The 115,343-nt window shown below is 30.7% G+C and carries 107 protein-coding genes and 1 tRNA gene (2 of these 108 cut by a window edge); 58 read left to right on the top strand and 50 right to left on the bottom strand.

Annotation, left to right across the window (positions count from 1 at the left end; all coding sequences use genetic code 11):
- The 4 genes in view from AC28QF_RS10765 to AC28QF_RS10750 are tightly spaced (at most 24 nt apart) and all read left to right on the top strand, a layout consistent with a single transcriptional unit that may run on beyond the window.
- Positions 1 to 822: the 3' portion of a tetratricopeptide repeat protein gene (locus tag AC28QF_RS10765; protein ID WP_488201703.1), read on the top strand. The gene continues 78 nt to the left of window position 1, outside the view; 822 of the gene's 900 nt are visible here — the last part of the coding sequence; the start codon falls outside the window, past its left edge; its stop codon occupies positions 820 to 822.
- A gap of 24 nt (positions 823 to 846) precedes the next feature.
- The gene (gene lolB1, locus AC28QF_RS10760) at positions 847 to 1,617 is read left to right on the top strand and encodes a lipoprotein insertase outer membrane protein LolB1 (RefSeq protein ID WP_488201704.1); all 771 of its coding nucleotides are present in this window, start codon (positions 847 to 849) and stop codon (positions 1,615 to 1,617) included.
- Positions 1,617 to 2,834 (top strand): murein hydrolase activator EnvC family protein, encoded by a 1,218-nt coding sequence (locus AC28QF_RS10755; protein ID WP_488201705.1) that lies wholly within the window; start codon positions 1,617 to 1,619, stop codon positions 2,832 to 2,834. The genes lolB1 and AC28QF_RS10755 overlap by 1 nt, the downstream gene beginning before the upstream one ends.
- Positions 2,835 to 2,843: 9 nt before the next feature.
- Positions 2,844 to 3,878 (top strand): AI-2E family transporter, encoded by a 1,035-nt coding sequence (locus AC28QF_RS10750; protein ID WP_488201706.1) that lies wholly within the window; start codon positions 2,844 to 2,846, stop codon positions 3,876 to 3,878.
- 7 nt (positions 3,879 to 3,885) lie between these two features.
- Here AC28QF_RS10750 and AC28QF_RS10745 read toward each other — a convergent pair whose 3' ends face one another.
- Positions 3,886 to 4,398: an acyl-CoA thioesterase gene (locus AC28QF_RS10745; RefSeq protein WP_488201707.1), complete on the bottom strand. Its 513-nt coding sequence runs from the start codon at positions 4,396 to 4,398 to the stop codon at positions 3,886 to 3,888.
- A 59-nt stretch (positions 4,399 to 4,457) separates the two neighbouring features.
- Entirely contained in the window at positions 4,458 to 5,354 is an 897-nt protein-coding gene (locus AC28QF_RS10740; RefSeq protein ID WP_488201708.1) for an HU domain-containing protein, read from the bottom strand.
- 95 nt (positions 5,355 to 5,449) lie between these two features.
- Between AC28QF_RS10740 and dprA the strand changes: the two genes are divergently transcribed.
- Both dprA and AC28QF_RS10730 read left to right on the top strand, forming a co-directional pair.
- Entirely contained in the window at positions 5,450 to 6,553 is a 1,104-nt protein-coding gene (gene dprA / locus AC28QF_RS10735; RefSeq protein ID WP_488201709.1) for a DNA-processing protein DprA, read from the top strand.
- Between the two features lie 12 nt (positions 6,554 to 6,565).
- A complete protein-coding gene (locus AC28QF_RS10730; protein ID WP_488201710.1) occupies positions 6,566 to 7,651 on the top strand; it encodes a hypothetical protein in 1,086 nt (361 codons plus the stop codon).
- A 7-nt stretch (positions 7,652 to 7,658) separates the two neighbouring features.
- Here AC28QF_RS10730 and AC28QF_RS10725 read toward each other — a convergent pair whose 3' ends face one another.
- The 6 genes from AC28QF_RS10725 to AC28QF_RS10700 form a co-directional block, all read right to left on the bottom strand.
- Positions 7,659 to 9,764: a penicillin acylase family protein gene (locus AC28QF_RS10725; protein WP_488201711.1), complete on the bottom strand. Its 2,106-nt coding sequence runs from the start codon at positions 9,762 to 9,764 to the stop codon at positions 7,659 to 7,661.
- Positions 9,765 to 9,795: 31 nt separating this feature from the next.
- The gene (locus AC28QF_RS10720) at positions 9,796 to 10,653 is read right to left on the bottom strand and encodes a DMT family transporter (RefSeq protein ID WP_488201712.1); all 858 of its coding nucleotides are present in this window, start codon (positions 10,651 to 10,653) and stop codon (positions 9,796 to 9,798) included.
- A 3-nt stretch (positions 10,654 to 10,656) separates the two neighbouring features.
- Entirely contained in the window at positions 10,657 to 11,193 is a 537-nt protein-coding gene (locus AC28QF_RS10715; RefSeq protein WP_488201713.1) for a metal-dependent hydrolase, read from the bottom strand.
- Positions 11,194 to 11,406: 213 nt separating this feature from the next.
- Complete coding sequence (mfd, locus tag AC28QF_RS10710; RefSeq protein ID WP_488201714.1) at positions 11,407 to 14,742, bottom strand: transcription-repair coupling factor; 3,336 nt, start codon at positions 14,740 to 14,742, stop codon at positions 11,407 to 11,409.
- 75 nt (positions 14,743 to 14,817) lie between these two features.
- Positions 14,818 to 18,471, bottom strand: a complete 3,654-nt coding sequence (locus tag AC28QF_RS10705) for an AAA family ATPase (protein ID WP_488201715.1) — start codon at positions 18,469 to 18,471, stop codon at positions 14,818 to 14,820.
- A gap of 12 nt (positions 18,472 to 18,483) precedes the next feature.
- Positions 18,484 to 19,686 (bottom strand): exonuclease SbcCD subunit D C-terminal domain-containing protein, encoded by a 1,203-nt coding sequence (locus AC28QF_RS10700; protein ID WP_488201716.1) that lies wholly within the window; start codon positions 19,684 to 19,686, stop codon positions 18,484 to 18,486.
- A gap of 456 nt (positions 19,687 to 20,142) precedes the next feature.
- Here AC28QF_RS10700 and AC28QF_RS10695 point away from each other — a divergent pair, with 456 nt between their 5' ends.
- Positions 20,143 to 20,577: a TerB family tellurite resistance protein gene (locus AC28QF_RS10695; RefSeq protein ID WP_488201717.1), complete on the top strand. Its 435-nt coding sequence runs from the start codon at positions 20,143 to 20,145 to the stop codon at positions 20,575 to 20,577.
- Positions 20,578 to 20,631: 54 nt separating this feature from the next.
- Entirely contained in the window at positions 20,632 to 21,222 is a 591-nt protein-coding gene (locus tag AC28QF_RS10690; protein ID WP_488201718.1) for an outer membrane beta-barrel protein, read from the top strand.
- Between the two features lie 54 nt (positions 21,223 to 21,276).
- Here AC28QF_RS10690 and gltX read toward each other — a convergent pair whose 3' ends face one another.
- Positions 21,277 to 22,794 carry a glutamate--tRNA ligase gene (gltX, locus tag AC28QF_RS10685; RefSeq protein WP_488201719.1) on the bottom strand — a complete coding sequence of 506 codons (1,518 nt, stop codon included), beginning with the start codon at positions 22,792 to 22,794 and terminating at the stop codon, positions 21,277 to 21,279.
- Positions 22,795 to 22,915: 121 nt separating this feature from the next.
- The gene (locus tag AC28QF_RS10680; protein WP_488201720.1) at positions 22,916 to 23,722 is read right to left on the bottom strand and encodes a hypothetical protein; all 807 of its coding nucleotides are present in this window, start codon (positions 23,720 to 23,722) and stop codon (positions 22,916 to 22,918) included.
- A 125-nt stretch (positions 23,723 to 23,847) separates the two neighbouring features.
- Between AC28QF_RS10680 and AC28QF_RS10675 the strand changes: the two genes are divergently transcribed.
- From AC28QF_RS10675 to AC28QF_RS10660, 4 genes are all read left to right on the top strand, one after another.
- Entirely contained in the window at positions 23,848 to 27,150 is a 3,303-nt protein-coding gene (locus AC28QF_RS10675; RefSeq protein ID WP_488201721.1) for a DUF4175 family protein, read from the top strand.
- A gap of 38 nt (positions 27,151 to 27,188) precedes the next feature.
- A complete protein-coding gene (gene ybeY / locus AC28QF_RS10670; RefSeq protein ID WP_488201722.1) occupies positions 27,189 to 27,605 on the top strand; it encodes an rRNA maturation RNase YbeY in 417 nt (138 codons plus the stop codon).
- Between the two features lie 29 nt (positions 27,606 to 27,634).
- Positions 27,635 to 29,512 (top strand): tRNA uridine-5-carboxymethylaminomethyl(34) synthesis enzyme MnmG, encoded by a 1,878-nt coding sequence (mnmG, locus tag AC28QF_RS10665; protein ID WP_488201856.1) that lies wholly within the window; start codon positions 27,635 to 27,637, stop codon positions 29,510 to 29,512.
- A 117-nt stretch (positions 29,513 to 29,629) separates the two neighbouring features.
- Complete coding sequence (locus tag AC28QF_RS10660; RefSeq protein WP_488201723.1) at positions 29,630 to 30,487, top strand: class I SAM-dependent methyltransferase; 858 nt, start codon at positions 29,630 to 29,632, stop codon at positions 30,485 to 30,487.
- 149 nt (positions 30,488 to 30,636) lie between these two features.
- On the opposite strand, the gene AC28QF_RS10655 is transcribed toward AC28QF_RS10660, so the two are convergent.
- Entirely contained in the window at positions 30,637 to 31,221 is a 585-nt protein-coding gene (locus AC28QF_RS10655; RefSeq protein WP_488201724.1) for a porin family protein, read from the bottom strand.
- Between the two features lie 89 nt (positions 31,222 to 31,310).
- Entirely contained in the window at positions 31,311 to 31,709 is a 399-nt protein-coding gene (locus AC28QF_RS10650) for a DoxX family protein (protein ID WP_488201725.1), read from the bottom strand.
- Positions 31,710 to 31,837: 128 nt separating this feature from the next.
- Between AC28QF_RS10650 and AC28QF_RS10645 the strand changes: the two genes are divergently transcribed.
- Positions 31,838 to 32,761 carry an SPFH domain-containing protein gene (locus tag AC28QF_RS10645; protein WP_488201726.1) on the top strand — a complete coding sequence of 308 codons (924 nt, stop codon included), beginning with the start codon at positions 31,838 to 31,840 and terminating at the stop codon, positions 32,759 to 32,761.
- 64 nt (positions 32,762 to 32,825) lie between these two features.
- On the opposite strand, the gene AC28QF_RS10640 is transcribed toward AC28QF_RS10645, so the two are convergent.
- From AC28QF_RS10640 to rnr, 3 genes are all read right to left on the bottom strand, one after another.
- Positions 32,826 to 33,017 carry a Sec-independent protein translocase subunit TatA/TatB gene (locus AC28QF_RS10640; RefSeq protein WP_488201727.1) on the bottom strand — a complete coding sequence of 64 codons (192 nt, stop codon included), beginning with the start codon at positions 33,015 to 33,017 and terminating at the stop codon, positions 32,826 to 32,828.
- 35 nt (positions 33,018 to 33,052) lie between these two features.
- The gene (locus tag AC28QF_RS10635; RefSeq protein WP_488201728.1) at positions 33,053 to 33,730 is read right to left on the bottom strand and encodes a head GIN domain-containing protein; all 678 of its coding nucleotides are present in this window, start codon (positions 33,728 to 33,730) and stop codon (positions 33,053 to 33,055) included.
- A 91-nt stretch (positions 33,731 to 33,821) separates the two neighbouring features.
- Positions 33,822 to 36,038: a ribonuclease R gene (gene rnr, locus AC28QF_RS10630; protein WP_488201729.1), complete on the bottom strand. Its 2,217-nt coding sequence runs from the start codon at positions 36,036 to 36,038 to the stop codon at positions 33,822 to 33,824.
- Between the two features lie 111 nt (positions 36,039 to 36,149).
- Between rnr and AC28QF_RS10625 the strand changes: the two genes are divergently transcribed.
- The 4 genes from AC28QF_RS10625 (at position 36,150) to AC28QF_RS10610 (ending at position 38,839) form a co-directional block, all read left to right on the top strand.
- Positions 36,150 to 37,061: a diacylglycerol/lipid kinase family protein gene (locus AC28QF_RS10625; RefSeq protein WP_488201730.1), complete on the top strand. Its 912-nt coding sequence runs from the start codon at positions 36,150 to 36,152 to the stop codon at positions 37,059 to 37,061.
- A 74-nt stretch (positions 37,062 to 37,135) separates the two neighbouring features.
- Positions 37,136 to 37,303 carry a hypothetical protein gene (locus tag AC28QF_RS10620; protein WP_488201731.1) on the top strand — a complete coding sequence of 56 codons (168 nt, stop codon included), beginning with the start codon at positions 37,136 to 37,138 and terminating at the stop codon, positions 37,301 to 37,303.
- Positions 37,304 to 37,964: 661 nt separating this feature from the next.
- Positions 37,965 to 38,399: a ribose 5-phosphate isomerase B gene (gene rpiB / locus AC28QF_RS10615; protein WP_488201732.1), complete on the top strand. Its 435-nt coding sequence runs from the start codon at positions 37,965 to 37,967 to the stop codon at positions 38,397 to 38,399.
- Positions 38,399 to 38,839, top strand: a complete 441-nt coding sequence (locus tag AC28QF_RS10610; RefSeq protein WP_488201733.1) for a GNAT family N-acetyltransferase — start codon at positions 38,399 to 38,401, stop codon at positions 38,837 to 38,839. The genes rpiB and AC28QF_RS10610 overlap by 1 nt, the downstream gene beginning before the upstream one ends.
- Before the next feature lie 8 nt (positions 38,840 to 38,847).
- On the opposite strand, the gene AC28QF_RS10605 is transcribed toward AC28QF_RS10610, so the two are convergent.
- Entirely contained in the window at positions 38,848 to 39,417 is a 570-nt protein-coding gene (locus tag AC28QF_RS10605) for a pseudouridine synthase (protein WP_488201734.1), read from the bottom strand.
- A 2-nt stretch (positions 39,418 to 39,419) separates the two neighbouring features.
- On the bottom strand, positions 39,420 to 40,211 hold the full coding sequence (locus tag AC28QF_RS10600) for an aldose 1-epimerase (RefSeq protein WP_488201735.1): 792 nt from the start codon (positions 40,209 to 40,211) through the stop codon (positions 39,420 to 39,422).
- 116 nt (positions 40,212 to 40,327) lie between these two features.
- Between AC28QF_RS10600 and recA the strand changes: the two genes are divergently transcribed.
- Together recA and AC28QF_RS10590 are read left to right on the top strand one after the other, a co-directional pair.
- A complete protein-coding gene (gene recA / locus AC28QF_RS10595) occupies positions 40,328 to 41,335 on the top strand; it encodes a recombinase RecA (protein ID WP_488201736.1) in 1,008 nt (335 codons plus the stop codon).
- A 135-nt stretch (positions 41,336 to 41,470) separates the two neighbouring features.
- Positions 41,471 to 42,010: a GNAT family N-acetyltransferase gene (locus AC28QF_RS10590; protein ID WP_488201737.1), complete on the top strand. Its 540-nt coding sequence runs from the start codon at positions 41,471 to 41,473 to the stop codon at positions 42,008 to 42,010.
- Here AC28QF_RS10590 and dut read toward each other — a convergent pair.
- Positions 42,007 to 42,438 carry a dUTP diphosphatase gene (gene dut, locus AC28QF_RS10585; RefSeq protein WP_488201738.1) on the bottom strand — a complete coding sequence of 144 codons (432 nt, stop codon included), beginning with the start codon at positions 42,436 to 42,438 and terminating at the stop codon, positions 42,007 to 42,009. The genes AC28QF_RS10590 and dut overlap by 4 nt on opposite strands.
- Positions 42,439 to 42,531: 93 nt before the next feature.
- On the opposite strand from dut, the gene AC28QF_RS10580 reads away from it, so the two are divergent.
- The 4 genes from AC28QF_RS10580 to AC28QF_RS10565 all read left to right on the top strand — a co-directional run bounded on the left by AC28QF_RS10580 (position 42,532) and on the right by AC28QF_RS10565 (position 46,308).
- Positions 42,532 to 43,527 (top strand): NAD(P)H-dependent glycerol-3-phosphate dehydrogenase, encoded by a 996-nt coding sequence (locus AC28QF_RS10580; RefSeq protein WP_488201739.1) that lies wholly within the window; start codon positions 42,532 to 42,534, stop codon positions 43,525 to 43,527.
- Between the two features lie 210 nt (positions 43,528 to 43,737).
- Positions 43,738 to 44,397: a hypothetical protein gene (locus AC28QF_RS10575; RefSeq protein ID WP_488201740.1), complete on the top strand. Its 660-nt coding sequence runs from the start codon at positions 43,738 to 43,740 to the stop codon at positions 44,395 to 44,397.
- A 72-nt stretch (positions 44,398 to 44,469) separates the two neighbouring features.
- A complete protein-coding gene (locus AC28QF_RS10570; RefSeq protein ID WP_488201741.1) occupies positions 44,470 to 45,033 on the top strand; it encodes a hypothetical protein in 564 nt (187 codons plus the stop codon).
- Positions 45,034 to 45,039: 6 nt separating this feature from the next.
- Positions 45,040 to 46,308 carry an MFS transporter gene (locus AC28QF_RS10565; protein ID WP_488201742.1) on the top strand — a complete coding sequence of 423 codons (1,269 nt, stop codon included), beginning with the start codon at positions 45,040 to 45,042 and terminating at the stop codon, positions 46,306 to 46,308.
- Here the strand turns inward: AC28QF_RS10565 and AC28QF_RS10560 are convergent.
- Positions 46,305 to 47,075 (bottom strand): DUF547 domain-containing protein, encoded by a 771-nt coding sequence (locus AC28QF_RS10560; protein WP_488201743.1) that lies wholly within the window; start codon positions 47,073 to 47,075, stop codon positions 46,305 to 46,307. The genes AC28QF_RS10565 and AC28QF_RS10560 overlap by 4 nt on opposite strands.
- 19 nt (positions 47,076 to 47,094) lie before the next feature.
- Here AC28QF_RS10560 and AC28QF_RS10555 point away from each other — a divergent pair, with 19 nt between their 5' ends.
- Positions 47,095 to 47,799, top strand: coding sequence for a TIGR04283 family arsenosugar biosynthesis glycosyltransferase (locus AC28QF_RS10555; RefSeq protein ID WP_488201744.1), 705 nt, complete (start codon positions 47,095 to 47,097; stop codon positions 47,797 to 47,799).
- On the opposite strand, the gene AC28QF_RS10550 is transcribed toward AC28QF_RS10555, so the two are convergent.
- The 4 genes from AC28QF_RS10550 to AC28QF_RS10535 all read right to left on the bottom strand — a co-directional run bounded on the left by AC28QF_RS10550 (position 47,800) and on the right by AC28QF_RS10535 (position 51,669).
- Entirely contained in the window at positions 47,800 to 48,306 is a 507-nt protein-coding gene (locus AC28QF_RS10550; protein WP_488201745.1) for a hypothetical protein, read from the bottom strand.
- A 62-nt stretch (positions 48,307 to 48,368) separates the two neighbouring features.
- Positions 48,369 to 50,033 (bottom strand): glycerol-3-phosphate dehydrogenase/oxidase, encoded by a 1,665-nt coding sequence (locus tag AC28QF_RS10545; protein ID WP_488201746.1) that lies wholly within the window; start codon positions 50,031 to 50,033, stop codon positions 48,369 to 48,371.
- Positions 50,034 to 50,142: 109 nt separating this feature from the next.
- Positions 50,143 to 50,589 (bottom strand): YHS domain-containing (seleno)protein, encoded by a 447-nt coding sequence (locus tag AC28QF_RS10540; RefSeq protein ID WP_488201747.1) that lies wholly within the window; start codon positions 50,587 to 50,589, stop codon positions 50,143 to 50,145.
- Positions 50,590 to 50,694: 105 nt separating this feature from the next.
- Positions 50,695 to 51,669, bottom strand: a complete 975-nt coding sequence (locus AC28QF_RS10535; RefSeq protein WP_488201748.1) for a LuxE/PaaK family acyltransferase — start codon at positions 51,667 to 51,669, stop codon at positions 50,695 to 50,697.
- Positions 51,670 to 52,007: 338 nt separating this feature from the next.
- Here AC28QF_RS10535 and AC28QF_RS10530 point away from each other — a divergent pair, with 338 nt between their 5' ends.
- Positions 52,008 to 52,283 (top strand): DUF6970 domain-containing protein, encoded by a 276-nt coding sequence (locus tag AC28QF_RS10530; protein WP_488201749.1) that lies wholly within the window; start codon positions 52,008 to 52,010, stop codon positions 52,281 to 52,283.
- Here the strand turns inward: AC28QF_RS10530 and AC28QF_RS10525 are convergent.
- Positions 52,210 to 53,262 (bottom strand): isoaspartyl peptidase/L-asparaginase family protein, encoded by a 1,053-nt coding sequence (locus AC28QF_RS10525; RefSeq protein ID WP_488201750.1) that lies wholly within the window; start codon positions 53,260 to 53,262, stop codon positions 52,210 to 52,212. The genes AC28QF_RS10530 and AC28QF_RS10525 overlap by 74 nt on opposite strands.
- A 111-nt stretch (positions 53,263 to 53,373) precedes the next feature.
- Between AC28QF_RS10525 and amaB the strand changes: the two genes are divergently transcribed.
- A complete protein-coding gene (gene amaB, locus AC28QF_RS10520) occupies positions 53,374 to 54,915 on the top strand; it encodes an L-piperidine-6-carboxylate dehydrogenase (RefSeq protein WP_488201751.1) in 1,542 nt (513 codons plus the stop codon).
- Between the two features lie 69 nt (positions 54,916 to 54,984).
- On the opposite strand, the gene AC28QF_RS10515 is transcribed toward amaB, so the two are convergent.
- The 6 genes from AC28QF_RS10515 to AC28QF_RS10490 form a co-directional block, all read right to left on the bottom strand.
- Positions 54,985 to 55,368 (bottom strand): ankyrin repeat domain-containing protein, encoded by a 384-nt coding sequence (locus tag AC28QF_RS10515; protein ID WP_488201752.1) that lies wholly within the window; start codon positions 55,366 to 55,368, stop codon positions 54,985 to 54,987.
- Between the two features lie 164 nt (positions 55,369 to 55,532).
- Positions 55,533 to 57,392 (bottom strand): B12-binding domain-containing radical SAM protein, encoded by a 1,860-nt coding sequence (locus AC28QF_RS10510; RefSeq protein WP_488201753.1) that lies wholly within the window; start codon positions 57,390 to 57,392, stop codon positions 55,533 to 55,535.
- A gap of 92 nt (positions 57,393 to 57,484) precedes the next feature.
- Entirely contained in the window at positions 57,485 to 58,624 is a 1,140-nt protein-coding gene (locus AC28QF_RS10505) for a DUF5929 domain-containing protein (RefSeq protein ID WP_488201754.1), read from the bottom strand.
- 3 nt (positions 58,625 to 58,627) lie between these two features.
- Positions 58,628 to 59,383 carry an SDR family NAD(P)-dependent oxidoreductase gene (locus AC28QF_RS10500; protein WP_488201755.1) on the bottom strand — a complete coding sequence of 252 codons (756 nt, stop codon included), beginning with the start codon at positions 59,381 to 59,383 and terminating at the stop codon, positions 58,628 to 58,630.
- A 130-nt stretch (positions 59,384 to 59,513) separates the two neighbouring features.
- A complete protein-coding gene (locus AC28QF_RS10495; protein ID WP_488201756.1) occupies positions 59,514 to 60,434 on the bottom strand; it encodes a hypothetical protein in 921 nt (306 codons plus the stop codon).
- 83 nt (positions 60,435 to 60,517) lie between these two features.
- Positions 60,518 to 60,949 carry a hypothetical protein gene (locus AC28QF_RS10490; RefSeq protein WP_488202423.1) on the bottom strand — a complete coding sequence of 144 codons (432 nt, stop codon included), beginning with the start codon at positions 60,947 to 60,949 and terminating at the stop codon, positions 60,518 to 60,520.
- Between the two features lie 130 nt (positions 60,950 to 61,079).
- Here AC28QF_RS10490 and AC28QF_RS10485 point away from each other — a divergent pair, with 130 nt between their 5' ends.
- The 9 genes from AC28QF_RS10485 to AC28QF_RS10445 are packed head-to-tail and all read left to right on the top strand — an operon-like array spanning position 61,080 to position 68,103.
- Positions 61,080 to 62,189 carry an NAD(P)/FAD-dependent oxidoreductase gene (locus tag AC28QF_RS10485; RefSeq protein ID WP_488201857.1) on the top strand — a complete coding sequence of 370 codons (1,110 nt, stop codon included), beginning with the start codon at positions 61,080 to 61,082 and terminating at the stop codon, positions 62,187 to 62,189.
- A complete protein-coding gene (locus AC28QF_RS10480) occupies positions 62,190 to 63,356 on the top strand; it encodes an NAD(P)/FAD-dependent oxidoreductase (protein ID WP_488201758.1) in 1,167 nt (388 codons plus the stop codon).
- Entirely contained in the window at positions 63,353 to 64,063 is a 711-nt protein-coding gene (locus AC28QF_RS10475) for a methyltransferase domain-containing protein (protein ID WP_488201759.1), read from the top strand. Before AC28QF_RS10480 ends, AC28QF_RS10475 begins: the two co-directional genes overlap by 4 nt.
- Positions 64,064 to 65,116: a type III polyketide synthase gene (locus tag AC28QF_RS10470; RefSeq protein WP_488201760.1), complete on the top strand. Its 1,053-nt coding sequence runs from the start codon at positions 64,064 to 64,066 to the stop codon at positions 65,114 to 65,116.
- 10 nt (positions 65,117 to 65,126) lie between these two features.
- Positions 65,127 to 65,570: a 3-hydroxyacyl-ACP dehydratase FabZ family protein gene (locus AC28QF_RS10465; RefSeq protein ID WP_488201761.1), complete on the top strand. Its 444-nt coding sequence runs from the start codon at positions 65,127 to 65,129 to the stop codon at positions 65,568 to 65,570.
- 1 nt (position 65,571) lies between these two features.
- The gene (locus AC28QF_RS10460) at positions 65,572 to 66,846 is read left to right on the top strand and encodes a beta-ketoacyl-[acyl-carrier-protein] synthase family protein (RefSeq protein ID WP_488201762.1); all 1,275 of its coding nucleotides are present in this window, start codon (positions 65,572 to 65,574) and stop codon (positions 66,844 to 66,846) included.
- A gap of 1 nt (position 66,847) precedes the next feature.
- Positions 66,848 to 67,099, top strand: a complete 252-nt coding sequence (locus tag AC28QF_RS10455) for an acyl carrier protein (RefSeq protein WP_488201763.1) — start codon at positions 66,848 to 66,850, stop codon at positions 67,097 to 67,099.
- A complete protein-coding gene (locus tag AC28QF_RS10450) occupies positions 67,092 to 67,664 on the top strand; it encodes a 4'-phosphopantetheinyl transferase family protein (RefSeq protein ID WP_488201764.1) in 573 nt (190 codons plus the stop codon). The genes AC28QF_RS10455 and AC28QF_RS10450 overlap by 8 nt, the downstream gene beginning before the upstream one ends.
- Positions 67,654 to 68,103, top strand: a complete 450-nt coding sequence (locus AC28QF_RS10445) for a 3-oxoacyl-ACP synthase (RefSeq protein ID WP_488201765.1) — start codon at positions 67,654 to 67,656, stop codon at positions 68,101 to 68,103. Before AC28QF_RS10450 ends, AC28QF_RS10445 begins: the two co-directional genes overlap by 11 nt.
- 187 nt (positions 68,104 to 68,290) lie before the next feature.
- Here the strand turns inward: AC28QF_RS10445 and AC28QF_RS10440 are convergent, their stop codons facing one another.
- The 3 genes from AC28QF_RS10440 to AC28QF_RS10430 form a co-directional block, all read right to left on the bottom strand.
- On the bottom strand, positions 68,291 to 69,223 hold the full coding sequence (locus AC28QF_RS10440) for an ABC transporter ATP-binding protein (RefSeq protein ID WP_488201766.1): 933 nt from the start codon (positions 69,221 to 69,223) through the stop codon (positions 68,291 to 68,293).
- A 261-nt stretch (positions 69,224 to 69,484) separates the two neighbouring features.
- Positions 69,485 to 71,611, bottom strand: a complete 2,127-nt coding sequence (locus tag AC28QF_RS10435) for a M13 family metallopeptidase (protein ID WP_488201767.1) — start codon at positions 71,609 to 71,611, stop codon at positions 69,485 to 69,487.
- A gap of 60 nt (positions 71,612 to 71,671) precedes the next feature.
- Positions 71,672 to 73,828 carry a prolyl oligopeptidase family serine peptidase gene (locus AC28QF_RS10430; RefSeq protein WP_488201768.1) on the bottom strand — a complete coding sequence of 719 codons (2,157 nt, stop codon included), beginning with the start codon at positions 73,826 to 73,828 and terminating at the stop codon, positions 71,672 to 71,674.
- A gap of 164 nt (positions 73,829 to 73,992) precedes the next feature.
- Between AC28QF_RS10430 and trxA the strand changes: the two genes are divergently transcribed.
- From trxA to AC28QF_RS10410, 4 genes are all read left to right on the top strand, one after another.
- Complete coding sequence (trxA, locus tag AC28QF_RS10425) at positions 73,993 to 74,352, top strand: thioredoxin (RefSeq protein WP_488201769.1); 360 nt, start codon at positions 73,993 to 73,995, stop codon at positions 74,350 to 74,352.
- A 294-nt stretch (positions 74,353 to 74,646) separates the two neighbouring features.
- Positions 74,647 to 75,618: a ribonucleotide-diphosphate reductase subunit beta gene (locus AC28QF_RS10420; protein WP_488201770.1), complete on the top strand. Its 972-nt coding sequence runs from the start codon at positions 74,647 to 74,649 to the stop codon at positions 75,616 to 75,618.
- A 178-nt stretch (positions 75,619 to 75,796) separates the two neighbouring features.
- Positions 75,797 to 78,196: a ribonucleoside-diphosphate reductase subunit alpha gene (locus tag AC28QF_RS10415; protein ID WP_488201771.1), complete on the top strand. Its 2,400-nt coding sequence runs from the start codon at positions 75,797 to 75,799 to the stop codon at positions 78,194 to 78,196.
- A gap of 352 nt (positions 78,197 to 78,548) precedes the next feature.
- The gene (locus tag AC28QF_RS10410) at positions 78,549 to 79,310 is read left to right on the top strand and encodes an SMI1/KNR4 family protein (protein WP_488201772.1); all 762 of its coding nucleotides are present in this window, start codon (positions 78,549 to 78,551) and stop codon (positions 79,308 to 79,310) included.
- 31 nt (positions 79,311 to 79,341) lie between these two features.
- On the opposite strand, the gene AC28QF_RS10405 is transcribed toward AC28QF_RS10410, so the two are convergent.
- Entirely contained in the window at positions 79,342 to 79,665 is a 324-nt protein-coding gene (locus AC28QF_RS10405) for a hypothetical protein (RefSeq protein WP_488201773.1), read from the bottom strand.
- Positions 79,658 to 80,158 (bottom strand): Panacea domain-containing protein, encoded by a 501-nt coding sequence (locus AC28QF_RS10400; RefSeq protein ID WP_488201774.1) that lies wholly within the window; start codon positions 80,156 to 80,158, stop codon positions 79,658 to 79,660. The genes AC28QF_RS10405 and AC28QF_RS10400 overlap by 8 nt, the downstream gene beginning before the upstream one ends.
- 230 nt (positions 80,159 to 80,388) lie before the next feature.
- On the opposite strand from AC28QF_RS10400, the gene AC28QF_RS10395 reads away from it, so the two are divergent.
- From AC28QF_RS10395 to AC28QF_RS10385, 3 genes are all read left to right on the top strand, one after another.
- Positions 80,389 to 81,726 carry a deoxyguanosinetriphosphate triphosphohydrolase gene (locus AC28QF_RS10395; protein WP_488201775.1) on the top strand — a complete coding sequence of 446 codons (1,338 nt, stop codon included), beginning with the start codon at positions 80,389 to 80,391 and terminating at the stop codon, positions 81,724 to 81,726.
- Positions 81,727 to 81,835: 109 nt separating this feature from the next.
- Complete coding sequence (locus tag AC28QF_RS10390; protein WP_488201776.1) at positions 81,836 to 85,765, top strand: thrombospondin type 3 repeat-containing protein; 3,930 nt, start codon at positions 81,836 to 81,838, stop codon at positions 85,763 to 85,765.
- Positions 85,762 to 86,469 carry a hypothetical protein gene (locus AC28QF_RS10385; protein ID WP_488201777.1) on the top strand — a complete coding sequence of 236 codons (708 nt, stop codon included), beginning with the start codon at positions 85,762 to 85,764 and terminating at the stop codon, positions 86,467 to 86,469. The genes AC28QF_RS10390 and AC28QF_RS10385 overlap by 4 nt, the downstream gene beginning before the upstream one ends.
- Before the next feature lie 73 nt (positions 86,470 to 86,542).
- Here the strand turns inward: AC28QF_RS10385 and AC28QF_RS10380 are convergent, their stop codons facing one another.
- Positions 86,543 to 87,112, bottom strand: coding sequence for a DUF3109 family protein (locus tag AC28QF_RS10380; RefSeq protein WP_488201778.1), 570 nt, complete (start codon positions 87,110 to 87,112; stop codon positions 86,543 to 86,545).
- A 110-nt stretch (positions 87,113 to 87,222) separates the two neighbouring features.
- Here AC28QF_RS10380 and AC28QF_RS10375 point away from each other — a divergent pair, with 110 nt between their 5' ends.
- Genes AC28QF_RS10375 through AC28QF_RS10365 form a run of 3 tightly spaced genes read left to right on the top strand, consistent with a single transcriptional unit; the run spans position 87,223 to position 89,794 of the window.
- Positions 87,223 to 87,804 (top strand): MarC family protein, encoded by a 582-nt coding sequence (locus AC28QF_RS10375; RefSeq protein WP_488201779.1) that lies wholly within the window; start codon positions 87,223 to 87,225, stop codon positions 87,802 to 87,804.
- Positions 87,805 to 88,419, top strand: coding sequence for an NAD(P)/FAD-dependent oxidoreductase (locus AC28QF_RS10370; protein ID WP_488201780.1), 615 nt, complete (start codon positions 87,805 to 87,807; stop codon positions 88,417 to 88,419). It begins immediately after the preceding gene.
- A gap of 16 nt (positions 88,420 to 88,435) precedes the next feature.
- Positions 88,436 to 89,794, top strand: coding sequence for an endonuclease (locus tag AC28QF_RS10365; protein WP_488201781.1), 1,359 nt, complete (start codon positions 88,436 to 88,438; stop codon positions 89,792 to 89,794).
- 16 nt (positions 89,795 to 89,810) lie between these two features.
- Here the strand turns inward: AC28QF_RS10365 and AC28QF_RS10360 are convergent, their stop codons facing one another.
- Both AC28QF_RS10360 and AC28QF_RS10355 read right to left on the bottom strand, forming a co-directional pair.
- The gene (locus AC28QF_RS10360) at positions 89,811 to 90,497 is read right to left on the bottom strand and encodes a LytR/AlgR family response regulator transcription factor (RefSeq protein WP_488201782.1); all 687 of its coding nucleotides are present in this window, start codon (positions 90,495 to 90,497) and stop codon (positions 89,811 to 89,813) included.
- Positions 90,498 to 90,503: 6 nt separating this feature from the next.
- The gene (locus tag AC28QF_RS10355) at positions 90,504 to 91,118 is read right to left on the bottom strand and encodes a sensor histidine kinase (protein ID WP_488201783.1); all 615 of its coding nucleotides are present in this window, start codon (positions 91,116 to 91,118) and stop codon (positions 90,504 to 90,506) included.
- 539 nt (positions 91,119 to 91,657) lie between these two features.
- Between AC28QF_RS10355 and AC28QF_RS10350 the strand changes: the two genes are divergently transcribed.
- Positions 91,658 to 92,542, top strand: coding sequence for a tetratricopeptide repeat protein (locus tag AC28QF_RS10350; RefSeq protein ID WP_488201784.1), 885 nt, complete (start codon positions 91,658 to 91,660; stop codon positions 92,540 to 92,542).
- A 54-nt stretch (positions 92,543 to 92,596) separates the two neighbouring features.
- Positions 92,597 to 92,980, top strand: coding sequence for a DUF1573 domain-containing protein (locus tag AC28QF_RS10345; protein ID WP_488201785.1), 384 nt, complete (start codon positions 92,597 to 92,599; stop codon positions 92,978 to 92,980).
- 51 nt (positions 92,981 to 93,031) lie between these two features.
- On the opposite strand, the gene AC28QF_RS10340 is transcribed toward AC28QF_RS10345, so the two are convergent.
- The 8 genes from AC28QF_RS10340 to AC28QF_RS10305 form a co-directional block, all read right to left on the bottom strand.
- The gene (locus tag AC28QF_RS10340; RefSeq protein WP_488201786.1) at positions 93,032 to 93,778 is read right to left on the bottom strand and encodes a succinate dehydrogenase/fumarate reductase iron-sulfur subunit; all 747 of its coding nucleotides are present in this window, start codon (positions 93,776 to 93,778) and stop codon (positions 93,032 to 93,034) included.
- Positions 93,779 to 93,788: 10 nt separating this feature from the next.
- Entirely contained in the window at positions 93,789 to 95,786 is a 1,998-nt protein-coding gene (locus AC28QF_RS10335; protein WP_488201787.1) for a fumarate reductase/succinate dehydrogenase flavoprotein subunit, read from the bottom strand.
- Between the two features lie 12 nt (positions 95,787 to 95,798).
- Complete coding sequence (locus tag AC28QF_RS10330; RefSeq protein WP_488201858.1) at positions 95,799 to 96,491, bottom strand: succinate dehydrogenase cytochrome b subunit; 693 nt, start codon at positions 96,489 to 96,491, stop codon at positions 95,799 to 95,801.
- Between the two features lie 405 nt (positions 96,492 to 96,896).
- On the bottom strand, positions 96,897 to 97,274 hold the full coding sequence (locus AC28QF_RS10325) for a hypothetical protein (protein WP_488201788.1): 378 nt from the start codon (positions 97,272 to 97,274) through the stop codon (positions 96,897 to 96,899).
- 39 nt (positions 97,275 to 97,313) lie between these two features.
- Positions 97,314 to 97,721: an NUDIX hydrolase gene (locus tag AC28QF_RS10320; RefSeq protein ID WP_488201789.1), complete on the bottom strand. Its 408-nt coding sequence runs from the start codon at positions 97,719 to 97,721 to the stop codon at positions 97,314 to 97,316.
- Between the two features lie 20 nt (positions 97,722 to 97,741).
- Entirely contained in the window at positions 97,742 to 98,806 is a 1,065-nt protein-coding gene (gene corA, locus AC28QF_RS10315) for a magnesium/cobalt transporter CorA (protein WP_488201790.1), read from the bottom strand.
- A 108-nt stretch (positions 98,807 to 98,914) separates the two neighbouring features.
- The gene (locus AC28QF_RS10310; protein WP_488201791.1) at positions 98,915 to 99,601 is read right to left on the bottom strand and encodes an alpha/beta fold hydrolase; all 687 of its coding nucleotides are present in this window, start codon (positions 99,599 to 99,601) and stop codon (positions 98,915 to 98,917) included.
- A complete protein-coding gene (locus AC28QF_RS10305) occupies positions 99,602 to 100,225 on the bottom strand; it encodes a DUF6973 domain-containing protein (RefSeq protein WP_488201792.1) in 624 nt (207 codons plus the stop codon). It abuts the gene before it with no gap.
- An 83-nt stretch (positions 100,226 to 100,308) separates the two neighbouring features.
- Here AC28QF_RS10305 and AC28QF_RS10300 point away from each other — a divergent pair, with 83 nt between their 5' ends.
- From AC28QF_RS10300 to AC28QF_RS10290, 3 genes are all read left to right on the top strand, one after another.
- On the top strand, positions 100,309 to 101,142 hold the full coding sequence (locus AC28QF_RS10300; RefSeq protein WP_488201793.1) for a helix-turn-helix domain-containing protein: 834 nt from the start codon (positions 100,309 to 100,311) through the stop codon (positions 101,140 to 101,142).
- A gap of 909 nt (positions 101,143 to 102,051) precedes the next feature.
- Complete coding sequence (locus tag AC28QF_RS10295) at positions 102,052 to 102,609, top strand: carboxymuconolactone decarboxylase family protein (protein WP_488201794.1); 558 nt, start codon at positions 102,052 to 102,054, stop codon at positions 102,607 to 102,609.
- 39 nt (positions 102,610 to 102,648) lie between these two features.
- Positions 102,649 to 103,011, top strand: a complete 363-nt coding sequence (locus AC28QF_RS10290) for a cupredoxin domain-containing protein (RefSeq protein ID WP_488201795.1) — start codon at positions 102,649 to 102,651, stop codon at positions 103,009 to 103,011.
- Positions 103,012 to 103,085: 74 nt separating this feature from the next.
- Here AC28QF_RS10290 and AC28QF_RS10285 read toward each other — a convergent pair whose 3' ends face one another.
- From AC28QF_RS10285 to AC28QF_RS10270, 4 genes are all read right to left on the bottom strand, one after another.
- A complete protein-coding gene (locus AC28QF_RS10285; RefSeq protein ID WP_488201796.1) occupies positions 103,086 to 104,378 on the bottom strand; it encodes an aminopeptidase P family protein in 1,293 nt (430 codons plus the stop codon).
- 67 nt (positions 104,379 to 104,445) lie between these two features.
- The gene (locus AC28QF_RS10280; RefSeq protein ID WP_488201797.1) at positions 104,446 to 105,015 is read right to left on the bottom strand and encodes a Crp/Fnr family transcriptional regulator; all 570 of its coding nucleotides are present in this window, start codon (positions 105,013 to 105,015) and stop codon (positions 104,446 to 104,448) included.
- A 7-nt stretch (positions 105,016 to 105,022) separates the two neighbouring features.
- On the bottom strand, positions 105,023 to 106,333 hold the full coding sequence (locus AC28QF_RS10275) for a DEAD/DEAH box helicase (RefSeq protein ID WP_488201798.1): 1,311 nt from the start codon (positions 106,331 to 106,333) through the stop codon (positions 105,023 to 105,025).
- Positions 106,334 to 106,486: 153 nt separating this feature from the next.
- Positions 106,487 to 107,371 (bottom strand): RimK family alpha-L-glutamate ligase, encoded by an 885-nt coding sequence (locus AC28QF_RS10270; protein ID WP_488201799.1) that lies wholly within the window; start codon positions 107,369 to 107,371, stop codon positions 106,487 to 106,489.
- A gap of 146 nt (positions 107,372 to 107,517) precedes the next feature.
- Here AC28QF_RS10270 and AC28QF_RS10265 point away from each other — a divergent pair, with 146 nt between their 5' ends.
- From AC28QF_RS10265 to AC28QF_RS10230, 8 genes are all read left to right on the top strand, one after another.
- Positions 107,518 to 110,334 carry a VPS10 domain-containing protein gene (locus AC28QF_RS10265; RefSeq protein WP_488201800.1) on the top strand — a complete coding sequence of 939 codons (2,817 nt, stop codon included), beginning with the start codon at positions 107,518 to 107,520 and terminating at the stop codon, positions 110,332 to 110,334.
- A gap of 56 nt (positions 110,335 to 110,390) precedes the next feature.
- Positions 110,391 to 110,603, top strand: coding sequence for a zinc ribbon domain-containing protein (locus tag AC28QF_RS10260; RefSeq protein WP_488201801.1), 213 nt, complete (start codon positions 110,391 to 110,393; stop codon positions 110,601 to 110,603).
- A gap of 56 nt (positions 110,604 to 110,659) precedes the next feature.
- Positions 110,660 to 111,022, top strand: a complete 363-nt coding sequence (gene folB, locus AC28QF_RS10255) for a dihydroneopterin aldolase (protein WP_218771923.1) — start codon at positions 110,660 to 110,662, stop codon at positions 111,020 to 111,022.
- Positions 111,023 to 111,077: 55 nt separating this feature from the next.
- Positions 111,078 to 111,148, top strand: a tRNA-Cys gene (locus AC28QF_RS10250).
- A gap of 82 nt (positions 111,149 to 111,230) precedes the next feature.
- Complete coding sequence (locus AC28QF_RS10245) at positions 111,231 to 112,076, top strand: MBL fold metallo-hydrolase (RefSeq protein WP_488201802.1); 846 nt, start codon at positions 111,231 to 111,233, stop codon at positions 112,074 to 112,076.
- Positions 112,077 to 112,086: 10 nt separating this feature from the next.
- Positions 112,087 to 113,730 (top strand): S8 family peptidase, encoded by a 1,644-nt coding sequence (locus AC28QF_RS10240; protein ID WP_488201803.1) that lies wholly within the window; start codon positions 112,087 to 112,089, stop codon positions 113,728 to 113,730.
- A 64-nt stretch (positions 113,731 to 113,794) separates the two neighbouring features.
- On the top strand, positions 113,795 to 114,199 hold the full coding sequence (locus tag AC28QF_RS10235; RefSeq protein WP_488201804.1) for a DUF2101 family protein: 405 nt from the start codon (positions 113,795 to 113,797) through the stop codon (positions 114,197 to 114,199).
- Between the two features lies 1 nt (position 114,200).
- On the top strand, positions 114,201 to 115,343 hold the 5' portion of the coding sequence (locus tag AC28QF_RS10230; RefSeq protein WP_488201805.1) for a M1 family metallopeptidase. It continues 705 nt past the right edge of the window; only the first 1,143 of its 1,848 coding nucleotides appear in the window; it begins with the start codon at positions 114,201 to 114,203; the stop codon falls past the right edge of the window.

The following is a 115,343-nucleotide window of genomic DNA, read 5'->3' as shown; positions in this document are numbered from 1 at the left end:
CAGTTTCAAGACAACTTTTTTAAAGCACTCTCTCAAAAAGCAGTTTATAACTACAAAAAAGCCATTGAGTATTTAGAAAACTGTAATGAACTAGTGCCTAATAATAAAGCAGTATTATTTGAACTTTCTAAAAACTACCTAAAACTAGGTAGAAGTAATGAGTCTTTAGAATATATACATTTAGCCTTACTTAAAGAGCCTACTAATTTATGGATGCTAGAGCATAAAGTAACAATCTTAAGAAGGATTGCTAATTTTGATGATGCGATAGTTACGCAAGAAAAAATTGCAGAAAAACATCCGAAGAAAAAACAATTATTAGTTTTTTTACATTTACAGAATAGAGATGTTACTGCTGCAAAAAAAGTTTTATCGGAGTTAAAAGAGGATAAACTATTAAACGAAAGACTTCGAAGAATTGAAGAAAAACTGAACAATACTGAAGTTAAAGAAGTAAAAAAGAAAACCGTAAGTACGGATTTACGTGCAACTTTCGAAAAAGAAAAAACATATAGTAGCTTACAGCTTTTATTAAACGAGCTAACAACAAGCAATCATGTTGATTTATTAAAATACAGTGAGCAAGGTTTAACGTTGTTTCCGGCGCAGCCTTTTGTTTATTTAATAAACGGTAAGGCGCTTAACAATAATAAAAAATATAAAAAAGCATTACAAAGTTTGCAAAACGGCATTGATTTTGTAATTGATAATAACGAAATTGAAGCAAAATTTTATATAGAAATGGCAAGAGCTTATCAAAAATTAAATAACTCTAAAAAGGCGGATTTATTTAAAAGTAAAGCCAAGCAAATTCTAAAATAATTTTCTTTTCCATCTATAAATTATATGAAATACTTTACAGTACTTATTGTCTTATTTTTAGTTTTTACCTCGTGTAAATCAACTAAAGTAGCCACCAATAATTTGGTTGAAATTAAAGAAATGTCTGCCAGAAAAGTGGCAAAAAAACATGTTTCGGCTAATTTTAATGAAAAAACAATTGACGCACGTTTAAAAGTTAATTATAAAAATGCTAAAGATGATGTAGGTTTTTCTGTACGAATGAAAATCAAGAAAGATGAAGTTATTTGGCTAAAAGGAACCAAGATTATTACTGTTTTTAAAGCAAAGATTACTCCTACAAAGGTGCAATTTTATTCTTCTTTATATAAAAATTATTTCGATGGAGATTTTTCGATGTTAAAGGATTTATTAGGAACTGATATTAATTTTCAGCAATTACAAAACATGTTGTTAGGCGAATCTTTATTTAACGTAAAATCTGAACGACACGAGGTAGAAATTATTGAAAAATCATATCAACTATCACCTAAAAAGCAAGCTGTTTTATTTGATTTATTTTTTAATATAAATCCGCTTCATTATAAGTTAAACAAACAATCGGTTGTAAACTCACTAAAAAATCAGCGTTTAGATATATCTTATCCTAAATATTTGAATAAAAAAGGAGTGTTATTTCCTGAAAAAATTAATATCAATGCAAAACAAAACAACAAATTTACTGTTATTGATATTGAAACACGCTCGGTAGAATTTGATACAAAATTGAATATTGATTTTAGAATGCCTAACGGTTATAAAGAAATTAAATTATAATGAAAAAAACTGTTCTTTATCTCTCATTTTTATGTCTTTTTTTAATAAGTTTTTCTTCGTTTAGTCAAGAGCGAAAAACGCTGGAAAAAAAACACAAAGCAATTAAAAATGAAATTAAGCAGATTAATAATTTACTTTTTAAAGCTAAAAAAGACAGAGGAAATGCCTTAGATGATTTAAAAGATTTGAGTCAAAAAATTGGTGCCCGAAAGCGTTTAATTGAGGTTATTGAGCTAGAATCTAAAAAACTTTCAAGTGAAATAGCTTTAAACGAAAAGCAACTAGCAACCTACAACGAGCAATTAAAAAAACTGAAACAAGAGTATTCTGATATGGTTGTAAAAACCCATAAAAGTAAATCTCAACAAAGTAAAACCATGTTTTTATTGTCTTCTGAAAGCTTTTATCAGGCTTATAAGCGATTAAAATACATGCAGCAATACAATGATTACCGAAAGAAACAGGGAGAAGATATTGTTGTTAAAACTACGGAAATCAAAGCTTTTAATAATTCTTTAATTGAGAAAAGAAAAGCTAAAGAAAAATTAATTTCTGATGAAAAATCTCAAAAAGAAGAAATAGAATCTGATAAAAAGAGTCAAGAGAAATTAGTTTCTAAAATTAAAAAAGAAGAAAAAAAGTACAAGCGAGATCTACAACAAAAATTAAAAGAAGAGCAACGCATAACAGCTCGCATCGATAAATTAATTAGAGAAGCTATTGCGAAAGCAAATAAAGAGAAAAAAACAACTAAAAAAGCCTCTTCTTCAGGGTTTGTTTTAGATGCAGCGGAAAAGAAATTATTGGCAAATTTTGAGCAAAACAAAGGAAGTTTACCTTGGCCCGTAAACGGCATAATTACTAGAAAATACGGAATACAACCACATCCAACTTTTTCTGGAATTGAAATTAATAGTCCAGGATTGCATATTGTTACAAGAAAAAATACCGATGCTAAAAGCATTTTTAACGGTAAAGTTTTAGCTTTACAATCGCAATCTGGTGGAAAAAAATCTGTATTAATTCAACACGGTAGTTATATTTCGGCTTATAATAACCTTGAGAGTGTTTACGTTAAAAAAGGAGAGCTTATAAAAACCGGTGATAAAGTAGGTAAGGTTTTTACTGATAAAGTTTCAGGCAAAACGAAATTACTCTTTGTTTTATTTAAAAATACTGCTAAATTAAATCCTGCTAACTGGATACGTACAAACTAAGATAAATCAATGAAAAACCCTGCAAATTTCATCATCGTTATTGTTGTAATTATAGCCGCATTGGTTATTGGTAAAGGAATTTTAATTCCGTTTGTTTTTGCCTTACTTTTTTGGTTTTTAACTCGAGAAATACGTAAAACCATTTATAAAATACCGCTTGCTAAAAAATATATACCCATTTGGTTGAGCAACATACTTGTATTTACTTTTATTGTTTTAAGCTTTGGTTTTGTATCGGGAATTATTACAAATAGTATTTCTGATTTAACAACATCTTACTCTAAATACGAACCTAATATCGATGCTATTATTAATAGTTTAGATGCTTATTTTCATATTGATATTATTAAATCAGTAAAATCGGTAATAGGTGATTTTAACTACGGATCGGTTTTAGGAGATATCGCAAACGGAATTAGCAGCTTATTGGGCGATACGTTTATGATAATAATTTATGCTTTGTTTATCTTTTTAGAAGAAAGTAGTTTTAAAAAGAAGCTTGTAAAAGTTTTTAAAGATAAAGACGATAAGTACACTAACATGAAATTTATGTTAGATAAAATTGAATTTTCAATCTCTAATTACCTACGCTTAAAAACGTATGTAAGCTTACTTACTGGTTTTTTGAGTTATACTGTTTTACTTATAGTTGGAGTAGATAGCGCGCCCTTTTGGGCATTTTTAATTTTTTTACTAAATTATATACCAACAATAGGTTCGTTAGTAGCTACTATTTTCCCGGCTACTTTTAGTTTAATTCAGTTTGGTGAATTTACACCATTTTTAATTGTATTAATTGCAGTAGGCTCTGTACAAGTAGTGGTTGGTAATATTATTGAACCAAAATTATTTGGAAAATCTCTAAACTTAAGTCCGTTAGTAACAATATTATCTTTAGCTGTTTGGGGAAAAATATGGGGAGTTACCGGTATGATTTTAAGTGTACCAATTACCGTAATTATGATTATTATATTTTCGCAATTCGAGAAAACAAAAGCAGTCGCCATTTTCTTATCTGAAAACGGCGAAATAGATGAGATTTAAGCTGTTTTTATCCTAAAAACAATGCCTTAAGCTCAGTAGCGTCTTTAGGGTCTAATTTACCCGCTAAAACTAAACTTAATTGCTTTCTGCGTAAAGCGCCATCGTAACGTTTTTTCTCTAATTCAGTTTCTGGATTAATTTGAGCAACCGGTACAGGCTTACCTGTTTCATCTACAGCAACAAATGTATAAATACCTTCGTTCACCTTCGTTTTCTCTCCAGATTGGCGATCTTCAATCCAAACATCAACATATATCTCCATTGATGATTTAAAAGCTCTCGAAACCTTTGCTTCAACCGTAACAACGCTTCCTACAGGAACCGATTTGGTAAAAGCAACATGATTTACAGAAGCGGTAACTACAATTCTTCTAGAATGACGACGTGCAGCAATACTACAAGCTCTATCCATACGAGCTAATAATTCTCCTCCAAAAAGATTGTCTAAATAATTAGTTTCTCCTGGTAAAACAAGGTCGGTAAGTACTGTTAATGATTCTTTTGGTGTTTTAGCTGTCATCAGTTAAATTTTGATGCAAAGATATAAATAAAGCTAAAAACAAGTTATTTAAAAGCCGATTATTTAATCAATAACCAAGCATCGGCACTTACAGTTTGTTGAATTAACGCTAACTCTTTACGAGCTTCTTCTTTAGAGTTAAAACTTGTAAATATTACCTGAGTTAATCCAAATTTATTTTTACCTAATATTTTAGCATCATAACCAAGTTCTTGTAATTCTGCTAATTTATTTTCAGCATTTTTAACTTCCTGAAAAGCTCCTGCAACAATGTGAAAATTATTTTCTTTAGATTTTGTTGCATTTAAATTAATAGTAGGTAATGGGTTGTCGATTACAAAAGTTGCCGACTGTATTTTTTTAGTAGCTGATTTTTGTTGATCTGCTAATAATTCATTTTCAGATTGATGCTGAATACCATTCCAACCAGCATAACTAGCTCCTAACAAAATTACGGCTGTTGCTGCATATTTTAAAAATACTGGAATTTTATTTTCCTGTTCTTTAACAATAGGCAACGGCTTAACTTCTTGTTTAAACCTTGTTACTGAGCTGCTTTCAACTTCTGATAATCCGAAAGATGCTACTAAAAAATTATGTGTAGTATTTGGTTCAAAAACAACTTGTTTTGCTTCGTTTAAAGATAATGTTCCTACAGAAGCAACTGTAATTGTACTAGTTGCGATCTCTTTTTTCCATTCAAAAACTGCATTTGCAATGAAAGTTGTCGCTTCCTCAAAAGAAATATTTTTACTAGAAGCAATATGATTTGCCAATAAACCATCATTATGTTGCAAGTACGCATTAAAGGTAATTTGCTTTTTCGGCGGATAAAATGTCTGAGTAGCATCATTCATTTTAGCACCTATTTTGTTGGTTACAAAACCTCCAAATTCAGGAACAATTACGCAATCGTATCTGTATAATAAATCGTTTATGTAGTTGGCTAATGTCATAATAACAAATATAGTTTTTTTGCCGAGTAGTTTGTAATTTATACATAATTTTTATCAACAGTTTTTTTGTATATTGATAATCAAATTATTGCTGCATGAATTCAACTAAAATCTTAGCTATTCTTAGGTTACAAGCTACTAAAAATGTGGGTGATATTTTAGCAAAAAAGTTAATTTCTGCAACTGGTAATGTAGAACAGGTGTTTAAAGAAACTGCTACTTCTTTGCAAAAAATAAACGGAATAGGATCTCATATTACCAATCAATTATTTGATCTTACTAACTTAAAAAGGGCAGAGGAGGAGTTACAGTATATTCAAAAAAACAACATTAAATATTCTTATTTTTTAGATGATAATTATCCTCAAAACCTAAAACAATGTATCGACGGTCCTATTTTATTTTTTCATGATGGTAATATAAACCTTAACAATGATAAAATTATTTCGATTGTAGGTACACGAAAAATAACTTCTTATGGTCGTGATTTCTGCAATCAATTAATAGATGATTTATCAGCATACAATCCGATAATTGTAAGCGGATTTGCATACGGTGTCGATATTTGTGCCCATAAAGCAGCTATTAAAAACAACCTGCAAACTATTGGGGTTTTAGCACACGGATTTGAGCAAATTTATCCGAAAACACATAAAAAATATATAAGCGAATTAAATAAAAATGGCGGATTTATAACTGAGTTTTGGCACAATGAACAACCGCTACGTGAAAATTTTTTAAAACGAAACCGTATTGTTGCTGGTATTTCTAAAGCTACAATTATATTAGAATCTGCAAAAAAAGGAGGTTCGTTAGTAACTTCAGACATCGCAAATTCTTATAATCGTGATGTTTTTTCATTGCCTGGCAGAACAACCGATTTGTACAGTAAAGGCTGTAATAATCTTATTAAAAATAACCAAGCACATTTATTAACCTCAGCAAATGATATTGTAAAAATGTTGAATTGGGATATTCAACAATCAAAAACAGCCGATCCTGTGCAACAGCAACTGTTTGTTAATTTAAATGAGCAAGAGCAAAAAGTATATAACTTTTTACAACATAAAGGTAAACAGGTATTAGATATGATTGCTTTAGAGTGTGATATTCCTGTGTATAAATTATCTTCTTTGTTACTTGAAATGGAGCTTAAAGGTATTGTTAAACCTTTGCCCGGTAAATTGTTTGAGGTTTAGTACCTTTGACGCATGTCTGAAGAAAAATTAATATCCCAAAGAAAACCTGCATATCCTATTAATAAAAAGCTTGCTCTTTATTTAAAAAGGCATAATAGAACAATTCAAATTCCTATTTTTTATGATGATTTGTTACGTTTTCAAGGAGCGATAACTGTGTACGATAAAGATGATAATGACACTTTGTGGGTTCGTGTGTATTACAATGAATTTGAAAGAGAAGAAATAGATTTAAGTTTAAAAAAAATATATAATATCTTACACTCTAACGGTTCAGATGCTGGTATTAAACACTTAAACATTGATGCTGTTGATTTTTGCACCTTCGGTAACTCTCAGCCATTTAGAGTAAAAGTTCGTAATATTTTAAACGATAATTACACCTACTTTTACGTTAAAAAAACCGATGCTTCTCGTGTGTACGGTTTAGAGATTGAAGATATTTTATCGCCATACAACTTAAATTTCTTAGTATATAAAGACACTTTAATTGAAGAACATATTTCAGGAATTCCTGGTGATGTTTTTATAAAAGATTATTTAGAGGATTGTTTAGAAATTGAAAAAACTCAAATAGCTAAAGAATTTGTAAAGTTTAACGAACGCTGTATGATTCGTTTATTAGGCGACATGCGTTCTTATAATTATGTGGTAGTGCCTACGCACGATTTTGAAAATGTAGTGTATAAAATACGTCCAATAGATTTTGATCAGCAATGTTATGAAGGGAAGTTTAAAGTGTATTATCCGCAGTTTTTTAAAGAGAACTTAAAAATGGTACAATTAGTTGCTAAAAAATTAGATTCAGAGTCAGTAGAGCAATATCAACTAGAAGAAAGATCTATTGTTGCAAAAAGAATTTTAGCCACTCGTTCTCGCTTAAATAGATTACTTGCCGCAATGAAATCAGATAATATTTCGATTCCTAAAAATATTGAAAAATTAAAATCTCAAATTTTCGAATTTACAGGCGATATTAATTTTAGAGATAGCGACGGGATGGGAGAAATACTAGACAATGCCTTAACCTTTATTCGTAGAAATTACGAAGATGTTACGCTAAAAAGTATTATTCAACAACAACAAAGAACATATTAATACCTATTTACTCTTCAACAACTTGCATTGGAGAGTAAATTTTTATCGCATTTTTTAAAACCTCAGCTTTATTTAATGTCATTTTCTTTAGCTTATAATTGGTGAAATTTTCCATTTGAGAAGTGGCATGTTTATCGCCAATATTTGCGTTAGACCCGTATGAATTTATGGTTTCTATTTCTGTTCCTTTATCACTAAAACGAATTAACTCTATATGAGATTCACCTGCAAAAGCTCTATATGTTTTGTCGGTTTCATTTACTTTTTTAGAATAAATTGCCGCTAAAACATCAGGTGCTCCACCAATTGGTAAATTTACATCTCCTCGTGTATGTCGTTGCAATTCGCCTAATTCTATTTGTAAATAACCGTAGTTTTTTAACAACTCTTCTTTTGCTTTTGTAATTCCGAAAACACAATCTTCTAACGTAACAGAACCTCGCCTAACATCACGATCTTCTTGTTTTCTTTTTTCATTTAAGTGCATCCAAGTTAAAATATACAAAGCTGCTGTTTTATTGGTTTTATCTGTTTTTCTATCCCAAGTATTTAGTAATGAAATTGCATCTGCTATTTCAGGATAATCAGACGGATTTAAATGCATTAAATCCTCTAAATTTAAAGCAGTTCTGGTCATCATTTTCTTCGGATATTGATTATCGTATTTAATGGTTTTAAAATCTTCATACGAAATAGAATCATATTCTTGCATCAATTCTAAAAAACGAGAACTTCTATTATTTTCCATTCCCGTAATTTGATATCCCATTCGTTTATTCAACAGTGTTTCTTTAAAATTATTGACAGAATCCGTAGCAGAAAAAGGGGAATTGTTAGTATTAAAAACCCAACCACTCGACGGATTTAAAACTTGCGGCAAACTATCAAACGGAACCAACGTATCACCCCACAATGTTTTTGATGTGTTTCCTGGCAAAACTTTGCTCCAATCATAAGCTGGGTCTCTTACCGGAAAACTTCCGTTACTTACATAATAAATATTATCTTCTTTATCAGCATACACAATATTTAAGGCTGCAATTCCTCTTATTTCTAACGCCTCTTTAAATTCTTTATAGTTGCTAGCTTTGTTCATTTTAAACCATTGTTCTGCCATTTTTATTGATTTTCCAACTACAAATCGCCAAGCAAAAACACCATCATCGGTTTTAAAAGTTGGGCCATATTTACTTTCGTAAATAGTTTTTGAAATTGGCACTTTTATAGGACCAAATTTTAACCAAGACCAATATGTTTTTTCTTTTAACTCAACCCACTCATCATCAAACTTATAAAAATCATCTTTTTCTGGATGCATTTCAAGTTTATAAACATCAGAAAAATCGGCGTGATTTACAGTATGTGCCCAACCTAAATTCTCATTTGCACCATGAAAAATACAGATTCCACCTGCAAACGTTCCACCTAAAATATTCATTCCTTCTTCAGAAATTAAATGTGCTTCGTACCAAGAATACCAACCCTCTAATGGTTGATGAGAATTTACAGCCAAATACGTTTTACCATCCGTCGTTTTATTTTTAGAAAAAGCAAATGCGTTTGATCCTTTAGGAACATCACTTTTTAAATCTTTGATAATAGTACCGCCTAAAATCTTTTTTAGATCGTCTCCTGCGTGCGAAACCTCTAAATTACCTAATAGATAGCCAGTAATAATATCAGCTCCTGTAAGCGGAAATAAATCATCTAACAACACTTTTTCTGGATGTAAAGTTGCGTATGCATTTACACCAGCAACAAAACTTTCTAAATATTTTTTAAAATCGCCAGTAACATCAGTATCGTATTTTTTATTGGCGATTTCTTTTAATCCCATGAATTTAATTCCGAAATCTGCCACCAAGCCATCTTTTCCTTTTATTTCACCCAACATTCCTTTGCAAGCCGCCATTAATTCTTGTAGCGTTACAAAATCATCTTCACATTGTGTCCACGCCAATCCGTAGGCAACCTCAGCATCGGTTTTTGCCATAATATGTGGCACTCCGTATACATCTCTTGCTATTTTAATATTTGATAATTCTTTTCCTTCTGGTGTAGAAGAACAGCTAAATAAAAGTGTAAAAAAGAAGAGGTAAAAAAGAGTACGCATGTTATTTGGTTTTTTGTAAATATAAATAATGTTATTTTTTACTTCGGATACTTTCTATAATAACCGTTGCTAAAATTAAGCTTCCGCCCATAAAAGTGTTCCACGTGGGAATTTCATTTAAAAATACAAAGGCTAAAATGATTCCGAATATTGGTTGTACACTACTAATGATACTTGCCGCTGAAACTGAGAAAAATTGTAGTGAATGTACCATTAAACTGTGCCCAATTGCGGTGGTTAACAATGCTAACAATAATACATACGGATATTGACTTTCAAACCCAGAAACATCCATAAAAAACAACACAGGTACTAAACATATTGTAATTATTAAGGTTTGATAAAACATTAATAATACGCCGTTGTATTGCAATACATATTGCTTTAAAATTAGGATTCTAATCGAGTAGCATAGGGCAGAGAGGAGTCCGAATAATATTCCTTGAACATTCTCGCTTTCTAAATTAAAATCGGGCGCTAATGTGTAAATTCCCAATAAAACCATGCAACCTAAAAGAAGATATATAGGGTTGAATTTTATTTTCAAAAACAAGGGTTCTAAAAAAGCAATCATTACCGGAAAAGTATATAAAGAGAGCATTCCGATAGCTACATTAGATCGTTTTAAGGCATAGAAATAGGTAATCCAATGAAGTGCCATGAAAATTCCGCTAATAATAAACGGAACTAAGTGTTTGGTAGATTTTATTTTTATATCAATTTTTTTAAATCGACAAAAAACATATAAAAAAACCATGGCAAAAGCAGAGCGAAACCATACAATTACTTCTGATGGCATGGCTATATATTTACCTAAAACACCCGACGTACTTATAAAAAGTGTAGCTAATAATAAACCTGATATATTTTTTAGATGATTGTTTTGCATTGGTTATTTTTTGTTTCTTTTAAAATAGCTTGTGATTAATAGGTAAACAATACTGGGAATTCCAATCCAAATAAACTCACTCATAAGCACTTTAACGCCTCTTTCACCAAAAAAACGTTCAATTCCTACAGGAGAAACTTTAATTGGTCGCCACGGAAAAAAATAACGACTCGTATCGAAAGGAGAAAAAAATGCAACTCCTAAACCACCAGTTGTTAAAGCATCTAAAATAGCATGTGAAGCGGTACATATTGTAAAAAATAAAATGAGTACTACTCCTTTTTTAGTAAATATTTCTTTTCTGTAAAATATTAAGGTGATTAAAAACCCTAAAATGAACGCAAAGAAAAGTGAATGCGAAAAGCCGCAATGTCCCCAAAAACTGCCGTATTTAACTCCGAAGCTAAAACCAATTACATCAGTGTCTGGTACTATTGCACAACCAATACCTAATAAAAGGAATTTCCAATTTACAATCGATTTCGAAAACCCTTTTCCGAAGGCAAACGATACTAATGCGTGACCAAATATTGATGCCATTTTATGTTTTTTATTTTTCTTTATTACGAAGAGTAAAATAATGAAATAATCTTCTATTTAGATACAGATTGCTTCTGTACCTCGCAATGACGTCCGTTCTCACATTTAGCAAGAATAACCATACTGCTCGTCATTACGAGGAAGGATGACGAAGTAATCTCTTGATTCAATTTTATATATAAAGATTGCTTCGCGCCTCGCAATGACATAAATCTATACTTTTTGTAATATTTTTAAAGCTGTGTTCACTGAATCAATTCTAATAAAAGTGATTAATAATCGCAATCCGTTTTTGGTTTGTTTCTCTTTCATTACACAGCTTTTAGAATTCTTTTGAACATATTGCAACATTTTGGTAAATGCTGGTGTTTGATAAAATCCGCTTTGTTGATCAGAAACGAAGTAGCCGATCATACGTTTTTTCTTCAAGATTATTTTTTCTAAACCTAACTCTTTCGCCAACCACTTTATACGCACACTGTTTAATAAATCTTGAACCTGCGTTGGATATTCACCAAAACGATCGGTAATTTGACTTTCAAACTCAACCAATTCCTTTTCTTCGGTTAACGCTCCTAATTTGTTATATAAACTCAATCTTTCGGTTACAGAATTTACATAATCATCAGGAAAAAGAATTTCGAAATCGGTATCTATCTGTACTTCTTTTACATACTCTTTCGGCGCATTTTCATCTACCGGATACAGTTCTTTAAACTCGTTTTCTTTTAGCTCTTGAATAGCTTCTTCCAAAATTTTCTGATAAGCATCAAATCCAATATCATTAATAAATCCGCTTTGTTCACCACCTAATAAATCTCCAGCGCCACGAATTTCTAAATCCTTCATGGCAATATTTAATCCGCTTCCTAAATCAGAAAACAACACCAATGCTTCAATACGTTTACGGGCGTCATCCGTCATCATATGAAAAGGCGGCGTAATAAAATTACAGAATGCTTTTTTGTTAGATCGTCCAACACGACCACGCATTTGGTGCAGATCCGACAATCCGAAGTTATTGGCATTATTTATAAAAATAGTATTGGCATTTGGTACATCTAATCCGCTTTCGATAATAGTGGTAGATACCAATACATCAAACTCATTGTTCATAAACCCAAGCATCAATTCCTCTAGTTTTTTACCTTCCATTTGCCCATGACCGATTCCTATTTTAGCCGACGGAACTAAACGTTGCAATAAACCAGCTACTTCTTTGATGTTTTCTATTCTATTGTGGATAAAAAATACTTGACCACCTCGAGAAATTTCATACGAAATAGCATCACGAATTGTTTCTTCGCTAAAGCGGATCACATTGGTTTCTATCGGATGACGGTTTGGTGGCGCTGTTTTTATTACTGATAAATCACGCGCTGCCATTAAACTAAATTGTAGCGTTCGTGGTATTGGTGTTGCTGTTAGCGTTAAAGTATCAACATTTTCTTTAATCGTTTTTAGCTTGTCTTTTACGGCAACGCCAAATTTTTGTTCTTCATCAATCACCAATAAACCTAAATCTTTAAAGTTGATTTTTTTATTCGTTAATTGATGCGTTCCTATCACAATATCTACACTTCCGTTAGTAACTCCTTCTAAAACAGCGTTACGCTGTTTTGTGGTTCTAAAACGATTTAAATAATCAATTGTAACCGGAAAGTCTTTTAAGCGCTCAGAGAAGGTTTTAAAGTGCTGAAATGCCAAAATGGTTGTAGGCACTAAAATTGCCACTTGTTTTCCGTTATCTACTGCTTTAAAAGCTGCACGAATTGCTATTTCTGTTTTACCAAATCCAACATCCCCACACACCAAACGATCCATCGGTTGTGGTTTTTCCATGTCTGCTTTTACATCTTGAGTTGATGTAAATTGATCTGGAGTATCTTCATAAATAAAGCTAGCTTCCAGCTCGTGTTGCATGTGCGTATCTGGCCCGAAAGCATATCCTTTTTGTAATTTTCGCTTTGCGTATAACTGAATTAAATTAAATGCAATGTGTTTTACTCTTGCTTTGGTTTTTTGTTTTACTTTTTTCCAAGCGCCAGAACCTAGTTTGTATATTTTAGGCGGCTTACCATCTTTACCGTTAAATTTTGATACTTTATGTAACGAGTGAATACTTACATATAAAATATCACGATCGCCATAAATAAGCTTAATTGCTTCTTGTTTTTTACCTTCTACATCAATTTTTTGTAAACCAGCAAACTTTCCAATTCCGTGATCGATATGCGTTACATAATCGCCAATTTCTAACTTGGTAAGTTCTTGTAAAGTGATGGATTGCTTTTTCTCATAGCCATTTTTTAAACGGAATTTATAATAACGCTCAAATATTTGATGATCGGTATAACAAACAATCTTATTTTCTAAATCGACAAATCCTTGATATAACGGAAACACAATAGTTTCATAAGAAACCTCGGCTTCATTATCATCAAAAATATCGTGAAATCGTTGTGCTTGTTTATCGTTAGAACAGAATATGTAATTGGTAAATCCTTTTACTGAAAATTCATTGAAATTCTGAATTAACAAATCGAATTTTTTATTAAAAGATGGCTGCGGGTGGGTATCAAATTTTATTTGCGAGACATCTCTCGAGTTTGCTCGAGATGACATTTCAACTAATGTAAAATCTGCTAATTGTTCTTTTATTAAAGCACCATCACAAAATAGTTCTGAAGGTTTTGAGTGTTTTATATCTGTAGATAGTTCATTAAACGATAACTCTGCTTTTTTATAGAACTTATCCAAATTTTCGGTAATAATATCGCTGTTTTTTACAAAAATAGCTGTTTTAGAAGCAATGTATTTTAAGAAGCTCTCTCTACTTTCCTGTAGTGTTTTGTTTTCTACATTCGGCATTATAGAAACCTTCTTCAGTTTCTCTTTAGAAAGTTGTGTTTCTACATCAAAAGTTCGAATACTATCTACCTCATCACCAAAAAACTCCATTCGATACGGTTCATCATTAGAAAATGAAAACACATCGATTATTCCTCCACGTACCGAAAACTCACCGGGTTCGGTAACAAAATCCACACGATTAAAGTGGTATTCAAACAATACTTCGTTTACAAAATCGGGAGATACATTCTCGCCAACCGTAATTTTTAAGGTATTTTTTTCGAGGTCTTTTTTAGTAACTACTTTTTCAAATAGGGCAGTAGGATAGGTAACAATTATTGCTGGTTTTTTTTGCGAATTAATTCTATTTAAAACCTCAGATCGCAACAATACATTGGCATTGTCAGTTTCTTCTATTTGATACGGTCTTCGGTAAGATCCTGGATAAAATAACACGTTTTTATCGCCTAATAATTGCTCTAAATCGTTTAAATAATACGCTGCTTCTTCCTTATCGTTAAAGATTAACAAATAGGGTTTATCAGCTTTTTTAAAACTTTCAGAAATAACAAAAGACAACGAAGAACCAACCAAATTCACTATTTGAAAATGGTGTTGTTCTTGTTGAAGTGCATTTACAACCTGCTTTACGTTGCCTGATTGTTGGTAATGATTTACAATAGTTTGCTTGCTCAACCTTAAAAAATTTACGCAAATATACGAGTATTATTTCTTTGTGTTTAGTCCGTTTTATTCTTTACCAAAATGCTATTATACGATATCAACAACACTTATTCCGTTGCTTTTTTTGGTGATTTTAATTTGAGTAGGAATACGTTCTTTTAAATTTTCTACATGTGATATAATTCCGATCATTTTACCCTGTGCTTGTAAAGTTTCTAATGTAGAAATTACTGTTTCTAATGTATTACTATCTAAAGTACCAAAACCTTCATCAATAAATAAAGAATCTATTTTTACATTTTTACTCGCTAAATCTGATAAACCTAAGGCTAGCGCTAAACTGATAATAAACTTTTCGCCACCGCTGGAAGTATCTACCAATCTTGCCTGATCGGTTTGGTAATGGTCAATTAAATTAAAATTAAGCTCTTCTTTGGGTTTATACGCTTCTTCCATTTTTAATGAATAGCGCTTATTCAACTTATACAAATGCACATTGGCAAGGTCTAACAAATGTTTTAGGGTTAAACGCTGTACGTACACATTAAACGCATCTTTAGAATTTCCTATAACTTTAAATAATGAAGCCCAAACACCGCAATTTTTTGCTTGTGTATCTATCTTTTTAGAAACTTCTTTATTTCTATCTCTTATTTCTTGATCTTTTCTAAAAGCTTCTACTATTTTACCTTTTTCGGTTAAAAATCCTTTATTTTTTATTGATAAGTCTTCTAAAATAGCGTTGTTTTCTATTACTGAAATTTCAAAATCTCGTTGTTTATTTAAGTTTTCAAAAGCTTTTAAATTACTTTCTTTTTTGGTTTTAAGAGTAATCTGATTTTCTTTAATACGCTCTTTATTTTGCGTGTATTTTTCTAAATCTTCTTTAGGTAATAATGCTTTTTCAATTTCCTCTTTACTTGTAAAATCACTTTGTTTTAAATCACTCGCTAAATTTGATTTTAAGTTGGTTAAAACTTTAATTAGCTCCGTTTGTTCTTTAGCCGTATTTGTTTTTAAAGCTACCGTTTCAGTTTTTATGTCCAGATGTTTTTGTAAATCTTTCTTATGATTTTCTAATTTTTCTATAAGTTGATTAACAACCAACTGTAACTGCTCTCTTTTATTTGTAACCGTAATATTTAATGGTAAAATAGCGATTCGTTTTGTAGTAAAATCTTTTATTTTAACATCATTTTCCTCCTTATTTTTAAAATACTCTTTGTAAATTTTATCATCTTTTTCTTGCTGATTTTTATTGTTTTTTACATTGTTATTTAAAACAGCAAGTTCTGATGTTAGTGTATTAAAAACTTGAATTTCTTTATTGTAATTACTAATAGATGCTTCTATATTTTGAATAAAAATATCTATCGTTTCAACAGATGGCAATGGGTATTTATATTTTGCCAGTTTTACTCTTAAATCATCTTCTAAATTACTACAAGTTGTATTTAAACGTATTATTGCTTGCTCTTTGGTTTCAATTTCGTTGGTGCTATTTTTAATATGCTCTTTTTTGGTAGCAACCGATGTTGTTAACGTACCTAAACCTTCTTTTAAAATATTTATTTTCTCTGAAGATTCATTTTTAGCTGTTTGTAATTTTTGAGCAATTACAATGTCTTTATTTAAAATCATCAACGCTTCTAAGGTTGATTCTAAGGTTAATTTTATTTTATCAACATCAGTTAATTCACACTGAATATTAATTTTACTTGCTGATAATTTAAAATCTTCAAGCGATAAAACAATGGCTTTTCTTTGTTTCGTTAATCCGTCAATTGCGGTTACAATTTGTGCTTTTTTCACCTCTAAACGACTCTTAGAAGTTGAAAGTTCCTGTAGTTTTGTTCTTCTTGAATTAAAATCTAATTCGGCTTTAGAAACCTCATTTATTTTGGAATTATCTACAAACGGATGTGCTGTAGATCCGCATAAACCACAAGGTTCTCCTGATTTTAATCGCAAGCGATCACTTTCGTAATTTGCAATGCTTTTTTCTAAATCTAAAATTTTTGAAGCATCACTAACTGCTTTTTCTTGATTTTCAAAAGCTATTTTCACCAACTTCAACTCTTCTTCTACTAATTTCGAAGCGTTTACTAATTTGTGTTGCTCGGCTTCTATTTCCGTTTGTGCAGCTTTGGTTTTAAGGGTTTGTTCAGAAATATTTTTAAACTGTTCCCAATTGTCTTTTTGTATCAGTATCTCTTCTTTATTCTTTAAAAGCTGCTGAATATCTTTTTTTAATAATTCATCTGAAATGCGAGCATATTGTTTTTCTATCGTTGAAATTTCTGTTGATTTTTTAGCCAATAATTCAACATCAGTAGTTAAAAGATGCGTGTTTTTTAGAACTTCTTTCTTTTTAAGCGTTACAAAATCTGCATCTTCCTTTAAAGATTGTTTACTAGCTTTTAAGGTTGTTAATTCTTGTGTCCAATTAGAAATTTTATCAGCAACCTCTTTTAAAAACTTGTTTTCATTTAAAAATAATGTAGTTGTTTTTACTTTTCTCGTCGTTACTGTAATTTCTTTTAGTATGCTTTTTTCTTCTTCTTTTAAACGCTCTACTTGTTCGGTTAATCCTTTAAGTTGTTGCGTATTTTTTTCTTTTTGAGCTACTTCATTTTTTAATTGTCCGTCTAGTTTTGTTATGAATTCGAATTTTGGCAGCCATTCCGAAAATTCTTTATTTGCTTTTTCAAACATTGATTTTTCTGTGGAAACCAATTTTTCTAAACCATCAATTGTTGGTTTTAGTTGTGCTAATTGGTGATCTATTTTTTTTAATGTTGCTATTTTTTGAAGTTGCTCTTTTTCTGTTCTATTTAAATCCTGAATAAGCTCTTTAAACGGAACTGCTTTTTCATTTAAAGACAAAGCATCTAGTTCTGTTTGATGCTTTTTTATATAAATATCAATACTTTTAACAGCTTCCTCATAAGCTTTCGCTTCTGTAGTTAATTTATCAAACTGAACATACCAATCTGCTATAACTTGCGTAGCTTTTAACTCTTTTTCGATAGTATTAATATCCGAAGTAAGTGCCGTATCTTTTTGTTTTAGCGCTGTTTTTTCTTCTGTTGATAAAACATCCTCGGCATTAATTTTAGCTTGAATATCTTTTAACTTTTTATCTTCTTTTGATTTTCTATCTAAAACACCTTGACCAATTTTTTTATATATCTCCTCACCTGTAATTTGCTCCAACAACTTTCCTTTATCTGGCCCTTTGGCCGATAAAAACGATGCGAAATCACCTTGAGCAAGCATTACAGATCGTAAAAACTGATTATAATCTAACTGAGTTACCTTATTAACTTCTATAATTAAAGCTCGTTTTTGAGTAGCAATAATAACATCGGTTGTTAAGTTTTTTAAACTTACTTCTTCTTTGGCGTTCTTATATTTTTTTCCTGATTTATCAGCAATTCTAATTCCCCAAAAAGCTTCATAAATAAAATTATTGTTTTCGAAAGTAACTCTAGTAAACGCATCATTTGCACTGTGACTTACCACATCAATCAACGAACCTTTTGTACCACTAAAACGTGGAACATTATGATATAAAGCAATCGTTATAGCATCTAAAATAGTCGTTTTTCCTGCACCAGTAGAACCTGTAATGGCAAATAAACCAACATCCTTAAATTGCTCATTTTCAAAATCGATTACAATAGGTGTATCCGATTTTAAAGAGTTTATGTTTTGTAATTCTATTTTTAATATTTTCATATCAATATATAATTATTGATTTTTAACAACTTGTAATATTTCATTAAAGGCGTCCCAAACTTCCGGATTTTCCTTTAAATCAAAATCCATTTCTTCGCATTTTAGCCTAAAAACTTCGGTAGGTAATAATTCTTTAATCGATTTTGTGTTTTCTAGCAACTCTTCAATTCCTTGTGTTTTTCGTTGTTTTTTTAAAGAGGTTTTTAATATTTCGAAAGAATGTTTTTCAGCAGCTAGTTTTAGCTCTTCTGTATTTATAGTGTTATTTTCATTTAAAACAATTTCTACCCAAGGTGTTAATTTATAAGGATTAGAAGTAATACTCGAAAACCCATCAATACATTCGGTCATGGTTCCCGTTAATTTATAAAACTCTCTAAAACGTGGAACCACAACATCTTCAATAGCATTTATTTCATTGTTTTTGGTGGTTAAAACCAGTACTTTTTTATCGTAATTAATTTCACTAAAACTTAAAATATTCGCAGAACCAGAATATCTTACTTTGTCATTTCCACCAATTATTTGTGGTCTATGTAAATGCCCCAAGGCGATATAATTAAAATAAGCAGGAAAATCTGTTGCGCCAATATGCCCTAAAGTACCTACATAAATATTTTGTTCACTATCAGAAACCGAACCACCTGTTGCAAATAAATGTCCCATTGCAATAACGGGTACATTGCTTGTATTTATTAATTCGCATTGTGCTGCAACTAACTGATAATGGTTAATTAAAGCTGTTTTATACTTATCTGTAAGCTCATCAAAAGATTCTCCTGCTACGGCTCTTCTAATATCTCCATCACGCAAATAAGGAACTGCACCAACAATAATTTTTTCGTCGTTTATTTGAATTTCAAAAACTTCATCTTCAATATTTTCTGTTGCTTTACCAACAACTTTTATAGACAATGCATCTAATATATGTTTTGGTGCATTTAAAGTTCCTGGCGAATCGTGATTACCGCCAGTAATAATTATAGATTTACAACTTGTTAGTTTTAACTTTACTAAAAAACTATAATACATCTCCAAACTTTGGTTAGATGGTGAACCGGTATCAAATATATCTCCTGAAATTAATAATACATCAATTTTTTGATCGATAATATAGTTTTCAATCCAATTTAAAAACAAGGTTTGCTCTTCTAATTGTGATTGTTCATGTAATCTATGACCTAAATGCCAATCGGCAGTATGAAGTATTTTCATTTAATATATTTTTAAAATTTAAAAGCAACTTATAAATTAAGAAGGTAAAAACTTTATCTTTTATAATTTGTAAAAATAAAGACTAGGAATAGTAAACCATTACTTTTTTAGTTTTTCATTTTTAAATCTACATAATAATTAAAAATTATTTTACTTATTTGATCAACTTGACTATTTATTTACTTTGTAATAAAAACACTGCATTTAAGAATGTTTTAATAAGCCAAGAGATCATAAACAATTAATATGTAGCCTAGTTTTTAAAACAGCTTTAAACATGTTTATTTTACGTCTTTAAAATTGATATTAATTATTATCTATTTAAAAACTATAAGAAAAAATAATAGTTTATTTTATTCTATATTTATTAACTTTCGTAAAAGGTTTATCTTTACTTTTTTTTTCATCTTTGCCTCTAAGGAGTAAAAGTTAAATTTAATTATTAAAACATAAAAAATGTCAATATCAGATTTATATTCAAGTGGAAAACACAAACAAGAAATTGGGCACTTTGCTAGCGTTGTAAAAATTGCTAAGTCAGATGGTATTATTGCCGAAGGTGAACAAAAATTATTAGACAGAGCTGCAAAAAGATTACATATTGATGAAACTGAATATACTGAGATTTTAAAAAATCCAGAAAAGTTTCCTGTTAATCCACCTGCTAGTTACGATGAACGTATTGAGCGTTTGTACCGTTTAACAAAAATGGTTTTTGCTGATGAACATGTAGATAAAAAACAAATAACATTAATGCAAAAAACTGCCGTTGCTTTACAATTCCCTACAGATAACGTAGAAAAAGTTTGTGATGAAGCAATTCATTTAGTAATGAATGATAATGATTTAGATGCTTTTACAATTGCAATTAAAAAAGTAAATGCTATTTAAAACATTTATACTAAATTGCAGTTAATCAAGTTATTATTATAAACGCTCCTAATTATGAAAAATAAAATTTTATTAATTATAATCCTTTTTTGCTCAATAAATTTATTTTCACAAAATTTAAATGATTCTTGGCAAATAGGTATTGGTATGGGAGTTACTAAGTTTAACGAAAGTGATGTTGCCTTTATTGGAGATCAATATCTTTTTCAAACACCTGTTATTAGCATAACGATGCCAATTGGCGAACGTTTATCTATTGACGGAGCAATGTCATTTAATACAATTGATGATATTGGTGTTATTAGTAATTCTGCAAATTATTTTTCTATGGATGGTTCTTTACGTTATAACTTTGATGCCTTATTAGATAAATTTAGTCCGTATGTATTTGTAGGTGCCAGTGTTGTTGATTCTGAACGAAAAATGACACCAACTGTTAATGTAGGTGCTGGAGGTATTTATTGGTTAACTGATAAAATAGGAATAAACCCACAGATATATTACAAACACTCTCTTGAAAGTTACGAAAGTATGCGTTCGCATATTCAAGGAACTTTAGGGTTGGTTTTTAAATTAGATTGGAATAGTAGTGGTAGTGTAAATCGTGGAGGAAACTCTTCTTCTTGTTATTATAATCAATTTTAAAAACAATAGTATATAAAATAAAAATCCCGCTTTAATAAAGCGGGATTTTTGTTTTTATGATAATTTTGCTATCGCATTGTTAATTCGTTGTAGTGTATTTTCTTTACCAATCATTGTCATAATATCAAACAAATCAGGTCCTGCTAATTTACCTACAAGACTTAAACGTAATGGTTGCATTACTTTACCAAAACCAATTTCTTTAGCCGTTATCCAGCCTTTAATATCAGTTTGAGCATTTTCTATCGTAAAATCTTCAATCTTATCGATAACTGTGGTTAATTCTTGCATTAGCTCGCCAGTAGTTTCTTTCCATTGCTTTTTAGCTGCTTTTTCGTCATATTCTGAAGGATTCACAAAGAAAAAACTTGATAAATCCCAAAAATCAGCAACAAACGTAGCTCTCTCTTTTATTAATGAAACTACTTTTTCAGTAAAAGCACAATCAGTATCAATTCCTTTTTCTTTTAGAATAGTGATATATAATTCTGTTAATTCTTTATTTGATTTCTGTTGTAAATATTGTTGATTAAACCAGTTTGTTTTATCCGGACTAAACTTAGCGCCAGATTTACTAACTCTACTTAAATCGAAAGCTTCAACCAACCCTTCTAAAGAGAATATTTCTTGTTCTGTACCAGGATTCCATCCTAATAAAGCTAACATATTTATAAATGCATCGTTGAAATAACCATCTTCTTTATAACCACGAGAAACATCGCCTGTTTGCTCGTTTGTATATTCTAAAGGAAATACAGGGAATCCTAATTTATCGCCATCACGTTTACTTAATTTTCCTTTACCCACTGGTTTTAAAATTAATGGTAAGTGCGCAAATTTCGGACTTTGCCAATCAAATGCACGATATAATAAAGTGTGAAGTGGGAGAGAAGGCAACCATTCTTCACCACGAATAACATGACTTATTTCCATTAAATGATCATCAACAATATTTGCTAAATGATACGTTGGCATTCCGTCTGACTTAAATAATACTTTATCATCTAACGTATTTGTATCTATCTTAATCGTTCCACGGATTTCGTCTTGTAATAACAAAGTTTCATCTTGCGGGGTTTTAAAACGGACAACATATTTTGTACCTGCTGCTAATTTATTTTTGATTTCTTCATCAGAAAGATTCAATGAATTATCTAACGTAGCACGATTGTGCCAATTATAAATAAACGTTTTTCCGTTTTCTTCATCTTTCTTTCTTTGTGCATCTAATGCTTCTGCTGTATCAAAAGCATAATAAGCCCACCCTTTTTCAATCAATTCAATTGCATATTTTTTATACAATTCTTTACGTTCTGACTGACGGTATGGTCCGAACTTTTCATTATTTCCTGGTCCTTCATCAAAAGGAATATTACACCATTTTAAGGCATCAATTATATATTGTTCAGCATTTGCTACATAACGTGTTTGGTCGGTATCTTCGATACGTAACACAAAAGTTCCGTTATATTTTTTAGCAAATAAGTAATTGAATAAAGCAGTTCTTACACCACCAATATGTAAAGGTCCTGTTGGGCTAGGAGCAAAGCGTACTCTTACGTTGTCAGTCATTTTTTATTAATTTGAAAGCGCAAAGATAGTTTTAATAAAAAGAGAATAGAAATTAGATAAAAGAAAAAAGAGAAGCTTTTATAAAAGCTTCTCTTTGTAATTAAATATAGTATATGATAGTTTAAAACTTGTGATATAAACCAAAACTAATTGCTGGTGCTTGTGCAACATTTCTACCTGCAAAAGCTCCACCAAAAGCAACGTTTGCTCCAAAATTAGCATTAACTTCTCCTATTAATTTTAATCCGAAGGCTGCATAACTTTGGTTATTAACATACAAACCTGTGTTTAAATTTTCTGATGGTAATACAATATCTCCATTATCTAAAGATGCTACACCATCTAAAAAACCAGCAATCCAAAGCCAGTTTAATGTTTTATAACCAATCTCACCACCTAATTTATAATTGCTACTATAATCGTTTGTGCGAATATCAAAACCTGTAAAAGCTTGTACGTACCAATTATTAAAACCTCTACCAGCAATAAATAATGGTGTAAAACTCCAAGCATCATAACCTGTTCGTAAACCTGTTACCGCATCATAATTACCTGTATTGGCCTCAACATTTAATTGCCCTGTTAACAACCATTTTTTATTACTAAAGTTATGTTTTATTCCGAATTGAACGTTACCTAATGAATTATTACTTGGTGCTGATGTTGCATTTGATGATGTTAGTTTAAACGGAAAATTTAAAACTAAAGTTGTTTTGTCTGATATACCGTATTCGGTATATAATTGTAGTGTGTTATCTGAAATTTTTTGACTTAGATTTATTTCTGGACTTCCAAATAATTTATCATAATTAGAAATCGATGTATATGATAATTGCACATAGGTTTCGTTCTTCTTTTTAGTCCACGGACTTTGAGAAAAAAGGTTAAAAGAAATAAATAATAGTAGTAAAGTAGTTAGTTTTTTCATCCGATAAATAGTTATTAGTAAAGTTTAAAATGAAATTTCAACTGTTTAGTAGTTAAAAATAAATAAATCTTACAGAAACCTTTAACTTAAACTTACTTTTAAATATAGTATTTTTATAGACTGATATGGAGAATTTTAGCAAAATAGAAAAAAAGTTACAACTGTTTAGTAAAAAATACTACACAAATGAATTGATAAAAGGTGTTATTTTATTTATTTCATTAGGTGTTTTATACTTGTTTTTTACCTTATTTATAGAGTATTTTTTATGGCTTAAACCTACTGCCCGAACTTTATTATTTTGGTTGTTTTTGGTTGTTGAATTGTTTTTGTTTTTCCGTTTTATATGCTTTCCTGTTTTTAAAATTATAGGATTACAGCGAGGAATTTCTTTTGAAGAGTCTTCTAAAATTATTGGAAATCATTTTCCAGAGGTAAAGGATAAGCTTTTAAACATATTACAATTAAAGCAAAATAGTAATCAATCTGATTTATTATTAGCTAGTATAGAACAAAAATCGAATGAGATTCAGCCAATCTCATTTAACAAAGCAGTTAATTTTAACAGCAATATTAAATACTTAAAATACGCTGTGATTCCGGTTTTTATTTGGTTATTATCATTTGTAACAGGAACAACACAAAAGCTATCCGATAGTTTTAATCGTGTAGTAAATCATACGGTTGCTTATAAAGCTCCTGCACCTTTTTATTTTAATTTAACAACCACCGATTTAACCGTTATTAAAGGAAAAGATATTACAATTTATATGCAAACAACGGGAGAAATTATTCCCGAAAGTGCAAAAATCCATTTTAATAAACAACAATATTTTTTAAAAAATGAAGGCAATGGTTTATTTTCATATACATTTATTGAAGTACAAGAACCTATTAATTTTTACGCTAGTGCAAACGGTATAGAATCTATAGCCTTTAATTTAGCTGTTATAAAAACACCTTCTATTCAAAATATTTCATTGAATTTAAAGTATCCTAGTTATACTAAAAAGAAAAACGAGACTATAAATAATACCGGAAACCTAAATGTTCCACAAGGAACAATTGTAGAATGGCAAGTTAAAACAACTGAAACAGATAGTGTTAACTTAGTATTAAATGAAAAACGTTATAATTTTATCAATACTAAAACTGATGAATTTCAACTTAAAAAGCAGGTTAAAAAAGCTACTAATTATCAAATTACCACTTCTAACAGTAGTTTAAAAGATTACGAACAGCTACAATTTTCTATAGCGGTTATTACGGATGAGCATCCTTTAATAAATGTAAATTCTAATATAGATAGTATTGCAAGAGGAAATGCACAGTTTGTTGGACAGATTTCGGATGATTATGGTTTTAATAAATTAGAGTTAGTTTACTACGATAAAAATACTGGTGCTGCTTTAGATTCAAAAAAGATTGCTATAAATAAGAATAATATTCAAACTTTTTTCTTTGAGTTTCCTGGGGATTTAGATCTTAAAAAAGGAGTTGATTATGAACTATATTTTCAGGTATTTGATAACGATGCCGTAAACGGAAATAAAAAAACAAAGAGTCAGAAATTTTCTTATCGACAGAAAACAACCAATGAGATAGAGCAGGAGCTTTTACAAGAACAACGTAACTATATTGATAACTTAGAAAACTCATTACATAAACAAGAACGAAGTAAAAAAGAATTGGAGAAAATTCAATTTGAGCTACAAAACAAGAAAAATGTTAATTGGAATGATCAGAAAAAAATTAAGAATTTAATTAAAAGACAAGATCAGTATAAGCAAATGATGCAACGTCAAACCGAAAATTTGCAAAACAATTTTACTGAGAAGAAAGAAAAAAACGAAAGCTTACAAGAGAAAAAAGAAGCATTAAAGCAACGAATAGAAGAACTTAAAAAGCTAGATAAGCAACAGAAAATATTAGATGAACTAAAAAAATTAGCTGAGAAGCTTAACAGGGAAGATTTAATAAAAAAGACAAAAGAACTAGCTGAGCAAAACAAACAACAAGAAAGAAGTTTAGAACGTATATTAGAAATGACTAAGCGTTTTTATGTTGAACAGAAAATGCAAAAAGTAGCGGATAATTTAAATGAGTTGTCAAAAAAACAAGATGAATTATCAAAAAAGGAGGCAACAAACGACGAACAAAAGGCAATAAATAAAGAATTTAAGAAAGCAAAAGAAGAACTTAATGAGTTAAAAAAAGATAATAAAAAATTAAAATCTCCGATGAAAATGCCTTCTATGGAAAAGTTATCTGATGAAACCCAAAAAGAACTTAACAAATCAGAAGAAAATATAGCAAATAAAAAGCAATCTGAATCAAAAGAAAATCAGAAAAAAGCAGCGAAAAAAATGCAAGAGATGAGTAAGAAGATGCAAGACTCGATGCAAGAAATGAGTGCTGATATGGAAGAAGAAAACATGGAAGGTTTGCGCCAGGTTTTAGAAAACTTAATTACATTTTCTTTTGATCAAGAAGCATTAATGAATGTGTTTTCATCAACCAATTCTTCACATCCAAACTTTGGTAAAAACCTACAAAAGCAATATTTACTTAAGAGTTATTTTGAACATATTGACGATAGCTTATTTGTTTTATCAATGAAAAACCCTAAAATATCATCTAAAGTACAAGATCAACTTTCGTTAGCACATTACAATTTAAGTGAATCTTTAGAGAATTTTGCCGATAATAAATTTCAAAACGGAATAACAAATCAGCGTTATATAATGACATCTGCAAACACTTTAGCAGATATGTTAAGCAATACGCTAGATGCTATGCAAAACCCAAAACCTGGTAGTGGTAAAGGAAAGGGAAAAGGGAAATCTTTTAGCTTGCCAGACATTATTAAAAAGCAAAGTGATTTAATGAAGAAGATGCAAGAGGGTATGCAAAAGAAAGAAGGCGGTAAACCTAAAGATGGAAAAGACGGTAAAAAAGGTAGGGAAAAAGGGAAAAAAGAAGGTGAGAGCGGAGAGCAAGGAGAAGGTTTAAATGGCGAGTTGTATGAAATATATAAACAACAATCGGAATTAAGACAGCAATTAGAAGATGCCATTGGCCAAGGTAAAAGTGGTAATGGTAAAGCCAAAAAAGCTCTTAAGGCAATGGAACAGTTAGAGAATGATATTTTAGAAAAAGGTTTTACTCAGCAAAGCATTAACCGAATGCAACAATTAAACTATGAATTACTAAAATTAGAGAAGGCTACATTCGAACAAAATCGTGATAAAAAACGTAAATCAAATACCAATTTACAAGAGTATAATAAAGAAAGGGCTAAGGAATTAAAGTTTAAGAAGTTGTTCTATAACCAAACAGAGATATTAAACAGACAATCATTACCTTTGCGCCCTGATTATAAAAAGAAGGTTCAAGAGTATTTTAACCTTCCTAAAAACAACAAGTAATAGATTTAAATTATTTTTATTACAACATAAATTAAAGAATGATTGTATTTAATTACGAAACCGAATTTCAATTAGAAAATGAAGAAAAAACTTCTAAGTGGATTCAGAACTGTATAGAGAAAGAAGAATTTGAATTAGGAGAAATCAACTATGTATTTTGTGATGACAGTTATTTACATAAAATGAATGTTGAATTTTTACAACACGACACCTTAACCGACATCATTAGTTTTGATTATACGTTAGGGAAGTTAGTAGGAGGAGATATCTTTATTTCTATCGAAAGAGTAAAAGAAAATGCAAAAGAGTTTAATGTTTTATTTGAAAACGAATTGCATCGAGTTATTATTCATGGTGTTTTACATTACATGAAATACAAGGATAAAACTGATGCTGAAAAACAAATAATGCGTACTAAAGAAAACAATTCTTTAAAAATTTTAAACGAAAACTAAAATCGTTCCACGTGGAACAGCATATAAAAATGAGTTTATTTAATACAACATACGATGTAATTGTAGTAGGTGGTGGACACGCTGGTAGTGAAGCTGCAGCAGCAAGTGCCAACATGGGCGCACATACATTATTAATAACAATGAACCTTCAGAATATAGCTCAAATGAGTTGTAACCCTGCTATGGGTGGTATTGCTAAAGGACAAATAGTTCGCGAAATTGATGCATTAGGTGGTTACAGTGCTATTGTAACCGATAAGACTGCTATTCAGTTTAAGATGCTTAATAAATCGAAAGGACCTGCAATGTGGAGTCCTAGAGCACAATCAGACAGAATGCAATTTGCGGAGTGTTGGAGAAACATGTTAGAGAAAACTGATAATTTGGATTTTTATCAGGACTCTGTTAACGGATTAATTTTTGATGACAAAAAAATAGTTGGTGTAAAAACAGCTTTAGGATTAGAAATAAAAGCTAAAACTGTTATTATTACTGCAGGTACTTTTTTAAACGGATTGATTCACATAGGTGAAAAAACATTTGGTGGTGGTAGAGCAGGTGAAGGAGCTTCTACAGGAATAACAGAAGATTTAGTTGCTAAAGGATTTGAATCAGGAAGAATGAAAACAGGAACTCCTCCAAGAGTTGATGCTCGTTCTTTAGATTTCTCAAAGATGACGGAACAACCTGGTGATGAAAACCCAGAGAAGTTTTCTTATTTACCAATTACCGAAAAACTTGTAGAACAACGTTCTTGTTATTTAACACACACGAATCAAAAAGTACACGATATTCTACGTGCCGGTTTTGATCGTTCGCCGATGTTTAATGGTAGAATTAAATCTACTGGACCACGTTATTGTCCATCAGTAGAAGATAAGATTGATCGTTTTGCAGATAAAGATCGTCATCAAGTTTTTGTTGAACCAGAAGGATGGAATACTGTTGAAATTTATGTAAACGGATTCTCTACTTCTATGCCAGAAGATGTGCAAGATGAAGCAATTCGTCATATACCAGGATTTGAAAATGTAAAGTTTTTACGTTTTGGATATGCAATTGAATATGATTTCTTTCAGCCAACACAATTAAAACATAATCTAGAAACCAAACTTATTGAGAATTTATTCTTTGCTGGCCAAATAAACGGAACAACAGGTTACGAAGAAGCTGCTGCACAAGGTTTAATGGCTGGTGTAAATGCCGCGTTAAAAACTCAAGAAAAAGAACCTTTTATCTTAAAAAGAAGTGAAGCCTATATAGGTGTTTTAATTGATGACTTAATTACCAAAGGAACAGAAGAACCATATAGAATGTTTACTTCTCGTGCTGAATACAGAACTTTATTAAGACAAGATAATGCCGATTTAAGATTAACTCCAATTGGTCATAAATTAGGATTGGCTTGTAATGAAAGATTAGAAAGAGTAATAGAGAAAAAGGAGAAGACGGAAAAATTGATTCACTTTATAACAAACTTTAGTGTAAAGAAAGAAGATATCAATCCGATTTTAGAAGCTAAAGGGTTATCAGTTGTTAACCAAACAATGAAGTTAATAAAGATAGCAACACGTCCTCAACTAAATTTAAAAGATTTTTATAGTATTAAAAAACTATCTGAATATATATCTGATAACCAAATGAAGGACGATGTTATACAGCAAACCGAAATTCATTTAAAATATTCTGGATATATTGATAAAGAAAAAAGTAATGCTGATAAACTAAATAGATTAGAAAATGTAGTTATTCCATCTAATTTTGATTATAACAAAGTGCATTCATTATCTATTGAAGCCAAAGAAAAATTAAATAAAATACAACCTTCTTCTATATCTCAGGCAAGTAGAATAAGTGGAGTATCACCAAGTGATATTTCAATACTTTTAGTTTACATGGGTAGATAATAAGATTAATTTAATAATAAAAAGAAAAACGTTCCATGTGGAACGTTTTTCTTTTTTACGTAATATTGCAATAATATTACATCATGTTCCACATGGAACATAATAAAATAGAAGAAATTGAATACAGAAAAAAACCTTTACAAAAATCTAACACCGTTATTAAACTGTATAGATTATACTGTTTCTGATGAGAGTTACGAAGTAATGTATAACAAGGAATATGATATGCTTGTTACATCGCCAGTACCGGTAAATTTAGAAAGCTATTATGAAAGCGATTCATACATTTCTCATACCGATAGTAAGAAAACAATTTTTGACAGCGTATATCAATTAGTAAAAAACTATACATTAAATCAAAAACTAAAATTGATAAATTCTTTTAATACAAAAGATAAAACGATTTTAGATGTAGGTGCGGGGACAGGTGATTTTTTAAAAGTATGTAAAAATAATAATTGGCAAGTTAGTGGAATAGAACCTTCTGATAAGGCCAGAAAATTTGCAGCACAAAAAAACATCAGCCTTAAAAATGATATTTCTGACTATGAAGGAAAACAATTTGATGTAATTACACTTTGGCATGTTTTAGAACATATACCTAATTTAATAGAATATACGAATCAATTAAAAAAATTATTAAAACCAAATGGTGTTTTAATAATTGCAGTTCCTAATTTTAAAAGTTATGATGCCAACCGTTATAAAGAATTTTGGGCAGCTTATGATGTTCCGAGGCATTTATGGCATTTTTCTAAAACATCAATAAAAAAATTATTTTCTGATATTGAAATGACCGTAGAAAAAATACTTCCAATGAAGTTTGATGCTTTTTATGTTTCGCTTTTATCAGAAAAATACAAATCAAAAAAATCAAGACCAATTCATGCTTTTCTTACTGGTTTAAGATCAAATTTAAAAGCAAAAGGAAATGGTGAATATTCTTCCTTGATTTATATCATAAAAAACAGCTAAAACGATTTTTAATATCGTTTTAACCTATTTAAAATCATAAAATACACGATTACATTACCTAATATAAAAAAACCTCTTAAAATGAATATTTTAAGAGGTTTTTTATCAGTAAAAATTATATTAAAATATAATATAATAATTAAAATTTATTATAGTCCAAATGCTATTGAAGCTGCAAATACACTATTTTTTGGATTGTTATCATTTTCTGAGCTATCAAAAATTCCGTTAAGTCCAAAACCGTATCTAGCATTTAAAGAAACGTTTTCTGATATTTTAAAACCTAAACCAAGATCTAAAGAATAATCTACCTTATTAAAAATGTCTTCATTGTCAGAAAAATTTATAGCACCTACTTCTATTTCATCATTTACTAAAAAACCTATTTGTGGACCAGCTTCTAAATAAAACGAATCCGCTAAATAAAATTTTAACATAACAGGTATGTTAATATAATCTAACTGCACTTTACCATCAATACCATTAGCCTCATTATTTACACCTTGAGAAGAATATAAAATCTCTGGTTGAATACTAAAACGGTCTGTAACTTTAAATTCATTATAAAAACCGATATGAAATGAAGTTCTAATACTTTCTGATTCTACTTCATCTTCAAATGATTTATCAAAATTTGTAAGATTAGATAGATTTAATCCACCTTTAATTCCAAAATTTTGGGCTTGGATTGTTGCTGTTATAATTAAAGCTAGTAATGCTAATTTAATTTTCATAGTAAATAATTTTTAAGTTCAATGCAAATTTATAGCAACTATAAACACTGTATTAGCTTGAAAAAAATAAATATTAACTCATATAATTTTTAGCTATTTAATAAATACATACCGGCAATCGTAATTAAAAAATAAATTGCTAATGTCATTGCACCTGCGTAATCTTTTGCTAAACGTTGTCCTATTAAAAGGAAAATTAAAGATAAGGCAGCAATTTGTACTCCTAATAAAGCTAAGGCTGTATCACCAGTAGTTATTAGATTAAATACTCCGATAAACATAAAAGCACCCGCAATTAATTCCATAACCAAAATGATAACTAATAATAACGGTACCATGTTTTTGAAAGGTGAATTTTTAAAATGTTCTTTTATAAAAGTTACATTACCATTCCAATCTGTAACTTTATCAATACCCGATTGTAAGAAGGTAACGATTAAAAAAAGTAGAATTAAAATTTCTGTTGCATTTTGTTGAATAAGTTCCATATAATTGATTTTTAGCAAATATAACTTTAAAAACAAAAGTTGTAACGTTTTATAAAAATAGAGTCAAATAAATAAAGTAGATATTATTGTATCTTTAACAAAAACTAACTATTTAAAAATTAAAAACTATGCCTATTTATTATTATCCAATTGTATTTATTGGTCTTATATTATTGTTTGCTTCATTTTTTACGGTAAAACAACAAACTGCCGCAATTATTGAGCGTTTTGGTAAATTTCACAGCATCCGTCAATCTGGTTTACATTTAAAAATTCCTTTGGTAGATAGAATTTCAGGGAAATTAAGTTTAAAAATTCAGCAATTAGATGTTATTATAGAAACAAAAACATTAGATAATGTATTTGTTAAACTAAAAGTTTCTGTTCAATATATGGTAATAAAAGAAAAAGTAGAAGATGCTTTTTATAAGTTAGATTATCCTCACGATCAAATTACTTCTTATGTATTTGATGTTGTTCGTGCAGAAGTACCTAAAATGATATTAGATGATGTTTTCTTAAAGAAAGATGATATTGCTATTGCCGTAAAGTCTGAATTAAACGAAGCAATGATGACGTATGGTTATGATATTATTAAAACCTTAGTAACAGATATTGATCCTGATGCACAAGTAAAAGAAGCAATGAATAGAATTAATGCCGCGGATAGAGAAAAAACTGCTGCACAATATGAAGGAGATGCACAACGTATTTTAATTGTTGAAAGAGCAAAGGCTGAAGCTGAAAGTAAACGTTTACAAGGACAAGGAATTGCAGATCAACGAAGAGAAATTGCACGTGGTTTAGAAGAGTCTGTAGAGGTATTAAATAAGGTTGGTATAAATAGCCAAGAGGCATCTGCATTAATTGTAGTAACTCAGCATTATGATACTTTACAAGCAATAGGGCAACAAACAAATAGTAATTTAATTTTGTTACCGAATTCGCCACAAGCAGGAAGTCAGATGTTAAACGATATGGTAGCAAGTTTTACAGCTAGTAACCAAATTGGTGAAGCAATGAAAAATCCGAAGCCTAAAAAACTTAATTAGATAAAAAAAGCTCGATTTGTTTAAACAAATCGAGCTTTTATATTTATAAATAAAAAGTAATAGATTATTTCTTTTCTTCTACTTTGTTTTCTTCTTCATCTTCTTTAGTAGCAGATTTAAACTCTTTAATACCTGTTCCTAAACCTCTCATTAATTCTGGTATTTTTTTACCACCAAACATTAATAATACTAAGGCAACTACAATGGCTATTTGCCATGGTCCTATCATTCCTAAAAATATAGTAAGTGAATTCATTTGTTCTAATTTTTAAACATTACAAAGATACTAAATTAACTTCTCTGTTCAATTACTCCACCAATTACTTTTTTATCTTTAAAAACTTCTGGAGTTCCTTTATAAAAAATAGAACCACCAAAAGAAACTTTAGCATCTAATGTTTCACCAGCTTGCACTTCTACTTTTGATCCAGAACCTGCACGAACATAATTTAAATCACTTACAATTAATTTGTATCCATGATAAATACCTCCTAAACTTGCTTCTACAGTTTGATTTTTTGTTGTACCAGAAAGCTTAATAACGGCACCTGAGATGCTTTTTACCTTAAGATGCTTAACATCTACCACCATATTAATAAAAGCGCCTTCTTGAGCTTTAATTTCAATTTGTGATTGTTCAATCTTTTTACCTGTTATAGTAGCACCTTCATTAGCATCAATAGTTTCTAATAATGATACATAATAAAGTGTAATTTTTACTTTACCATCTGCCGTTGTTTCAGGAAAACTTAAAGAAACTTTTAAGGTATTATCTTTATTTTTAATACTTACTTTATCAGCTTTCTCTCCTGTAACAATAATTTTATTTTCATCAGATTTAATCAATTCTAAATCGATACCATTGTATACTTTTATTGTAGAGAACTCTCCTAATTTCTTTGTTATCGTAGTTTGTGCTGCTGTTAAAAAAGGCAACAAGAACAAACATAAAAACGTTATTTTTTTCATTATAAATTTTGTTAGTTACTTAAGTATAACCAATAATTATACCAATACTATAAAGACGAATATTAAAATTTATTGTGACAACAATAAAAGTTTAATGCGAAATTAAATGAAAATCTAAATGTTTACGTTCTAAATCGGTGTTTTTAACTTTAACAACAACTTTATCTCCTAATTGAATTATATTTTTTGAAGATTGCCCTACAATAGCATATTGCTTTTCATCAAAAATATAGTAGTCATCTTTTATATCTCTAATTCTAACCATTCCTTCACACTTGTTAGCAGTAATTTCTACGTAAATTCCCCATTCGGTTACACCAGAAATTACACCTTCAAATTCTTCATCTTGATGGTCTTTCATATATTTAATCTGCATGTATTTTATGCTAGATCGCTCGGCTTTTGCAGCCATTTCTTCCATTTGTGAAGAATGTTTACATTTTACTTCGTAATCTTCTGCTTTTGGAGACTTTCCGCCATCTAAATAATGTTGTAATAAACGGTGAGTCATCACATCTGGATAACGACGAATTGGTGAAGTAAAGTGAGAATAATAATCGAAAGCTAAACCATAATGCCCAATATTTTGAGTGGTATAAGCTGCTTTACTCATAGAACGGATTGCTAAAGTTTCTACCATATTGGCTTCTCCTTTTCCCTGAACATCAGCTAATAACTTATTTAAAGATTGTGATGTTTTTTCTTTAGTTTCAGTATCAATTTTATAACCAAATTTATTAATAATGTTCTGTAAAGAGGCTAATTTATCAATATTTGGTTCATCGTGTGTACGGTAAATAAACGTATTTTTTGTTTCTTTACCTTTAGAAAAACCAATGAATTCAGCTACTTTTCGGTTTGCTAATAACATAAATTCTTCAATTAATTTATTAGCATCTTTAGATTCTTTAAAGAAAACACCTACTGGGTTTGACTTTTCATCTAAATCGAATTTAACTTCTACTCTATCAAAAGATATTGCACCAGCTTTCATACGTTTCTTACGTAATTTTTTAGCCAATTGATCTAGTTTTAGGGTAGCTTCTACAATTTCTGGTGTTACTTCATATTCTTTATCTATGATAGAAATATCAAGCGGCATTGTATACGGCGCAACAGTATCAGAAAGTGTACAATTTTCTATAATTGATTGTGCTTCTTCATACGCAAAACGTTGATCTGAATAGGTAACTGTTCTACCAAACCATTGATTTACAATTTGCGTTTTATCGTTCATTTCAAAAACAGCAGAAAATGTTAATTTTTCTTCATTTGGTCTTAAAGAACAAACTCCGTTACTTAACATTTCTGGTAACATTGGTACCACTCTGTCTACTAAATAAACTGATGTTGCACGATCATATGCTTCATCATCTAAAATAGTTTTTGGTTGTAAATAATGAGAAACATCAGCAATGTGAATTCCTATTTCGTAATTACCATTTTCTAATTTTGTAAATGACAATGCATCATCAAAATCTTTTGCATCCTTCGGATCTATTGTAAAGGTTAAATCTTTACGCATATCACGACGCTTAGCAATTTCAGCTTCTGTAATCTCTATTGGTAAATTCTCAGCTTCTTTTTCTACGGCTTCTTCAAATTCGTATGGTAAACCATATTCTAGTAAAATAGAATGTATTTCGGTTTCATGTTCACCAGGTTTTCCTAGAACTTGCGTTATTTTACCAAACGGATTTTTAGAATTTTCTGGCCAATCGATCATTTGCACAACCACTTTATCGCCATCTTTTGCGCCGTTTATTTTATTTTGAGCAATAAATAAATCTGCAGACATTTTTTGGCTGTCTGGTATTACAAATCCGAAGTTTTTATTCATCTGTAAAACACCAACAAACTCAGTTTTTTTACGTTCGATAATTTCTACTACTTCAGCTTCATATTTATTAGATCTACGTTTTTGATAAACGTAAGCTTTAACCGTATCTTGATGTAATCCTTTTCCTAAATTTATTGATGGAATAAATATATCGTTCTCAAAATCATCCGACATAAAATACCCATTTCCATTAGATGTTAAATCTAACGTACCAATATAATATTTACGATCTTCATTAATTTTATATTTACCTCTATCTATTTCTTTAATTTTCTTATTTCCGGTAAGTTCCGCTAATTTTTTTAGTACTTGCGTTTTTCCATCAGTATCAGAAATTCCCATTTTTGCAGCTATCTGCTTATGGTTATATATTTTTGAATTGTCTTCGTTTAAAATTTTAAATATATTTCTGGTTAAGTCTTTTATTACTCTACCTTTTTTCTTGTATATTTTTTTCTTTCCAGTCATTAATCTTCTGCTTGTTTTATTGTTACCAAAGTACAAATAAATTTAGATTTTCTTTATTAAATAAGTGTTACCAATCTATTTTGTATTTTGGCTTTATTATATTTTATTTTTATGATACATTCTTGGTTTGTTATTGCAAATCCTTTTTCAGGAAATAAAAAACTTTCTAAAAATTGGAAAGAAATTGAGCAATTGTTAAACGAAAGAAATATCGATTTTTCTTATGCTTTTACAGCGTATTCTAAACACGAAATTGAACTTGTACACACTGCTATTCAACAAGGTTATAGAAATATTATTTCCGTTGGTGGAGATGGTACACTACATCATGTAGTAAACGGAATTATGACGCAAAGATATGTAAAAACTTCTGATATTACAGTGGGAGTGATTCCTTTAGGTACAGGAAACGATTGGATTAAGACTTATAACATACCAAATAACATAAAATTAGCCATAGATTTAATTTACCAACGAAAAACTATTTTACAAGATATTGGTTATTTAGAACTAGAAAATACTACCGCTTTTTTTAATAATGTTGCAGGAATTGGTTATGACGGCTATGTTGTAAATAAGTTGAATAAACTTAAAAAATTCGGGCCTTTAGCCTATCTTTTAAGTGGCATTGCGGGTTTATTATTTTACAAAAAAACTACTTTTACTATTGAAGTTAATACTAAAGTAATTGAAACAAAATGCTTAATGACTTTATTCGGAATTTGTAAATATTCAGCAGGTGGAATGCAATTAACTGATTATAAATATACTAAAGATGGGTTATTTGATATAACAATTGCTAAAAATTTATCTCTTTTAGATTTAATTGTAAATATTAAAAAATTATATAACGGCTTAATTGTAAATCATAAAAAGGTAGAAACACAATTATCTAGTACTTTGTTAATAACTCCGTCTTCACTTAAAAAACCTCCGTTTATACAGGCAGATGGGGAATTAATAGGCACCGGAAAAGTGACTGCAACTATATTACCGAAAGCTATACAATTTATAATTTCTTAAAAAGTTAAAAAAATCTTAATAAAATTGTAACATTTCATAAATTATTACGTCTTTATAGTAAGAAGTTACTAATAATGAAAAACTTACGTAAAATAATAGGTTTATTTATATTCATATTTGTTACAGGTATTATAGTTACCGTAATAAGTATTAATACTACTTTAAATGAAAAACCTACTACAGATTTAGTTAAGGCTAAAGACACTATCTATCTTATAAAAAAAGGGAGTAGAACAGTTTAGTAAGTACTTTTTCTATTTTATTCTTATTTATCAACATCACTAGTTTTATATATTATTTTAAAAGAAATTTATTCTTTTAAATAAACACATCCTCAATTTTAAACAATTTCAAAACTCACATTTTTTTAAATTTAAGGTTATTAACATATATAATATAATATATAAAGAATTTTTAAAATTTAAAAAAAGAAATGATTGTTATTATAGTGTGTTAATATGTGGCATAAATAAATGATTGAAATTTTGTGAGTATCAGTTATTAAATAAAATAAACATGTTATTAGCTTAATAAAATGTTTAAAATCAACTAGAAAACATAGTTATTAACAAAACTTATAAACAACTATTCACTGTTAATTATGAATACTTAATTCTATTTACATTGTAAACAACAGGTTAATTTTATGTTGATAAATGTTTACTAGAAACTCATAAAAAAAGTTGTGTATGTAATAGTAGTTCTTGTATTGTAAAAAAAATGTAATAAATAAAATAAACTTTTTAAAATCTACAATTACTTCTTAACAATTAGTTAACACTATTCAAGTACTTAAAAATTAAGCACTTATTAAGAATACTTAAAAAAGCATTGTTAATTACTGTTGATAACCCTGAATATCTGTATTTTTGTAACACACAACTAAATTAAAATCAACAAATTATGACAATTGCCATCGGAAATGACCATGCAGGTACCGAATATAAATTCGAAATTATTACTCTTTTAGAAGAATTAGGACATAAGGTTATTAATTTTGGTACTAATGATACTAATAGTATGGATTATCCTGATGCTATTCATCCAACAGCAGAAGCTGTAGAAACTGAACAAGCTGAAATGGGTATTATTTTATGTGGTAGTGGTAATGGTGCTCAAATGACAGCTAATAAACACCAAGGTGTTCGTGCTGCTTTATGTTGGAATAATGAATTGGTAATATTAACGCGCCAACATAATAATGCTAATATTTTAACGATTCCGGCTCGTTTTGTATCATTACAACAAGCATTGGGTTTTGTAAAGTTGTTTTTAAGTACAGAATTTGAAGGAGGACGTCACGCAGATAGAGTTAATAAAATAGCTAATAATTGTTAATGGATTTTAAAATAAAAAAATTTCAAGAATTAACAACTTCAGAACTGTATGAAATACTTCAATTACGTTCTGAAGTTTTTGTGGTAGAACAAGATTGTGTATATCAAGATATTGATTTTAAAGACCAAAAAGCATTGCATGTTTTAGGTTTAAAAGATGATAAAATAATAGCGTACACTCGTTTGTTTGATAGTAAGCAATATTTTGATACTCCTAGTATTGGTAGAGTAATTGTAAAAGATACCGAACGTAAATTTGGCTACGGACACGATTTAATAAAAGCATCAATACAAGCTATTGTTAATAACTACGAAGAAAGAATAATTACAATTTCGGCACAAACTTATTTACAAAAATTTTACGAATCTCACGGTTTTAAACAAGTAGGTGAAGGGTATTTAGAAGACGGAATTCCGCATATTAAAATGGTGAGAGCTTAATAGCTAAGCTATATCAATTCAGTAACCTCAATTACAGCACCAGGTTTCATATTATTTAATAAAATATCCCCAATACGCACTCTAACTAAACGTAATGTAGGAAAACCAACAGCGGCTGTCATTTTACGAACTTGCCTAAATTTACCTTCTGTTATTACAATAGATACCCAACTTGTTGGGCCATGACGTTCATCACGAATTTTTTGAGATCTATTATCAAAATTAGGAGTATCTATTAAAAAAGCTTTTCCGGGTAAAGTCATATATTTTTTACCATCAAAACCAATTTCTACACCTTCTTTTAATTTATCTATAGCTTCTTGCGTAATAAGACCATCTACTTGAACATAATATTCTTTTTCTACTTTTTTACTGCGTACTTGTGCACTTACTTTACCATTGGTAGTTAAAAATAACAAGCCTTCAGATGCAACATCTAAACGACCAATTGCCATTGTTTCTTCAGGAAAATTAAAATTTAACTCGCCTAATAATTTTTTCTTTCTTCTTGTTTGATTGTTAATAAATTGCGAAAGAAAACCATACGGTTTATGAATTATAAAATGTCGGTGTTCCATATTTAAAAAGTACTAATAGTTACAGAAAAATATTCTTTACCAGTACTAATTCTCATATTTTTTTCTGAGTACTCTTGAGTTTCAAGCAACGGATATTGAGTTATAGGTTCTATACAAACCATGTTGTTAACTTCTGTCCACAACATAAAATTATTAAAGTTTTTGGTAGCTATTTCTACGTTAGGTAATTCATTTTTTATCAAAATAATTTCATCAGTATTTAAAACCTTATAAGCAGCTGATCCTACATTTAAAATATCTTTTAAAGTAATTTCTTTGTCTGCTGTTTTTATAATTTCAGTATCAAAACCAGCTAGTTTAAAGCTAGGATGATACCCTAACATATAAGGCATTCCTTTATCTGAAGTAATTTCAAAATCTATTTTTAAAGCGTTTTTGGATAGTGAAATTATTTTTCTAAAAGTAAAATCATAAGGCCAAAACAATTTTTCTTGCTTAGATTTTTTAGGAAATTTAGTATTATTTATGAGTGTATTTTTTACATATTTTTTTTCAAAAATAGCGGTAGTTGTATCCGAAGAAATAAGTTGATAATTTAGTTCTCTTAATAATCCATGCTGATCTTGTTTTCCAATACCATTTGGTGTTTCAATACTATAATTATTAATTTTTGTAGGCCCAATTATAGGAAACATTTCAATGTCCGTAGCATTCCAACCAGGTGCATCTTTACAATGCATAATTTCTTCGTTATCAACAATAAAACTAATAACTTCACCTTTACTTATGGTAACGTTACATTTTGCATTTTTTAAAAGAATAGTTGTACTCATTTGGGTAAAAATTAATAAAAAACAATATTACAAAATGTAGCCTAAAAAAGATGGTAAAATAAAGGGAGTTTTTCATAACTTAGCCACTCTTATTTTTAATATAATTAGAACGATTTATGGCAGCAGATAAAGAAAAAGAAGCGAAATTAAAAGCATTGCAACTTACCCTTGATAAGTTAGATAAAACTTACGGAAAAGGAGCGGTAATGAAGTTAGGAGATAGTCAAGTTGAAGATATTGAGGCAATTTCATCAGGATCTTTAGGCTTAGATTTAGCTTTAGGTGTAGGTGGATATCCTCGTGGAAGAGTTATAGAAATATACGGACCAGAATCGTCAGGTAAAACAACCTTAACATTACATGCAATTGCAGAAGCGCAAAAAGCAGGTGGTATTGCAGCTTTTATTGATGCAGAACACGCTTTTGATCGTTTTTATGCAGAAAGCTTAGGAATAGATACAGATAATTTAATTATTTCTCAACCAGATCATGGTGAGCAAGCATTAGAAATTGCCGATAATTTAATCCGTTCAGGAGCTATTGATATTGTAGTAATTGATTCAGTTGCAGCATTAACACCAAAATCTGAGATTGAAGGTGAAATGGGAGATTCTAAAATGGGATTACATGCCCGTTTAATGTCGCAAGCATTGCGTAAATTAACAGGTACTATTAGTAAAACAAAATGTACTGTTATATTTATTAACCAGTTACGCGAAAAAATTGGTGTAATGTTCGGTAACCCAGAAACTACAACGGGTGGTAATGCATTAAAATTTTATGCATCTGTTCGTTTAGATATTCGTCGTAGAACACAAATTAAAGATGGCGATAGAGTTATTGGTAACAGTACCAAAGTAAAAGTAGTAAAGAATAAAGTAGCACCACCATTTCAAATTGCAGAGTTTGATATTATGTATGGTAAAGGAATATCAAAAGTTGGTGAGGTTTTAGATATTGGTGTAGAATACGGAATTATAAAGAAAAGTGGTTCATGGTTTAGCTATGGAGACACCAAATTAGGTCAGGGTAGAGATGCTGTTAAAAGCCTAATTAAAGATAATCCTGAATTAATGGACGAACTTGAAGGTAAAATAAAAGATGCTATTGAAAATCAAGAATAAGTTTTAAATTAAAAGGTTTATATAATTAAAAGCTGTTGAGAAATCAACAGCTTTTTTTTGAGATTATAATATATTAAATCCTAATATTTCACTAATCAAAAAGAAGGTATACTTGTAAGTATTTTTATAGTAAAAATGATAAACATCACAGAAAATATACAACTAAAAGAAATTTTGAATACCGATTTAGAAGCTCTTTTTACATTAATGAAAGAAATTTATCCGCCAGCTTATAGCCATTTTTGGAAAGATGGTGGAGATTGGTATGTGAATACGCAATATTCTAAAGAAAAATTAAGTTCTGAACTTTTAGACTTAAATTCTCAGAATTATTTGGTGTTATTTAAAAATGAAATAATAGGTAATTTTAGAATTGTTTGGAATGAGCAACTAGCTGATTTTGTTGATCAAAAAAGTGTAAAGTTACATCGCATTTATTTACATCCAAAAACACAAGGAAATGGAATTGGTGAAAAATTATTGAATTGGTTAGAAGCACAAGTCATTAAAAAACAATATGATCTTATTTGGTTAGATGCTATGGATGCGAAACCACAAGCTTTCGAGTTTTATAAAAAACTTGGATACAAATACAACTCACATTGTTTTTTAGACTTTGAATTATTATACGATGAGATTCGTAAAATGAGTCAACTTTATAAAAGAATAACTTAAACTCCTGTACTACCAAAACCACCAGCACCACGTTCTGTTTTATTTAAAACAGTAACTTCTTGCCAGTTTACACGTTCGTGTTTTGCAATTACTAATTGTGCAATACGCTCACCATCATTTACCACGAAATCTTCGTTAGATAGGTTTACTAAAATAACCCCAATTTCCCCACGGTAATCAGCATCAACAGTTCCAGGAGTATTTAACACAGTAATACCTTTTTTAGCTGCCAATCCGCTTCGCGGACGAACTTGCGCTTCAAAACCATTAGGTAAAGCAATAAATAAACCAGTTTTTATAATCGCTCTTTCTAAAGGTTTTAAAACTACAGGTTCATTTAAATTAGCACGTAAATCCATTCCGGCAGAACCTTCGGTTTCATATGCAGGAGTTTGGTGTTTAGATTTGTTTATTATTTGTACATTCATGATGTTTAGTTTTTCAAAATTCAAATATAATACCCTTAACTTTTAGAAGAAGCCTATAGATTTATTAATTTAGCATACTAAATAAATTACGATATGAGTAAGCAAACTAAAATAGCGGTTTTAGGTGGAGGAAGTTGGGCTACTGCCATTGTAAAAATGTTATCTGAAAATCTAGAAAACATTGGCTGGTATATGCGAAGTGTATATGCTATCGAGCATATAAAACGTAACAAACATAATCCTAGTTATTTAAGTTCTGCAGAGTTACATCCAGAACAGTTAGATTTGTCTGACGATATGAATTATATTGTTGATAATTATGATGTGCTTATTTTTGCCATTCCTTCGGCATTTGTGAATACCGAATTAGAAAAATTAACAGCTTTATTAGAAGGTAAAACCATTTTTTCGGCAATTAAAGGAATTGTACCAGAAACAGGTTTAATTATTGGGGAACATTTTCATCAGAAGTTTAATGTTCCGATGGAAAATATTGGTGTACTTACAGGTCCATGTCATGCAGAAGAAGTAGCGATGGAACGTTTATCATATTTAACTTTAGCTTGTCAGGATGCCGAAAAAGCTAAAGATTTAAGTAAATATATTGCAGGTCGTTATATAAAAACAAAAATATCTGATGATATTATTGGTACAGAATATGCTGCCATGTTAAAAAATATTTATGCGATTGCAGCCGGAATTTCTCATGGTTTAGGTTATGGAGATAATTTTCAAGCTGTATTAATGAGTAACGGTATTCGTGAAATGAAACGCTTTATTAAAAAGGTTCATAAAATGAAACGTAATATTAATAACTCGGCATATTTAGGTGATTTATTAGTTACAGGATATTCTGTTTTTAGTAGAAATAGAATGTTTGGTAACATGATTGGTAAAGGTTATACGGTAAAATCTGCACAAATGGAAATGAGTATGGTGGCTGAAGGATATTATGCAGCAAAAAGTGCTTATGAAATCAATCAAAAAAATGGTGCAAAAACGCCTATTATCGATGCTGTTTATAATGTGTTGTACGATAAAAAAGAAGCGAAAGATGAGTTTTTAAAGTTAACAAATAGATTAGATTAGTTGTTTGCATTTGCACAAATAATCCTTCTTAATAAAAAGAAGTCAACCCACCAATCGCTTCTAAGATTGTGTTGTATTAAAATACGATGATAACAAATTTAACTTAAAATTCTGATTCACAAACTTTTTCATAAAAAAAGTATTATTTAATAATGAAAATTAGCGCATCTATAGTTTAAATTTGTTTATTTTTGTTTAAAATTAAACAAAATGAAAACAATTCAGGAGGCTGTAGAAATTACAATAAGAAAAACACCTTTTATTGAAGAAGCTTTAAATGAAAAGCTAATTAATGTATCATCTTTAGCACGAGTTATCTTACCAGAAGTAAGTAAGTTACTTAAAAAAGAAATAAAAGTAGGTGCAGTTATGATGGCTATTAATAGACTTTCACCTGCAAATGAATTAAGGGTACGTAAAAACATTAAAAAATTAGCACTCAATTTAGGAGATGTAATTGTACGATCAGATTTATGTGATTTTACTTTTAAAAATACCACTTCTTTATTACGAGAAATTGCCAAAATTTTAAGTAAATCTGCTGATAGTAATGATTATTTTTTAACAGTTTCTCAAGGGATTTTTGAAACTAATATTGTTACAAGTAAGAACTTACGTCCTTATGTTGAAGAAATTTTTAAACTCGAAACATTAATTAATAATGTAAACGATTTGGCTTCAATAACGATTAAATTACCAAAGGGCAATTTAGAACAATCGGGAATATATTATTTTATTTTAAAACAATTTGCTTGGGCAAACATAGCTGTACAAGAAATAATATCTACAACAAATGAAATGACAATTGTTGTAAAAGAAGTAGATGTAAATGAAACTTTCTCTATTTTAATGGATTTAAAATTAGGTTAATTATCTTTTCTATAATATATAAAAATTAGGTATGTACCTGAAAGCAGAAATTATTTAACATCTTTTATTAAAATGAATTTATTTTTAAAGAAATTACTTCTTTTTGGAATTCTAAGTGAAGTCATAATTTTAGTTGTTTCTTACCTGTTACATCCAGAATTAGAACACACTTTTCGTTATGCAGCAAGATATTCTGGTAGGTTATCAGCTTTTGTTTTTTTATATACTTTTTATGTTTTTATTAAAAGACCTACCAATTTAAAAAATAATATTCGTGGTCGAAATTTCATAAAATTGTTTGCTGTTTTACATATAATCCATTGGTGCTTTTTAGCACTAAGTGTTTATTTAAATAGTATTAATTTAGAATTTGTAAAAGTAATTGGCGGTACACTCGCTTACGCCATGATTGTAATCGCACCATTTAAGTTACATTTATTAAAACTAAATTATCAATTGGTATATTTTTACTATGTAAGTTTGGTAATGATATTAACCTATGTAGCTCGTATTAAAGGAGATTTTCCTGGGGCAACACCTTTTTGGTTTCATTACATTATGTTAGGTTTTCTTATTACTTGTTGCATTTTCTTTGGTATATCAATAAAAAAATCTATAAAATACTCTTCTAAATAGTTAATAATGAAAAAGAAAGATCCATACGCCTCGTTAAGAATTAAAGAGTTTAATTTATTTCTTTTAGTGCGTTTTGCTTTAGTATTTGCTTGGTCTATGCAATTTATTATTATAGAGTGGCAAGTGTATAGTATTACTAAAAATCCGTTATCACTTGGTATTATTGGTTTAATGGAGGTAATTCCGGCAGTATCTATGGCTTTATTTGCAGGTCATATTGTTGATCAAAAAGAAAAAAGAAATTTATTAGCACTTTGTATAGGCGCTTTTTCATTAATAAGTTTAGGCTTGTTTTTTTTAACCTTGCCAAGTTTTATTAAAGGATGGAATACAAATACTGTTTTATATTCAATTTATGGATTGGTATTTTTTGGCGGACTTTTACGTTCGTTCTTTGGTCCCACTATATTTTCGTTAATAGCCTTAATAGTACCTAAAAAATTATACCCAAATGCCGCAACATGGAGTAGTTCTACTTGGCAAATGGCTTCAGTATTAGGCCCAGCTTTTGCAGGTTTTACTATTTCTTGGTTAGGAGTTCATTGGTCACTTTGTATTGTTTTTGGCTTGGTGCTATTTTCATTTTTAATGGTGTTTTTTGTAAAGAAAAAACCAATTATGAATCCAAAAATAGGGGAGCCAGTATTAAAGAGTTTAAAAGAAGGAATCAATTTTGTATTTAAAACAAAAGCCATTTTAGGAGCCATTACTTTAGATATGATTTCTGTACTTTTTGGTGGTGCTATTGCTTTATTACCTATTTATGCACAAGATATTTTAAAAGTAGGCCCAGAAGGGTTTGGTGCTCTGCGCGCTGCACCAGCAATAGGTGCTTTTTTAACGATGTTAATTACTGCTTACATACCTATTAGTAGAAATGCAGGAATGAAGTTATTAGCGGCTATTTTTGGCTTTGGAGTTTGTATTATAGTATTCGGATTATCTTCTATCTTTTGGATATCTATGGTAGCGTTATTTTTTAGTGGTGTTACCGACGGGATTTCAATGGTTATTCGTCAAACAATTTTACAATTAAAAACACCCGATCATATGCGTGGTAGAGTTGCATCTGTAAATTCTATGTTCGTAGGCTCTTCTAATGAATTAGGAGCTTTTGAAAGCGGCGTAACGGCAAAATTAATGGGAACGGTAACTGCTGTTGTTTTTGGTGGAACGATGACTTTAATTACGGTTGTAACCACAGGTATTATAAACCCAACATTACGAAAGTTAGATTTAACGAAAGATTTAGAAGCGCATGAAGAATCTAATTAATCAAGGTTTTTAGGTAGTTCTTTAAAATTATTTAAAAATAAAGTCCAATCATAATCATTAAACTTTATTTTTTTTGGTTTGGTTGGCGTTATTCCATAATTTTTTAAAATTTCACGAGCGCCACATTTACCACCAAAATCACCTCTAAACCAAGAAATTAATGCAGAAGAACTGGCGGTTTCATTCTCTTTATTAAAAGTAGTATGTTCTTTTAAATAATCGGTAACCATATAATCTAGTTCATCATTTAAGTTAGTTAAAGAAAAAATAGCAACCGGCGGACAACTTTTGGCACCACAGTTTAATACAAAGTGAATTCTCCAATCAATATCATCAACCCTTAATTTTCTTTCCCACTTAGCTCTAAAAGGTTTTCTTAAATAACCTAAACTAATTTTACATCTAGATTTTCTAAGAATACCATGTTCTATATCATCAAAAGATAAAATTTCACCTGCAATTTTAATTCTTTTAGTTTTAAAAAAAGTTCCTTTATCATCAAATAAATTAGGATTTTTATTTAATTTTATTTGAATAAAAGCATTGTAAATATTAATCCAAAAAGCTTTTTTATCCTTATCTTTAGGCAGTTGAGTTATTAAGTCGTTTAAAGTACTTTTTTCGAGTATAGAAACTTCTTTTTCATACGATTCATCATTTACAATACGAGTTAATAAATCTTGTGATGTTTTTATATAGTTTACGTTGTTCTGAGCTTTAAGTGCACAGGTAAGAAATAAAATGATAGTAAAAAAATAGTTTTTCATAATTTAAATTAATGTATTTATGCTAATAAGCATCATTATTCCTGTTTATAACGAACAACATAACTTACTAAAAAGACTGTCGTTTTTAAGTGAAATTGCATACAGGAAGCCGGTTGAAATTATTATATCAAACTCACCAGAAACTACAGATGACACGATTAATATATGTAAAAAATTTGACAATGTATTGTTTTATAACAGTCCTAAAAAGGGTAGGGCCGTACAAATGAATTATGGAGCAACTAAAGCTACCGGCGAAATTGTTGTTTTTTTACACGCTGATGTTGAGTTACCTATTAATTTTTATGAAGAAATAACAAGAGCGATTAAAAATGATTATAAAGCTGGGTTTTTTTCATACGATTTTGATAGATCAACTTTTATGTTAGATATAAATAGTTATTTCACCAAAAAAGATAGTTTACTTGCTGGTGGTGGAGATCAATGCCAATTCTTTTTAAAAACTACTTTTAATGAGTTAAAAGGTTTTAATGAAGATTATTGCATCATGGAAGATTTTGAAATGATGGATAGAATAAGAAATAACAAAATTAAATATACAGTTATTCAATCTAGAGCAATTGTAAGTGCTAGAAAGTATGATAACAATTCATGGCTAAAAGTAAACTTAATAAACGGATATGTTTTTTTGTTATATAAAATGGGAGTTAACCCAATAACACTTAGAAAAAAATACAAAAATTTATTAAGAGAAGCTGTTTAATTACCCCATATCCATGTAACTAATCTTAGTAATAAGGTTAGTTGTTTGATCGTATTCTATGTACACAAAACTATCACAATCTTCACAAACTGAATATAAAATACTCTTAGAACCATTTCGTCCAACACTAAAAACGACAGTACCTAACTTACTAATATTATCTCCAATAGTAACAACTAAGTTTTTTACAGTTAAAGAAGACTCATTACTATTAATCTCAAAAGACTCTATATAAGGTTTACTTCTTCCTAAAGTAGAAAAATCTACTTTAAGTCCTTTAAAAACAAAATAATAATAATTTACATTTTCATCAACCTTATAAGAAGTTACTGTACCTAATAGGTTTTCTACAGCAGCTTGTTTTCCTTTGGTTTTTTTAAGATCAGCTAACGTGGTATTGTTTATTTTAATACCATCAAATTCTGATGATTTTAAAATGTTAGTTGTTTGACTTGTAGCTATAAAACTAGTGATTATAAATATAAATAGGAATAGATTTTTTTTCATTTTTTAGGGGAATATAAAAATTATAAGCGCGCCAAAGATATAACACTTTTTGTTGTAAGTAATTATAGTATGGAAAGTGGCGAGTTAAAGTTTATAGCTAATTTTATTTTAGTTTCTAATTCTTGTTGATGTTTAGTTTTTTCTAATTCAGACCAATTAAAATATGTAGCAAATTCGTTTAAAACATCATTTTTATATCTATCTACACTAGGTTTATCAAAAAATAAACGACCAGTTCTACGCATAAAAAAATCGGTAGGAGTACAAGTCATTTCATGTTGAATGGTAAACCAAATTTCAGCTTTTAATAAACGAAGTTCTATATTACTTTCTTTTAGCTCATCAAACTTATCTATAATTATGGCTGTTTGTTTTCCGTAATTGTGTACTAAATAAGCAGCATCAATTTTTGTAAAATCGTTATTTTTTAAATTTTTATATACTTGGTGTATATATAAATCTACTGATTTATAGTTTTGAAATGGCCCCCCCGCTAAAATAATATTTTCAGTTTGTATGGTATCAAATTCAACATTAAAACGCCTAACCATTTTCTTAGCAACTAAATCAACAATACGCTCAGCCATTTTACGATAACCGGTTAATTTACCACCAGCAATAGAAATTAGCTTAGTATCAGAAACAAAAATTTCATCTTTACGTGATAGTTCTGAAGCTGACTTACCTTCTTCATGAATTAATGGTCGTAAGCCCGCCCACGAAGACTGAATATCATCTAAAGTTAATTCGATACCAGTAAACATATTATTTACGGCTTCAATTAAATAGGTAGCATCTATAATATTGGTTTCTACCGTATTTTTATCTTGTTGAAAATTAGTATCTGTGGTACCAAAATAAGTTACTTTACCACGCGGTATTGCAAACATCATTCTGCCATCAGGAACATCAAAATAAACTGATTGTTTTATCGGTAATTTTTCATGAGCAACAACCAAATGAACTCCTTTTGTTAAATGAAGTCTTTTGCCAATTTTAGAGTTATTAATTTGTCGTAATTCATCTACCCATGGTCCTGCAGCATTAACTACATATTTTGCTTTAATTTCGTATGCTTCGTTTGAAAAAACATCAGAAACCTTTGCGCCAACTACACGTTTGTTTTCGTAAATAAACTCATTGGCTTTTGTATAATTAAGTATTTTTGCGTTGTATTGACTGGCAGTTTTTAATACTTCTATGGTTAAACGGGCATCATCTGTACGATATTCTGCGTAATAACCAGCGCCTCTTAAAATACTTTTAGGTAAAAGAGGTTCTTTAGCAAGTGCTTCCTTTTTATCGAGCATTTTACGTTTGTCATCACCTTCTACTGAGGCTAAAACATCGTACACTTTTAACCCGATAGAGGTTAACCAAGCGCCGTAAGTTCCTCCATCAATTAAAGGAAGAATCATTTTTTCTGGAATTACTAAATGCGGAGCTATTTTATGAACAATTGCTCGTTCGGTACCCACTTCTTTTACCAGCCAAAAATCGAATTGTTTTAAGTAACGCAAACCACCGTGAATTAGTTTTGTTGATTTACTTGAAGTACCAGAAGCAAAATCATTTTTTTCAATTAAAGCAACTTTCATACCTCTAGAAGCAGCATCTAATGCAATTCCTGCTCCGGTAATTCCTCCACCAATAATTAAAATATCAAATTCAGTTTCTTTTAATTCTTGTTGAATGTTTTTTCGGTTGAAAAAAGAAAAGTGGTTCATAGCTAGCTTTTTATTAAACAAAAGTAAGAATAAAATGAAGTAAATAAAACAAAAAAAAGTGCTGAATTTATTCAGCACTTTATAGTTGCCCCCGCAACGAATAAATCAATTACTGATTTATTCTTAACCAATTTATATCTGCTTGTTTTTGTAACTTTTCTTCGCCTTCTTGTTGCCAAGATTTTAATGTATTGTTTATCCACGAATTATAAAACAAGTAGAGTTTACCATCTCTTATTTCATAATTTTCAGGATCAATAGCTACTTTTTCACCCTTTTTTCCCATTGCATATGCACAATAGCCACCATATTCAGGAATGTATTTTTTAGGATTTTCTTTAAATAACTTGAGGTTTTTTTCTGAAGAAAACTTAAATTTAGTACCATCAAAGGTAGTAGTAAGTTTCTTTTTTCCTTCTAAAGGTTCTTTATTTGTAAAGTAAGAAACAACATCGTAACCTTCAGCAACATATCCACTTGTTGTGTTATAGTCTGTTTTTTGAGCTACTAACACAGTAGAAATTACTAGTAAAAAAAGAGTTATAAATTGTTTCAAAAATTTTAATTTTTTACTATAGTCGATAAGTATTTAATCAACTTACAATTTTTCAAATAAAAATAATGAGAGTGTTTAATGATAGATAAATAAAAAAATAATGATTTATAAAACCATTAAGTTACAACCACGAATATCAGAATTATCAAACCTACCAATAATTTCAAAACTATTATCGGTATGTATTTTACCTAAATCTTGTGTAGCAATAAAGGAACAAGAGTTATAATTTGCCAGATCGATAACGTTAATTCCGCCCGATTTTTCTTTTGGTAAAATTGTTAATGAATCTTCAGTATCTCGAGTTAAAAATCGCATCCAAGGCGGACAATTAAAAACACCATTTCCTTTAGAATAACCTTGACTTAACAACTCAGTCATACCATACTCTGAATGAATTTTAGTAATACCAAATCCATTAGAGAGAATAGTATGCAACTCGTGGCGCACGAGTTCTTTTCTTCGACCTTTCATTCCACCAGTTTCCATAACAATGGTGTTTTTAAGATTAAATTTTTGCTGTTCAATTAAATCTAATAAAGCAAAAGAAACGCCAATAAGTAATGTTTTTTGACCTTTTTTATCTAAATCTATCAGTTTTTTGGTTAATTCATCTAAATTATTGAGATAAAAACCACTTTCAGATTGGTTAGATTTTTTAATTAAATCATCAACCATATATACCAACGAAGATCCTTTACGGTCTAAATAATTTGGTAACAAAGCTAAAACTACGTACTCTTCTATGTTGCCGTAAAAATGCTTAAAACCATTTAAATAGCTTGTCTCGTACCACGATAAATCGGTAACATGATGTTTACTAGTTGTACTTCCGGTAGTTCCAGAACTTGAAAACGTTTCTTGAACTTTATCAGTAGATGAAAGTATTTTTTTAGTTTTAAAAAACTCAATTGGTAAAAAAGGAATCTGTTCTATAGAAGTAACATCACTTGGATGAACATACAATAAATCACAAAAAGAACGATACACTTTATTGTTTGCAAACTGATGTTTAAAAACTTCAATTGCTATTTTCGAGAAATCCTCTTGACTTCGTATGTTAAATATTTTTTTTCGCATAAACTTTTGCAAAAATAACAGTATTTAATACAAACTTTTTATTTTTTTTTATCTTCTGATAAATAGAGAAGTTTTAAATGATAAATATTGATTTAGAAAAGCATTATTATTATCTTTTTTGTATTTAAATGATTAAAATTATTTTGGTGTAAGTTTGTAAAGTTGTAATCTAATATTAATTATGAAAAGAATAATAATAGTACTTTTAATAATTATAATGATTTCTTGTAAAAGTACTGTTGTAAAAAAGATTCAAACATCCAATTCGTTAAATACTATTTCTTGGTTAAAAGACATGAAAACTTCTTTCCAAAAAAGTAATATAAAAAAAAAAGATAATGATACTACAATATATGTATCATGGTGGACTTGTTTTTTTAGAAGAAAGCTGTTATCAATTCCCAGATGGAACCACCAAGGTATACAACTCCCAAAAAGAGATTATATGTACTTTTGGCGGAATTATAGGGGCTGTTTCTTGTTCTAATTTTTCAGAAAAAGCAACAGATGAAAAGTTATTATGGAAAAAAATTCGAATAATTATTCCTTATAAATTTTCACTACTAATACCTCTTTATCATTCATTGAAGCTCGGTACATTCCTGAGGTATTAAATTCAAAAGACATGTTTCCGTTTTTATCTAAAGCTACAACACCACCGGTACCACCAAGTGCTGTAAGTTTATTTTGAATTACGTCTGTTGTAGCTTCTTTTAAAGATTTATTTTGATATTCCATTTGTGCAGAAATATCATAGGCAACTTGACCTCTAATAAAATATTCTCCCCAACCTGTAGATGATACTCCACACGTTAAATTATTTGCATACGTACCAGAACCAATAACAGGTGAATCTCCAATTCTACCCCAACGTTTGTTAGTCATTCCACCAGTAGAGGTTCCAGCAGAAATGTTTCCGTTTTTATCTAAAGCTACACAACCAACAGTTCCGAATTTTGCATTTTTTATATCAGCATCGTAAAAAGCAGCTTTTTTATCATCATGATCTAACTCCGTTTTATTTTTGTTTTTTATTCTTTGAAGCGATTTAAAACGTTTTTCTGTATAAAAATAACTTGGATCAACAATTTCTAATCCCTTTTCTTCAGCAAAACTTGCAGCACCTTTTCCTGAAAGCATAACATGATCTGAATCGGTCATAATTTTTATAGCCAATTCTATTGGACTTTTTACACTTTTTACTCCTGCAACTGCACCAGCATTTAAAGTTTTTCCATCCATAAAAGAAGCATCTAATTCGTTCGTTTCTTCATGTGTAAAAACAGCCCCTTTACCAGCGTTAAATAGTGGTGATTCTTCCATTACTTGAATTGTTTTCATTACTGCTTCCTGACTTGTTCCACCATTTTTTAAAATGGTATGACCAACTTTTATAGCTTCCTCTAATTTCGTTTTATAAGCAGCCTCTTTTTCATCAGACATATTTTTCTTCAAAATAGTTCCGGCACCTCCATGAATAATAATAGCATAATCATTTACTTTCTTAGCATCTTCTTTTTTTACTGATATTTCTTCTGTTTTACATCCTAAAGCAATTAATAAAACCGAAGCAATTAATAGAATTTTCTTCATAATGTATGTTTAAAATTAAACAATAAGTATTGTTTTTGTTAAATTTAAAAATGTGTAAATTTATTTGTAATTTCGTTCCTCGAATTTAAACAACTTAAACGGAACAACAAAATGGCAGATTTTGGTATCAAAGAAGCTTTAGCTCAATTAGGAGTAAAAGATATTAATGAAGGAACTTCTACAGGTTCTAATAACTTTTCTAACGGAGAAATTATTGAAAGTTACTCACCTGTTGATGGGAAACTAATCGGTAAAGTAAAATCTACTACAAGAGAAGATTATGAAAAAGTAATGGAAACGGCTACAGCGGCATTTTTATCTTTTAGAGATATGCCAGCTCCGCAAAGAGGAGAAATTGTTCGTCAGTTTGGTAATAAATTAAGAGAATTAAAAGAACCATTAGGTAAGTTAGTTTCTTACGAAATGGGTAAATCTTTACAAGAAGGTTATGGTGAAGTTCAGGAAATGATTGATATCTGTGATTTTGCTGTAGGTTTATCACGTCAGTTAAACGGACAAACAATTCCGTCTGAACGCCCAGGACACGTAATGAGAGAACAATGGCACCCAATTGGTGTAGTTGGTATTATCTCTGCATTTAACTTTCCTGTTGCAGTTTGGGCTTGGAATACAGCTTTAGCCTGGATTTGTGGTGATGTATGTGTATGGAAAGGTTCTGAAAAAGCACCCTTATGTTCTATCGCTTGTCAAAACATTATTGCAGATGTTTTAAAACAAAATAACTTACCAGAAGGTATTTCTTCTATCATTAACGGAGATTACAAAGTTGGTGAAATGATGACTACCGATACTCGTATTCCTTTAGTTTCTGCTACAGGATCTACAAGAATGGGAAGAATCGTTGGTGCAACTGTTGCTCAGCGTTTCGGAAAATCTTTATTAGAGTTAGGAGGGAACAACGCAATTATTATTACTCCAACTGCCGATTTAAAAGTGGTAGTTCCTGGTGCTGTATTTGGTGCTGTTGGTACTTGTGGTCAACGTTGTACTTCAACAAGAAGATTAATTATTCACGAATCTGTATATGATAAAGTAAGAGATGCAATTGTTGGTGCTTACGGGCAGTTAACTATTGGAAATCCTTTAGATGAAAAAAATCATATTGGGCCGTTAATCGATCACGATTCTGTAAATACTTATTTAGCGGCAATTGAAAAAGCAAAAGCTGAAGGCGGTAATGTTTTAGTTGAAGGTGGTGTTTTAGAAGGTGAAGGTTACGAAAGCGGATGCTACGTAAAACCAGCTATTATTGAAGCTGAGAATCATTTTGAAATTGTACAGCATGAAACTTTTGCTCCGATTTTATATTTAATGAAATATTCAGGAGAAGTAGAAAATGCAATCGCAAAACAAAACGGTGTTGCACAAGGATTATCGTCAGCAATTATGACTAATGAAATGAAAGAAGCTGAAAAGTTCTTATCATATGCAGGTTCTGATTGTGGTATTGCAAACGTAAATATTGGTACTTCTGGTGCTGAAATTGGTGGTGCTTTTGGTGGTGAAAAAGAAACTGGTGGTGGACGTGAGTCTGGATCAGATGCTTGGAAAGTGTACATGAGAAGACAAACAAATACTGTAAATTATTCTGATGAATTGCCTTTAGCGCAAGGAATTAAGTTTGACCTTTAAGAGGTTACAAGTATTTTTAAAATAGAAAAACCACGCAATTTGCGTGGTTTTTTACTTTAATACTGTTTTTTATTTTTTTGACGTAGCAAGTAAAACTTTATAAGCTGCATGTGCTTTAGACATTTTTGCATAATCTAACGCTGTATAACTCCCTTTATCGGATTTTGAATTTAGTTTAGCGCCTTTTTTAATTAGTAATTTAACGATAGCTACTTTGTTATATCTAGCAGCAAACATTAACGGAGTTAAGCCTGTAGATTTTCTGTTAATATTGGTTCCGTTTTCAATCATCGCTTTAACAGCTTCGTAATTACCAGCTGTAATTAACTTACAAAAAGTATTAACTTTAGAATATTCGGTAGTAGTTTTTACGGTTGTTTTGTTTATTTCTGAAGCTGAAACAGTTCCAAAAGATAATGCGATTGCTACTACTGTAAATACAAATTTTTTCATGATGTTACGTTTTTTAAGATTCGGTTTATATCTAAAAAGACGACGATTTAAAAAAAACGTTTCAGTAAAAAGAAAGGCTTAACAAATATTTATGATTACTTCTTAAATTTTTATTAAATTAAAAATCAGTAATTTAAGTTTGTATAAACTAATTGAGATTAAATTTAAGCAGTTAAAAAACCTGCTATTAAATTAGTCTCTTGGGTTGTTTTAGGTATTTTAAAATCGAAGTATTTATGTAAAGGAATATCAAAACCCTTGTAGTTTAAGTAATTATTTAGCGCAGTATTTAAGCCTTGACTATATAAATGATGTTCTGCTCCTGTTGGATCTTCGTGATACAAATCATTTTCTGCAAAACCTTTAAATTCTGGCCCAGTAATTTTAATTTCAAATTCATCCGGATTTTTACCAACCGGGCTATGACTTGTACAAGCAAACATGTGCCAAAAAGCAGATTGAATACAATTGTTTTGAAACAACTGACGCACAACCTCTAAAGAATCAATGGTTTCTTGTGCTGTTTCTGTAGGAAAACCAAACATTAAATAAGCATGCACCATAATATTTTCATCAGAAAAAGCTTTGGTTACTCTAGCAACTTGTCCAATATCTACCCCTTTTTTCATTTTAGCCAATAACCTATCTGAAGCAACTTCTAAACCGCCGGTAACGGCAATACATCCCGATTTGGATAATAAAGCACACAGTTCTGGAGTAAAGGTTTTTTCGAAACGAATATTGGTCCACCAAGTAATATAAACCTTTCTTTCTAGTAGTTTATTTGCTAAAGCTCTTAACATCTTAGGTGGCGCTGCTTCATCAACAAAATGAAAACCTGTAATTCCTGTTTCAGAGATTATTTTTTCAATTTTATTCACTAAATCATCAGCGGTTGTATTTTGATAATTTCCTATATAATCTAAGGTAACATCACAAAAAGAACACTGTTTCCAATAACATCCGTGAGAAATGGTTAATTTATTCCACTTTCCATCCGACCACATTCTGTGCATCGGATTCATGACATCTAAAAACGATAAATACTTATTCGTTGGAAGCCCAACATAACTAGGCGCAGGTAAATTTTTATGATGAAAAATTGTATTTGGTGTTTTATCAGCATAAATAACTTCGTTATTTTTACAGATAAAAGTTCTTTCTAAACCATCTTCGTTTATTTTACCGTCTAAAAATTCTGTGATTTTTAATAACGGACCCTCACCATCATCCAAAGTAATAAAATCTATGAAATTAAAAATTCTTGGGTCAGACAAACGTCTTAACTCGGTGTTACAATAACCGCCACCCATACCTATTTTAATGGTAGGATATTTTTGTTTTATAAATTGTGCACAACGTAAAGCAGAAAATAAATTACCAGGAAAAGGCACCGTAAAACAAACTAAATCATAATTGTCTTCTTGCAGTTTCTCTTCTAATAAATACAACATTTCATCTTCTATTAAGGTAGTTTCATATTGTAAAAACTCGTTAATAGTATCGAAACTAGAGGCAGACCTTCCTAGTTGTTCTGCATAACGTGTAAAAGAAAAAAACTCATCGACATTTGCGTTTATATAATCGCCTAATTCTTCTACAAAGAGTGTTGCAATGTGTTTGGCTTTGTCTAAAACTCCTAATTTTCCGAATTCGGTAGTTAAATTTTTATTCAATTTAATACGTCTATGTCCGTGTGGTAAATAATCTTTATGTACCATCTGATATGCTGCTGTAACTTCTTGCACACGCAAATAGTGCATAACAGAATCTACTTTATTTATGTACTCTTCTTTTTGTTTATCAACTAAAGGAAAATCACTATTACCAAGCATTTCAGCTTGCTTAAAAATAGCATTTATAAACTCTTTGGTAAACACCGCAGTAAACAGCTCGATACTTAAATCCATTTGCGTTGCTTTTACATTTTTAGATTCTAAAAAACCTTTAATGTATGCAGTTGCAGGATACGCTGTATTTAATTGTGTAAAAGGAGGTGTTATTAAAAGCGTGTTTATAGACATATAAAATAAATAAAGCACAAAGATACTCTTAAGAGCGTTGTTATTATATCGGATTTATTAAAACTATTAATGAGTTTATAATTTTGGAGGTATTAATGATATTTTACCTTTCTTAAAACACGCATTGTTTCTTTGTATTTTATATAAGTTGTTTTATCAGTTAAGTTTTTAATGTAATTTTTCACTTTTTTAAGTTGATAAATTGCCTGTGTAAACCCATTTAAATAGCAAATTAAATACGTAGTTGGTAATTTTAAAACAGCTAGGTTTTCAGTATCAGATAGTAGTGTATTTTTTTCTATTTTACTAATAATAGCATTGTTGCTATTATAAATATGATGTAAAATAGTTTTATTGTATTGTGGTGCTTCAAATAAAAATTGGGTAACAATATCGTGTTTTCCGTTCTCTTTAAAATGAATAATTGTTTTTTCTAACGGATAATGTTTTTCATTTTTATCAATCCCTAAAACAATATATTCGGTAATAATAAACGATTGCTCGTTATGGCTAATTTGAACATCATCTAAGGCCGAAAAAAACAAACGAACCTGCTCGTTTATCAATTCAATATCTACCCGAGTATAAAATTCTTCATTATTAATCACCTTTTTTTTACCAGCCCAACACACCACAAATTGTTCGTTAAATACTTTGTATTGCGGATTGTATGTAGATTTATGATTGTTAATAAAATCGAAAACTCCGTCGAGTGTTAATTGAATATTATTACTGGCATTTTTCTCGATAGCTTCAACAATAGTAGTATTTACCTCATTAAATGTAAAGTCTTTATCCGTAGGCATTGAATTGCTTCCTCTGCGAAAAAAAACGCTGCCTTTACGATATTTCCAAATATTTTTTAAAAATGAAGTAGTTTCATTATTCGGATAAATAGTTACCAAGCCGATTACTTTATGGCGTGGTAAACTCGGAAAAGGTACATTCTCATATTCTATTTTTGGAGGATTGTTTAAATAAGCATTTACTAAGTTCTGAATTTTACTATCATCGTAAAAATCGACTCCCAAAATTTTATTTTCTTCATCTTCAACCCCAATAACGATATAAGAATTGTTATTAGGGTTAGAGTTTGAAAGCGCACAAATGTGTTTTATAAACTTAGCTTTACCTTCTTTATGATGTAGCGATAATTTTTGCTTTTTATCAAAAAAACTATTCTCGTCGTTATGAGAAAGCAAATTTTTAATTAAAAGGCGTTTATTAATCACAGCTTATACATTTTTATTTATAATTGATGCGGTTGCTTGTGCGGTAGGATATACCACTAAATCTTCAATATTTACATGATATGGCCTACTGATAACGAAATAAATAATATCGGCAATATCTTCGGGCTGCAAAGCTTTATAGCCTTGATATACTGTTTTTGCTCTATCGAGATCTCCTTTAAAACGCACGTCTGAAAATTCGGTTTCTACCAAACCAGGATGAATTGCCGAAACACGAATATTATGTTTGTTTAAATCAATACGCATTCCTTTATTTAAAGCATCTACGGCAAACTTAGAAGCACAATACACGTTTCCGTTCGGATATACTTCTTTACTAGCAATAGAACCGATATTAAGAATAAAACCGTTATTTCTATCCACCATTTGCGGAATTATAGCTTTCGAAACATATAATAAACCTTTTACGTTTCCATCAATCATGGCATCCCAATCATCAATACTTCCTTCCTGAATACTACTTAACCCGTGTGCATTACCTGCATTGTTAATTAAAATATCAATATGTTTAAATTCATCAGGTAAACTACCAATGGCTTTTTGTACTTCGTCTTTATAACGAACATCAAATTGTAGCGTATGCACTTTTGTTAAAGTTGATAATTGGTGTTGAAGTTCTTTAAGTTTCTCAGCGCGTCTTCCACAAATAATAAGGTTTATGTTGTTTTTAGCAAATAGTATAGCGGTTGCTTTACCAATACCAGAAGTTGCTCCTGTAATTAAAGCGGTTTGTTGCATGTTTTTGTTTTTTATAAAGGTAAAATATTTTATGTAAAACGAATATTTTAAACAAAGAAAAACCGCTCTACCTCTAGAGCGGTTTCTTTTAGTTGGCTACTACCCCAACCAAAAATCAACTAACCAAACTTTATTTTAAATATTTTTTATCAACTGTTTCACGTTGTATTTTAGTACGTTTTCTACCGCTATTCCTTACAGTTGGTTTTATTGTTTTTTCATTTTTTAAATACTGTACAAATCCTCTACCAGAAAAAGTGTACGTTGTTTTAGAACTCAGGTGAAATAATTGTATCCTTTCATCATTTATAACGCTTAATTCAAACCTTTCAGTATCGCCACCATCATAATTAAGTGTTAAAAGTTTTAAGTCGCTATAACCTGTTATATTGGCTACTTTATAACCACCTACATAGTCCCATTTTATATAATCAATATTCGTGCCAAATGAATCGTGAGATGAGTAGAAAGTTACGTCGTTTTCTGGTGTAAACTGTAAGAAATGTTCATCATCAAATGTATTTGATACACCACCAGAAGAAGTTGTTCTTTCCCATGCTACATATTCTTGCAAAAAGTATTCTATGTTTTCATAAAACAATTTATCGTAATTAAAATTATTTCTTTGATAACCAATTAAATAATAACTTACGTTTTGCGATAAATCATCAATTCTAATTTCATCTTCTGAAAGTTGAACGACCTCAAAATCATAACGTCCATCAAGATCATGATCGGTTTCTAAAACGGTTCTGTAAGTACCATAATTTCCAACAGCAATTCCAAGCCCATTTCCGGTTTTACCGATATCAGCAATATTATTATTTGCATACATAGTTCCGTTTAAAAAAGACACTGTAAAGGCTTTTGATAAAAAAGGAACATCGCCTGTACCAGTTGTTCTATGATAATCAATATACCATAAATCGTAACTAGATACATATTCGTTTAACGAAAAAGAATTGTCATCAATTATTTCGTTTCGAACCGAACAAGATGCTAATGTTACACTTGCGGCAATACATAAGAAGAGTAATTTTAGACGTTTCATAAGCGTATGTTTTAATATTATACTTATGTAGTTTTCAAATTACGTGCCAAAAACAAAAAACACTTCATATGAGGTGTTTTTTGTTAGTTTTGAGGTTTTGCTGAGGGCATGAAAACCCTTTTCTCTTTTTTAATATTTTCTATTTTATAATAATGAAGTTTATCACCGACTTTGTAGCTAACTACGGCTTCATTTTCTTTTAGTTTAAAAGGAACTTCCTCTTTGTTTTTTGCAGTATTTCCATATTCTTTTTCAGAATCAGCATTTAAAACTAAGTCTTTTTTATCTTCACCTGTAGAGGTTTTATAACGAGCAGCAATGTATTTTTTATTCTGTTTTTGTTCAATTACAGCACTTACAATTCTATCTTGAAAGTATACTTTTTTAAAATCGATAGTTTTACTTGCTGTAAAATCAATCATTAAATTAAGCGTGTTGTTACCAGGTAAACCACCAGTAATATGAGCGTAAGATGCGGTGTTAACCGTAAAAGGAGGATTTGATTCTAGTTTCATGCTTGCACACTGTGTAAAACTTAGTGCCAAAATTAAGATTCCGAATAACTTCATAATATTACTTTTTATTGTTTAAATTTAAATATTCAAGTAGTGTGCCAAGGTACAAATATATATAGATATTAAGATGTTGAATTACAGTTATTGGGAATTAAAAGAATGGTTTACAAATGTAGATTTTACCATTGTTGGTAGCGGAATTGTAGGTTTAAATTGTGCATTGACATTAAAAAAAGCACATCCGAAAGCTAAAATAATAATTTTAGAAAAAGGCATGTTGCCACAAGGAGCAAGTACTAAAAATGCCGGTTTTGCGTGTTTTGGTAGTTTATCGGAATTGATTGATGATTTAAAAACACACAGTGAAGAAGAGGTTTTTAATTTGGTAGAAAAAAGATGGAAAGGTTTACAATTATTACGAAAAACTTTGGGTGATGCTGCGATCGATTTTCAGCAAAATAAAGGTTATGAGCTATTTAATGATTCCCATTTTTATGAAGAGTGCTTGGCTGAAAAAAGTAAGATTAACCAATTATTAAAACCACTTTTTTTTTCGGATGTTTTTAAGGTTGATAACAATTTTTTTGAGTTTAAGAATGTTCATGAAAATTATATAAACAATCAGTTTGAAGGACAAATTGATACTGGTAAAATGGTAGCGAAGCTACTTCAAGTAATTCAGCAAAGTGATATAAAAATTTTAAATAATATTACCGTTAAAAATTTTGAAGAAATTGGGAATAAAGTAGCTATACAAACCAATCAAATTAGCTTTTCCACCAATAAATTATTAATTGCCACAAACGGATTTGCAAACCAATTACTCAATGAAAACGTACAACCGGCAAGAGCACAAGTATTAATTACAAAACCTATAAAAAATCTTCATATTAAAGGAACTTTTCATTTAGATAAAGGTTATTACTATTTCAGAAATATTGATGATAGAATTCTGTTTGGCGGCGGAAGAAATCTTGATTTTAAAGCGGAAGAAACTGCTGAGTTTGGAGAAACAGCTCTTATTCAAAATAAATTAGAAGAAATTTTAAAAACAACCATTTTACCCAGTACTAATTTCGAAATTGAACATCGATGGAGCGGAATTATGGGCGTTGGAAATCAGAAAAAAGCAATTGTAAAACAGCTATCAAATAATGTTTTTTGTGGAGTTCGTTTAGGCGGTATGGGAATTGCTATTGGTAGTTTGGTTGGAAAAGAATTGGCAGAATTAATAAAATAAATGAAAAAAAATAACGACAATTTTAATCACAAAAAAAGTAACGTAACTGCAGATGTAATTATTATTGGCGGAGGTTTAGCGGGTTTATGCAATGCCATACATTTATCTAAATTTGGTAAAAAAGTTTTATTGATTGAAAAAAATAGCTATCCAAAGCATAAAGTTTGTGGCGAATATATTTCTAACGAAGTTTTGCCGTATTTAAAGTTTTTAGGTGTAAATCCGTTTGATTTTGGTGCTGTTCATATTACAGATTTTAAGCTATCAACAACAAATAATAAAGTTATTTCGGCTAAATTACCTTTAGGAGGATTCGGAATTTCACGTTATCAATTCGATTTTATTTTATCAGAAAAAGCCAAAGACAACGGCGTTATAATTTTACAAGATCAAGCACTAAATGTCAATTTTTCTGAAGATATTTTTCAGGTAGCAACAAAAGAAAATAAAATGGTTACCTCAAAAATTGCTATTGGTGCCTTTGGAAAAAGATCTTTATTAGATGTAAAAATGGAGCGTGATTTTATTCAAAAAAAATCACCTTATTTAGGTGTTAAAATTCATGTAAAAGGGAGTTTTGAACAAAATTTAGTAGCACTTCATAATTTTAAAGGCGGTTACTGTGGGGTATCTAAAGTAGAAAATAATGTAATTAATTTGTGTTATATCACCAGTTTTTCATCTTTTAAAAAATATAAAAGTATAGAAGATTTTCAAGAACAAGTTGTTTTTAAAAATCAATATTTAAAAGATATCTTTAAAACAACAACACCAATTTTTGAAAAACCATTAACGATTAGTCAGGTTTCATTTGAAACCAAAAAACCAATAGAAAATCACCTTATTATGTGTGGCGATTCTGCGGGAATGATTCACCCATTATGCGGTAATGGTATGAGTATGGCAATTCAGAGTGCACAAATTGCATCTAAACTCACTCTAAATTACTTAAACGGTAAACTTTCGTCAAGAAATGATCTTGAAAAACAATACATTAGAGAATGGAATAAAAACTTTAAAATGCGCTTAAAAACAGGTCATTTTATAGCATGGTTATTTAGAAAAGATAAGATTGCAGAAATTTTACTTAAAACTTTAAAGAAGTTACCTTTTTTAGTACCCATAATAATTAAGCAAACACACGGTAAACCAATAAAAATAGAATGAGTTTTTTTATCAGCACAAAATACAGAACAGATCAAGAAGAGATGATGGATGATTTTTCTATAGGTGGCGATTTATTGCGCGATGTTTTAGATAAATTAGAAAATATAAATCGTTGGCTAGGCGGAAACTTGGTAACGGTTAATGCATTAAAAAAAGTATTAAAAAATCATCCTAAAAATGTAGAAATCGTTATCGCTGATATTGGTTGTGGACATGGAGATATTTTACGTGATATAGCCAAATTCGGAAGAAAAAATGGCTACAAAATGAAATTGATTGGTGTAGATGCAAATGTTACCGCAATAACATATGCGAATGAATTGTCGACAGAATATCCAGAGTTGGTTTTTAAAACTGAAGATATTTTTTCTGATGATTTTAAAAATAGAGAATTCGATATTGTTTTGGCAACCTTGTTTTTGCATCATTTTAAAGAATCGCAATTGGTTTCTTTCTTATCAGATACCTTAAAACGCACTAAAAAAGCAATAATTGTAAACGATTTACATCGTCATAAATTAGCGTATTATTTGTTTTTACTATTATCAGTTTTTATCAAAAATAAAATGATTATCAACGACGGATTAATTTCTGTTTTAAGAGGTTTCAAACGAAAAGATTTGGTTAGAATCTCAGAAAAAATAAATGTAAAACCGCAAATTTCTTGGAAATGGGCATTCCGTTTTCAATGGATAATACAAAAATAAATGGCAGTAAAAATAACATCTGTAGCAAAACAATTGCCACAATATTATAGAGAAACGAAAGATATTATTCCGTTTGTAAAAACGTGGATGCAGAATCAGGATACACGTTTTCAGCGAAAAGTAATTAAACTTTTCGAAGGAGCAGCAGTAGATAAACGGTATTCAATCATGAATCCCGAAGAAGTTTTTATAGCAACTTCTTTCGAAGAAAAAAATGCTATTTACGCAAGAGAAGTAGTAAAATTAGCCGAGCAATCACTTAAAAAATCATTGCAAAAAGCAAATTTAAAAGCAACAGATATAGATTATATAATTACAGTAAGTTGCACAGGAATTATGATTCCGTCTTTGGATGCTTATTTAATTAATTCACTGCAAATGAAACAAGATATTGTGCGTTTGCCAGTTACAGAAATGGGTTGTGCAGCGGGAGTTTCGGGTATTATATATGCTAAGAATTTTTTAAAGGCAAACCCTAATAAAAGAGCAGCTGTAATTGCTGTTGAGGCGCCTACAGCAACTTTTCAGTTAGATGATTATTCGATGACGAATATTGTAAGTGCTGCTATTTTTGGTGATGGAGCTTCGGCAGTTATTTTGTCTTCTTATGATGAGGATAAAGGGCCAAAAATTATAGACGAAGCTATGTATCATTTTTATGATGCTACTCAAATGATGGGTTTTAATTTGGTAAATACAGGTTTACAAATGATTTTAGACAAGGAAGTTCCGAAGAAAATTTCAGATCATTTTCCTGCAATAATTCATCCGTTTTTAGAAAGGAATAATTTAACGATTGAAGATGTAAACCATTTAATTTTTCATCCAGGAGGAAAAAAAATTGTACAAACAGTAGAGGGTTTATTTGGAGTTTTAGGGAAAAATATAGACGATACTAAAGAGGTGTTACGTTTGTATGGTAATATGTCTAGCGCAACAGTTTTGTATGTTTTAGAGCGTTTTATGGACAGGAACCCAGCAAAAGGAGAAAGAGGTTTAATGTTAAGTTTTGGTCCGGGTTTTTCGGCACAAAGAATTTTATTAGAATGGTAAAAATTATAAAATGGATCCTACAGAAATCATAAAAAAATTACCATATACAACACCTTTTTTATTTGTTGATACTCTTACGGAAGTTTCGGAAAATGGAGTTACTGGAAATTATACATTTAAAGATGATGCATTTTTTTATGAAGGTCATTTTAAAGAAAATCCGATTACTCCAGGTGTTATCTTAACAGAAACAATGGCGCAAATTGGGGTTGTTTGTTTGGGGATTTATTTGTTAAAAGATGAAATTTTAACAACAGATAAAAATCCACAAATAGCATTAACTTCTAATCAGATTGATTTTTATTTACCAGTGTTACCAAACGAAAAAGTAACCGTAATTTCCGAGAAACAATATTTTAGATTCAACAAACTAAAATGCGCTGTAAAAATGATAAATGAGAAAAATGAATTGGTTTGTAGAGGAACTATTTCGGGAATGATAATCGTAAAATAACATGAAAAATAGAGTTGTAATTACAGGTTTAGGAGTCGTTGCACCCAATGGAGTTGGTTTGCAAGAATTCTCGAGCGCAATAAAAACAGGGAAATCTGGAATTATATTTCATCAACATTTAAAAGACAAAGGTTTTTCTTGTTGTATTGGCGGAATTCCTACTGTTTCTGAAGAAAAAAAAGCAACATATTTAACGGCTTTGCAATTACGCGGCTTTAATAGTACTTCTATTTTATATGGATGTATGGCAGGAATTGATGCATGGAAAGATGCTGGTTTTTCTGTGGATGAAAACTCAAATTTAGATTATGATACTGGTTTAATTTTCGGTACAGGAACCTCGGGAATTGAAAAATTTAGAGAAGCAATCTATAAAATTGATGATCAGAAAGTAAGACGATTAGGAAGTACTTCTGTGGTACAAACAATGGCAAGTGGAATTTCTGCATATTTAGGCGGAATTTTAGGTTTAGGTAACCAAGTTACTACAAATTCGTCGGCATGTACAACAGGTACAGAGGCTTTGTTATTGGGTTTTGAGCGCATTAAAAACGGAAAAGCAAAACGAATGTTGGTTGGTAGTTCAAGTGATAGTAGTTTGTATACTTGGGGCGGATTTGATGCAATGCGAGTAATGTCTTACAAGCACAATGAAACGCCAGAAAAAGGTTCGAGACCAATGAGTGAAACTGCAGCAGGTTTTGTGCCAGGAAGTGGAGCAGGAGCCTTAGTTTTAGAATCTTTAGAAAGTGCTTTAGCGAGAAACGCAACCATTTATGCAGAAGTTTTAGGCGGGAATATAAATTCTGGCGGACAACGAAATGGCGGAACTTTAACAGCCCCAAATGCCGAAGCCGTTCAGAAATGTATTACGGATGCTTTGTTAGATTCAAATATAACATCTGATAAAATTGATGTTATAAATGGCCATTTAACAGCAACATCAAAAGATAGTTTAGAAATAGAAAACTGGAGCAAAGCTTTACAAAGAAAAGGGGCTGATTTTCCTTACATAAATTCTTTAAAATCGATGGTTGGTCATTGTTTAGCGGCTTCTGGCGCAATAGAAATTGTAGCAGCTGTTCTGCAAATTAAGGAACAATTTGTGTTTCCTAATATTAATTGCGAAGATGTACATCCAGAAATTTCAGCACTTATTTCTAAAGAAAAAATACCAGCAAAAATTATATATAAAGATATAAATATACTCGCAAAAGCAAGTTTTGGCTTTGGTGATGTAAACGCTTGTGTTATCTTTAAAAAATATTCAAAATAAAATGACAAAAGAAGAAATTATAGTAAAGTTAACAACCATTGTAAAGCCTTATGTTCAAAATGAAGAAGGTTTTAAGAACATCAATGAAAATACCGATTTTATTAACGATTTAGAAATAAATTCGGCAAATTTAGTAGATATTATTTTAGATGTAGAAGATGAGTTTAAGATAGAGATAGATAATGATTCTATGGAAAAAATGCTTTCTGTAAAAGAAACCGTTGCAATTATTCAAACAAAAATGAATGCGTAATATTGGCAATGATATTGTTGATTTAGGCTTAGCTAAAATTCAAAGTAACTGGCAACGAGAAGGTTTTTTAGAGAAGCAATTTACCCAAAAAGAACAAGGTGAGATTTTAGCTTCTGAAAATCCGTTTTTAAAAGTTTGGGTGTTTTGGAGTATGAAAGAAGCCGCCTATAAATGCTATACACAAAAAATTAAAAAACGTTTTTTTGCTCCCAAAAAATTCCAATGTACATTAATTTCAAAAGAAAAAGGTGTTGTTGTTTTTGAAGACATAAAATTTTACACTACTACTTTTTTAAACACTTTTTACATTCACACAATTGCTGATGAAGTAAAGAATGGCGGTGAAATTACATCAGCTATTTGTTTACCAAACACAGTAAATACAGAGATTAGAAAAACACTTGAAAAGAAAACAGCATTTTTGTTTAAAGAGATAGAAAATAGAAAAACAATTGTTGGCGCTCCTTTGTATTATTATAAAGAAAAACGACTTACTAATTCATGTTCAATTTCTCATCACGGAAATTACGAAGCATATGTATTTACCTTAGAAAATGAATATTAAAACAGCACTTTTTAAACAATGTGAAGCGTTTGTAAACAAACGTTTACAAACAGTAGAAGAAATAATTTCGTCCAACCAAAATGCGTTACAATCTGAAACTAAAAGTTCGGCAGGAGACAAGCATGAAACTGGTAGAGCAATGTTACAATTAGAGATGGAAAAAGCGAGCCAACAACTTAATGGAATTATAAAAATGAAAGAAACGCTGTTTAAAATTAATATTGAAAAAGTTTCTGAAATTGCACATTTAGGAAGTGTGGTAAAAACAAATAGGGCATGCTTTTTTTTAAGTATTAGCTCGGGACAGCTTATAATTAAAGACAAAACTTATTTTGCTATTTCAGTTTCTTCTCCGATAGGAAGCTTATTATTAGGTAAAAAAACAGGAGATATTTTTATATTTAATAACGTTGAGCAAAAAATAGAAGAAATTTTTTAAAAACAAAGTAGGGTAAAACAAAACTTATTTGTTTTTAATATAGGAAAGGTTGCTAACCCTTCATAGAAAAAGAAGTATTTACAATACACTTTTATCTTTTTTAGATGAGAGTGTATTTTTTAAATAAAAATTAGAATCATATTAAGATAGTTGAGTAATAATTAATTAAGAGATAGTTATTATTGGTTTAAGCAGTTTCATTAAATTCTAATGAAACTGCTTTTTTTATTTCAATAGATTTTGAATGGTTAAAAAAAATAGTTTGCTGGTTATATTCAGCTTCAATAAGCCAACAATTACCTTTAAAATAAGTCTTTATAACTGTAGCTTTAAGTTCCGATTTTTTAATAATTTTTATTTGATGTGGATATAATAATACTTTTTTATTATTGATAAGAACTTCATTTACATCATCAAATAAAGCGGCAACATATTTTAACTTAGGGTTTTTATATAAGTTCATTGGTATGTCATTCGCAATTATTTGATGGTCCTTAATAACGATCATTTTATCAGCAAACGAAAGAGCATCACTACCATCGTGAGTGGCTACAATACAAGTAATATTTTTTTTCTTTAAGTAGGTAAATAAGTTTCTACTAAGCGAATTCTTTTTAAAATTATCTATTTGTCCGAAAGGTTCATCTAGTAACAATAATTCAGGCTCTTTAGCTAAGGCACGTGCAATTGCTACGCGTTGTTGTTGTCCACCGCTTAAGTTTTTAACCTTTATATGGGCAAACTCTGTCATTTCTATTACTTCTAATAACTCATTTGTTCTTTGTTGCGCTTCTTCGGGATAAAAACGAGATAGAAATTTTTTAATATTCTCACTAACGGAAGTATAAGGCATTAAATCGAAGTCTTGCGCTACGTATTTAAAAATATCGATACCTGGTACTAAATAATGCGCAGGCCCTAAGATTTGAAAATCATTCCAATAGATGTTTCCTTTGTCAAGATCTAACAAGCCGTAAATGGCTTTTAATAAAGTTGATTTTCCGCAACCACTTTTTCCCATCACACTTATATGTTCTCCTTTTTGTAAAGAGAAATTGATATTTGTAAGTGTTGCTTTTTCTTTGGTATAAGAAAACGAAATGTTGTTTACTTGTAGCATACTTGCAAAAATAGAGTTTCTATTGTTTTTTGCGTTAGCGATTGAACGGTTTGTTTGAGCTCTTTTTTGAAGAATGAAAAAAAAGCGAGTAGTAAAAGCGCGACCGTTTACGGTAACGCCCAACTTCTCGATACAATTTTTTCGTGCCTCAAAAATCACTCGAAGTGACAGAAATAAAAAAACCGATACATTACTGTACCGGTTTTATCATTTTATGTTGCGATTTTCATAAAGAGAATCATACTAAAAAGGTCTGCGACCTTACCAGATTCTAACTCTTTCTTCTGGTTTTAAATACATTTTATCACCTTCTTTAACATCAAAAGCTTCATAGAAAGCATCAACGTTTTTAAGTGGCATATACGCTCTGTATTGACCAGGAGCGTGTGTGTTTGTCATGATTAAGTTCTTTAAAGCTTCATCACGCATTTTTGTTCTCCAGATAGTTCCCCAAGAAAGGAAAAAACGTTGGTTTGCAGTATAACCATCAATATCAGCAGGCTTTCCGTTTTTTTCTAAGAAAATTTGTAAACCTTCGTAAGCAGCTTGTACACCACCTAAATCACCAATATTTTCACCTAAAGTAAATTCACCGTTTAGGTGCATGCTATCGATTGCAATAATGTCGCTGTATTGTTTTACTAATTGCTTACCAATTACAGCAAACTTTTCAGAATCAGTGTCTGTCCACCAGTTTTTAAGGTTTCCGTCACCGTCAAAACGAGCACCAGAATCATCGAAACTATGAGAAATTTCATGACCAATAACAGCTCCGATACCACCATAATTTACAGCTTCATCGGCTTTATAATCATAAAAAGGAGGTTGTAAAATTGCAGCTGGAAAAACGATTTCGTTGTTTACAGGATTAAAGTAAGCATTTACAGTTTGAGGAGCCATTCCCCATTCTGTTCTGTCTACTGCTTTTCCTAATTTTTCCATGTTTTTGTTATAGTTCCACTTCGTAACGTTTTTAGCGTTTTCGAAATAAGAACCACCATTTTCTAATCCTTTTACTTGTAATTCAGAATAGTCTTTCCAAACATCAGGATAGGCAATTTTAACCGTTAATTTGTGTAATTTTTCTAATGCTTTTGTTTTAGTTTCTTCGCTCATCCATTCTAAACCAGCAATACGCTTTTCGAAACCTAACATTACATTGTCGATCATTTCTTCTGCTTTTGCTTTTGCTTCTGGTGGAAACATTTTATCAACATATAACTTACCTAAAGCTTCACCAACGGCACCGTTTAAGTTTCCTAAAGCACGTTCGTTTCTTGGGCGTTGTTGCTTTGCACCGCGCATTTCTTTGCTATAAAACTCCCAATTAGCAGTTTCTAAATCCGTAGATAATAAACCAAGTGAATTGTTAATTGTATTCCAACGGAATAATAATTTAATATCCTCTACAGAACGAGCATCTAAAATTCCGCTTAATGCTTTAAAGTATCCAAGATCGGTAACAATTATTTTATCAATACTACCAGCAGGAACTCCTTTTAAATCACCGTTTTCTTTATCAACAATGTTAACACCAATTCCTTTTAAATGAGCAACCCAATCAATTGCAGGAGCTAATTCAGTTAATTCAGCAACTGTCATAGGGTTATACATTTTACGTGTATCTCTACGTTCTTCTTTGGTCATCATTGGTTCAGCTAAGCTTTTTTCGAAAGCAACAATAGTAGCTGCATTCTTTTTAGCAGTAGCTTCATCATCACCAAAAGTCATTAATGATTTAGCAACAAACTCTTGATATTTAGCTAATTTGTCGGCAACTTTAGCATCCATATAATAATCACGAGATAAACCTAAACCACCAGCGCCCATATAACCTGCGTATTGGCTACTATTTTTTAAATCGTTATAAACTCCAAAACCATAAAAACCACCACCACCATAAGGAGCCATGTTTGTAATGTAGTTTTCTACATCTTTTTTAGTTTTAATTTCTTCAATTTTAGCTAAAAAAGGCTTAATTGGCTCGGTACCTTGCTTGTTTCTAGCAACAGTATCCATTATAGTTTCGTAATAGTTTACTGCTTTTTCTTGATCAGAATCTATTTCATTTCCTTCAGCATCTTTTACCTTCGGAAAATCTCTTTCTTTAATTGCGTCATTTAAAATAACCAATACATCAGCATCCGTTTTTTTACGTAATTCACCAAAACCACCCCAAGAAGTTCTATCGGCAGGAATCTCGGTTTTATCCATCCAAGTTCCGTTTACATATCTAAAGAAATCATCTGTTGGTTTAACAGAAGTATCCATGTTTTCAATAATAATTCCCTGAGATTTTTTCTCTTCAGGTTTACTTTCTGTTTTACACGAAGCAATTGCTATGGAAGCGACCGCAGTAGTAAACAGCATTTTGTGAATGGTTTTCATTGTGTTTAATTTAGATTGATTTATGTATTAGTATTTGTAATTTTTTATCTGTTACAAATTTTAACTCTTAATTTTAGATTTTGGAGGATTTGGTAGCTGATCAAATCCCATATTAAATAATGTAAATCCGAAAATATCAGCATACTGTTCTATTGTTTTTGCAACCGGTGTTCCGGCACCATGACCAGCATTTGTTTCGATACGAATTAATACCGGATTTTCTCCTTGCTGTTTGTCTTGTAACTCGGCAGCAAACTTAAAACTATGCGCTGGTACCACACGATCATCATGATCGCCAGTAGTTACCATTGTTGCTGGATACGCTACGTTTTTAACATTGTGTACAGGAGAATATCCTTTTAAATAATCGAACATCTCTTTGCTTTGCTCTGCGGTTCCGTAATCGTACGCCCAACCTGCTCCTGCAGTAAATGTATGATAACGTAACATATCTAAAACACCAACTGCAGGCAATGCTACTTTCATTAAATCTGGTCGTTGTGTCATTGTTGCTCCGACTAATAAGCCACCATTAGATCCACCGCGAACAGCAAGAAAATCTGACGATGTATATTTTTGGTTGATTAAATATTCGGCTGCAGCAATAAAATCATCAAATACATTTTGTTTTTTTAATTGTGTTCCAGCATCGTGCCATTTTTTACCATATTCTCCACCACCACGTAAATTAGGTACTGCATATACTCCGCCTTGTTCCATCCAAACAGCGTTTGCAATACTAAATGAAGGTGTTAAAGAAACATTGAATCCACCATAACCGTATAAAATAGTTGGGTTTTTACCATTTAATTCTAATCCCTTTTTATAGGTGATAATCATCGGAACTTTTGTTCCGTCTTTCGAAGCGTAAAATATTTGCTTGCTTTCATAAGCATCCCCATTAAAAGAAATTGCTGGTTTCCAATAAACAACATATGTTCCTTCTTTCGGATCGAATTTGTAAGATGAACTTGGTGTGTTGTAGTTTGTAAATGAAAAATACAATTCTTTAGCAGTTGCTTTTCCACCAAAACCACCGGCAGATCCTACGCCAGGTAATTTTACTTCACGAATTAATTTTCCGTCATAATCATATTGTATTACTTTAGAAACCGCATCAACCATATATTCTGCAAAGAAATAACCGGCACCTGTTGATGCATTTAAAACATTATTTGTTTCAGGAATAAAATCTTTCCAATTTTCGGGAGTGGGATTAGAAATATCTACAGTAACTATTTTTTTATTAGGTGCATTAAGATTGGTTACCAAATATATTTTAGAGCCAATATTATCTATCGGATACGTGTCACTATCCGTATGATCTAAGATTGTTATTAATGAACTATCAGGCTTAGAAAGATCTTTAAAAAATAATTTATTTCCTGATGTTGATACGCTTGCTGTAATTACAAGGTAATTGTTGTCTTCAGAAACGCTACCACCAACATAACGATGTTTTTCTTGAGGAGTTGCTCCAAAAATAATGATATCATCTTTTTGAGCTGTTCCTAATTTATGGTAGTATAATTTATGTTGATCTGTTTTAGCAGATAATTCACTTCCTTTTGGCTTATCGTAACTAGAATAATAGAACCCTTCATTTTTGTACCAAGAAATTCCAGAGAATTTTACATCAATTAAAGTATCACCAATAATTTCTTTACTCTTGGCATTCATAACGATTATTTTACGCCAATCGCTACCACCTTCAGAAATTGAATAGGCAACTGTTTCGCTATTTTTAGAAAAACTAACAGAACCTAATGATGTTGTTGCATCTTCAGAGAACGTATTCGGATCTAAGAAAACTTCCTCATTACCATCTTTATCTTTTCTATATAAAACATACTGATTTTGTAATCCGTTGTTTTTATAAAAGTAGGTGAATTCGCCTTCTTTAAAAGGAGTACCTATTTTTTCGTAGTTCCATAATTCAGATAAACGATTTTTTAGCTGCTCGCGATATGGTATTTTACTTAAATAATCAAAGGTTACCTCATTCTCAGCTTTAACCCAATTTTCAGTTTCTGTACTTCTGTCGTCTTCTAACCAACGATAATTGTCGGTGACAGCAGTTCCGAATAAGGTGTCTATAACAGCTTTTTTAGCAGTTTCTGGATACTTCACAGTAATTGTGTTTTTAGGTTGGTTTTCTTGTTTGCAAGACACTAAAATAGTACTCGCACAAAGAATCGAAAAAAGGATTTTTTTCATGGTTTAAAAATTAGTTAATTCTTTCAAAGTTAGTAGAAAAAAGTATGAGAATCCTATTTTTTAAGACGCTTTTAACACTAAATGATGTCTTTGTAATCTTTAAGAAATAAAAACGACTACCTTTAAGCTTGAAAATTTTCAAGTAAATAATTAACAAAAACAGCATGACAGAAAATTTAACAAAGGCAACTTTTTTAAAAAAAGTATTTAATTTTGAAGAGAATAAAGAGTGGAAGTTTGAAGGAGACAAACCAGCATTAATTGATTTTTATGCAGATTGGTGTGGTCCATGTAAAACTTTGGCACCGATTTTAGAAGAATTAAGTAAAGAATACGAAGGTAAAATTGATATTTATAAAATTGATACAGAAGCAGAACAAGAATTATCTGCTGCTTTCGGAATTCGTAGTATTCCTTCAATGTTATTTTGCAAAGCAGGTGAACAACCTCAAATGGCAAACGGAGCGTTACCAAAAAAACAAATAGAAGAAATTATAAAAAATGTTTTAAAGGTAGAAAAATAAGTCTAAAAATAAATTGAAAAAGTGATGTGAAAACATCACTTTTTTTATGCAAAAAAACCAAAATAGGAAACTCAGTGATTATCACTACTCAAGCTTATTTTTTAATTTTAAATCCTTGTTTTTAAATAAGTTGTGCTTTTGTTGAAATGACGCCCTTTTCTGTTTTTTTTTCAATTTGTTGAAAACTTCAAGGGATTTGTGAATAAGTAAGGCTTTCCGTTTTTAGTAATTTTTTGAATCTTTGTTAACCCCTCTAGAAAAGAAAATAATATTAAAATTTAGCACAAATATATAATGGCTTTCATCGAACCAATTTTACAAGAAAACAAAGATAGATTTGTAATTTTTCCAATTCAACATGACGATTTATGGGAATGGTATAAAAAACAACAAGCTTGTTTTTGGACCGCCGAAGAAATCGATTTATCAGTAGATGTTATCGACTGGGAAACGAAATTAACTGACGATGAACGTTATTTTATTAAGCATGTTTTAGCTTTTTTTGCAGCTTCAGACGGAATTGTAAATGAAAACTTAGCAGAAAACTTTGTAAACGAAGTACAATATTCTGAAGCAAAATTCTTTTATGGTTTTCAAATAATGATGGAAAACGTGCATTCTGAAACGTATTCACTATTAATAGATACGTATGTAAAAAATGATGCAGAAAAAGATAAATTGTTTAAGGCAATTGAAATTTTTCCAGCGATTAAAAAGAAAGCAGATTGGGCATTAAAATGGATAGACTCTGATTCGTTTGCAGAACGATTAATTGCTTTTGCAGCGGTTGAGGGTATTTTCTTTTCAGGATCTTTTTGTTCTATTTTTTGGTTAAAGAAAAGAGGTTTATTACCAGGATTGGCATTTTCTAACGAATTAATTTCTCGTGATGAAGGAATGCACTGTGACTTTGCAGTTCATTTACACAACCATCACATGGTAAATAAAGTACCTAAAGACCGTATTCGCGAAATTATTTTAGATGCACTTAACATTGAAAGAGAATTTATTACAGAATCTTTACCTGTAAGTTTAATTGGTATGAATGCTAAATTAATGACACAGTATTTAGAGTATGTAACCGATAGATTATTACTAGAATTCGGATGTGATAAAGAGTATAGTACAGCAAATCCTTTTGATTTTATGGAAATGATTTCATTAGAAGGAAAAACAAATTTCTTTGAAAAAAGAGTTTCAGAATATCAAAAAGCAGGTGTATCATCAGGTGGTACAGGAGACATTAGTTTCGATGCTGATTTTTAAAAAAGAACAAAACTGCTGCTAACCCCCTACATGCGGTAAAATTTAGCTAAAAACAGCAATGTGTTTTTAGTTGAATATAGTTTCAAAAAAGAAACAAAAATATTTTAACATGTAAGAATCACTCATAGTTTTAAACTTGAGTGGCTCTTGTAGCCAAATTAAAACCAATAGTAATAATATGTATGTAGCAAAAAGAGACGGTAAAAGAGAGCTTGTGATGTTCGATAAGATCACAGCGAGGGTTAGAAAAATGTGTTACGGATTAAACAAAATTGTTGATCCAGTAAAAGTTGCAATGCGTGTTATTGAAGGGTTATATGATGGTGTAACAACATCAGAGTTAGATAATTTAGCTGCTGAAGTTGCAGCAACATTAACTACTGCACATCCTGATTATGCAAAATTAGCTGCAAGAATTGCGGTATCTAACTTACATAAAAATACTAAAAAGTCGTTTTCTGAAACGATGGTTGATTTGTACGAATATGTAAATCCTCGTACAGAAAAAGAATCTCCTTTATTAGCAGATGATGTGTATGATATCATCATGAAAAATGCTGATAAATTAGATTCTACTATTATTTATAGTCGCGATTTTAACTACGATTATTTTGGATTTAAAACCTTAGAACGCTCTTATTTATTAAAGCTTAACGGTAATATTGTAGAGCGTCCGCAGCATATGTTAATGCGTGTATCTATAGGTATTCATAAAGAAGATATTGACGAAGCAATCGCTACATACGAGTTAATGAGTAAAAAATATTTTACCCATGCAACGCCAACATTATTCAACGCAGGTACACCAAAACCACAAATGTCGTCTTGTTTTTTATTACAAATGCAAGATGATAGTATAGAAGGTATTTACGATACACTAAAACAAACTGCTAAGATTTCGCAATCTGCAGGTGGTATTGGTTTGTCTTTACATAATATTCGTGCAACAGGAAGTTATATTGCCGGTACCAATGGTACATCAAACGGTATTGTGCCAATGTTAAAAGTTTTTAATGATACAGCACGTTATGTAGATCAAGGAGGAGGAAAACGTAAAGGTTCTTTCGCTATGTATTTAGAACCTTGGCATGCTGATATTTATGACTTTCTTGATTTAAAGAAAAATCATGGTAAAGAAGAAATGAGAGCACGTGATTTATTTTACGCAATGTGGATTTCTGATTTATTTATGGAACGTGTGCAAAAAGATGCAGACTGGACGCTGATGTGCCCACATGAATGTCCGCATTTATTTGACACTTATGGTGAAGAATTCGAGCGTTTATACACAAGTTACGAAGCTGCTGGTAAAGGTAGAAAAACTATAAAAGCACGTGATTTATGGGAGAAAATCTTAGAATCGCAAATTGAAACAGGTACACCGTACATGTTGTATAAAGATGCTGCTAACCGTAAATCTAATCAGAAGAATTTAGGAACTATTCGTTCTTCAAATTTATGTACTGAGATTATGGAATATACTGCCAAAGATGAGGTAGCAGTATGTAATTTAGCATCCATAGCAATACCAATGTTTGTTGGTGAAGATGAAAACGGAAATAAGTTTTTTGATCATAAAAAGTTATTTAAAGTAACTAAAAAAGTAATTAGAAACCTAGATACGGTTATTGATCGTAACTATTATCCGGTTATTGAAGCAGAAAACTCTAACGTTCGTCACCGTCCGGTAGGATTAGGTATTCAAGGATTGGCAGATGCGTTTATCATGTTGCGTTTACCGTTTACATCAGATGAAGCTAAGAAGTTAAATCAAGAAATATTCGAAACCTTATATTTTGCCTCTGTAACTTCATCAATGGAAATTGCAAAAGCAAAAGAACCATATTCAACATTTAAAGGTTCGCCAATGTCTCAAGGAGAATTTCAGCACAATATGTGGGGAATTAAAGAAGACGATTTAAGTGGTCGTTGGGATTGGAATGCTTTACGTAAGCAGGTAATGAAGCACGGTGTTCGTAACTCGTTATTAGTGGCACCAATGCCAACAGCATCTACTTCTCAGATTTTAGGAAACAACGAAGCTTTCGAGCCTTATACGTCTAATATTTATACTCGTAGAGTATTATCTGGTGAGTTTATTGTAGTAAACAAGCACTTATTAGAAGATTTAGTAGAGTTAAATTTATGGGATAATAATATGAAGGAAGATATTATGCGTGCAAACGGATCTATCCAACATATTGCTACTATTCCGCAAGACTTAAAAGATTTATACAAAACAGTTTGGGAAATGAGTATGAAAGATATTATCGATATGGCACGCCATAGAGGTTATTTTATCGATCAATCTCAGTCACTAAACTTATTTATGAAAGATCCTGATTATGCAAAACTAACTTCAATGCATTTTTATGCTTGGAAAAGTGGTTTAAAAACAGGAATGTACTATTTACGTACAAAATCGGCAGTAAATGCAAAGCAATTCACCTTAAACATCGAAAAGAAAGATGCTGTAGTTGAAGAAGAAAAACCAATGAGTGCTACAGAATTTAAAGCCATGGTTGATGCTTCTAAAAACGGAGCTCCAGATGACGATTGTTTAATGTGTGGATCTTAAAAATTTTGATTTTTTTATCTTGAAGGGTGAAAACAATTAAATTAAAAGTTGATAAGAGAGAGGTCTTTAGGCTTCTCTTTTTAAAGAATTTTATAAGCAGATTTATATAAAATAAAAAAAGTACAAAAAAAAGCGACACTTGAAGCATCGCTCTTGATTTTTTAAATATTTGGTTTCTGAGGCCCAATATGTTAAAACGGAAAGAATAAAAAATCATCACCGTTTTGTATTACAAAAATACAGAATGATATTCTTTCTACCAAGTTAAATGTTTCTAAAAATAAATTTAGTAGCATGATGAAGTTACTGCTTAATATTGTCAATTAAAAGGCAATACAAACACGGTATAAATATGAATAAAGGTAGAGGAGTAAAATCTCTAAAAGAGGAGTCGAAAGGCTTCTCTTTTTTTATTTTAGTGTTTTTAAATAAAATATTTATGATTACTGAAAATTGGATTCATATAATTTTAGGTGTTGTTTCTTTTGGAGCTTTTTTGTTGGCGAAAAACAATAAAAAGAAGTCAGAAGAAAATCAAAAGAAAATGAGGGATAGAAGAAATGATGCGAAAAGAATCAACTTATTTAAAAGTAGTTCTGATTTTAAACATTCTATTTCACCTTTTATACTCAAATTATTAGAAAAATATGATCAACATGAAGAGGTTGAAAAAAAATTAAGTGTACAAGAAATAAAAAATATAGAAGATGAATTAGAATTAATTTTACCAGAGTCGTATAAAATTTTTTTAAAACATTTTGGGGATGGAGGAGATTGGATTTTTAATCAAAATATAGATTCTGTAAGAAGTTTTTCATGGTTTACGGATTATAGAGAAAATTTAAATATAAAAATTGAATTAGTAGGAGAGAAAAAAGTGCGAGTAAATACTTTATTATGTTTAATGACAGAAGACTCTAACGGTGGCGCATGGTGTTGGTTAACATCAGAAGCGCTAAAAGACGGAGAATGGCCTTTGGCATATTATAGTTTAAGCGATGAAAAACTTCATTATAAGGTTGAGAATTTTACAGAATGGTTAAAAATCCTAACAAATGAAGGAAATGAAGTTATTAGAGAGTTAGATGTAGATTATAAGTTAGACTTAGGCTAATTTATAATAGTAAGTACTTTTTTATCCTTACCTATTTAAATAGGTATCGCATTACCAATATAAAAATACCAACAATGGTTGCTAAAGACGAGGTAATAAGCGCTATTAAAACACTGTCGCTTAAATTAAAATTGGTTACTTTAGAAAAACCAGAAGCTATAATTATTAGTAAGATAATACTTGCAAATCCGCATAAAAACAAAAATGTTCTAAAGGCGTACTTTTTTCGTTCGTATCTATCTTGTACCCTGTCGTAAACCTCTTGTTCTGTTAAAGCGGTGTCTTTGTCTATTTTTTTTGTATCAACATGAAGATTTTTAGATTCTTCTAGTAGTTCGTCTAATTTATTACGCACTTTTTAGTTGTTTATCTAAGTTCGTAATAAATTTATCATAATACCTTTTTATAAGATCGTTGTTAATAACTCTATTGCTTCCCGACTTGTATGTTAAGCTCCAAGGTGTTCCTGCCATATGTGTTAAATCTACTAAATCTTTTGCTGAAATATCGCTATATAATTGCCATGTTAGCAGCACAATTTTTTTATCTTCTTTGTTTTTTAAAGTAGGTTCAGAGAGTTTTTGCCAATCATCATCAGCTAACATTACTGAATTTGTAGTGATAGGGCCCGATTTAAAGTGTTTAAATTCATGATATACACTAGGTATTACCGGACCAAACTTCCAGGCTTCAATATTGTCATCCTCAAACAATGGGCGGTTTAAAAGAGACAAAGAAAGCCCTTGCGATATGTACATTAACTTTATCAACTTCATGTTGGTAAGCTCGTAATTCGTTTTTTTTGCAAGTTTTATAAACTCATTAACAACAGAACTGGTTGTTCCCATAATCATTTAATTTGTAATAAAAATAAACACTTTTTTCTTATAAAGAAATAATATACACAAAAATACAGAATAATACAATTATTAAGTAATTCTTTTTACAATATAAGCTAAAGTCAATTATTTAAAAATCAATTCATTGTAAAATTATATTTCAAAAAAAGGAATTAATAAAACAAAAAGGGTATAAACTTTTCTTTTTTAGTATTTTCGACGAAACTTATAGGAATAGAATGAACTGGGAACAACTCCTTTCTTTAAAACGTTTTGGTGATACACAAAAACGTGAACGCATATTACAAGACGAAACGCGCTTGGGCTTTGAGGTAGATTTTGATAGAATTATCTTTTCATCAGCCTTTCGTAGTTTACAAGATAAAACACAGGTAATTCCGTTATCAAAAACCGACTTTGTACACACCCGATTAACACACAGTTTAGAAGTGTCGGTTGTTGGTAGAACGTTAGGAAGACGCGTTGGTAAAGTATTGTTAGAACGCCACCCGAATTTAGTAGAATTAGGCTATACTTTTAATGATTTCGGAGCGATTGTTGCCGCAGCATCCGTAACACACGATATTGGGAATCCGCCTTTTGGTCACTCAGGAGAAAAAGCAATCGGAGAGTATTTTAAAACCGGAAACGGGTTAAAATATAAAGAGCAACTTACCGAAAAAGAATACCAAGATTTAATAGATTTTGAAGGAAACGCAAACGGATTTAAGATTTTAACCGAAAATAATCACGGTAGCGAAGGTGGTTTGCGTTTAAGTTATGCAACTTTAGGAGCATTTATGAAATACCCTAAAGAATCACTTCCGAAGAAACCATCAAAACATATAGTCGATAAAAAATATGGCTTTTTTCAGTCGGAAATAGCAGGTTTTTTAGATGTTGCCAATGATTTAGGCTTACAGAAAAAAGATAGTGAAGGAATTTCATATTACCGTCATCCATTAGCGTATTTAGTAGAAGCTGCAGATGATATTTGTTATACGATTATTGATTTTGAAGACGGAATTAATTTAGGACTAATTGATGAAGATTATGCTTTAGAGTATATGATTAAGTTGGTAAAGAATACGATTGATAGTAAAAAATATCACTCATTAAAATACACAAAAGACCGTATTAGTTATTTAAGAGCCCTGGCAATAGGTGTTTTAATTAATGAAGCAGTTGACATCTTTTTAGAAAATGAAGCAGTTATTTTAAATGGTAGTTTCGAAAAATCATTATTAGATAAATGTAAATACGAAGCACAAATTAACGATATCATTAAAATAAGTATAGAAAAAATATACCGTAGTAAAGATGTCATCGAAAAAGAAGTTGCAGGATATAAGATTATTGCAGACCTATTAGATGTTTTTGTAACAGCTTTAAATAATAAGTTTAACGGAACACAATCTAACTACGACTCATTGGTGTTGAATTTACTTCCAGATGAATATCAGCAAGAAAAAGAAGCGCTTTATGACAGAATTATGCAAATATGTAGTTACGTATCTGGCTTGTCAGATAGTTTTGCAATACGATTATTTAAAAAAACAAAAGGAAATATTGCGTAATTAATTGTTAAAGTGGTACTTTGTTGTTAACAACTACTTCTATTTTTTCTTCTTTAATAAATTAGGGTAATTTTACTACTAACTGTTATATATCATAAATAACTTTACCATGAATAAAAAATTACTATTTGTTGGCTTACTTGTGTTAGCTGTAGGTGGTGTTGTCTTTAATTCAATAGGCACTAAAGAGACAGCTGCCGATAAATTGAGAAGTCAACATGCAGAATTTTTGAAAAATCACCCTTTTCAGAAAACAGGAAAACTTCCTAAAAAAGAAAGAAAAGCACAAGGATTGCCACCTAATGCTTATTTCGAACAAAAATATTTAAGTGAGATTAATCCTAATACAGGAAAAACTCACAAAGAAAATGTTTTTAAACTCCAAGAGAAATTAAGAAAACGTAGAGCTGAGCAAAAAGTTCCAGGAGATATTGATAATCCATGGATTGAGAGAGGTCCTGATAATGTAGGGGGAAGAACTAGAGCTGTATTATTTGATCCAAATGATACTACTGATGAAACTGTTTTTGCAGGAGGGGTTAGTGGAGGTTTATGGAAAAACACTAAAATATCTGATGCAAGTTCAAAATGGGTTCGTATAGGTATTCCTGAAAACTTAGCGGTTTCTTGTATTGTTGTTGACCCAAATAATTCAAATATATTTTATGTTGGTACTGGAGAATCTTATACAAATGGTGATGTAAACGGTAATGGTTTATGGAAATCTACTGATCGAGGTGTTTCATGGACTAATATCTTTGGAGGGGTAACAGGAGCTACATTTTTAGATGCTAATTCTAAATTAAAAGTTAACTCTCCATCTGCGATAGTAGGTGATTATACGATTCTTTTAACAAGTGCTTTTGGTGTTCCTGTGGCAACAGCTATAACGAAAGAATTAATCTTAATAGATGATGGTGCAGTACCTAATGAAGATGGTTGTACTTCTGTTGTAAATACAGCTGCACTTAATGGAAACATAGCGGTCGTAAGAAGGGGTTCATGTAATTTTTCACTAAAAGCTAAAAATGCACAAGAAGCTGGTGCCGTTGCTATCATTATCGTTAATAATGATGATACACCAATATTCAATATGGCTGCAGGTGATGATGGCCCTGATGTTACAATACCTTCTTTGATGATTAGTAAAGCTGATGGAGATCCAATTATTAATGCATTAGCTTTGGGTTCAGTAAACGTTACTTTATCAGCAACAGATGATAACGCGACAAATGCTAGTTTAGTTCCAGGTATTCAGCATATTAATGATATTGTTGTTAGAGATAATGCTGGAACATCAGAAATCTATATAGCAGCAGGAGAATCATCATATACAGGAGGAGCCTCGCTTGGGGGTGATAGTTTTGGTGTTTATAAATCGGTTGATGGAACTAATTTTTCTAAATTAAATATTCCTAAAACAGCTGGAGGTAAAGAGCATGAGCCAAATAATTTGGAGATAGCTTCTGATAATTCTATTTATTTAAGTACAACAAAAAGTAGAGCATACGGTGACGGGGGTGGAGTTATATTTAAATCTACTGACGGAAACACTTTTACGGTTGTACATACAGTAACAGATGGTAAAAGAACAGAAATAGCCGTTTCTCCGACAGACCCTAACACTGTTTATGTACTTGTTGAAATGAGTACAGATGCTGCGCCCGTAAAAATATTTAAAACTACAGATAATTTTGTAAATGTTTCGGAGGTTTCATTACCAAATGATGCAGATACAGATATTAGTACTAATGACTTTACAAGAGGACAAGCATTTTATGATTTATTATTAAAAGTAGATCCTAATGATGAAAATACTCTATATGTGGGGGGTATTGATTTATTTAAATCAACAGATGGTGCTACAACTTGGAACCAGATTTCACATTGGTATGGAGGCTTTGGATTTCAGGAGGTACATGCAGATCAACATGGTTTAGCTTTTGCATCATCAAGTAAAATGGTTTTCAGTAATGATGGAGGGGTATATCTTTCAAATGATTCAGGAACCACTATTGATGCTAGAAATAATAATTATAATACACTACAGTTTTACACAGTAGGTGTTGCACCGACGACCGCCTTTGATGGGAAAGATTATTTCTTAGCAGGAGCTCAAGACAATGGAACACAGTTAGTTGAGGATGGTGCTGCTGGGGTGAATAGCTCAACAGAACCTACAGGTGGAGATGGAGCAGCAAGTTTTTTTGACGTAGATGGTTCAGATAAATACTTTATTACTAATTATGTTTATAATGACGCTATATATTTATATGATTATGCAACAGGAACGGATAAGAATATAAATTCTGAATCAGGTGCTGCAGGATCTAATGGAAGTTTTATTAATCAAGAAGATTTAGATTCTAATTTAAATATTTTGTACTCTAATTATTCTAAAGGAACCAACTATATTGTTAAAAGGTATTCTAATTTATTAAATACAATATTAAAATCTAATTTAACTAATGACTTAATGGATGCAGCACCATCTGTATTAAAAGTTTCTCCATATACTAAAACTTCTAGTAAATTATACATAGGACTTAACAGTGGTAAAATATTAAAAGTAGAAAATGCGAACACAGATTCTAGTACTTGGTCTGATATAACTGGCTCAGAATTTGTTGGTTCTATATCAGATATAGAGTTTGGGTCTAATGAAACAGAAATCTTTGTTACAATGCATAATTATGGTGTTGTTAATATATGGTATTCTAATGATGCAGGAGCTACATGGGTAAACAAAGAAGGTGATTTTCCTGATATCCCGGTTAAAACAATTTTAAAAAACCCATTACTTATTAATGAGGTAATAATTGGGACTAATTTAGGAGTATGGAAAACGACGAACTTTAATGCAGCTTCACCAAATTGGATACAAGCATATAACGGAATGAGTTATGTACCTGTATTAGATTTAGATTTACGCGATGACAATACTGTTTTTGCTGCTACTTATGGTAGAGGTGTTTTCTCAGGGGAATTCAAGTTAGATCCGAATGGAGATGAAGATGATGATGGCGTTTTAAATGGAGAAGATAACTGCCCTACGACCGCTAATCCAGACCAAGTAGATTCTGATGAAAATGGTGTTGGTGATGTATGTCAAGATTCTGATTCTGATGGTGTAGTAGATATTAATGACAATTGCCCTACTGTAGCTAATTCAGATCAAGCAGATTCTGATGAAAATGGGATTGGAGATGTATGTCAAGATTCAGATACTGATAATATTTTAGATATTAATGATAACTGTCCTACTGTTGCAAACCCTGATCAAACAGATACTAACGGAAATGGAGTAGGAGATGTTTGTGATACAAGTTATGCTACCCAAAATAACATTTCAATTGAAACTATATCAGAAACATGTGTAGGTGAAAGTGATGGTAAAATTACCATTAATGTTCAACAAACATTTGTAAACTATACGTTAACTTTAAAAGGAGAAGGTAAAGATGAAACAGTAGCATTAACATCTGCATCGTTAACTTTCGAAAACTTAGCTACTGGTAGTTATGAAGTTTGTGTAGAGGTTGATGGTAAAGATTACAAACAATGTTTTGAAATAAATATAAAAGCAGCTGAAGCTTTTTCATTAAGAGTGGCTAAAAATAACCAATCTAGAGATTATACCGTAAATGTAAGTTCAGGAACGGCACCTTATAAAGTGTTTTTAAATGGTGACTTAATTAATACATTCGAGCAATCAACTTTTAACGTTAAGGTTGAAGGAAAAGGTGTTTTAGAGGTAACTTCAGCAAAAGCATGTGAAGGGAAATTTGAAACAGTTATTGATAATGTTTTCTTAAGAAACAATCCAGTAACAGAATCTATAGAATTATTATTACCAGTAGATACCTCAAATAATGTTAAAGTTATTGTATTTGATGTAAGAGGTAAAGTAGTTTTAGATAAAACCATAGAAAGACAAGGAAATGAATTATCAATTCCATTCAATAGTTATAAAGCAGGAATTTATATACTGAAACTAGGAAACGATAAGACTAATACTTTTAAAATATTAAAAAAATGAGAAAAGCAATAAAAACAATCACATTATTTTCAATTCCACTATTTGTTGCTTGTGGAGGTGGAAGTAGTAAAGGAGGAGGAGAACCAGAGGTGGTTAACGAAGCTCCAAGTAAAGTTAGTTTAGCATACCCAACACAAGATTTATTGTGTATAGATAATACAATTGCTTTTGATTGGAGTGATGCTACAGATGCTAATAATGATGCTATTAGTTATAAAGTGGAGTTTTCTAATAGTAGAGATATGACTACTGTTATTAAAACTGAAACAGCTAATTCTTCTACTAAATCTATAAATTTAGACAAGGGAGTTGCTTATTATTGGAGAGTAACCGCTACTGATAGTAAAGGCTTATCAGGAGAAACATCTTCTGTGTTTGCATTTTATACGAAAGGAACAGGAGAAGCAAATAATGCTCCTTTTACAGCAGAATTAGTTAGTCCAGCAGCTGAAGCAGCATTAGAGGCATCAATTGTGTCTGTTGATTTACAATGGGTAGGTGCTGATTCTAATACAGATGATACATTATCATATGAGGTTTTCTTTGGTGAAGATGCAGATTTAACAGATGTAGCAAGTTCTCAAGATGAAGAATTATATAATGTAACTGTTGCAACAGGTAAAACATATTATTGGAAAGTTAATACGATTGATAACTCAGGAGCAAAGTCTATAGGACAAGTTTGGAGTTTTAGTGTTAATTAGAATAATAAAATACCTTGTAAATAATAAAAAACGACGCTATTTAGCGTCGTTTTTGTTTTTATAATATATAAGATTATCTATTTCTTTTTTCTGCAATTTGCTCTAATTCATCATACCAGTTTTGTCCAAACTTTCTAACCAGTGCTTGTTTTACAAATTTATAAACAGGCACTTGCAATTCTTTACCTAAAGAACAAGCATCGTCACAAATTTCCCATTTGTCGTAGTTAACAGCAGAAAACTCACTGTAATCCTTCACTCTAACAGGGTAAAGATGACAAGAAACAGGTTTTTTCCAATCTACAACACCTTGATTATAAGCTTCTTCAATAGCACATAATGCCGTGTTTTTATCATCAAAAATAACATAAGCACAATCAGCATTATTAATTAAAGGCGTTTCTAGTTCACCAAAGTCACTGGTAATCCACACACCTTGTTTCTCAATAGCCTCAATACCTTCTTTACGAAGAAAGGGTTTAATTTTAGGATATATATCTTCTAAAATCTTTGTTTCCTCTTTTTCTAAAGGGGCGCCAGCATCACCGTCAATACAACAAGCTCCTTTACAAGCAGATAAATTACAAACAAAATCTTTATCGATAAGATCTTCTGAAACGATAGTTTTTCCTAATTGAAACATAAAATATATTTAAAAGTGCAAGTTAACAATAACTTCACATAAAATTTAAGTGCAAAAATACTAGATTGTAACATTACTTATATAATTTTGCAGCTGAAAAATAACATATTATGGATTTTAATATAAAAGAAATTTTTACAGCATTTATGGTGTTGTTTGCAGTAATTGATATTATAGGTAACATACCTATTATTATCGACTTACGTAAAAAGGTTGGGCATATACAGTCTGAAAAAGCATCGGTTATCGCAGGTTTTATAATGATTCTGTTTTTATTTGTTGGTAAAGAATTATTAGGTGTTATTGGTGTAGATGTACATTCTTTCGCTGTTGCAGGTGCATTTATTTTATTTTTTATAGCTTTAGAAATGATTTTAGGAATCACTTTGTATAAAGATGATGAAGATGAAACATTAACAGCAACTGTTTTCCCGTTAGCATTTCCTTTAATTGCAGGTCCGGGTAGTTTAACAACTCTTTTATCTTTAAGGGCCGAATTTCATATATCAAATATAATTATAGCCGTTTTATTAAACGTAATAGTTATTTACATTGTACTAAAAACATCTTCTAGAATAGAAAAAATTATAGGTAATAACGGAATTAAAATTATTAGAAAGATTTTTGGAGTTATCTTATTAGCGATCGCAGTAAGACTATTTGCTGAAAACATTAAAGTATTATTAGCATAAATGATTTTTGATTGTTTAATTATAGGAGGTGGAGTTTCTGGTATGCAATGTGCACTAGTTATAGGTTCTGCTTATAAAAAAGAGTACGCTAAAAATAAAAAAGTTGGTATTTTAATGCATCAAAGAACATCTCATTTACAAAATGCTTTGTTTAATAATGTTTTGGGATTGCCTACAGGTACTTTAGGTAGCGATATTTTAGAGCAAGGAACAGAACAGTTATCAAATCAATACCCGCATGTTTCTCAAATTGAAAATGAAAAAGTGGTAGCAGTTCTAGACAATGAAGATGGTTATAAAGTAATAACCAATAAAAATGAATATTACAGTAAAAAGGTAGTTGTAGCCTTAAACTATTCTAAACCATTTGAAATAGCTGGTTTAGAGCAGTATATTGAGCCTCATATGAGAGCTAATGTGATGAAAGACAGAGTACAATTACGTAATTTTAACTACTTAATTAAAAAAGGTTTGTATGTTTGCGGTACTTTATCAGGTATACGCAGTCAGTTTGCTATAGCAGCAGGTAGCGGAGCGAGTGTAGCTACAGATATATTAACTGTATGGAATGATAACATTCCTGCCAAAGTACATGATAAAATAAAAAAACAATAATTTAAAGAGTAAAATGATGAAAAAAGTATTATTTCTTGGTTTTTTAACCTTGTTACTTATCAATTGTGGAGGAAATGAATCAGATGTTGTAAAACCAGACCCTACTCCAGACCCAGTAGATGAAGAAATTGTAATAATAGCTAATGATGATGTTTTTGAAGCTAACGAGGGTACTTTTTTAGAGTTACCAAGTTTTTTAACAAACGATGAATATCCTTCTACAGGAATTACTATTACCTTTGATGATGCTACAGCTAATGGCGGTACTATCGAAGTAGAACGTATTACCTACACTTATACACCATCAAATAATTTTTCTGGTGAAGACAGCTTCAATTATACTATTTGTAGTAAAGTATCTCCTGAAATTTGCTCTACAGCTACAGTTACAATTAACGTTAAAGATAATGGTAGCCCAGAAGCTGTTAACGATAGTTATAACGTAGGTATTAACTCTACAATTAATATTAGTAGTCACCTAGATAATGATACTATTGTAGATGATGCTAAGGTTGATTCGTTAGATGATTCAAGTACAAATGGTACTGTTACTTTAAATAGTGATGGAACAATAACTTATACTCCTGAGACTGGTTTTTCAGGGCAAGATACTTTTACTTATACATTATGTGACAACGATGCAACAGCAACTTGTGCAACAGCAACAATAACAATAAACGTTGTAGAAGTAATATCATTTAATATACCTGCAGAGTTAGCAGCGTATTATAACGGAGTATCTTTTATAAATGATAAAAATACCAACTACAATACTTTAAAAGATTTAGTTACAAGCTCTCACACTAATATATTAACTTACGGTCAAAGACATAGTTATTTATATGATGCAGATGAAGATTTAAGTAATGTAGCTAATGTTATTTTAATGTATACAAGCGAAAGTAGAGATGAAAGAGAGTATACTTCTGGCTCTAATACATATACTACACAAACATTTAATACAGAACACGTATATCCACAATCTAAGTTAACTGCAGAAGATGCTGTAGCAGATTTACACCACTTACGTTCATGTGATGATGCTGTTAATACTCAAAGGTCTAATTTTCCTTTTATAGATGGAACAGGAACATATAAAAAGGAAGGTAGTACTTGGTTTCCTGGAGATGAATGGAAAGGGGATATCGCTAGAATGGTATTTTATTTAAATGTAAGATATGGTGAAACTTTTGACAAGGTTGGTTCTATGGAGTTATTCTTAAAATGGAATAAAGAGGATCCAGTTTCTGATTTCGAAAGACAAAGAAATAATGTAATTTCTGATGCCCAAGGAAACAGAAATCCTTTTATTGACAATCCTTATTTAGTTACTATAACTTGGGGAGGTGAAGAAGCGAACAACTCTTGGGAATAAGTATATAATATTACAACTATTGGTTAGCTTTTAAGTTAACCAATAGTTCTTTTTTATAAGTTCTGCCAATAGGCAGAATTTTGTTTTTAATACATAAGTTAGTTCCTGTAAACTTCTCTACTTTTTTTAAATTCACAACATACGACTTGTGAATTTGTACAAACAAACGCTCATCTAAAGTATCTTTCCAATTTTTTAATGAATCTATAATTGTTAGTTTTTTATCAATAGTAAAAAAAGTAACATAATTTCTGTCAGATTCTAAATACAGTATCTCTTCTAAATATACTTTATGGATGGTTTTATCTATATTTAAGTAAATTACTTCCTTATCTTTAATTTTTATATTCTTTACTTGATTTTCTGCTTTTGTTACTGCTTTTAAAAAGCGATCAAAAGAAAAAGGTTTTACTAAATAATCTACAATTGTATCCAATTCGAAACTAGAAACTGCATAATCAGGATAGGCAGTTGTAATAATTATTTTCGGCGGATTTTTAATTGTTTTTATAAAATCTAAGCCAGATATATCAGGTAAATTAATATCTAAAAAAATAGTATCAACTGTATTGCTTTTTAAAAACTCATTCGCACTAATTGCTGTTTGAAAAGCAGCTATTAATTCTAAATCCGGAATTTTACGTATATAACTCTTCACAATATTTTGTGCCGGAAGCTCGTCTTCTATAATAATACAATTCATACCTAATTAATTTAAGTTTACAGTTAACAGCACTTTAAAAGTACTAGTATTATTAATACTTAATTCATACTTGTTTTTGTATAATAAATCTAAACGTTTTATAAGATTATCTAGGCCGATTGCAGCCTTGCTTTGTATAGGTTTTTCATTGTAATGATTTTCGGAACTACAGGTTAATTTATTTTGTTCTGCCTTAATATTTATATCAATAACACTATTAAAAACACTGTGTTTAAAAGCATTTTCTATAATCGTTATTAACAATAACGGTGCTATTTCATAACAATGATTATCTGTTGAGGTTTGGTAATTAATTTGTTTGATTCCCTCGGTTCTAATTTTATGAAATGCGATGTAATTATCTATAAACTGAATTTCTTTATCAAGATTTACTTTTTTGGCATTGCTCTCGTATAGCACATGTTTTAAATTGTCTGATAATCTTAAAATCAAATCGGGTGCTTTGTCTGGTTTTTCAATCGCATACGAATAAATTGTATTTAAGTTGTTAAATAATACATGTGGATTTATCTGTGATTTTAAGAATTTTAATTCCATTTCAGTTCTTTCTTGCTCTATTTTCAACACTTTTTCTGATTGATCTATATATTGAAATAACATCCATATAAAAGAGAAAAATAAAAGCGGAGTTAAAGTTTGCCATAAATAATCACTTAAACATTTTGTAATTGAACATCCGCAGCGCGCAAATACATAACAATACAATTGTGTTGTTAAAAACGATATGAGTATAAAAATGAGGCTATAGAATAGGTACCATTTCTTTTTTACAAAAAATGGTAGCAATATTTGATTGTTTACATAAACGATAACAACGAGGATGAAAAAATACTGTAAAAACGGATTTTCAGCCCAATAATAAGGTGTAAAAACAAATAGTGATACAAATGTAAATAACACCCAAAAAAGTGCGTGTATTAAGAGCTCTGCACTGTGCTTTCTGTTTAGTTTAATCATAGTGTTTGTAAGTAACTAAAATTAAGCCATTCGGCAAAATAATAGGTACCAAAGGTTGTTTACAAAGTATATACTGCCGCTTTTTAATGCGCTATTGCAGTTGATACCTTTTTTTTTGATGTGTATACTTCTGATTTTTTTTTAATGTAAGAAATATCGACTTTCGAGTAAAACATAAATAAATGAAAAAATCAACCATAATGCTTTGCTTGCTAATTAACAGTATTGCTTTCGGACAACAGATAAATAAAACAACGAAAGACAGTAAAGGCAGACTAATGTTATTAGGTAAAACTGATAAAAATGCTTTTAAAATTGATGATTTTTCTTGGTTTCAAGAAAATTACAATCAATATTTAACGAATGATAAAGTAATTAGTCGATTAAAAAACCCTCTTGCAAATTATAAAATTAAAGCTTTTTACGGTAGCTGGTGTGGCGATAGTAAAAGAGAAATTCCGAAATTTTATAAAGTGATAAATGAAGCTGGTTTTGATACCAAAAAATTATCGATGATTGCTGTTGATAAAAAACCAGAAGCTTATAAAACATCACCAAACCGAGAAGAAAAAGGATTAAATATTCACCGAGTACCTACTTTTATTTTTTATAAAAATGATAAAGAAATTGGTAGAATCGTTGAATCACCAAAGCAAGATTTCGAACGAGATATACTTATTATTATTAACGGAAAAAATTACACGCCTAATTATGTTGTTGTTGAGCGTTTAAATGCTTTGATGAAGGCAAAAACCATAAAAGAACTACAAAAGGATGAAAATAACTTATTGATTTCATTTTCTGAATTTACCAAAGGAAGTAGAGAGTTAAACACATATGGGTATAAATTACTTAGATCTAAAAACACGGAAAAAGCATTGTTTGTTTTTCAACTAAACACGAAAATTTACCCATACAAGCACAGTGTTTTTGATAGTTTGGGAGAAGCTTATTATAGCATTAAAAATTATGGGCAAGCACTAAAAAATTATAACAAGGTTTTAGAATTAAATCCGAATAACGCCAATGCATTATCAATGATTGAGAAAATTAAAAAAGTAATCTAATTTTCTCTTTTAGAAGATTCAGAAATAATAATATATCACTAAAAACTAAAATACATGAAATCAACTTTAACATTAATCGCCGTTTGTTTGGTAACAATGGCAGCCAACGCGCAAGAATTTAAATTTGTAAATTCAACTATCGATTATGGTAAAATAATACAAGGATCAGAAAAGACACGTGTTTTTGAATTTACTAATATTGGCAACGCTCCTTTAATTATAAAACAAGTTGTATCCACTTGTGGATGTGCAGTACCAAAGAAGCCAGAAAAGCCAATTATGCCAGGTAAAAAAGGGAGTATAGAGGTTACTTATGACACTAATAGAATAGGTGGTTTTTCTAAAATGTTTACCATCATATCAAATGCAAAAACAAAACGAACACGAGTAAAAATTAAAGGATTCGTTACAGGTAAAAATGTAATTGCTTCTAAATAAAAAAATCCCGAGTGAAAACTCGGGATTTTAATTTTATATATAAAAAAGGTTTTATCCTTTTAAGCTAGCTTTCATAAACTCAGTATTCATACGAGCAATGTTTTCTAATGAAATTCCTTTCGGGCATTCAACTTCACAAGCTCCTGTATTTGTACAGTTACCAAAACCTTCAGCATCCATTTGTGCTACCATGTTTAAAACACGATCTGTAGCTTCTACTTGTCCTTGAGGTAATAAGGCATATTGCGATACTTTAGCTCCAACAAATAACATTGCAGAAGAATTTTTACAAGTTGCAACACATGCACCACAACCAATACAAGTTGCTGCATCCATCGCTTTGTCTGCTGCCTCTTTAGAAATAGGAATCGAGTTTGCATCTTGTGTATTACCAGAAGTGTTTACCGAAATATATCCTCCTGCGTGCTGAATTCTATCGAAAGAAGATCGGTCTACCACTAAATCTTTGATCACAGGAAAAGCAGCAGCTCTCCATGGTTCAATAGTAATCGTATCACCGTCTTTAAACATTCTCATATGTAACTGACAAGTTGTTACACCCCTATCAGGACCATGAGCTTCTCCATTAATATACATAGAACACATACCGCAAATTCCTTCACGACAATCATGATCAAAAGCAACAGGTTCTTCACCTTTATTAATTATCTGCTCATTAAGAACATCCATCATTTCTAAAAAAGACATGTGCTCTGAAATATCAGTCACTTTGTAATCGACCATCTTTCCCTTGTCGTTTGCATCTATTTGACGCCAAATTTTAAGTGTTAAGTTCATACTATCTTTTTTATTTATAACTTCTTTCTTTAACTTCTATATTCTCGTAAGCCAAGGCTTCTTTGTGTAAAACGGCATCTTTTGGCTCTCCTTTATATTCCCATGCTGAAACAAACTGAAATTCTTTATTTCTTTTTGCTTCTCCATCTGGAGTTTGGTGCTCTTCTCTAAAGTGTCCTCCTGCAGATTCTTCTCTAATTAAAGCATCTTTAGCAAATAGCTCACCCAATTCAAGAAAATCTGCTACTCTACCTGCTTTAGCCAATTGCTCATTATATTCTGTTGTTGTTCCAGGAACGTTTACATTTTTCCAGAAATCTTTTCTGAGGGCTGAAATCTCTTCGATAGCTACTTTTAACCCTGCAGCATTTCTAGACATTCCACATTTATCCCACATAATTTTACCTAATTTCTTGTGGTAATAATCAACAGAGTGTGTTCCTTTATTATTTATGAAAAATTCAATTCTTTCGGTTACTTCTTTTTCGGCTATTTCAAATTCTGAGCTATCAGTTGAAATTTTCCCAGTCCTAATATCATCAGCTAAATAATCACCAATAGTATAAGGCAATACGAAATAACCATCAGCTAATCCTTGCATTAAAGCAGAGGCACCTAACCTATTTGCTCCATGATCAGAGAAATTTGCTTCTCCAATTGCGTAACAACCAGGAATAGTAGTCATTAAATTGTAATCAACCCAAACACCTCCCATGGTATAGTGAACAGCAGGATAAATCATCATTGGAGTTTTATAAGGATCTTGATCTACAATCTTATTGTACATCTGAAATAAATTACCATATTTAGCTTCAACAATTGCTTTACCTAATTCATATACTTTTGCATCTGAAGGGTTTGCAATATTCTGAATTTTTGCTTTCTCTTTTCCGTAACGCTGAATTGCCGATGCAAAATCTAAATAAACAGCTTCACCAGTTGCATTTACTCCGTAACCAGCATCGCAACGTTCTTTTGCTGCTCTTGAGGCAACATCACGAGGTACTAAGTTACCAAATGCAGGATAACGTCTTTCTAAATAATAATCTCTTTGATCTTCTGTTAAGTCTGTTGGTTTTTTGCGACCTTCTCTAATAGCCAATACATCTTCCATGTTTTTAGGAACCCAAATACGACCATCATTACGTAATGATTCAGACATTAACGTCAGTTTCGATTGGTAATCTCCCGAACGTGGAATACATGTTGGGTGAATTTGTGTATAACAAGGATTTGCGAAATACGCTCCTTTTTTATGTACTTTCCAACCTGCAGTTACGTTAGATCCCATGGCGTTTGTTGATAAGAAATATACATTTCCGTATCCACCAGATGCAATAACAACAGCATGTGCCGAGTGACGTTCTATTTCACCAGTAACTAAGTTACGAGCGATGATCCCACGTGCTTTTCCATCAACTAAAACAACATCTAACATTTCATGACGATTGAACATTTCAATCTTACCACGAGCAATTTGACGGTTCATTGCAGAATAAGCACCTAATAATAATTGTTGACCCGTTTGTCCTTTCGCATAAAAAGTACGAGAAACTAACACTCCACCAAACGAACGGTTATCTAACAATCCACCATAATCACGAGCAAAAGGAACTCCTTGTGCTACACATTGATCAATAATATTTGCTGAAACTTCTGCTAAGCGGTAAACATTTGCTTCACGAGAACGATAATCCCCTCCTTTTACAGTATCGTAAAATAATCGATAAGTAGAATCTCCATCACCTTGGTAATTTTTTGCTGCATTAATTCCACCTTGTGCTGCAATTGAATGCGCTCTACGAGGAGAATCTTGATAAGCAAATGCTTTTACGTTGTAGCCTAATTCAGCTAAAGTTGCTGAAGCAGAACCACCTGCTAATCCTGTACCAACTACAATAACATCAATGTTACGTTTGTTAGCCGGATTTACTAAATCGATATGATTTTTATAATCTGTCCATTTATCTTTTAATGGACCTTTTGGTATTTTTGAATCTAAAGCCATACTTGTTTCGTATTAATGATTGAAATGGTGAAATAATGCAATAATGATAAATCCAACAGGTAAACCAATTGCATAAATCTTACAGAATGTTTTCAATCCTTTAGTGTATTTGTTGTTTGCTCCAACCGATTGGAAAGCCGAAGTAAAACCATGTAATAAGTGCATTGCTAAAAATACAAACGCTAATACGTAAGCTCCTACTCTAATAGGGTCTACAAATTTGTGCTGTAATTCCTCAAAGTATCTAAGTCCGCTATCAGCAACATCAGGGTTGATAAGACCAGACATGTCTCCTTTAATAAATTTTGTATTCAATTCTGGAAACCAGAAATCGATAAAATGTAATACTACAAATGCTAAAATTGCAATACCAGACCAAATCATGTTTCTACTCATCCAAGTAGAATTTGCGCCTCCGTTATTTTTAGCATAACTTATTTTACGTGCACTGTTGTTCTTTAATTCTAAGACGAACCCCATTACAAAGTGAAAAACTACACCAAAAATTAAGACAGGTTGCATTACATATTGAATTAACGGGTTGGTTCCCATAAAATGAGATAACTTGTTAAAAGTTGCTCCGTTGTCCGGAAAAATTGAAGTGATGTTTATTGCAAAATGTTGTAATAAAAAGAACATCAAGAAGAACGCCGAAAGTGCCATGGCAAATTTTCTTCCAATAGAAGATTTTAATAATCCCATTATTTTATTTATTTATTAAAAAATATATATAACACAAATTTAAGCTATAACTACTAGCCGAACAAACTATCTTATTTTTTTTGTAGCACATTTAGAATGTGTTTAAATAAAACTAATGTTTTTTTGAAGTTTAGTTAGGATTTATATGATTTAAATATAGTTTTTAGAATGTTATTTCTTTATAAACAAAGATTCTACAATAACTTCTGCAGCTCTTTGACTACCTTTAAGTGAGGGGTGAAATTCATCGAAACTGTAATATTCATTGTTTTTGGTAGCTTCTATATAATCTTTCCATACTTTACCTACTGGCAGTAAAATTGCGTTATTAATTAGTGTAGCATCCGTATGGTTTTTTATAACCTCATTGAATGTATGATAGTAGTTTAAAGCAGGCTAAACCATAAACTAACAAAGTTTTACTTCACTTAATTTACATAATTGACTGTATTTTTTACCATATTTTATTAACATTTTTCTACCATCACTTAGTGATGAAGGTCCTTGCTGAATAATTACAAAATCGTATTTTTTAGTTGAAATTAGTTTTTGAACCTTCTTTTCTTTCCAATGATCTTCGATAGAGTAGTTCGGTAGGGCAATCATTTTTGTGTTAATATTTATTCCTTTAAGCTTCGCTCTTTTTTTTACAAGTTTTGGTAATTTATTAGTGTAAGTAAGACTATTACCAATAAATAAAATATTAAATTTTTTAGAGTTATTGATTTCTTCTTGGCTATATAAACAGACACAAGAGATCAGTAATAAAAATAATATTTTTCGCATGTGGTTTAATTTTTTTTACAAAACCTTAGATTTTTTATTTTACATCAACTCTCCTTTTTGATTAAGAAAAGTGAATATCTTTTTATCAACATCTGAAATAATTTGAAGGTCTTTAAAATTTAACCATTTTATTTCTTCAATTTCACTACTCGCTTTTAACTCCCCAGAATATTTAGCTTTGTAGCAAGTCATAATTACATTTATTCCTTCTTTTTCTCCGTCTGATTGAGCTGAGAAAGTACCTATGTATTCTGCAGTATCTGGTAATATATGAACACTTAATTCTTCAAATACTTCTCTAATTAGAGTTTGTTCATCATTTTCTCCATTTTCGCGTTTGCCACCAGGAATGTAATATTTAGTTTTACCTTTAGATTTTGTGCTTAAAATCTTTTGGTCTTTAATTTCTATAAAGGCTATTTTGTCTATTTCTTTGTTATTTTTCATACTAAAAAACTATAAACGGATTAAAACCATTTCTTTTTCTTGAAAAATAGAAGCATGGCAACGGCAACTATTATCATTACAAACCACATTATAAAATAACTGTATTTGTATGTAAGTTCAGGTACATATTCGAAATTTGTACCATATATACCTGCGATAAAAGTTAACGGAATAAAAATTACAGAAAACACCGTTAAAAATTTCATGATATCGTTTAGTTTGCTACTAATAGTTGTGTGATACACATTTAATTGGTCTGATAAAATTTCACGGTAGCTGTCTGTAGCATCATTTGCTTGGCTAATATTATCTTCTAGCTCTTTAAAGTGAACGTAAGTGCTTTCGGTAATAAAATCAGAATCGGTTTTAGCTAATGAAAAAATCATTTCTTTAGCTGGTTTTATGCTCTTGCGTAAGAAATTTAGCTCACGCTTATAATTGTTTATTTCTGTAATAGTATCTTTACTAGGGTTTAATAGTAGGTTTTCTTCCAAAGTTTCTATTTTTTCACCTAAAACACTAATTACATACAAGTAGTTATCAACTACAATATCTAATAAAGCAAAGGTTAAATAATCGGTTCCACCGGTGCGTATTCTTTTTTTCTGTTTTCTTATTCTTTCTCTTACAGGTTCAAATACATCTCCTTTTTGCTCCTGAAAAGACATTAACACCGTTTTTGTAAGAATCAAGCTTAAGTTTTCAACAATAGTTTTACTTTGGCTTTCATCTAACATTAACATTTTAATTGTTATTAATGTACAATTGTCATACTCTATAACTCTAGGTCTTGCTTCAGTATTTAAAACTTCAGGTAAAACTAAAGTATCTAGTTTAAAAGCAGTTGTTATTTCTTGCATTATAGAGGTGTTATGAAGGCCATCTACATTTATCCAAGTAACGGTTTCTTTGTGCTGAAATTCACTGATTTCCTTTACTGTTTTGGCAGTGTCTTCAGTTAAATTTTTAGAATCGAAATCAATAATTCTAAGTGAAATTAAATCTGTTTTCTTCTCTCCTCTAAAGATTAAATCATCAGGAGCTAGACCAATTTCTTTTTTATTTTTTTTTATAAATCTTGTCATATTCTTATGTACTTAACTCAAGCATTTTCTTAACCTTTTAGAAGTTTTTTTATAATTTTCTTATTACAAATTTTGAGCTGAGTGGTAGCGAAGTTATTAGAAAATATCTTACAAAACAACCTTATTTAATATGTTAGATAATTCTTTTGGTTTTTCTAAAGTAATCATGTGTCCGCAATTTTTAATACTAAAAAAAATGCTTTTTTGTAATTTCTTTACAAGAAAAAGTATGTTTTTAATAGGAATTAAATTATCATTTTCAGCAGCAATAAAAACTAGAGGAATATTTAATTTTAAAACCTCCTTTGAGATATCTAATCTGTCAGACGTAGCTTTTAATTGACGAATTAAAACATCTTTACCTAAATCGGCATCCATTTTTTTAATTATAGCAGTAATTTCTTCATTTTGATGATTATCAGAATGTAAAAATTGTTTAATTCTTGCTCTTGAAATTCCGTTATATTTATGTTTTTCTAAAAAAGAAATAGTACTGTCTCGTAGTGCTATTTCTTTTTCGTTTAATCCGTTTGTATTTGCTGCAATTATTACTGATTTCTTTACTTTTTCTGGATAATGAACAGCAAAGTTTAAAGCTGAAAATCCGCCTAAAGAAAACCCAACAATTATAGCAGGAGCTTCAATTTTAGCTACTATTATTTTATTAACTTCCTTAAAACAAGTTGCCGAAGTAATATCAATATAAATAGGTACTATGTTTTCTAATCTAGGAAACACAAATTGCCATAAATCAATTGTACACATGGTGCCAGAAATAAAATATACTTTTTGCATTTATTTTTTATAATTAGAATCTACTAAACATTTATTATTTCTCCATTTACCTTTTAAAGACTTTAGTGAAATAGGTTTATTTTTACATGTTAAAAAATTACCAGCACTATCTTTTTTTATAACTTTTAGTCTGCCAAAATAAATTTCATTTATAACACGATATATTAAACTTTTCTCAGAAGTTTCACCTTTTTTTCGGGTAAGAGAAAGACCTACTTCATTGTTAAATAAATCCATGGTAGTTGCTATTTTATCAGGAACAATGCCGTCTTCTAGTTTACGTTTTTTATAAGTTCTATAGTTTTCTTTTTCGTGTGATTTACCTAAAGAACGTGCCGCATTTTTTCCTATTTCTTGGCGTAAACTAGCCATCCAAAAAGCATGGCGAAATGCATCTACTTGCCCGCCTGACGCATCACCATCTAACAAAGTTGTTTTTTTAATCGAATCCGCTACTTGGCGTGCTTTTTCAGAAATTTTTAACGCCTGTTTTACTTTAAAAGGATGTAATATAACCCAGATTTTTTTTGAAGGAGAAAGTTCTTTAAATTTTTTCCAGTTAGATTGTGAGAATAAAGAAAGGCTAAAAAACAGCAAAGCGATATATAAATAATTCTTACTCAAAATAACTTTAATTTTCACCAAAGATAGCCTTGTTTTGTTAGCTAATCATATTTTTTCGACCAAGAAAAAAATGAGATTAAACAATGGCTATTCAAGAAATAAAAACCTATAAATATAAAGATGTTTTTAAATTAGAAGAAGTAAAATTCGAAAAAGCATGTGTAGTTAATAAACCAGAACAAATAAATACTTATAAGATTTTTTGGATAAAAGAAGGTAGCGGTACTTATCATATCGATTTTGAAAGCTATTCTTTTAACGACGGTGTTTTGTTTTTTTTATCACCAGGACAAATATTTTCTGTAGATTCAGAAAAAATAAAAGTAGCTTATCAATTAAATTTTATCCAAGATTTTTACTGTATTCAAACTCATGACACTGAAGTTGCTTGTAACGGTGTTTTATTTAATAATATATATGAAACACCATTTGTTAAGCCTAAAGAGAAAGATGTTAAAAAGTTGAGTTTTATTATTGAGAGCTTAATAGATGAATTTGAAAATAATCAGATAGCACAATATGATATGTTACAAGCCTATTTAAAACAATTTATCATCCATTCAGTTCGTATTAAAAAAGAAGATTTTATAATTAAAGGAGATACTGAAACAAAGTTATTTAAAGAATTTAGTTTATTAGTAGAATTAAATTTTAAGAAATTACACAGTGTGAGTGATTATGCTAATCGTTTGGGTATTTCGTCTAAATCATTAACAAAGCATTTTCAAAAAACAAATAGTAAAACACCAAGTGATTATATTAAGAATAGAATAATAATAGAAGCGAAGCGCCAATTATTATACTCAACAAAGGCTGTAAAGCAGATAGCCTTTGATTTAGGATTTAATGATCCTGCATATTTTTCTCGTTTTTTTACCAAAGCAACAGGACAATCTCCCAAACAATTTCTAAAATAACAATAGTGAATTTTTGATGTAAACAGGGCATAAAAAAACTCGTAACACACAAGGGTCACGAGTTAGGGGTTATTTTTTTAAGGGGTATTATTACTTAAGGGATTATAACATATTGGGGATATGTTACATATAATAACATTACAAATATATAGCATATTTACTAATAGTTCATTAACCTATGTTAATAAATGGTTTTTAAACTTTATTTCTCGTTTTTAATCAAAAATGATTTCAAAAAAGACAAAAGAACATTTGTAGTGAAAATAAAAACATAAAAAAACTCGTAACACACAAGGGGCACGAGTTGGGGGTTGTTTTTTAAGGGAATGCTATTACTTAGGGGATTATAACATATTGGGGATATGTTACATATAATAACACTACAAATATATAACACATTTATTAGTAGTTAGTTAACCTATGTTAATAAATGATTTTTAAACTTTATTTCTTGTTTTTAATCAAAAATGATTTCAAATAGCGCAAAAGGATATTTACAGAAAAAAAGGGCATAAAAAAACTCGTAACACACAAGGGTCACGAGTTGGGGGTTGTTTTTTTAAGGGAATGCTATTACTTAGGGGGTTATAACATATTGGGGATACGCTATTTATAATAACACTACAAATGTATGGCGCGTTTATTAATATTTTCTTAACATAGGTTAATAAAGTGATTAAAGTCCAAGTTTAAGGAACTTTTGTCCATTTTTAAAAGAGTGTTCCTGCCGCATCTTTGTAGTATAATTATAACTAGTACTTTTTAGTTTACAAATATTAACGTAATGAAGACAAACGAAGCATATCAATGCCCTAACTGTTGGGGCTATCAAGAATATAATGAACAATTTTCAGAAAGAGAAATCTGTAATTGTAATAATGAAAATAAATAATTTTAAAAATAATAGAAATGAGTACAAGAATTAAAACTTTAAATTCAGAAACAACCACAGGAAAATCAAAAGAATTATTTGATGCAGTACAAAAAAAGTTAGGCTTTATTCCCAATCTAATTAAGGTTTTTGGTAATTCACCAGCAACCTTACAAACTTACTTAAGTTTAGGAGATTTAACCGCAAGCGGAAATTTCTCTAATAAATTTAGAGAACAATTAGCATTGGCAATTGCAGAAGAAAATGAGTGTGACTATTGTTTATCTGCACATACGGCAATTGGTAAAATGAATGGATTAACACTTGCAGAAACCGAACAAAGTAGAAAAGGTTTAGCTTCTGATGAAAAAATACAGGCAGGTTTAAATTTTGCGCAAAGTGTTACTAAAAATAAAGGTAAAGTAAGTTCTGATGAAATAGCTGCAGCAAAAGTAGCAGGATATAACGACGGTGATATTTTAGAAATTGTTTTAAATGTTGTTTCTAATACACTAACAAATTATGTAAATCATATTGCACAAACAGAGGTTGATTTTCCGAGTGTAAAAGCAGGAGAATTCACAACAAATTCATAGACATAAAAAGATAATTCACAAATTTTTAAAAATCAAATCATGAAAAAAGTAATAGCAGTAGTACTAATTTTATTAGGTTTCGCATTAAATACAAATGCACAAGAAGTTAAAACAGTGTCTTTAGAACAAACTAAAGGTGAATTTACTCAAAAGAAAATGACCTTAAAAGAAGGGACTTATATTTTTGAAATAGCAAATAAAAATGTAGGTCATGATGTTGGTTTTGTTTTAACTGAAAAAGGAAAAATAGAGGCAGAGCATCATATTAAAGAAGCTTATGTAACATCTTTAGTAAAAAACAATGCAAAATCTACAACTAAAGAAGTGGTCTTAAAAAAAGGAGAATATGTATATTTTTGTCCTTTAAATCCTACACCACAATATACTTTAACGGTTGAATAATTTTTATTTAATCGTTAGTAAATGAAAAAGCCTCCGAAATTTTCGGAGGCTTTTTTATGATTATTTGAAACGAATTAAGAATTCATAATATCTTCAATTTCGTCAGCTTCAATAGGTATGTTGCGCATTAAGTTAAAAGGTTCTCCTTTTTCTTGAATCACTAAATCATCTTCTAAACGAATACCAAAACCTTCGTTAGGTATGTAAATACCAGGCTCTACGGTAAATACCATATTAGCTTCCATAGGTTGGTGTAATAATCCGTAATCATGGGTATCTAGTCCTATATGGTGAGAAGTACCGTGCATAAAATATTTTTTATATGCTGGCCAATTTTTATCTTCATTTTGCACATCGGCTTTATCTAATAAACCTAAACCTAATAATTCAGAGGTCATTAATTTACCAACTTCAACATGATAATCTGCCCAAATAGTACCAGGAACTAATAATTTTGTTGCATCATTTTTTACACGATTTACCGCATTATATACTGCTTTTTGACGATCAGAAAAACGACCAGAAACAGGAATAGTTCTTGACATATCGGCAGCGTAATTTGCGTATTCTGCACCAACATCCATCAAAATTAAATCACCTTCTTTACACTGTTGATTGTTTTCGATATAATGTAATACGTTTGCATTGTTTCCTGAAGCGATAATTGGTGTGTAAGCGAATTTTTTAGAACGATTTCTAATAAATTCATGAATAAACTCTGCTTCAATTTCATATTCCCAAACTCCAGGTTTTACAAAATCTAACACACGTTTAAAACCTTTTTCGGTAATATCGCAGGCTTGCTGCATTAAATCTAGCTCTATCGGATCTTTTAGAGAACGTAAGCGTTGTAATATAGGATTACTTTTAGCAACAGAATGTGCTGGGTATTTTGCTAGTAACCATTTCGTAAAGCGAGCTTCGCGAGTTTCGGTTTGTACAGAAGCACGATAATGCTCATTGGTATTTATATAAACAGTTTCGGCAAGAGCCATCATTTCTGCAACTACTTTCTCTAAGTCTTGTAACCAAAAAACAGATTTTATTCCGCTAGTTGCTAGTGCTTTTTCTTTGTTTAATTTTTCACCTTCCCAAACAGCAATATGTTCGTTAGTTTCACGTAAAAATAATACTTCACGCAAATCTTCTTTTGGGCAATTAGGAAATAGTATTAAGATACTTTCTTCTTGATCTACACCACTTAAAAAAAATATATCTCGATGTTGCTCGAACGGAAGTGTACTATCTGCACTTACCGGATATACATCGTTAGAGTTAAAAACAGCTAAACTATTTGGCTTCATTTGCGCCATAAAGTTTTTGCGGTTCTTTATAAAAAGGTCACGGTTTATAGGATTGTATTTCATAATGCTAACAATTAAAATGTTCTCAAAAATAAATAAAAGAAACATTTAATTGCGTAGCCATTTGGCACTATTTTATGTTTTTTCGAATTCTACTCATGTGCCTAGTAGAAATTCCTAAAAAAGAAGCCAAGTAGTGTAGCGGAACTTCTTGTAGCAGTTCAGTTTCGTTTGTTAGTAGTTTTGTGTAACGTTCTTCTGCACTAAGCGTAAGTAAATCGATGCGATAATCATCAATTAAAAAAATTTGTTTTTCAATTAAAGTATAATAAAATCGATGAAAAGCAGTGTTGTTTTCTAACAGATATTTAAAATCTTTCACTAAAATTACTTGTAAATTACAATCACTTAATGCCTTAATGTTTTTACGAGAAGGAGTTTCTTGTAAGAAGCTTTTTAAGGCAGATGTACAGGAGTTTTTTAACGCTAAATACGTTGTTTTTTCTTCTTCTAAGATATTAATAGCGTGTTGTAAAATTCCGCTTTCTATGAAACAAAAGTATTTGCAAACGTTACCCTTTTCAACTAAAAAACTATTTTTAGTTAATGTTAGTGGTGTAAAAAAACTAAGAATCTCAGAAACTTGACTATCAAGTTCCTGAGATTTTAATATATTTTCTATGTAAGAAGAAAAATTCATTTAAATTTTATCTTCTTCTATTTTTCTTTGGAGCACCGTCGCTTCTTCTCGAAGGATCACTAGGGCGTTCTCTCTTTGGTTTTTTATTTCCTTCAGCAGCTCCTCTATGTGAGGCGCCTACACCTTTTTTCTTTCCTCCGCTAGATTTTTTCTTTTGAGTTGCAGCTCTTTTAGGACCGGCAGTATCTTTAGGTTCATACCCTTCAATAACTTCGGTCTTTAATTTTTGCTTTAATATTTTTTCTATTTCTTTTTGATATTCAGTTTCTTCACTACAAACTAAAGAAATAGCTTCTCCTTTTGCACCTGCTCTACCAGTTCTACCAATTCTGTGTACATAATCTTCTGGTACATTTGGTAATTCGAAGTTAATAACGTGTGGTAATAACGGAATATCAATACCACGAGCAGCAATATCAGTTGCTACTAAAACACGAATAGAATTACTCTTAAAGTTAGCCAATGCTTTTGTACGTGCACCCTGACTTTTATTACCGTGAATTGCAGCAGCAGAAACTCCTGCTTTTACTAACTTTTCAGTTAACTTATTGGCACCATGTTTTGTTCTTGTAAAAATTAAAACCTGACTCCAATTACCATCTTTAATTAAATTGATAACAACCTCAGTTTTTTTACCTTTATCTACAGCATATACTTTTTGAGAAACTTTCTCTGCAGTTGAATTTTCTGGTTCTGCTTCTACAGAAATAGGATTTCTTAAAATACCAGAAGCTAATCTTTTAATTTCTGATGAAAATGTAGCAGAAAACAGTAAGTTTTGACGCTTTGCAGGCATAAAACTAATAATTTTGTTAATATCTCTAACAAAACCCATATCTAACATTCTATCAGCTTCATCTAAAATAAGTACTTCTATTCTATTAAAAGATACCGCTTTTTGATCGTGTAAATCTAATAATCTACCAGGAGTAGCTACTAATATATCTACGCCTTGTCTTAACGTTTTTATTTGGCTAGCAGCTTTTACACCTCCAAAAACTACGGCCGATCTAATATCTAAATACTTACTATAGTCTCTTACATTATCATGTACCTGGGCAGCAAGTTCTCTTGTTGGTGTTAATACTAATGCTCTTACTGGACGGTATTTTGGGTGTTTCGAGTCAGCTAAACGTTGTAAAACAGGTAGTGTAAAACCTGCTGTTTTTCCTGTTCCTGTTTGTGCAGAAGCCAATACGTCTTTTCCTTCTAAAATAGGTGGTATTGCTTTTGCTTGAATTGGTGATGGAGTATCGTATCCTTTTTCGCTGATGGCTTTTAACAAAGCATCAGATAATCCTAAAGATTTAAATGTCATATATGTTATTTTAGAAACACTCTAAAATAAGCATCTCTTTGAATTTGCAAATGTACTGCTAATTTATTAGGAAGTATATTAAATGTAAATACAGTCTTAAAAAGATGTTTTTTAAGCATATTTAGTTTGTTTTTGTATCAATAATTAAGATTATTAGCAATTAAGAGCGCTGTCTTCTAGAAATTTAATAATGGCTTTAGCGATATTATCTTTGGTATATGCTTCAATTCCTTGCAAACCTGGCGTTGAATTAACTTCAATTAGTAAAGATCCTCTTTTTGAACGAATTAAATCAACCCCCGTAACAGGTAAGCTTAAATATTGTGCAGCTTTTATAGCCATTACTTTTTCTTCTTCTGATAAGGTTACTTTAAAACCGCTTCCGCCTTGGTGTATATTCGAGCGAAAATCATCTTCTAATCCTTTTCGCTTCATAGAAGAAACTACTTTATTGCCAACCACAAATGCACGAATATCTTCGCTATTACTTTCTTGTATAAATTCTTGTAGCAAAATGTTTGTATTGGTACTATACATTGTGTCAATAATCGATTTTGCAGATTTTTTACTTTCAGCTAAAATAACACCAGCGCCATGCGTACCTTCTTGTAGTTTTATGATTATTGGCGCACCACCTAACAGATCTATTTGTTCACCTATGTTTTCTGGATTTACAGAAAACAACGTGTCAGGAATAGGAATGTTTTTTCGGTTCATGATTTGTAATGTGCGAACTTTATTTTGAGATTGTAAAACACCTAATGATGTAGCTGTGCTATATACGCCGTTTAGTTCAAATTCCTTAACAACTGCCGCACCATGACGTGTAGAAGAAGCTCCAATTCGTGGAATAATTACATCAGGAATATCAATAATATTTTCTCCGTTATAAATTATTTCAGATTTACCGTTTGTTAATTTTATAGCACATTTTAAATGATTTATAATTCTAACTTTATGTCCACGGCGATTAGCTTCTTTGTATATTCTTTGGGTAGAATATATTTGGTCGCTAACAGAAAGAATAAAAATAGTCATAACATTGATGTTCTTAACATTACAAAGCTACTCTTTTTTTTGAGTGAAAAAAGGGAATTTTAAAAAGGCTAAAAATCAATATTTTGTTAATTTTTTTGATTTCGCATTTACTTGCAGTAATTTCATCACATCTAAACAAACAATAAATGAAAACCATATTTACCGTTTTTGTAGCCCTTTTTACATTGGTTGCAATAGCACAACAACCTACAAAGGCGCAACAAACACAACAAGCATTAATCAAAAAAGAAGCCTTAACAAAAACATCTATTGTTAAAAACATTTCTTTTAAAAATATCGGACCAACTGTAATGAGTGGTCGTGTGGTTGATATTGATGTAAATCCAACTAATACTACTGAATTTTATGTGGGTTACGCCTCTGGCGGATTGTGGTACACGAACAATAACGGAACAACATTTACACCTGTTTTAGATAGTTCGCCAACACAAAACATCGGTGATATTGCTGTTGATTGGAAAAACGAAACACTTTGGGTAGGAACCGGAGAAAATAATTCTTCTCGTTCTAGTTATGCAGGAATCGGAATTTTAAAATCTACGGATAAAGGTAAAACTTGGGCAAATGTTGGGTTAACAGATTCTCATCATATTGGTAGAATATTAATCAATTCTAAAAATCCGGATGAGGTTGTAATTGGAGTAATCGGGCATTTATATTCTTCAAATAACGAACGTGGAATTTTCAAAACTACGGATGGTGGAAAAACATGGAATAAAACGTTATTCATTAACGAAAACACAGGAATTATAGATGTGCAACCGGCACCAAATAATTTTAATGTTTTATATGCTGCTGCTTGGGAACGCGAACGTAAAGCATGGAATTTTGATGGAGACGGAAAAAATTCCGCAATCTACAAATCTACGGATGCAGGAAATTCGTGGATCAAGATTTCTGATAATAATGGTTTTCCGAAAGGAGAAGGTATTGGAAGAATCGGTTTAGCAGTTTTTAATGAAAATACGGTGTATGCGTTTCACGATAGTCAGTTTCGAAGAGAAAAAACAACCAAGAAAAAGGAAACTTCAAATGCTTTAACAAAAGAAGATTTTAAAACCATGACTGTGGATGCTTTTTTAAAGTTGAAGGATAAAAAATTGAATAGCTATTTAAAAATGAATGGTTTTCAAGAAAAATACCGTGCCGAAAATGTAAAACAAATGGTGCGTGCAGGTTCTGTAAAACCAATTGATTTAGCCAAGTATTTAGAGAACGCAAACACCTTATTATTTGATACACCTGTTATTGGAGCTGAGGTTTTTAAAACGACCAATGGAGGAAAATCATGGAAAAAAACACATGACGGTTATTTAGATGATTTATATTATTCTTACGGATACTATTTTGGTGAAATTAGAGTGGATCCGCAGGACGAAAACGGAATTTACGTATTAGGTGTACCAATTTTAAAATCGAAAGATGGCGGAAAAACATTTACCTCTATCAGTAAAGAAAACGTACATGCCGATCATCAAGCATTATGGGTAAATCCTAATGAACAAGGGCATTTAGTAGAAGGAAATGATGGAGGTTTAAATATTTCTTATGATGACGGTGAAAGTTGGATAAAGGCAAATCAGCCAGCGGTTGGGCAATTTTATACGGTTTATGCTGATAATCAGAAAAATTATAAAGTATACGGTGGTTTACAAGACAACGGAGTTTGGGTAGCAAACCACAATGCAAAAATTGATAAAGGCTGGAAACAATCAGGTCAAAATCCGTACGAAAGTATAATGGGTGGAGACGGAATGCAAGTTGCGGTTGACGATCGCAATCCGAATATTGTATATACGGGTTATCAGTTCGGAAATTATTACCGTATTGATAGAGCATCAGGAAGTCAGAAATATATTCAGCCAAAACATACGTTGGGTGAAGCTCCGTATCGTTTTAACTGGCAAACACCAATTCAGTTATCAAAACACAATCAAGATATTTTATATTTAGGAGGGAATAAATTACACCGTTCTTTAGATAAAGGAGATACTTGGGAGGCAATTTCGGGTGATTTAACGCAAGGCGGAAAAAAAGGAAATGTTGCATACGGAACATTAACATCAATATCTGAAAGTCCGTTTCAATTCGGATTGTTATATGTTGGTTCTGATGACGGATTTGTAAATGTTACCAAAAACGGTGGCGGTAGTTGGGATAATATATCTAGCTCATTACCTCAAAATTTATGGGTAAGTCGTGTAATTGCATCAAAACATAAAAAAGAAAGAGTGTATGTAACCTTAAACGGATATCGATTTGATGATTTCACAAGCTACGTATATATGTCTGATGATTTTGGTAAAACATGGAAAAATATCGGAGAATCTGTGCCAACATCACCAGTAAATGTGATAAAAGAAGATCCGAAGAAAGAAAATATTTTATACTTAGGTACTGATAACGGATTGTATGTTTCTTTTGATAATGGTGCGCAATGGCAACCTTTTAAAAACGGATTACCAAACGTAGCAGTACACGATTTAGTAATTCAGCCAACAGCAAAACATTTAATTGTAGCGACTCATGGTCGTAGTTTATATAAAGCTGATATTACTTCGTTGCAAGATTTTAAAAATGAAGCAACGGTGTTTTCAATCAAAAACATTAGAAAAAGAAGTTCTTGGGGAAGTTCATGGAGTAAATGGTTAAAACCGAATACTCCAGAAATTACGATTCCGTTTTACACATCAGAAAGTAAAGAAGTTTCAGTGAAAATATTTTCAGAAACTATTTTAGTAAACACCATTAAAATGCAAGCACAAAAAGGCTTCAATGAAGTGATTTATGATGCTTCATTTTCTGAGAAAGGAAGAAAAGCATATCTTAAAATTCATAAAGATGCCATAGTTAAAAAAGCTAAAAATGATGTTTATTATTTACCTAAAGGAAAATATAAGGTGGTAATAGACGGGAAAGAACAAGCTTTTGAAATAAAGTAAATTGTAACATTTGTTTGTTTTAATACTCTAATAAGTATAAACATAAAATAAAACAGATGAGTAAACCATTAAATTATACGTGTCCGAAATGTAGTAACCGTACTTATGAAGTAAGCGAAATGAGAGCAACAGGAGGTACGTTGTCTAAAATTTTTGATATTCAGAATAAAAAATTTACAAGCGTAACATGCCAACGATGTAGCTATACGGAGTTTTATAAAGCTAGTACGAGTGCGTTAAGTAATGTTTTCGACTTTTTTACAAGTTAAAGGAACTTACGAATAACATAGTTGATTAATTAAGAAACATTGGTATTTTTGTGGGTATGGGAATTATACGTGTAAACAACATCCGATTATTTACAAACCACGGATGTTTAGAGGAAGAAGCTAAAATAGGCTCGGAATATAGAGTTGATATAGAGGTGAAGGCAGATTTGCAAAAATCGGCAAAAACAGATGAATTGGTTGATACTGTTGATTATGTACATTTAAATCATATTGTAAAAGAAGAAATGGCAATCCGATCTAAATTACTAGAACATGTTGCTCAGAGAATTATTGATAGAATTTTTAATGAGATACAACTAGTTGAAGAAGCGGAAGTTAGCGTAGCTAAAATCAATCCCCCAATCGGTGGTAATGTTGCCGAAGTAGTAATTGTATTAAAAGATGTGCGTAAAAGTTAAAAAAAGCTTGCGTTAAAAAATAAAAACTGTAAATTTGCAGTCCTTATTAATAAAAGGTGTCTTGGCCGAGTGGCTAGGCAATGGTTTGCAAAACCATGTACAGCGGTTCGAATCCGCTAGACACCTCAACAAAAGCGTATCTTTTTAAGATGCGCTTTTTTGTTTTTATTAACAAAAAAATTCGTTAAAAATCTGCATCTTTGTAGCTATGCGAATTTATCCAATAGAAACAGGAAATTTTAAACTAGATGGTGGCGCTATGTTTGGCGTTGTACCAAAAGCGATTTGGCAAAAAACAAATCCGGCAGACGATAAAAACATGATTTCAATGGGTATGCGCTGTATGCTTATTGAAGATGGAGATAGACTTACGTTGATAGATACCGGAATAGGAAACAAACAATCAGATAAATTTTATGGATATTATTATATGTTTGGTGATTTTTCGCTAGATACATCACTTGCTAAATATGGTTTTCATAGAGATGATATTACAGATGTGTTTTTAACACATTTACATTTTGATCATTGTGGAGGTGTTATTCAATGGAATAACGATAAAACGGGTTTTATGCCTGCCTTTAAAAATGCGAAAGTTTGGAGTAATGAAAATCATTGGCAATGGGCAATTGAGCCTAACGCACGTGAAAAAGCATCTTTTTTAAAAGAAAACATACAACCTATAAAAGAAAACGGACAGCTAAATTTCATCAATAAAAACAGCCAGAATCAAGTAGGTTTTGAAGTGTTATTTATGGATGGACATACCGAAAAACAAATGTTACCTAAAATTAAATATCAAGGGAAAACAGTTGTTTTTATGGCAGATTTATTACCAACCGCAGGTCATATTCCTTTACCTTACGTAATGGGTTATGATACACGACCGCTATTAACTTTACAGGAAAAAGAAATCTTTTTAAAAGAGGCTGCAGACAAAGAATTTTACTTGTTTTTAGAGCACGATGCTTACAACGAGTTAATAACAGTAAAGCACACCGAAAAAGGAGTGCGTTTAAATGAGAGTTATAATTTTACAGATATATTTAATTAAGAGAAACATTATGAGAATTTTAAAACCCGTATTTTACTCAGCAATTGCAATTACCTCTTTAGTAGGTTGTTCATCAGTAAGTAAAAAGGTAGTGCCAACCGGAAGTAACACAGTAGTTACTATGTCAGAGAAGAAAGCCGAATTAACAGCGTATGAAAAAGATAACTGGCATCATTTAGATTTAGCAACCGATTCTATTCCAGGAATGAGTGTTGATAAAGCATACGAATTCTTAAAAGGAAAAAAAGGGGTTGAAGTTGTTGTTGGAGTTGTAGATTCTGGTAGTGATTTAAAGCACGAAGATTTAGTTGACGTTGCTTGGATAAACACTAAAGAAATTGCAGGAAACGGAATTGACGATGATAAAAACGGATATGTTGATGATATTAACGGATGGAACTTTTTAGGAAAATCTTATAAAGAACATTTAGAGTACGAACGTATTTTAATGAATCCTTCAATTGCAGATGCAGAAACTTTAAAAGCGGTAAAAGCTTTACAAGAAACAAAAGTAGAGGGAGCAAAAAAGAATGAAGCGCGTTACGGACAAATGTTAGCCGGAGTAACAATGGCAGATGATGCTTTAGCAAAACACTTCGGGAAAGCAGATTATATAAAAGAAGAAGTTTTAGCAATTAAAACAACGGATGCAGGTTTAAACCAAGCAGTAACAGGAGCTAAGCAAATGTATGGTTTCGGAATTGGTTCTTTAAGTGAGGCAAAAGAGCAATTAAGTAAATTAGTTAAAACGGCTTCAGATGTAGTTAGTGGGGCTAATTTAAAAACAGATTACCGTACAGTTGTAGGCGATAACGCATACGATATTAACGATAAGCCTGGTTATGGAGATGCTAACACAGGGCATTCTGAAGAAGGAGAAATTCACGGTACTCACGTAACAGGTATTATTGGTGCAACACGTAACAATGATAAAGGTATGAACGGTGTTGCTACTAATGTAAAAATGATGGCTGTACGTTCGGTATCAGACGGAGATGAATATGATAAAGATGTTGCTTTAGGTATTCGTTATGCGGTTGATAATGGTGCAAAAGTAATTAACACTAGTTTTGGTAAAGCTTTTTCACCAAATAAAGAATGGGTTTACGATGCAATTAAATATGCAGCTTCTAAAGATGTATTAATTGTAAACGCAGCAGGAAATTCAGGAGAAAACATCGATGTTGATAAAACATTTCCAAACGATGCTCCAGATCAATTAACAGAGGTTTCTGATAACTTCTTAACGATTGGTGCAATGAGTGCTAATTATAATGAAAAATTACCAGCAAGTTTTTCAAACTACGGTAAAGTAAATGTAGATGTTTTTGCTCCTGGAGTTCAAATACACTCAACTTTTCCTGATAATAAATATCAAAAAATTAGTGGAACATCAATGGCTTCTCCAGCAACAGCAGGTGTAGCGGCATTAATACGTTCTTACTATCCACAATTATCTGCAAGCCAAGTAAAGCATATCATCATGAACTCTGGTACAAAGATCGATTTAATGGTTACAAAACCAGGATCTACATCTAGAGCAAATCCAGCAGGAGATTTAGTTCCTTTTGCAGATTTATCAGTTTCTGGCCGTATTGTAAACGCTTACAATGCAGTTAGAATGGCTGACAGAATGGTAAACGGAAGAAAATAAAAACAGAATACTATTTAAAAAAAGAGCATTATTTTGATGCTCTTTTTTTGTTATAATAACACCTATGCAGTTAGAGTTTGATAAACAAAAAGAACAATTAAAAATTAAAGATGAGGTGCCATCTCATTCGAAATTAATGATCGTATTAATGTTAGTTAATGCGCTTAATATGGGTGTTCAGTTGTTTTCGATGCGTTATTATAAAAATGAATTTCTTTTTGTTTTGATGCTTTTATTGGCAATAGTATCAGTAGTTGCAGTGTTTTTTTATCTCTTTAAAAGATCTTGGAAAACCAATTACAATCTTTCAGAAATTGAAGGATTAGAGGTTAAGAAAGTTTTAGGAAGAGAACGTGTATTTTTAAAATTACACAACGGAAAAAAACGCAGCTTTACGATACTTAAAAATGAAAACGAATTAAATAACTTAAAAAACACACTAACCACAATAGGAATTAAATCAATTTAATATGAAGAAAATTATATTAGGACTTTCATTATTATCGATGGTTTCTTGTGCTTCTACTGGTACAACAAACAACAGTGTAGTAAAGTCGTCAGTAAGTAAATCAACAAGTCAAAGTTATTGGCAGCAACATGTTGATTATAAGATGGATATTGATATGGATGTAAAGACATTTCAATATAAAGGAACGCAGAAATTGGTGTACACAAACAACTCACCTGATGTTTTAAATAAGGTGTTTTATCACTTGTATTTTAATGCCTTTCAACCAAATTCTCAAATGGATGTTCGCTCGAGAAACATTAAAGATCCGAGTAGTAAAATTGCAGATAAAATTGTGAAATTATCTCCTTCTGAAATAGGATACATCAAGGTAAATTCATTAAAACAAAACGGAACTGTTGTTAAGCATGAAACTGTTGGTACTATATTAGAAGTTTCATTAGCGCAATCAATTCAACCAGGAGAAAGTGTAACTTTTGATATGATTTTTGATGCACAGGTACCAAATCAAATTCGTCGTTCAGGGCGTAATAATGCAGAAGGAGTTGCTTTGTCTATGGCACAGTGGTATCCTAAAATGGCCGAATATGATTTTGAAGGATGGCATACGCCACCTTATTTAGGTCGTGAATATCATGGTGTTTGGGGTAATTTTGAGGTTACTTTACATATTGATAAAAACTACGTAGTTGGTGGTACAGGATATTTACAAAATGCGCAAGAAGTTGGGCATGGTTATGAAAACAAAAAGGAAGCTTTAAATATTCCGTCAGGAGAAAAGTTAACTTGGAATTTTACAGCGCCAAACGTACACGATTTTACTTGGGCAGCAGATCCTGAATATAAGCACGATATGTTAACGATGAAAAACGGTATCGATTTACATTTCTTATACAAGAAAACATTAGACGCTAAATATTTAGAAAGTTGGAAAAAACTACAGCCTAAAACAGTTGAATTAATGACTTATTTCAGTGAAAACATTGGGCAATATCCATATAAGCAATATTCAGTTATTCAAGGTGGTGATGGCGGAATGGAATATGCTATGAGTACTTTAATTACAGGAAAACGTAGTTGGGGAAGTTTATTTGGAGTAACAGCTCACGAAATGGCACATACTTGGTTTCAGTTTTTATTAGCA

Source organism: Tenacibaculum sp. M1.3A, assembly GCF_057732375.1.
This window is presented reverse-complemented; position numbering and strand designations above follow the sequence as displayed.

Coding starts and splice junctions, on each gene's coding strand:
- lolB1 (WP_488201704.1), top strand. CDS start 847: ATGAAATACTTTACAGTACTTATTGTCTTATTTTTAGTTTTTACCTCG.
- AC28QF_RS10755 (WP_488201705.1), top strand. CDS start 1,617: ATGAAAAAAACTGTTCTTTATCTCTCATTTTTATGTCTTTTTTTAATA.
- AC28QF_RS10750 (WP_488201706.1), top strand. CDS start 2,844: ATGAAAAACCCTGCAAATTTCATCATCGTTATTGTTGTAATTATAGCC.
- AC28QF_RS10745 (WP_488201707.1), bottom strand. CDS start 4,398: ATGACAGCTAAAACACCAAAAGAATCATTAACAGTACTTACCGACCTT.
- AC28QF_RS10740 (WP_488201708.1), bottom strand. CDS start 5,354: ATGACATTAGCCAACTACATAAACGATTTATTATACAGATACGATTGC.
- dprA (WP_488201709.1), top strand. CDS start 5,450: ATGAATTCAACTAAAATCTTAGCTATTCTTAGGTTACAAGCTACTAAA.
- AC28QF_RS10730 (WP_488201710.1), top strand. CDS start 6,566: ATGTCTGAAGAAAAATTAATATCCCAAAGAAAACCTGCATATCCTATT.
- AC28QF_RS10725 (WP_488201711.1), bottom strand. CDS start 9,764: ATGCGTACTCTTTTTTACCTCTTCTTTTTTACACTTTTATTTAGCTGT.
- AC28QF_RS10720 (WP_488201712.1), bottom strand. CDS start 10,653: ATGCAAAACAATCATCTAAAAAATATATCAGGTTTATTATTAGCTACA.
- AC28QF_RS10715 (WP_488201713.1), bottom strand. CDS start 11,193: ATGGCATCAATATTTGGTCACGCATTAGTATCGTTTGCCTTCGGAAAA.
- AC28QF_RS10705 (WP_488201715.1), bottom strand. CDS start 18,471: ATGAAAATATTAAAAATAGAATTACAAAACATAAACTCTTTAAAATCG.
- AC28QF_RS10700 (WP_488201716.1), bottom strand. CDS start 19,686: ATGAAAATACTTCATACTGCCGATTGGCATTTAGGTCATAGATTACAT.
- AC28QF_RS10695 (WP_488201717.1), top strand. CDS start 20,143: ATGTCAATATCAGATTTATATTCAAGTGGAAAACACAAACAAGAAATT.
- AC28QF_RS10690 (WP_488201718.1), top strand. CDS start 20,632: ATGAAAAATAAAATTTTATTAATTATAATCCTTTTTTGCTCAATAAAT.
- gltX (WP_488201719.1), bottom strand. CDS start 22,794: ATGACTGACAACGTAAGAGTACGCTTTGCTCCTAGCCCAACAGGACCT.
- AC28QF_RS10680 (WP_488201720.1), bottom strand. CDS start 23,722: ATGAAAAAACTAACTACTTTACTACTATTATTTATTTCTTTTAACCTT.
- AC28QF_RS10675 (WP_488201721.1), top strand. CDS start 23,848: ATGGAGAATTTTAGCAAAATAGAAAAAAAGTTACAACTGTTTAGTAAA.
- ybeY (WP_488201722.1), top strand. CDS start 27,189: ATGATTGTATTTAATTACGAAACCGAATTTCAATTAGAAAATGAAGAA.
- mnmG (WP_488201856.1), top strand. CDS start 27,635: ATGAGTTTATTTAATACAACATACGATGTAATTGTAGTAGGTGGTGGA.
- AC28QF_RS10655 (WP_488201724.1), bottom strand. CDS start 31,221: ATGAAAATTAAATTAGCATTACTAGCTTTAATTATAACAGCAACAATC.
- AC28QF_RS10650 (WP_488201725.1), bottom strand. CDS start 31,709: ATGGAACTTATTCAACAAAATGCAACAGAAATTTTAATTCTACTTTTT.
- AC28QF_RS10645 (WP_488201726.1), top strand. CDS start 31,838: ATGCCTATTTATTATTATCCAATTGTATTTATTGGTCTTATATTATTG.
- AC28QF_RS10640 (WP_488201727.1), bottom strand. CDS start 33,017: ATGAATTCACTTACTATATTTTTAGGAATGATAGGACCATGGCAAATA.
- AC28QF_RS10635 (WP_488201728.1), bottom strand. CDS start 33,730: ATGAAAAAAATAACGTTTTTATGTTTGTTCTTGTTGCCTTTTTTAACA.
- rnr (WP_488201729.1), bottom strand. CDS start 36,038: ATGACTGGAAAGAAAAAAATATACAAGAAAAAAGGTAGAGTAATAAAA.
- AC28QF_RS10625 (WP_488201730.1), top strand. CDS start 36,150: ATGATACATTCTTGGTTTGTTATTGCAAATCCTTTTTCAGGAAATAAA.
- AC28QF_RS10620 (WP_488201731.1), top strand. CDS start 37,136: ATGAAAAACTTACGTAAAATAATAGGTTTATTTATATTCATATTTGTT.
- rpiB (WP_488201732.1), top strand. CDS start 37,965: ATGACAATTGCCATCGGAAATGACCATGCAGGTACCGAATATAAATTC.
- AC28QF_RS10610 (WP_488201733.1), top strand. CDS start 38,399: ATGGATTTTAAAATAAAAAAATTTCAAGAATTAACAACTTCAGAACTG.
- AC28QF_RS10605 (WP_488201734.1), bottom strand. CDS start 39,417: ATGGAACACCGACATTTTATAATTCATAAACCGTATGGTTTTCTTTCG.
- AC28QF_RS10600 (WP_488201735.1), bottom strand. CDS start 40,211: ATGAGTACAACTATTCTTTTAAAAAATGCAAAATGTAACGTTACCATA.
- recA (WP_488201736.1), top strand. CDS start 40,328: ATGGCAGCAGATAAAGAAAAAGAAGCGAAATTAAAAGCATTGCAACTT.
- AC28QF_RS10590 (WP_488201737.1), top strand. CDS start 41,471: ATGATAAACATCACAGAAAATATACAACTAAAAGAAATTTTGAATACC.
- dut (WP_488201738.1), bottom strand. CDS start 42,438: ATGAATGTACAAATAATAAACAAATCTAAACACCAAACTCCTGCATAT.
- AC28QF_RS10580 (WP_488201739.1), top strand. CDS start 42,532: ATGAGTAAGCAAACTAAAATAGCGGTTTTAGGTGGAGGAAGTTGGGCT.
- AC28QF_RS10575 (WP_488201740.1), top strand. CDS start 43,738: ATGAAAACAATTCAGGAGGCTGTAGAAATTACAATAAGAAAAACACCT.
- AC28QF_RS10570 (WP_488201741.1), top strand. CDS start 44,470: ATGAATTTATTTTTAAAGAAATTACTTCTTTTTGGAATTCTAAGTGAA.
- AC28QF_RS10565 (WP_488201742.1), top strand. CDS start 45,040: ATGAAAAAGAAAGATCCATACGCCTCGTTAAGAATTAAAGAGTTTAAT.
- AC28QF_RS10560 (WP_488201743.1), bottom strand. CDS start 47,075: ATGAAAAACTATTTTTTTACTATCATTTTATTTCTTACCTGTGCACTT.
- AC28QF_RS10555 (WP_488201744.1), top strand. CDS start 47,095: ATGCTAATAAGCATCATTATTCCTGTTTATAACGAACAACATAACTTA.
- AC28QF_RS10550 (WP_488201745.1), bottom strand. CDS start 48,306: ATGAAAAAAAATCTATTCCTATTTATATTTATAATCACTAGTTTTATA.
- AC28QF_RS10545 (WP_488201746.1), bottom strand. CDS start 50,033: ATGAACCACTTTTCTTTTTTCAACCGAAAAAACATTCAACAAGAATTA.
- AC28QF_RS10535 (WP_488201748.1), bottom strand. CDS start 51,669: ATGCGAAAAAAAATATTTAACATACGAAGTCAAGAGGATTTCTCGAAA.
- AC28QF_RS10530 (WP_488201749.1), top strand. CDS start 52,008: ATGATACTACAATATATGTATCATGGTGGACTTGTTTTTTTAGAAGAA.
- AC28QF_RS10525 (WP_488201750.1), bottom strand. CDS start 53,262: ATGAAGAAAATTCTATTAATTGCTTCGGTTTTATTAATTGCTTTAGGA.
- amaB (WP_488201751.1), top strand. CDS start 53,374: ATGGCAGATTTTGGTATCAAAGAAGCTTTAGCTCAATTAGGAGTAAAA.
- AC28QF_RS10515 (WP_488201752.1), bottom strand. CDS start 55,368: ATGAAAAAATTTGTATTTACAGTAGTAGCAATCGCATTATCTTTTGGA.
- AC28QF_RS10510 (WP_488201753.1), bottom strand. CDS start 57,392: ATGTCTATAAACACGCTTTTAATAACACCTCCTTTTACACAATTAAAT.
- AC28QF_RS10500 (WP_488201755.1), bottom strand. CDS start 59,383: ATGCAACAAACCGCTTTAATTACAGGAGCAACTTCTGGTATTGGTAAA.
- AC28QF_RS10495 (WP_488201756.1), bottom strand. CDS start 60,434: ATGAAACGTCTAAAATTACTCTTCTTATGTATTGCCGCAAGTGTAACA.
- AC28QF_RS10490 (WP_488202423.1), bottom strand. CDS start 60,949: ATGAAACTAGAATCAAATCCTCCTTTTACGGTTAACACCGCATCTTAC.
- AC28QF_RS10480 (WP_488201758.1), top strand. CDS start 62,190: ATGAAAAAAAATAACGACAATTTTAATCACAAAAAAAGTAACGTAACT.
- AC28QF_RS10475 (WP_488201759.1), top strand. CDS start 63,353: ATGAGTTTTTTTATCAGCACAAAATACAGAACAGATCAAGAAGAGATG.
- AC28QF_RS10470 (WP_488201760.1), top strand. CDS start 64,064: ATGGCAGTAAAAATAACATCTGTAGCAAAACAATTGCCACAATATTAT.
- AC28QF_RS10465 (WP_488201761.1), top strand. CDS start 65,127: ATGGATCCTACAGAAATCATAAAAAAATTACCATATACAACACCTTTT.
- AC28QF_RS10460 (WP_488201762.1), top strand. CDS start 65,572: ATGAAAAATAGAGTTGTAATTACAGGTTTAGGAGTCGTTGCACCCAAT.
- AC28QF_RS10455 (WP_488201763.1), top strand. CDS start 66,848: ATGACAAAAGAAGAAATTATAGTAAAGTTAACAACCATTGTAAAGCCT.
- AC28QF_RS10450 (WP_488201764.1), top strand. CDS start 67,092: ATGCGTAATATTGGCAATGATATTGTTGATTTAGGCTTAGCTAAAATT.
- AC28QF_RS10445 (WP_488201765.1), top strand. CDS start 67,654: ATGAATATTAAAACAGCACTTTTTAAACAATGTGAAGCGTTTGTAAAC.
- AC28QF_RS10440 (WP_488201766.1), bottom strand. CDS start 69,223: ATGCTACAAGTAAACAACATTTCGTTTTCTTATACCAAAGAAAAAGCA.
- AC28QF_RS10435 (WP_488201767.1), bottom strand. CDS start 71,611: ATGAAAACCATTCACAAAATGCTGTTTACTACTGCGGTCGCTTCCATA.
- AC28QF_RS10430 (WP_488201768.1), bottom strand. CDS start 73,828: ATGAAAAAAATCCTTTTTTCGATTCTTTGTGCGAGTACTATTTTAGTG.
- trxA (WP_488201769.1), top strand. CDS start 73,993: ATGACAGAAAATTTAACAAAGGCAACTTTTTTAAAAAAAGTATTTAAT.
- AC28QF_RS10420 (WP_488201770.1), top strand. CDS start 74,647: ATGGCTTTCATCGAACCAATTTTACAAGAAAACAAAGATAGATTTGTA.
- AC28QF_RS10415 (WP_488201771.1), top strand. CDS start 75,797: ATGTATGTAGCAAAAAGAGACGGTAAAAGAGAGCTTGTGATGTTCGAT.
- AC28QF_RS10410 (WP_488201772.1), top strand. CDS start 78,549: ATGAATAAAGGTAGAGGAGTAAAATCTCTAAAAGAGGAGTCGAAAGGC.
- AC28QF_RS10400 (WP_488201774.1), bottom strand. CDS start 80,158: ATGGGAACAACCAGTTCTGTTGTTAATGAGTTTATAAAACTTGCAAAA.
- AC28QF_RS10395 (WP_488201775.1), top strand. CDS start 80,389: ATGAACTGGGAACAACTCCTTTCTTTAAAACGTTTTGGTGATACACAA.
- AC28QF_RS10390 (WP_488201776.1), top strand. CDS start 81,836: ATGAATAAAAAATTACTATTTGTTGGCTTACTTGTGTTAGCTGTAGGT.
- AC28QF_RS10385 (WP_488201777.1), top strand. CDS start 85,762: ATGAGAAAAGCAATAAAAACAATCACATTATTTTCAATTCCACTATTT.
- AC28QF_RS10380 (WP_488201778.1), bottom strand. CDS start 87,112: ATGTTTCAATTAGGAAAAACTATCGTTTCAGAAGATCTTATCGATAAA.
- AC28QF_RS10375 (WP_488201779.1), top strand. CDS start 87,223: ATGGATTTTAATATAAAAGAAATTTTTACAGCATTTATGGTGTTGTTT.
- AC28QF_RS10370 (WP_488201780.1), top strand. CDS start 87,805: ATGATTTTTGATTGTTTAATTATAGGAGGTGGAGTTTCTGGTATGCAA.
- AC28QF_RS10365 (WP_488201781.1), top strand. CDS start 88,436: ATGAAAAAAGTATTATTTCTTGGTTTTTTAACCTTGTTACTTATCAAT.
- AC28QF_RS10360 (WP_488201782.1), bottom strand. CDS start 90,497: ATGAATTGTATTATTATAGAAGACGAGCTTCCGGCACAAAATATTGTG.
- AC28QF_RS10355 (WP_488201783.1), bottom strand. CDS start 91,118: ATGTTATTTCAATATATAGATCAATCAGAAAAAGTGTTGAAAATAGAG.
- AC28QF_RS10350 (WP_488201784.1), top strand. CDS start 91,658: ATGAAAAAATCAACCATAATGCTTTGCTTGCTAATTAACAGTATTGCT.
- AC28QF_RS10345 (WP_488201785.1), top strand. CDS start 92,597: ATGAAATCAACTTTAACATTAATCGCCGTTTGTTTGGTAACAATGGCA.
- AC28QF_RS10340 (WP_488201786.1), bottom strand. CDS start 93,778: ATGAACTTAACACTTAAAATTTGGCGTCAAATAGATGCAAACGACAAG.
- AC28QF_RS10335 (WP_488201787.1), bottom strand. CDS start 95,786: ATGGCTTTAGATTCAAAAATACCAAAAGGTCCATTAAAAGATAAATGG.
- AC28QF_RS10325 (WP_488201788.1), bottom strand. CDS start 97,274: ATGCGAAAAATATTATTTTTATTACTGATCTCTTGTGTCTGTTTATAT.
- AC28QF_RS10320 (WP_488201789.1), bottom strand. CDS start 97,721: ATGAAAAATAACAAAGAAATAGACAAAATAGCCTTTATAGAAATTAAA.
- corA (WP_488201790.1), bottom strand. CDS start 98,806: ATGACAAGATTTATAAAAAAAAATAAAAAAGAAATTGGTCTAGCTCCT.
- AC28QF_RS10310 (WP_488201791.1), bottom strand. CDS start 99,601: ATGCAAAAAGTATATTTTATTTCTGGCACCATGTGTACAATTGATTTA.
- AC28QF_RS10300 (WP_488201793.1), top strand. CDS start 100,309: ATGGCTATTCAAGAAATAAAAACCTATAAATATAAAGATGTTTTTAAA.
- AC28QF_RS10295 (WP_488201794.1), top strand. CDS start 102,052: ATGAGTACAAGAATTAAAACTTTAAATTCAGAAACAACCACAGGAAAA.
- AC28QF_RS10290 (WP_488201795.1), top strand. CDS start 102,649: ATGAAAAAAGTAATAGCAGTAGTACTAATTTTATTAGGTTTCGCATTA.
- AC28QF_RS10285 (WP_488201796.1), bottom strand. CDS start 104,378: ATGAAATACAATCCTATAAACCGTGACCTTTTTATAAAGAACCGCAAA.
- AC28QF_RS10280 (WP_488201797.1), bottom strand. CDS start 105,015: ATGAATTTTTCTTCTTACATAGAAAATATATTAAAATCTCAGGAACTT.
- AC28QF_RS10275 (WP_488201798.1), bottom strand. CDS start 106,333: ATGACATTTAAATCTTTAGGATTATCTGATGCTTTGTTAAAAGCCATC.
- AC28QF_RS10270 (WP_488201799.1), bottom strand. CDS start 107,371: ATGACTATTTTTATTCTTTCTGTTAGCGACCAAATATATTCTACCCAA.
- AC28QF_RS10265 (WP_488201800.1), top strand. CDS start 107,518: ATGAAAACCATATTTACCGTTTTTGTAGCCCTTTTTACATTGGTTGCA.
- AC28QF_RS10260 (WP_488201801.1), top strand. CDS start 110,391: ATGAGTAAACCATTAAATTATACGTGTCCGAAATGTAGTAACCGTACT.
- folB (WP_218771923.1), top strand. CDS start 110,660: ATGGGAATTATACGTGTAAACAACATCCGATTATTTACAAACCACGGA.
- AC28QF_RS10245 (WP_488201802.1), top strand. CDS start 111,231: ATGCGAATTTATCCAATAGAAACAGGAAATTTTAAACTAGATGGTGGC.
- AC28QF_RS10240 (WP_488201803.1), top strand. CDS start 112,087: ATGAGAATTTTAAAACCCGTATTTTACTCAGCAATTGCAATTACCTCT.
- AC28QF_RS10235 (WP_488201804.1), top strand. CDS start 113,795: ATGCAGTTAGAGTTTGATAAACAAAAAGAACAATTAAAAATTAAAGAT.